Source organism: Burkholderia sp. AcTa6-5, from assembly GCF_017815075.1.
GTDB classification, from domain to species: domain Bacteria; phylum Pseudomonadota; class Gammaproteobacteria; order Burkholderiales; family Burkholderiaceae; genus Burkholderia; species Burkholderia sola.
Genome location: NZ_JAGIQE010000013.1, coordinates 113883 through 218982, shown reverse-complemented (window position 1 = coordinate 218982; position 105100 = coordinate 113883). Strand labels below are relative to the sequence as shown.

92 protein-coding genes and 2 pseudogenes (1 of these 94 running past the window's edge) are annotated in these 105100 nt (G+C 67.4%); 47 read left to right on the top strand and 47 right to left on the bottom strand.

Annotated elements, in window-relative coordinates; all coding sequences use genetic code 11:
- The first annotated feature begins 412 nt into the window (after window positions 1–412).
- The 4 genes from J8I33_RS19330 (at window position 413) to J8I33_RS19315 (ending at window position 7670) form a co-directional block, all read left to right on the top strand.
- Window positions 413–1162 carry a response regulator transcription factor gene (locus J8I33_RS19330; RefSeq protein WP_124555066.1) on the top strand — a complete coding sequence of 250 codons (750 nt, stop codon included), beginning with the start codon at window positions 413–415 and terminating at the stop codon, window positions 1160–1162.
- A 993-nt stretch (window positions 1163–2155) separates the two neighbouring features.
- Window positions 2156–5680 (top strand): YadA-like family protein, encoded by a 3525-nt coding sequence (locus J8I33_RS19325; RefSeq protein ID WP_209938714.1) that lies wholly within the window; start codon window positions 2156–2158, stop codon window positions 5678–5680.
- Between the two features lie 59 nt (window positions 5681–5739).
- Window positions 5740–6582 (top strand): OmpA family protein, encoded by an 843-nt coding sequence (locus J8I33_RS19320; protein WP_245172216.1) that lies wholly within the window; start codon window positions 5740–5742, stop codon window positions 6580–6582.
- A gap of 278 nt (window positions 6583–6860) precedes the next feature.
- Window positions 6861–7670, top strand: a complete 810-nt coding sequence (locus J8I33_RS19315) for an NYN domain-containing protein (protein WP_185641060.1) — start codon at window positions 6861–6863, stop codon at window positions 7668–7670.
- Window positions 7671–7707: 37 nt separating this feature from the next.
- Here the strand turns inward: J8I33_RS19315 and J8I33_RS19310 are convergent, their stop codons facing one another.
- A complete protein-coding gene (locus J8I33_RS19310; RefSeq protein ID WP_245172214.1) occupies window positions 7708–9846 on the bottom strand; it encodes an ATP-binding protein in 2139 nt (712 codons plus the stop codon).
- Between the two features lie 663 nt (window positions 9847–10509).
- On the opposite strand from J8I33_RS19310, the gene J8I33_RS19305 reads away from it, so the two are divergent.
- Complete coding sequence (locus J8I33_RS19305) at window positions 10510–11310, top strand: EAL domain-containing protein (protein ID WP_209938712.1); 801 nt, start codon at window positions 10510–10512, stop codon at window positions 11308–11310.
- 322 nt (window positions 11311–11632) lie between these two features.
- Here the strand turns inward: J8I33_RS19305 and J8I33_RS19300 are convergent, their stop codons facing one another.
- From J8I33_RS19300 to J8I33_RS19280, 5 genes are all read right to left on the bottom strand, one after another.
- A complete protein-coding gene (locus tag J8I33_RS19300) occupies window positions 11633–12625 on the bottom strand; it encodes a beta-ketoacyl-ACP synthase III (protein WP_089490075.1) in 993 nt (330 codons plus the stop codon).
- Between the two features lie 66 nt (window positions 12626–12691).
- Complete coding sequence (locus tag J8I33_RS19295) at window positions 12692–13021, bottom strand: acyl carrier protein (protein ID WP_089490076.1); 330 nt, start codon at window positions 13019–13021, stop codon at window positions 12692–12694.
- Window positions 13022–13101: 80 nt separating this feature from the next.
- Window positions 13102–17007: a type I polyketide synthase gene (locus tag J8I33_RS19290; protein ID WP_245172213.1), complete on the bottom strand. Its 3906-nt coding sequence runs from the start codon at window positions 17005–17007 to the stop codon at window positions 13102–13104.
- Between the two features lie 5 nt (window positions 17008–17012).
- Window positions 17013–18290, bottom strand: coding sequence for a crotonyl-CoA carboxylase/reductase (gene ccrA, locus J8I33_RS19285; RefSeq protein ID WP_209938710.1), 1278 nt, complete (start codon window positions 18288–18290; stop codon window positions 17013–17015).
- Window positions 18291–18364: 74 nt separating this feature from the next.
- A complete protein-coding gene (locus J8I33_RS19280; protein ID WP_124555198.1) occupies window positions 18365–19123 on the bottom strand; it encodes a glucose 1-dehydrogenase in 759 nt (252 codons plus the stop codon).
- Between the two features lie 253 nt (window positions 19124–19376).
- Between J8I33_RS19280 and J8I33_RS19275 the strand changes: the two genes are divergently transcribed.
- A complete protein-coding gene (locus J8I33_RS19275) occupies window positions 19377–20468 on the top strand; it encodes a carboxymuconolactone decarboxylase family protein (protein ID WP_209938708.1) in 1092 nt (363 codons plus the stop codon).
- Between the two features lie 58 nt (window positions 20469–20526).
- Complete coding sequence (locus J8I33_RS19270) at window positions 20527–20997, top strand: MaoC family dehydratase (RefSeq protein ID WP_124555073.1); 471 nt, start codon at window positions 20527–20529, stop codon at window positions 20995–20997.
- A gap of 250 nt (window positions 20998–21247) precedes the next feature.
- Here the strand turns inward: J8I33_RS19270 and J8I33_RS19265 are convergent, their stop codons facing one another.
- From J8I33_RS19265 to J8I33_RS19225, 9 genes are all read right to left on the bottom strand, one after another.
- A complete protein-coding gene (locus J8I33_RS19265) occupies window positions 21248–21568 on the bottom strand; it encodes a high-potential iron-sulfur protein (protein WP_209938705.1) in 321 nt (106 codons plus the stop codon).
- A 74-nt stretch (window positions 21569–21642) separates the two neighbouring features.
- Window positions 21643–21984, bottom strand: a complete 342-nt coding sequence (locus J8I33_RS19260; RefSeq protein ID WP_050013531.1) for a cytochrome C oxidase subunit IV family protein — start codon at window positions 21982–21984, stop codon at window positions 21643–21645.
- Window positions 21985–21992: 8 nt separating this feature from the next.
- Window positions 21993–22712 carry a heme-copper oxidase subunit III family protein gene (locus tag J8I33_RS19255; RefSeq protein WP_124592623.1) on the bottom strand — a complete coding sequence of 240 codons (720 nt, stop codon included), beginning with the start codon at window positions 22710–22712 and terminating at the stop codon, window positions 21993–21995.
- Window positions 22709–23320, bottom strand: a complete 612-nt coding sequence (locus J8I33_RS19250; RefSeq protein WP_209924234.1) for a cytochrome c oxidase subunit 3 — start codon at window positions 23318–23320, stop codon at window positions 22709–22711. The genes J8I33_RS19255 and J8I33_RS19250 overlap by 4 nt, the downstream gene beginning before the upstream one ends.
- On the bottom strand, window positions 23317–25071 hold the full coding sequence (gene ctaD, locus J8I33_RS19245) for a cytochrome c oxidase subunit I (protein ID WP_124592621.1): 1755 nt from the start codon (window positions 25069–25071) through the stop codon (window positions 23317–23319). Before ctaD ends, J8I33_RS19250 begins: the two co-directional genes overlap by 4 nt.
- A 13-nt stretch (window positions 25072–25084) precedes the next feature.
- The gene (locus J8I33_RS19240) at window positions 25085–26236 is read right to left on the bottom strand and encodes a c-type cytochrome (RefSeq protein ID WP_209938684.1); all 1152 of its coding nucleotides are present in this window, start codon (window positions 26234–26236) and stop codon (window positions 25085–25087) included.
- A 104-nt stretch (window positions 26237–26340) separates the two neighbouring features.
- Window positions 26341–26856: a hypothetical protein gene (locus J8I33_RS19235; protein ID WP_089490082.1), complete on the bottom strand. Its 516-nt coding sequence runs from the start codon at window positions 26854–26856 to the stop codon at window positions 26341–26343.
- Between the two features lie 216 nt (window positions 26857–27072).
- On the bottom strand, window positions 27073–27582 hold the full coding sequence (locus J8I33_RS19230) for a DUF1269 domain-containing protein (RefSeq protein ID WP_124555199.1): 510 nt from the start codon (window positions 27580–27582) through the stop codon (window positions 27073–27075).
- A 148-nt stretch (window positions 27583–27730) separates the two neighbouring features.
- Window positions 27731–27946, bottom strand: a complete 216-nt coding sequence (locus J8I33_RS19225; RefSeq protein ID WP_050013538.1) for a DUF3820 family protein — start codon at window positions 27944–27946, stop codon at window positions 27731–27733.
- Window positions 27947–28257: 311 nt separating this feature from the next.
- Between J8I33_RS19225 and J8I33_RS19220 the strand changes: the two genes are divergently transcribed.
- A complete protein-coding gene (locus J8I33_RS19220) occupies window positions 28258–28446 on the top strand; it encodes a hypothetical protein (RefSeq protein WP_050013539.1) in 189 nt (62 codons plus the stop codon).
- A 266-nt stretch (window positions 28447–28712) separates the two neighbouring features.
- Here J8I33_RS19220 and J8I33_RS19215 read toward each other — a convergent pair whose 3' ends face one another.
- From J8I33_RS19215 to J8I33_RS19205, 3 genes are all read right to left on the bottom strand, one after another.
- Window positions 28713–29030: a hypothetical protein gene (locus tag J8I33_RS19215; protein ID WP_050013540.1), complete on the bottom strand. Its 318-nt coding sequence runs from the start codon at window positions 29028–29030 to the stop codon at window positions 28713–28715.
- 316 nt (window positions 29031–29346) lie between these two features.
- Window positions 29347–30009 carry an OmpA family protein gene (locus J8I33_RS19210; RefSeq protein WP_209938682.1) on the bottom strand — a complete coding sequence of 221 codons (663 nt, stop codon included), beginning with the start codon at window positions 30007–30009 and terminating at the stop codon, window positions 29347–29349.
- Window positions 30010–30140: 131 nt separating this feature from the next.
- Complete coding sequence (locus J8I33_RS19205; protein WP_209938680.1) at window positions 30141–34001, bottom strand: YadA-like family protein; 3861 nt, start codon at window positions 33999–34001, stop codon at window positions 30141–30143.
- 1470 nt (window positions 34002–35471) lie between these two features.
- On the opposite strand from J8I33_RS19205, the gene J8I33_RS19200 reads away from it, so the two are divergent.
- Window positions 35472–36305, top strand: a complete 834-nt coding sequence (locus J8I33_RS19200; protein ID WP_124592616.1) for a response regulator — start codon at window positions 35472–35474, stop codon at window positions 36303–36305.
- Window positions 36298–38652 (top strand): sensor histidine kinase, encoded by a 2355-nt coding sequence (locus J8I33_RS19195; RefSeq protein WP_209938678.1) that lies wholly within the window; start codon window positions 36298–36300, stop codon window positions 38650–38652. Before J8I33_RS19200 ends, J8I33_RS19195 begins: the two co-directional genes overlap by 8 nt.
- Before the next feature lie 34 nt (window positions 38653–38686).
- On the opposite strand, the gene J8I33_RS19190 is transcribed toward J8I33_RS19195, so the two are convergent.
- Genes J8I33_RS19190 through J8I33_RS19170 form a run of 5 tightly spaced genes read right to left on the bottom strand, consistent with a single transcriptional unit; the run spans window position 38687 to window position 43670 of the window.
- On the bottom strand, window positions 38687–38992 hold the full coding sequence (locus J8I33_RS19190) for a hypothetical protein (protein ID WP_235356196.1): 306 nt from the start codon (window positions 38990–38992) through the stop codon (window positions 38687–38689).
- A gap of 15 nt (window positions 38993–39007) precedes the next feature.
- Window positions 39008–40096, bottom strand: coding sequence for a galactofuranose ABC transporter, permease protein YjfF (gene yjfF, locus J8I33_RS19185; RefSeq protein ID WP_050013544.1), 1089 nt, complete (start codon window positions 40094–40096; stop codon window positions 39008–39010).
- On the bottom strand, window positions 40093–41136 hold the full coding sequence (locus tag J8I33_RS19180; protein WP_050013545.1) for an ABC transporter permease: 1044 nt from the start codon (window positions 41134–41136) through the stop codon (window positions 40093–40095). The genes yjfF and J8I33_RS19180 overlap by 4 nt, the downstream gene beginning before the upstream one ends.
- Window positions 41133–42647 (bottom strand): sugar ABC transporter ATP-binding protein, encoded by a 1515-nt coding sequence (locus tag J8I33_RS19175; RefSeq protein ID WP_069619852.1) that lies wholly within the window; start codon window positions 42645–42647, stop codon window positions 41133–41135. The genes J8I33_RS19180 and J8I33_RS19175 overlap by 4 nt, the downstream gene beginning before the upstream one ends.
- A 60-nt stretch (window positions 42648–42707) precedes the next feature.
- Window positions 42708–43670 carry an ABC transporter substrate-binding protein gene (locus tag J8I33_RS19170; RefSeq protein WP_124555081.1) on the bottom strand — a complete coding sequence of 321 codons (963 nt, stop codon included), beginning with the start codon at window positions 43668–43670 and terminating at the stop codon, window positions 42708–42710.
- Between the two features lie 370 nt (window positions 43671–44040).
- On the opposite strand from J8I33_RS19170, the gene J8I33_RS19165 reads away from it, so the two are divergent.
- Both J8I33_RS19165 and proP read left to right on the top strand, forming a co-directional pair.
- Window positions 44041–45069 carry a DNA topoisomerase IB gene (locus tag J8I33_RS19165; protein WP_124555082.1) on the top strand — a complete coding sequence of 343 codons (1029 nt, stop codon included), beginning with the start codon at window positions 44041–44043 and terminating at the stop codon, window positions 45067–45069.
- A gap of 277 nt (window positions 45070–45346) precedes the next feature.
- Window positions 45347–46816, top strand: coding sequence for a glycine betaine/L-proline transporter ProP (gene proP, locus J8I33_RS19160; protein ID WP_209938674.1), 1470 nt, complete (start codon window positions 45347–45349; stop codon window positions 46814–46816).
- 65 nt (window positions 46817–46881) lie between these two features.
- Here the strand turns inward: proP and J8I33_RS19155 are convergent, their stop codons facing one another.
- The 4 genes from J8I33_RS19155 to J8I33_RS19140 all read right to left on the bottom strand — a co-directional run bounded on the left by J8I33_RS19155 (window position 46882) and on the right by J8I33_RS19140 (window position 51275).
- Window positions 46882–47706: an alpha/beta fold hydrolase gene (locus J8I33_RS19155; protein WP_124637466.1), complete on the bottom strand. Its 825-nt coding sequence runs from the start codon at window positions 47704–47706 to the stop codon at window positions 46882–46884.
- Between the two features lie 142 nt (window positions 47707–47848).
- Window positions 47849–48838 carry a LysR substrate-binding domain-containing protein gene (locus J8I33_RS19150; protein WP_209924219.1) on the bottom strand — a complete coding sequence of 330 codons (990 nt, stop codon included), beginning with the start codon at window positions 48836–48838 and terminating at the stop codon, window positions 47849–47851.
- Window positions 48839–49458: 620 nt separating this feature from the next.
- Entirely contained in the window at window positions 49459–50310 is an 852-nt protein-coding gene (locus J8I33_RS19145) for a ferritin-like domain-containing protein (RefSeq protein ID WP_124592788.1), read from the bottom strand.
- Window positions 50311–50339: 29 nt separating this feature from the next.
- Entirely contained in the window at window positions 50340–51275 is a 936-nt protein-coding gene (locus tag J8I33_RS19140; protein ID WP_209924478.1) for a fatty acid desaturase, read from the bottom strand.
- A gap of 427 nt (window positions 51276–51702) precedes the next feature.
- Here J8I33_RS19140 and J8I33_RS19135 point away from each other — a divergent pair, with 427 nt between their 5' ends.
- From J8I33_RS19135 to J8I33_RS19025, 23 genes are read left to right on the top strand one after another with little or no spacing between them, the layout of a single operon-like run.
- Window positions 51703–53466, top strand: coding sequence for a fatty acyl-AMP ligase (locus J8I33_RS19135; RefSeq protein ID WP_348636019.1), 1764 nt, complete (start codon window positions 51703–51705; stop codon window positions 53464–53466).
- Entirely contained in the window at window positions 53463–54173 is a 711-nt protein-coding gene (locus J8I33_RS19130; protein ID WP_209938665.1) for an ABC transporter ATP-binding protein, read from the top strand. The genes J8I33_RS19135 and J8I33_RS19130 overlap by 4 nt, the downstream gene beginning before the upstream one ends.
- The gene (locus tag J8I33_RS19125; RefSeq protein WP_209924216.1) at window positions 54145–55362 is read left to right on the top strand and encodes an ABC transporter permease; all 1218 of its coding nucleotides are present in this window, start codon (window positions 54145–54147) and stop codon (window positions 55360–55362) included. Before J8I33_RS19130 ends, J8I33_RS19125 begins: the two co-directional genes overlap by 29 nt.
- Window positions 55359–56102 carry an outer membrane lipoprotein-sorting protein gene (locus J8I33_RS19120; protein WP_124555088.1) on the top strand — a complete coding sequence of 248 codons (744 nt, stop codon included), beginning with the start codon at window positions 55359–55361 and terminating at the stop codon, window positions 56100–56102. The genes J8I33_RS19125 and J8I33_RS19120 overlap by 4 nt, the downstream gene beginning before the upstream one ends.
- Complete coding sequence (locus J8I33_RS19115) at window positions 56092–57429, top strand: hypothetical protein (RefSeq protein ID WP_209938663.1); 1338 nt, start codon at window positions 56092–56094, stop codon at window positions 57427–57429. The genes J8I33_RS19120 and J8I33_RS19115 overlap by 11 nt, the downstream gene beginning before the upstream one ends.
- Before the next feature lie 13 nt (window positions 57430–57442).
- A complete protein-coding gene (locus J8I33_RS19110) occupies window positions 57443–58528 on the top strand; it encodes a hypothetical protein (RefSeq protein WP_124555090.1) in 1086 nt (361 codons plus the stop codon).
- Window positions 58529–58586: 58 nt separating this feature from the next.
- Window positions 58587–58841 carry an acyl carrier protein gene (locus tag J8I33_RS19105; RefSeq protein WP_006481176.1) on the top strand — a complete coding sequence of 85 codons (255 nt, stop codon included), beginning with the start codon at window positions 58587–58589 and terminating at the stop codon, window positions 58839–58841.
- 7 nt (window positions 58842–58848) lie between these two features.
- A complete protein-coding gene (locus J8I33_RS19100) occupies window positions 58849–59724 on the top strand; it encodes a hypothetical protein (RefSeq protein WP_209938662.1) in 876 nt (291 codons plus the stop codon).
- Between the two features lies 1 nt (window position 59725).
- A complete protein-coding gene (locus J8I33_RS19095; protein ID WP_050013575.1) occupies window positions 59726–60352 on the top strand; it encodes a hypothetical protein in 627 nt (208 codons plus the stop codon).
- The gene (locus tag J8I33_RS19090) at window positions 60352–61335 is read left to right on the top strand and encodes a ferritin-like domain-containing protein (protein WP_050013576.1); all 984 of its coding nucleotides are present in this window, start codon (window positions 60352–60354) and stop codon (window positions 61333–61335) included. The genes J8I33_RS19095 and J8I33_RS19090 overlap by 1 nt, the downstream gene beginning before the upstream one ends.
- Before the next feature lies 1 nt (window position 61336).
- Window positions 61337–62326 carry a 3-oxoacyl-ACP synthase gene (locus J8I33_RS19085; protein WP_050013577.1) on the top strand — a complete coding sequence of 330 codons (990 nt, stop codon included), beginning with the start codon at window positions 61337–61339 and terminating at the stop codon, window positions 62324–62326.
- Window positions 62316–63491, top strand: a complete 1176-nt coding sequence (locus J8I33_RS19080; protein WP_209938659.1) for a PLP-dependent decarboxylase — start codon at window positions 62316–62318, stop codon at window positions 63489–63491. The genes J8I33_RS19085 and J8I33_RS19080 overlap by 11 nt, the downstream gene beginning before the upstream one ends.
- A 16-nt stretch (window positions 63492–63507) precedes the next feature.
- Window positions 63508–65097, top strand: a complete 1590-nt coding sequence (locus tag J8I33_RS19075) for an acyl-CoA ligase (AMP-forming), exosortase A system-associated (RefSeq protein ID WP_209938653.1) — start codon at window positions 63508–63510, stop codon at window positions 65095–65097.
- Window positions 65094–66188: a hypothetical protein gene (locus J8I33_RS19070; protein WP_050013580.1), complete on the top strand. Its 1095-nt coding sequence runs from the start codon at window positions 65094–65096 to the stop codon at window positions 66186–66188. The genes J8I33_RS19075 and J8I33_RS19070 overlap by 4 nt, the downstream gene beginning before the upstream one ends.
- Window positions 66188–68038: an acyl-CoA dehydrogenase gene (locus tag J8I33_RS19065; protein WP_050013581.1), complete on the top strand. Its 1851-nt coding sequence runs from the start codon at window positions 66188–66190 to the stop codon at window positions 68036–68038. Before J8I33_RS19070 ends, J8I33_RS19065 begins: the two co-directional genes overlap by 1 nt.
- Window position 68039: 1 nt before the next feature.
- Complete coding sequence (locus tag J8I33_RS19060; RefSeq protein ID WP_209938651.1) at window positions 68040–69287, top strand: citrate/2-methylcitrate synthase; 1248 nt, start codon at window positions 68040–68042, stop codon at window positions 69285–69287.
- Between the two features lie 28 nt (window positions 69288–69315).
- Complete coding sequence (locus J8I33_RS19055) at window positions 69316–69978, top strand: class I SAM-dependent methyltransferase (RefSeq protein ID WP_069619832.1); 663 nt, start codon at window positions 69316–69318, stop codon at window positions 69976–69978.
- A 3-nt stretch (window positions 69979–69981) separates the two neighbouring features.
- The gene (locus J8I33_RS19050; protein WP_050013584.1) at window positions 69982–71055 is read left to right on the top strand and encodes a TauD/TfdA family dioxygenase; all 1074 of its coding nucleotides are present in this window, start codon (window positions 69982–69984) and stop codon (window positions 71053–71055) included.
- Between the two features lie 11 nt (window positions 71056–71066).
- Window positions 71067–72080 (top strand): ABC transporter ATP-binding protein, encoded by a 1014-nt coding sequence (locus J8I33_RS19045; protein WP_209938649.1) that lies wholly within the window; start codon window positions 71067–71069, stop codon window positions 72078–72080.
- Window positions 72073–73152: an ABC transporter permease gene (locus tag J8I33_RS19040; RefSeq protein WP_124555099.1), complete on the top strand. Its 1080-nt coding sequence runs from the start codon at window positions 72073–72075 to the stop codon at window positions 73150–73152. Before J8I33_RS19045 ends, J8I33_RS19040 begins: the two co-directional genes overlap by 8 nt.
- A gap of 37 nt (window positions 73153–73189) precedes the next feature.
- On the top strand, window positions 73190–73732 hold the full coding sequence (locus J8I33_RS19035) for a permease (protein WP_209938647.1): 543 nt from the start codon (window positions 73190–73192) through the stop codon (window positions 73730–73732).
- A 2-nt stretch (window positions 73733–73734) separates the two neighbouring features.
- Window positions 73735–75153: an FAD-binding oxidoreductase gene (locus J8I33_RS19030; RefSeq protein WP_209938645.1), complete on the top strand. Its 1419-nt coding sequence runs from the start codon at window positions 73735–73737 to the stop codon at window positions 75151–75153.
- Between the two features lie 32 nt (window positions 75154–75185).
- Window positions 75186–75437 carry a hypothetical protein gene (locus J8I33_RS19025; RefSeq protein WP_176015874.1) on the top strand — a complete coding sequence of 84 codons (252 nt, stop codon included), beginning with the start codon at window positions 75186–75188 and terminating at the stop codon, window positions 75435–75437.
- 162 nt (window positions 75438–75599) lie between these two features.
- On the opposite strand, the gene J8I33_RS19020 is transcribed toward J8I33_RS19025, so the two are convergent.
- The 5 genes from J8I33_RS19020 to J8I33_RS19000 form a co-directional block, all read right to left on the bottom strand.
- Window positions 75600–77159, bottom strand: a complete 1560-nt coding sequence (locus J8I33_RS19020) for a methyl-accepting chemotaxis protein (RefSeq protein ID WP_050013589.1) — start codon at window positions 77157–77159, stop codon at window positions 75600–75602.
- Window positions 77160–77322: 163 nt separating this feature from the next.
- Window positions 77323–78414 carry a lactonase family protein gene (locus J8I33_RS19015; protein ID WP_209924206.1) on the bottom strand — a complete coding sequence of 364 codons (1092 nt, stop codon included), beginning with the start codon at window positions 78412–78414 and terminating at the stop codon, window positions 77323–77325.
- A 94-nt stretch (window positions 78415–78508) separates the two neighbouring features.
- Window positions 78509–79861 carry a TRAP transporter large permease gene (locus tag J8I33_RS19010; protein WP_006481162.1) on the bottom strand — a complete coding sequence of 451 codons (1353 nt, stop codon included), beginning with the start codon at window positions 79859–79861 and terminating at the stop codon, window positions 78509–78511.
- A gap of 4 nt (window positions 79862–79865) precedes the next feature.
- Window positions 79866–80444 (bottom strand): TRAP transporter small permease, encoded by a 579-nt coding sequence (locus tag J8I33_RS19005; protein WP_209938643.1) that lies wholly within the window; start codon window positions 80442–80444, stop codon window positions 79866–79868.
- On the bottom strand, window positions 80441–81427 hold the full coding sequence (locus tag J8I33_RS19000) for a TRAP transporter substrate-binding protein (RefSeq protein ID WP_050013592.1): 987 nt from the start codon (window positions 81425–81427) through the stop codon (window positions 80441–80443). Before J8I33_RS19000 ends, J8I33_RS19005 begins: the two co-directional genes overlap by 4 nt.
- A gap of 456 nt (window positions 81428–81883) precedes the next feature.
- On the opposite strand from J8I33_RS19000, the gene J8I33_RS18995 reads away from it, so the two are divergent.
- Window positions 81884–82078, top strand: coding sequence for a hypothetical protein (locus J8I33_RS18995; protein WP_124555105.1), 195 nt, complete (start codon window positions 81884–81886; stop codon window positions 82076–82078).
- Between the two features lie 35 nt (window positions 82079–82113).
- Here the strand turns inward: J8I33_RS18995 and J8I33_RS18990 are convergent, their stop codons facing one another.
- Together J8I33_RS18990 and J8I33_RS18985 are read right to left on the bottom strand one after the other, a co-directional pair.
- Window positions 82114–83205, bottom strand: coding sequence for a helix-turn-helix transcriptional regulator (locus J8I33_RS18990; RefSeq protein ID WP_209938641.1), 1092 nt, complete (start codon window positions 83203–83205; stop codon window positions 82114–82116).
- A gap of 193 nt (window positions 83206–83398) precedes the next feature.
- Entirely contained in the window at window positions 83399–83650 is a 252-nt protein-coding gene (locus J8I33_RS18985) for a hypothetical protein (RefSeq protein ID WP_209938639.1), read from the bottom strand.
- A 597-nt stretch (window positions 83651–84247) separates the two neighbouring features.
- Here J8I33_RS18985 and J8I33_RS18980 point away from each other — a divergent pair.
- Both J8I33_RS18980 and J8I33_RS34870 read left to right on the top strand, forming a co-directional pair.
- Window positions 84248–84985, top strand: coding sequence for an NAD-dependent epimerase/dehydratase family protein (locus J8I33_RS18980; RefSeq protein ID WP_245172210.1), 738 nt, complete (start codon window positions 84248–84250; stop codon window positions 84983–84985).
- On the top strand, window positions 84930–85445 hold the full coding sequence (locus tag J8I33_RS34870; RefSeq protein ID WP_348522248.1) for a helix-turn-helix transcriptional regulator: 516 nt from the start codon (window positions 84930–84932) through the stop codon (window positions 85443–85445). Before J8I33_RS18980 ends, J8I33_RS34870 begins: the two co-directional genes overlap by 56 nt.
- Window positions 85446–85490: 45 nt before the next feature.
- Here the strand turns inward: J8I33_RS34870 and J8I33_RS18970 are convergent, their stop codons facing one another.
- Window positions 85491–85979: a RidA family protein gene (locus J8I33_RS18970; RefSeq protein WP_050013597.1), complete on the bottom strand. Its 489-nt coding sequence runs from the start codon at window positions 85977–85979 to the stop codon at window positions 85491–85493.
- A gap of 226 nt (window positions 85980–86205) precedes the next feature.
- Between J8I33_RS18970 and J8I33_RS18965 the strand changes: the two genes are divergently transcribed.
- Window positions 86206–86505, top strand: a complete 300-nt coding sequence (locus J8I33_RS18965; RefSeq protein ID WP_050013598.1) for an H-NS histone family protein — start codon at window positions 86206–86208, stop codon at window positions 86503–86505.
- Window positions 86506–86678: 173 nt separating this feature from the next.
- Here J8I33_RS18965 and J8I33_RS18960 read toward each other — a convergent pair whose 3' ends face one another.
- Window positions 86679–87011 (bottom strand): cupin domain-containing protein, encoded by a 333-nt coding sequence (locus tag J8I33_RS18960; RefSeq protein WP_050013599.1) that lies wholly within the window; start codon window positions 87009–87011, stop codon window positions 86679–86681.
- A 464-nt stretch (window positions 87012–87475) separates the two neighbouring features.
- Complete coding sequence (locus J8I33_RS18955) at window positions 87476–88399, bottom strand: LysR family transcriptional regulator (protein ID WP_209938637.1); 924 nt, start codon at window positions 88397–88399, stop codon at window positions 87476–87478.
- Window positions 88400–88466: 67 nt separating this feature from the next.
- Between J8I33_RS18955 and J8I33_RS18950 the strand changes: the two genes are divergently transcribed.
- Window positions 88467–89084: a LysE family transporter gene (locus J8I33_RS18950; RefSeq protein ID WP_209938634.1), complete on the top strand. Its 618-nt coding sequence runs from the start codon at window positions 88467–88469 to the stop codon at window positions 89082–89084.
- 50 nt (window positions 89085–89134) lie between these two features.
- Here J8I33_RS18950 and J8I33_RS18945 read toward each other — a convergent pair whose 3' ends face one another.
- Window positions 89135–89767, bottom strand: coding sequence for an NAD(P)H-dependent oxidoreductase (locus J8I33_RS18945; RefSeq protein WP_050013602.1), 633 nt, complete (start codon window positions 89765–89767; stop codon window positions 89135–89137).
- 132 nt (window positions 89768–89899) lie between these two features.
- On the opposite strand from J8I33_RS18945, the gene J8I33_RS18940 reads away from it, so the two are divergent.
- Window positions 89900–90778, top strand: a complete 879-nt coding sequence (locus tag J8I33_RS18940) for a LysR substrate-binding domain-containing protein (protein ID WP_050013603.1) — start codon at window positions 89900–89902, stop codon at window positions 90776–90778.
- 77 nt (window positions 90779–90855) lie between these two features.
- Here J8I33_RS18940 and J8I33_RS18935 read toward each other — a convergent pair whose 3' ends face one another.
- Window positions 90856–92106 (bottom strand): saccharopine dehydrogenase NADP-binding domain-containing protein, encoded by a 1251-nt coding sequence (locus J8I33_RS18935; protein ID WP_209938633.1) that lies wholly within the window; start codon window positions 92104–92106, stop codon window positions 90856–90858.
- A 43-nt stretch (window positions 92107–92149) separates the two neighbouring features.
- Window positions 92150–92530: pseudogene (locus tag J8I33_RS18930) on the bottom strand (acetoacetate decarboxylase); the annotation flags it as partial.
- Between the two features lie 343 nt (window positions 92531–92873).
- Here J8I33_RS18930 and J8I33_RS18925 point away from each other — a divergent pair.
- Window positions 92874–93281: a DUF3224 domain-containing protein gene (locus J8I33_RS18925; RefSeq protein ID WP_089490120.1), complete on the top strand. Its 408-nt coding sequence runs from the start codon at window positions 92874–92876 to the stop codon at window positions 93279–93281.
- Between the two features lie 9 nt (window positions 93282–93290).
- On the opposite strand, the gene J8I33_RS18920 is transcribed toward J8I33_RS18925, so the two are convergent.
- From J8I33_RS18920 to J8I33_RS18905, 4 genes are all read right to left on the bottom strand, one after another.
- Window positions 93291–94856, bottom strand: a complete 1566-nt coding sequence (locus J8I33_RS18920; RefSeq protein ID WP_209924201.1) for a methyl-accepting chemotaxis protein — start codon at window positions 94854–94856, stop codon at window positions 93291–93293.
- 345 nt (window positions 94857–95201) lie between these two features.
- The gene (locus tag J8I33_RS18915; protein WP_209938721.1) at window positions 95202–96047 is read right to left on the bottom strand and encodes an MBL fold metallo-hydrolase; all 846 of its coding nucleotides are present in this window, start codon (window positions 96045–96047) and stop codon (window positions 95202–95204) included.
- Window positions 96048–96065: 18 nt separating this feature from the next.
- Entirely contained in the window at window positions 96066–96392 is a 327-nt protein-coding gene (locus J8I33_RS18910) for a hypothetical protein (protein ID WP_124592592.1), read from the bottom strand.
- Complete coding sequence (locus tag J8I33_RS18905; protein WP_050013608.1) at window positions 96385–96915, bottom strand: hypothetical protein; 531 nt, start codon at window positions 96913–96915, stop codon at window positions 96385–96387. The genes J8I33_RS18910 and J8I33_RS18905 overlap by 8 nt, the downstream gene beginning before the upstream one ends.
- Before the next feature lie 149 nt (window positions 96916–97064).
- Between J8I33_RS18905 and J8I33_RS18900 the strand changes: the two genes are divergently transcribed.
- On the top strand, window positions 97065–97958 hold the full coding sequence (locus tag J8I33_RS18900) for a LysR substrate-binding domain-containing protein (RefSeq protein WP_209924476.1): 894 nt from the start codon (window positions 97065–97067) through the stop codon (window positions 97956–97958).
- 57 nt (window positions 97959–98015) lie between these two features.
- Here J8I33_RS18900 and J8I33_RS18895 read toward each other — a convergent pair whose 3' ends face one another.
- A complete protein-coding gene (locus J8I33_RS18895; RefSeq protein WP_209938631.1) occupies window positions 98016–98921 on the bottom strand; it encodes a LysR family transcriptional regulator in 906 nt (301 codons plus the stop codon).
- 116 nt (window positions 98922–99037) lie between these two features.
- On the opposite strand from J8I33_RS18895, the gene J8I33_RS18890 reads away from it, so the two are divergent.
- Both J8I33_RS18890 and J8I33_RS34865 read left to right on the top strand, forming a co-directional pair.
- Window positions 99038–99631, top strand: coding sequence for a flavodoxin family protein (locus J8I33_RS18890; RefSeq protein WP_209938629.1), 594 nt, complete (start codon window positions 99038–99040; stop codon window positions 99629–99631).
- A gap of 172 nt (window positions 99632–99803) precedes the next feature.
- Window positions 99804–100052 (top strand): annotated as a pseudogene (locus J8I33_RS34865) (aldo/keto reductase); the annotation flags it as partial.
- A 16-nt stretch (window positions 100053–100068) separates the two neighbouring features.
- On the opposite strand, the gene J8I33_RS18880 reads toward J8I33_RS34865, so the two are convergent.
- Window positions 100069–100752, bottom strand: coding sequence for a TetR/AcrR family transcriptional regulator (locus J8I33_RS18880; RefSeq protein ID WP_209938622.1), 684 nt, complete (start codon window positions 100750–100752; stop codon window positions 100069–100071).
- A gap of 53 nt (window positions 100753–100805) precedes the next feature.
- Between J8I33_RS18880 and shc the strand changes: the two genes are divergently transcribed.
- Window positions 100806–102866 (top strand): squalene--hopene cyclase, encoded by a 2061-nt coding sequence (gene shc, locus J8I33_RS18875; protein ID WP_209938616.1) that lies wholly within the window; start codon window positions 100806–100808, stop codon window positions 102864–102866.
- 64 nt (window positions 102867–102930) lie between these two features.
- On the opposite strand, the gene J8I33_RS18870 is transcribed toward shc, so the two are convergent.
- The gene (locus J8I33_RS18870) at window positions 102931–103845 is read right to left on the bottom strand and encodes a LysR substrate-binding domain-containing protein (RefSeq protein ID WP_124637444.1); all 915 of its coding nucleotides are present in this window, start codon (window positions 103843–103845) and stop codon (window positions 102931–102933) included.
- Between the two features lie 149 nt (window positions 103846–103994).
- Here J8I33_RS18870 and J8I33_RS18865 point away from each other — a divergent pair, with 149 nt between their 5' ends.
- Window positions 103995–105100 carry the 5' portion of an FAD-dependent oxidoreductase gene (locus J8I33_RS18865; protein WP_209938614.1) on the top strand. It continues 19 nt past the right edge of the window, so 1106 of the gene's 1125 nt are visible here — the first part of the coding sequence; it begins with the start codon at window positions 103995–103997; the stop codon falls past the right edge of the window.

Sequence of the window (105100 nt, the reverse complement as noted above, 5' to 3'; positions counted from 1 at the left end):
GAGCCGTATGCGGGGAAACTCGCACGTACGGTTCTTAGGGGGCGGCGGCGCAGCAATGCGCCGTCGCTACCCGACTTTTCCATTGACGGCTGCTGCCATCCGCAAGACCGGCGCAGACCGCCGTATGACTGCGACATGCTGCGCCGCGGTGGCCCGAATTCGCCGTTCAATCTACTAGCGCGCCGCCCGGGCAAGTAAAAAATTCCACAAAAAAGACGGGTTCCGTCTCTTTTTACCCATTGCGTAATTCATACGACGAATTCACAAAATGTCACAATCTTGTTCATTACCGATGACTTATATTCCTTAACCGTTTGTTTCAATCGCATCAAAAAGCAAACGTTTGCCTGCTCGCGAAGCCGACGTTTTCGGTTTCAACCGAGCAGGCCGATCATGATACCCGGGGGCACGCATGCGCATATTGGTTGTGGAGGACGATCCCGTTCAGGCGGAGGAAGTGCAAAGTGCACTCTCCCCCTTTTGCCACACGATCAAGGTCGTGGTCGACGGAGAGCAGGCGCTGCGTTACCTGCGATCCGAATCCGTCGACGCCGTCGTGCTCGATTGGCACTTGCCGAGCCTGACCGGCATCGAAGTCCTGAACTGGATCCGTACGCGTGCGGATGTCGAATACGGTGTGCTGTTCCTCACCAGCCGCGTGGACGAACTCGATGTCGTCAGGGCGCTGGAGGCCGGCGCCGACGACTATCTGAGCAAACCGTTCCGCGCCGAAGAGCTCGCCGCGCGGGTCAACGCGCTGTTGCGCCGCGTCGCGCGCAACGTGAGGCGCGACGAGCCGATCCGGGCGGGCGCGTACGTGCTGGACCCGGTGGAGCGCGCGGTCCGGCTTCGCGATGCCAAGATCGAATTGACGACGAAGGAATTTCAGCTCGTTGCATGCCTGTTTCAGAATCTCGGCAAGATCATGTCGCGCGAGTTGCTGGCAACCACGGCGTGGGGGCGCGAACTGGGAACAGAGTCGCGTTCGCTCGATACCCACATCTACAGGATTCGGCAAAAACTGAAGCTCGGGATCGAGAATGGCCTGCGCCTTTCCGCAATTTATACGCTCGGTTATCGACTGGATCAGATCAAGCCTTCCACCGAAGCTTCCGCCGACGTTCGCCGCGACGCGGGCATGCTGCTGGAAAGCCGCGTGTGAGTGTCGTTGCATGTGGGTGGCGCCTCCGGCAGGAGGCGCGGCTCCCGGCATGCTCCGACGTCATGCGCAGGCGCTTCGTTACGCGACAGAGCTGGCTTCCGAAGCGTTGGCAATCGCGTGGCGACGCCGCAACGGCATTGCCGATGCTGATCGTGCATTCACGCGCCACGACGAGTAGCGTGCGCCCGGAACCTGGTATCCGCTGACCGACGCCACCGATTCCGGTGCGCCGCTCGCCGACGCAAGAATCGCCCCGCATTCACTTCGCATTCCTATTCATTCGGAACACCGGCTGGCAACCGGCTCCCGACGCCTTTCGACGTTTTTACACCGATTCGGGTCCGCGGCAGATCGGCCGTGCCATCTACGTGCGATCCCATGCAATCCATCGCAATGAGGAAGCGTCGTCACACGTTAACAATCCTTCAAAACGTGACAAATGTTTTCTTTTTGATTCGAAGGTCCTCTCCTAATATCTAGCATCACAAGGATCATGCAATTAAATACGCTTATATCGTTTATCCGATCATCGCCCCGTTACCCATAAATCGATGATCTTCGATTAAAAAATCCATGCTGGATCGTACTGGCGACGCCATTAAAAAAACCTGATTTTCTCGCTTCAAGAATCGAGATCGCGCATTGAATTTTCAGATTGTTCTGCTTCCCCTATTACAGTAACGGCGGCCTGCCGCCGAGCAAGCACTTCTCACGCCGAGATATAGAAATGGAAAATCTCATGAAGCGATCCATGATCGACGCGGACGCGTGTCGTCGTCACGCGATCGACTTGCCCGGCCCGACGACGCGCCGAATTCGCCCCGCCCCGACTCGTGCCCGGCCCGACACATTCTCGTGGTCGCACATGCTCATTTCATTCCCGCAATAAATATGGATCAGACGCGCATACCGTGAATTCTATTTTCACAACACATTTAGTACCACTACCAAATCAAGCCTGATAGATCTTCTTATTTTATAGGGGTTGTCACGATGAACAGAGTGCACAAGGTCATATGGAGCAAGGCGCGCGGGGCACTCGTCGCCGTGTCGGAAATCGATACGGGCGGCGGAAAAGGCCAACCGGGATCGTCGTCGAGCCCGGTTGACGCACGTGGCACGATCCGTCGCCACGAACTTCGCATCACACAATGCGCGGCCGCGATCCTGCCGCTGTTACTCGGCACGATCGTCATGCCGGAGCAGGCGCTCGCCCAGTATCAGGCGGGGCCCGGCTCGAGCGCCACCGGTACCGCGGCAACGGCAGTCGGCACCAACACCGTCGCCGCCGGCACCGGCACCAGCGCGTTCGGGCAAGCCGCCACGGCATCCAACAGCAGTTCGACGGCCATCGGCGGCAACACCACGGCGAGCGGAGTCGGCGCGACCGCGATCGGGCATCAGGCATTGGCGACCGGCACCAACGCTTCCTCGCTCGGCGCGTCCGCCGCCGCGACCGGCGAAAACTCGAGTGCACTCGGCGATTTCGCGACGGCATCCGGAAGCGGGAGCACCGCATTGGGTGCCGGTGCCCGGGCAAGCGCCGACAACGCGCTGGCCAGTGGATTGAATGCAGCCGCGTCCGGCACGTCTTCGATTTCCCTCGGCAACGCGTCGGTTGCGTCCAACAATTCCGCGACGACGCTCGGTGCCGGCGGTACCGCATCGGGCGACCACTCGACCGCGCTGGGGACGCTGGCGACCGCGGCGGGCAGCTACTCGATCGCCACGGGCTTCGAATCGATCACCACCAACACCGCCGACGCCGGCATCGCGCTGGGTTCGGGCGCGTCGGTCAGCGGCGCCTCCGCCGTCGCGATCGGCGTCAACAGCGGCGCGTCGGGCGTCAACGCGGTCGCGCTCGGCCCGGGCGGCACAGCGGGCGTGCCCGGTTCCGGCACGCAGGCGACGGGCGCCCAGGCCGTATCCATCGGCTACAACGCGCTCGCGAGCAACACCTACGCACAGGCGTTCGGCAGCCAGGCGACGGCGAGCGGCACGAGTTCGATCGCGATCGGCAACACGGCCACGGCGTCCACCCTGTTCGGCATTGCGCTCGGCAACCTGGCGACGGCTTCCGGCATTTCCGGCGTCGCGCTGGGCGCCGGCGCGACCGCAGGCGGCGACAACTCGGTGGCCCTTGGCGTGAATGCAGGGGTATCGGCATACGGCGGCGTCGCGATCGGCACCGGCTCGCAAGCGCTGGCCGGTTCTACCGTCGCGTTCGGCGACACCAGCACGGTGGCCGCGGCCGCAGGCGCGGGTTCCATTGCCGGCGGTCACAACTCGCAGGTAACCGGCGGCACCGGTGCGGTCGCACTCGGCGAAGGGCAGACCGCGAACGGTAACGGCGCGGTGGCGATCGGCGATCCGAACACGGCCACCGGCAACGGCGCGGTAGCCGTAGGCGCCAACAACACCGCGAACGGCAATGGCGCGATCGCGCTGGGCAATACGAACGTCGCGACCGGGCAGGGTTCGGTCGCGCTCGGCAACGCGTCGCAGGCCAATGTCGGGGGCGCGATCGCGATCGGCGATTCGGCCAACGTCCAGGCCGCCGCAACCGGCGGCGTCGCGATCGGCTCGGGCGCGATCGCGAGCGTGGCCAACAGCGTCGCGCTCGGCGCGAATTCGTCGACCGTCGCCGCCACGCCGACTTCGAGCGCGGTCATTGGCGGCGTGACCTACAACTTCGCGGGCGCCGCCCCCTCCGGCGTCGTGAGCGTCGGTGCGCCGGGCGCGGAACGCCAGATCCAGAACGTCGCGGCCGGCCAATTGAGCGGCGCCAGCACCGACGCGGTCAACGGTTCGCAGTTGTTCGCGACCAACCAGCAAGTAACGGCGAACACGACCGCGATCTCGAACATCAACAATGGCGCAGGCATCAAGTACTTCCACGCGAACTCGACGCTGGCCGACAGTCAGGCGACCGGGACGGACAGCATCGCCGTCGGCCCTCAGGCAGTCGCGAGCGCGGCCAGCAGCCTCGCAGCCGGCACCGGCGCGCAGTCGAGCGCGGCGAACGGCGTGGCGCTCGGCGCGCAGACGGCCGTTTCGATAGCCGGCGGCGTCGCGATCGGCTCGGGCGCCGTATCGGATCGCGCCATCGCGGCCGGCAGCGGCACGATTCCGGCCGGCAGCCACACCGTCCCGTTCAATACGTCCGACGCGACGCTGCTGGGCGCCGTGTCGTTCGGCAGCGCGTCGGGCAACACGTACCGGCAACTGATCAACGTCGCCGACGGGACCGACGCGCACGATGCGGTCACGGTCCGGCAGTTGACCGGTGCGCTGCAATCGTTCGCCGTGACGCCGACGATGTACTTCCATGCCAACTCGACCGCCGCCGATTCGCTCGCGGTGGGCGCCGAGTCGATCGCGGTGGGGCCGACCACCGTCGTCAACGGAGACAACGGCGTCGGCATCGGCAACGGTGCGATCGTGCAGCAAACGGCGCCCGGCGGCGTCGCCATCGGCCAGGCCGCGAATTCCGGGCAGGCCGATGCCATCGCGCTGGGCAGCGGCGCGAACGCGACCGGGCCGCAATCGATCGCGCAAGGCGCGAACGCGGTTGCCAGCACGTCCGGCGGTATCGCGATCGGCTCAGGCGCGAACAGCAGCGCAGCCGACGCCATCGCTCTGGGCTCGGGCGCCAGCGCGAGCTTCGCGAACAGCATCGCGCTCGGCGCCGGCTCCGTCACGACGGTGGGCGCGCAGTCCAACTACATTGCATACGGCTTGAGCAGCCCACAGTCGTCGGCCGGCGAAATCAACGTCGGCAACCGCAAGATCACCGGTCTCGCAGCCGGGTCGGCCGGGACCGACGCAGTCAACGTCAGCCAGCTCGACGCGGTCAACCAGAACCTGACGACGTTGATCCAGAACCTCAGCAATACCAACGGTGGTGGCGGCTTCCCGTCGACGCCGGGCTCGTCGACCCCGCCGGCATCGACGGGCTCGAACTCGTCGGCTGGCGGCAACGGCGCGGTCGCGTCCGGCTCGAACAGCACGGCGGTCGGCAACGGCTCGACCGCATCGGGCACCGGCTCGACGACGATCGGTGCGGGTTCGACGTCGTCCGGCAACGGCTCCGTGGCCATCGGCTCCGGCAGCAACGACGGCGGGCGCAACAACGTCGTGTCGATCGGCACGGCGACTTCGACGCGGCAGCTCACGAACGTCGCCGCCGGCACCGCCCCCACCGATGGCGTCAACGTCCAGCAACTGAATGCCGCGGTCGGCAACGCGAACGCGTACACCGACGCGAAGATCCAGTCGCTGCGACGCGACGCGGACGGCGGCACCGCGAGTGCGATGGCCGTCGCGGGCCTGCCGCAACCGTCCGGCCCCGGCAAGAGCATGGTCGCGATCGCCGGCAGCGTCTATCGCAGCCAGTCGGGACAGGCGATCGGCATCTCGACGATCTCCGAAAACAATCACTGGATCTATAAGGCCGCCATCACGACCAACACGCGCAACGACTACGGCGCCGTGATCGGCGCGGGTTACCAATGGTGATGGCGGAATAAACGGCTGCACTGCAGCGATAGGCGGCGGCTGCGCGTAACGATCGATCGTTGCCGCAGCGCCTGATACGCGGCTCCTTATACGATGAGAGACTGATCATGAAAATCCAATGGGCACTCGCGCTTTCCGTCAGTGTGCTTTCCGTTGCATCCCTGCAAGGCTGCGCGACCGACGGGCCGCCCCGCTTCCCGGATCCGCAATCCGCCAGCCCGAAGGGTGGCACGTTCGTGAACGTGGCGAACCTGCGTAACGTCGGGCCCGGCCTGAACAAGGACCAGATGTTCGACCTGCTCGGCCCGCCTCACTTCAACGAGTGGTTCGTCGGCAGCCACACGTGGAACTACCTGTTCGACTTCCGCCGCGGCAACGAAGTCGTCTCGTGCCAGTACCAGGTGCGCTACGACGAGCACATGAAGGTGAGCAACACCTACTGGCGCGACCCCGCCTGCGCGGACTTCGTGCGCACGCCATCCGCCGCGCCGGTGGCCGCGGCAGAGCCGCCGGCCGCGCCGATCGAGCAATTCACGCTGCAGAGCGATGCACTGTTCGCGTTCGGCCAATCGAGCCTCGAATCGATGCAGCCCGGCGGCCAGGCGCAGCTCGACGATGCGGTCGAGCGGATCAAGCGCCACAAGGCGATTACGCGGATCGTCGTGGCCGGGCACACCGACCGGATCGGTACCCCCGCGGTGAATGACCCGCTGTCGCGCGCGCGAGCCCAAACGGTGCGCCGTTATCTGATCGCGCATGGCCTGGACGGCAACGTCATCGAGGCGGACGGCGTAGGATCGCGCGAGCCCGTCACGCATTGCCCACCCGGCCAGAGCCGCGCCGTGATCGCGTGCCTGCAACCCGATCGCCGGGTCACGATCGCGGTCAGCGGCCGCGACTGACGGGCCGCGACGCGGGCGGCGTCATTCACGTTTCGCCCGCGTGGCGGGCGCCACCGTTGACCAACCGGCAACCTGCATCGCGCGCCGGCGGCCGGCAACGCGCGCGTCGTGCCTCCCGGCAGCGCGCGCGTCGCGCGTTTTCCGCCGTATCGGCGGCGGGCCGGCACGTGTCGTGCACCCGCCAACCGCCCTGCCCGTGCAAAAAGCACGCGACGCGGCACGACGGCACTTGATTCGAACACCTGAGCGACGAGCTACCAGCAATCCGGATGACGACGATGAGAAGGGTCGGGGTGTACGTGGATGGAACCAGCATCGACGCGAATGGTGGCCACCTGATGCGATACGACGTGCTGCGCGCGCTCGCCGGTCGGGCCGGCGCCACGATTCAGCGGCTGCATGCGTATCTGAGTTTCGACGCACGCCGCGCCGCGCGCTCCGCCGACTACGATGCGCGGATCAAAGGCTATCAGGCGGCGCTGCGCGACAAGGGATTCCGCGTCACGGTCAAGCCGCTCAGGCACTTCGCCGACGAGGACGGCACCGAAACCGTCAAATCCAATTCGGATCTCGGCATGGCCATCGACGCGCTATCCGAATCGGACCGGCTCGACACCGTGCTCGTCGCCACCAGCGACGGCGATTTCGTCGAAGTCGTGCGAGCGCTGCAGAAGAAGGGATGCCGGGTCGAAGTCCTCGGTTTCGACAACGTGCCGCTCGAGTTGCGCGATGCGGCCGACCAGTTCATCAGCGGCTATCTGGTACCGGGCCTGCTGCCGGTCCGCGATGCGGCCGCCGGCTCGCCAGCCTGGGGCCAGGTCGGGTCCCGCGTGCGCGGCGTCTGCAACCGGTTCGAGCCGGACGACGGATACGGCTTCATCGCGTTCTGGGCCGCGTTGCCCGATACGCCGCTGCTTGCGGCAGCCGAGACCAGCCCTGCCTACTTTCGCGGCAGCAGTTTTCAGGATCCGTCGATCCTCGCCCGGCTGCCGTCCCGCAGCACGATCCTCGAATTCGACCTCGCAACGCCCGCGAAACACGCGGGCGCGCCGGAAGCGCGCCGGATCCAGGTCGTGTCCGCTGCATAGCCGGCGCTCGGTCGGCGGCGGCCGAATCAGCGGCGCATCAGTGCCCCAGCGCCGCGTCGTGATCGTGCTTCGACAGCAACATGAGGAAGGTCGTCCCTTCGCCGAGCGTCGAGCGGACCTGCAGCTTTCCGCCGAGCGAATCGACGACCGTCTTGACGAACGCCAGGCCCAGACCATGCCCGGACATCGACGCGCCGCCGTCCAGTTGCGTGAATTCGCGAAACAGCTTTTCCTGATCGCGCTCGGATATGCCGGCGCCGTAATCGGTCACGGCGATCTTCACGTGCCGGTCCGTGGCCGACAGTTCCACGTCGACCGTGGAGGCTTCGCGACCGAACTTGATCGCGTTGCCGATCAGATTGACGAACGCCCGCCGCAGCAATTGCACGTCGGCGATCGTACTCAGCCCCGGCTCCGCCGTGAGATTGACGGTCGTCGATTTCGCACTCGCCTGCGGCAGCAGATCGTCGACGGCATCGCCGAGCACCAGCGCGGGATCGACCGCGGCCAGCTTCGGCGGCAGATTCTCGGCCCGGGCAAGAAAGAGAAAATCGTCGGACAGGCTGAGTGCGCGCGTCGCATACTGTGATACCAGTTCGGCGAAGCGCTGCGGCGTGTACCGCGACGGCTCCCGCTGAATCTGCGAAACGAGCGCGAGAATCGACGCCTGCGGAGACCGCATGTCATGCGACAGGAATCGCAGCGCCATGTCGCGCTGCCGCTCGGCCATCCGGACGGACGAGACGTCCGCGACATGAAAGACCAGCGCACGCTCGCCGTAGACGGACGGGCGGATCGGCGCGCACTTGATCAGCAGCGAACGACCGCACCGGGCATTGGCGATCTCGATCCCCTGATCGAGTTGGGATTTCGTCTGGGCCGACAGCGCGTCGCCGTCAGACCAGTGATCGAGCGACGTCAACGCCTGCGCGGCGAATTCATTCGCCCGATGCGAAGCGGTGATTTGAAACAGCACGTCCGAAACCGGACGCCCCACCGGCGCCCGCCCAGCCCCAGGATGCTCGTCGGGCTCCGCGCACCACGCGGCAATCCGCTGGTTCGCCAGCAGCACCACGCCGGCAGCCGACGCAATCAACGTCGCTTCCGGAAGACTGTCGACCCATGCGTCGATCAGCGCACGATAGCGACGTACCTGCGCATCCAGATTCGCAGTCCTCTCCAGTTGCCGCCGAACCGGGTCGATGTACGGCGCGGTGTTCGCCGATTCCGCATGCAGCGACGGATCGGCCGCCATCCGGTCGCCCAGGAGGCCGATGAAGCGCAACGACACTTCGGTACGCCGCCAGAACACCAGCAGGCAGGCGAGCACGCACATCAGCATGCCGATGGCGGGCGGCAGCGCCTCGCCGCCGACCGCGAACATCACATACGCGATCGCTGCAACCGCGCCTGTGACGGCGAACGACGCAGCGAGGCCGGCGCGGGGACCGAACCGGTAGAGCAACGCGCAGATCACGCAGACGACGATCTCGTTGAACAGCAACGTCCATGCGAAACCCGTCTGGTGAAGCGGTGCCGTCATGGCCAGCCCAGCCGATGCATTCGCTGTCGCGGCCCAGTCTCCGCTCGGCAGCGTGCCGGCCGACGACACGCCGGGCCGGCCCTGCCCGAGGTCGACCGCCGCGCGAATCAGGACCGCGCGGCCGCTCAGCCGGCTCGACGGCACCGCGCCGTCCAGCACATTGACGTACGAGTAGCGCTCGCAAGGCCCATTCCAGCGAAATGCAGCATCGCGCGCGCAGGCTTGGCCGGTATTGCCGACGTTGCCGGTCCCCGCCTCCATGCGTGCAGTGCCGTGGCTTGCCGTCTCGCCGGCTGCCCGGCGCCCGGCGCGCGTGCGCGCGGCGTCCCGCAAACCGGTCAGGTCGATACTGACGACTGCGACGCCACTTCCGGCAAGCCGCTCCATCATCCGTTCGCGTGTTTCGATGCTGAACGGCCAGTTGCCCAGACGCGCGGTCGTGCGTTCGTCGACCACGATCATCGCCAGCGGCTTGACGGGCCCGCGGCGAACCGACTGCGAAACGAACTCGAACCACGCGCGGTCGACACGATGCAACGCCTCTGTCGCCGTGAGCACCGCGCAGACCAGCACCAGCGCAAACGTCAGGCGTATCCAGTCGGTCGCCCAATGCGCGGACACGTTCCCGGCCATCTGTCTGCCCTCGTCACATGAACGGCGCCGCCACAGCCCCAAAAATCTTCCGAACATGTCGATCAGATGATGCTCCATCGATATCGCATTGATCGGCATCTGCAATGCCTGCATCAAACACCGCAACCTACTTCAGACAGCGTTGACGGGCGCCGCAGGCGTCGGCCCCCTTCACCTGCCGATCGCCCGTCCTGCATACCCACGCCGACGTACCGGGCAAATCGGCCCGCCACAATGAACCGGAATTTAAGATGTAGAAATTATACTGCAATTTTTATATGAATAATGTAAGGCATCTATTGTAATTGCACCTGCATTCATTTCGAATCCGAGCCCGCCTTTCTCACCAGAAAAAATTACCGTCTCAATGCCATTTCCGTCATTTATTCGGATGATTCGCACCCGCCAGCGGCTGGCACACCAGCGGCGCAAGACTGACATCACCGAAATGATTAATGATTTGGATTTTCCAATATGGAAATACAATAACCGGATACGATTTTCACGAAATAACCGCCAACATAAATCTACAACCAATATACAAATCAATATACGAATTTACATTTGTTTGTTTTTCGCGAGTTGAAAATTTGCGTTCCGCTCAATAGAATCGATCAATCAGAGACATGCGGCCGACACTTCAATCGGCTTACCTGGACATTCATGAATTCCCCCTTTGCGTCCCCCGATCCGCTCGACGATGCCGAACGCGGACTTCGTCAGGACGAGTTCTTTTTCCTCCTGCAACCCAAGTTCGCACTCCGGGGGATTCGTCTGGCCGGGTTCGAATGTCTGATGCGCTGGCATCATCCGGCGCGCGGCATCCTGGAGCCGGCGTCGTTCATCAGCCTGATCGAGGATTCATGCCTGGCCACCCGCTTCACGGACCTGCTCACCCGGCGCGCGGCGCACCTGCTCGCGCAGTGGAAGGCAGCCGGTCGCGGCGAGTTGTCGCTCGCGATCAATCTGTCTCCGTCGGAGCTGGGGCACGCGGATTTTCCCGCGCAGCTTTCCGCGCTGCTGACGTCGCTCGCGCTCGAACCGGCTCGCGTCGAAATCGAGCTGACCGATGTCGTTCCGCCTGCCCGGCTCGACTGGCTCGTGGAGGCCATCCACGCGACGCAGGCAATCGGCGTGCGCGTCGCGCTGGACGACTTCGGCGCAGGCTTCAATTCGCTGACGCTGTTGCAGCAGTTGCCGGTGGATATCGTCAAGTTCGATCGCTCGCTGATCCGCGATGTCCTGCAGAACAGCGAATCCATGCGGGTTGTTGAAACCCTGGTGCACATCGCGCAAGGTCATGGCAAGCATATCGTGATGACCGGCATCGAAACCGCCGAGCAGTTCGAGTGGGCTGGCACGCTGCCGGACGTCGACGGCCAAGGCTTCTACCTCGGCGAGCCGCTGCACGAAGCGGCGGTCGCGACGTTCATCACCGATTACCATGCGCGGATCCCCTCGTAGCCCTGCGTGCACCGGTCGCGCCATGGGCGACGGGTAGGCGCCATTCGTGCTTCAGGCTCGCGGCTGCATGCGTCATGCGCCGGGCCGGTATGCCGGACGCCGCAGCATCCCGGGATTCATCCAGAACATCGACGGCCATCTACGCTCCGATCGGGCTGTTTGTTCGCGCCGCTCTGTGCGACGTGCAGCCAGCATAGAACGGCGGCCCGAGCGCTCAAAGTGAACTTTTGTCACTTTCGCGAGCATTTCCACAGCGCGCCCACATTTCGGGAAAGGCGCCGATCGGCCGCGCACCGGCGCGCGCCGGTGCGTCGCGCGTGAATCACCAGCGAATCAACGCCGAGCCCCACGTGAAGCCCGAGCCCATTGCGGGCGTCAGGACGAGGTCGTTCTCCTTGATGCGCCCGTCGGATACCGCTTCGCTGAGCGCGAGCGGAATCGACGCCGCCGACGTGTTGCCGTGTTTGCTGACGGTAAGCACGACCTTCTCCATCGGCAGATTCAACTTCGTGCCGACGGTTTGCACGATGCGCTGGTTCGCCTGATGCGGAACGATCCAGTCGACGTCGTCCCGGCTCAGGCCATTCGCCTCCAGCGCTTCCTGCGACGCGTCGGCGAGATTGACCACCGCATGCAGGAATACGTCGCGGCCCTCCAGATGCATCTTGCCGGCGCTCTGCGTCGACGACACCCCGCCGTCCGTGTGAATCTTGTCCCAGTACCGCCCGTCCGAATGCAGATGCGTGGAGAGCACGCCGCGCGGCTTGTCGCCTTCGCGCCGTTCACCGCGCAACACCAGCGCGCCCGCACCGTCGCCGAACAGCACGCAGCTGTTGCGGTCCTGCCAGTCGACGATACGCGACATCGTTTCCGCGCCGATCACCAGCGCTGTGCGCGCCTGGCCGAGCCGGATCATGTTGTCGGCGACCGAAAGCGCGAAAACGAAACCGGAACAGACGGCCTGCACATCGAACGCGGCGCCGCGCGGCATGCCGATCGCCTCCTGAACACGCACGGCCGTCGCGGGCATCGTGCGGTCCGGCGTGCAGGTCGCGAGCACGATGAGATCGACGTCCGTCGCGGCGATCCCGGCGTGACTCAGTGCGGCGCGGGCCGCGCCGATCGCGAGATCGGACGTGTTCTCGCCGGGCGCCGCGATCCTGCGTTCCTTGATGCCGGTGCGCTGCGTGATCCACTCGTCCGTGGTGTCGACCCTGAGCGCGATGTCATGATTCGTCATGCGGTGCTCGGGCAACGCGGAACCGCAGCCGACGACGCGCGACGTCCAGTGGCCCGCGCGATTGATTTCCACCATCTTCTGTACTCCGATCAAAGTCGATGACGCGCCGGCCGCCCGATATCTCGAACCGGCGCCGTGGCGTTACCAGCTTCCGACGCTCGCATCTTCGCCCGGCCTGGCGGCAGCGCTCGTGTCCTGCCGTTGCAGCGAGACGAGATGCTCGGCCAGCGCATTGAAGGTCGGATAGTCGTAAAGGACGGTATCGTCGATCTTGATGTTGAGCCGCTCTTCGAGGAAGAACGCGAGTTCGACGGAATGCATCGAATCGAAACCGGCGTCGGCGAAGGTCTGTTCGAGATCGGTCGGCACCTGCAGATTGTTCGCTTCGGTCCACTCCTGGATCCACGCGAGAATGGTTGCGGCGGTGACCGTCGGCCCGTTGACGGTGGCGGCTTGAATGTGATCGCTCATGGCATCGATTCCTTGAAGTCGGGTTGAGAACGATGAAGGCGCGGCGGCGACGCCGCACCGGGAAAACGGCAAGGGAGCGTCTATGCGGGCGTCGCGCGCATCAGCGATTCTGGCTCGGCATGCGGCTCATCGGTATCGCATCCACCGAAAAGGTGCGCCAGGCGCCGCACCGAAGGTTCACGCACGATGGAGTTGTGGTCGTCATCGAACACGCTGACCGTGACGCCGCCGCGCCCGAGACGGCCCAGTTGCTGCTCTGCCAGCATGCTCGACATCCCGCGCTTGTCGCGTGCAGCGAGCGCGTATCCGATGCGCGTTTGCACCTGTTGCGGGTGATGGCGTGCGAGCGCCACTGCGCTCACGGCATGCAGCCGCGCGATGTGGTCGAACATCGCGGGCTGGGCCCGGCGGCGCACGTCGGCGAGATAGAAGTCCTGGTCGAGCATTGCATCGAAACGCGGGTCGGCCAGCCATCGCTCGACTGCCTGCGCGCCGTCGTCCGGCGCAAGATCAGCGGCCAGTGCGCGCAACCGCGTGGCGAATTCGCCGTCGTGGAGCGGGCTGTCGACGATCATCAACGGCGGGGCGCTCTCGCCCTCCGACTCCCACTGCGCGGCCATTTCGTGCGCGACGATCCCGCCGAACGACCAGCCGCCGAGCAGATCGGGCTGCCTGCCGTGCGTCGCGAGCAGCGCCGCGCGATAGCGCGACGCCAGTTGCGCGATCGAAAGATACGCGGGCGCATGGCCCTGGTCCGCGTACGGATGACGGATCGCGACGACCGTCGGATCCCCCGGCCATGAGGCGGCCAGTTCCTGATAACACAGCACGTTTCCACCGACCGGATGCACGAGCGCCACGAGCGGCCCGCCCCCCTCGCGCAGCGTCACGACGAGGCCGACGTCACCGCCCGCTCCGGCCGGTCGTCGCGGATCGGTCGCGAGGACTTCGCGAGCAGGCGCGTCACCGTCCGTCGCGGCGAACCACGCCGCCAGCGTCTGGAGCGATGCGCCGCGCGCCAGCATGGCGATCGGCGGCATCTTGCCGAGCCGTTGATGCAGGCGGACCCGCAGCTCCGTCAGCGCCAGCGAGTCGAGCCCCTGGCCGACGAGCGAAAGCCCGTCGTCGAGCACGACGGTATCCGGGGCGACCGCTGCCGCGATCGTGCGCAGCGTCGCGACCATCTGCGCCGCGCCCGCCGGTGCCGCGTCGGCGCGATCGGCCGCGCTCGAATGCGGCGACCGGGCCGCCTCGCTCGATGCGACGCCGCTTCGTTGGCGCACCGGGCCGCGCCCCGCTTCGGCGAGATCGGGGAACGGCAGCTCGAAACGCTCGGTGTCGAACGCGTAACCCGGCGCTTCGGCCGGCTGCGGCGCATTGCCGTACAGCTTGTGCCATGCGATCTTCTGCCCTTCGCCGTAAAGACGTGCGCAGCCATGGGCAAAGCCGGTCGCTTCGGTTTCCTCATCGCCTTCCGGGCCGTCCGCGAGCGACGCGATCGCGCATTGCCATTCGCCGCCCGCGGCAGCGCGCGCGAGCTTCGACAGCGCCGCGCCGGGTCCCACTTCGACGAAGAGCGTCTTGCCGTCCGAGGCCGCGAGCAACGCGTCATGAAAACGCACCGGCTGTTCGACGAGATCGAGCCAGTGCTCGACGCCGGCGATCGCATCGGTCGCGACGGCGCCCGTGAGGGTGGAGACGAGCGGAATCGACGGCGGCGCGAACGTCAGCGGTTCGAGCGCACGCCGGAACGCTTCGCGCATCGAACGCAGCATCGGCGAATGGCCCGGCGTGTCGTAGGTCTTCAGCAGCGACACGCGTTTGCCCGCCGCGACCATCGCGTCGTGCACGCGCGCCACCGCTTCCTGCGTACCGCTCACGACGGTCTGCCCCGGCCCGTTGATGCCGGCGACGAACAGATCCGTCCCGAACGCGAAGCGCGTGGAGAGTTCGTCGGCCGCGGCAGCCACCGCGAGCATCGCGCCGGCCGGCGTCGCGGTGTCGAACAGTCGGCCACGTGCCTCCACGGCGGCGAGGCCGTCGGCGAGCGACATCACGCCGCCGATCACGGCGGCCACGTGCTCGCCGAGCGAATGCCCGATCAGCAGGTCGGGCTGTACGCCGAGTTCCATCCAGGTACGCGCGAGCGCATAGCACACGACGAAGTGGGCCAATTGCCCCGGATGATGACGCACCGCTTGCGCGCTGCGGCCGACGATCGCATCGAGCACGTCGCGCGCCGTCTCGCCGCCCAGCAGGCGCAGGCACGCGTCCGCGTGTTTGCGGAACAGGCCGTTGCCGTGGTAGAGATTCCCGCCGACGCCCGGCTGCCATGCGCCCTGACCGGGCACGAGAAACGCGACGCGGGGCTTGCGCGGCGGTTCGCCCGCATGCCAGTTCCCGGACGGATCGCCCGCGAGGAAGGCGTCGAGCGCGTCGATGAAATCCGCTTTCGTCGTGCCGACCAGCGCGACGCGATGATCGAAATGATCGCGCCGGACGTTCGACGTGTGACACGCATCGCGCAGCGGGACGGACGTGCCCGCAAGCCACGCCCGCCATGCCGCCGCGACACGCCGCCGCGCGTCCGGCGAGCGCCCGGAAAGCGTCAATACGCGTTCGCGCTCGATCGGCGCACCGGCGTCCGATACGAGCGCCGGCGCGGACAGAATCAGGTGGACGTTGGTCCCGGTGATGCCGAAACCGCTCACGCCGACCAGCGTCTCGCCTTCGCCGAGCGGCGTGCCTTCGCGCGGAATGGCGAGCTGCGCGCCTTCCCAGTGAAACCGCGGGTTCGGCGTCTCGAAGTTCACCTGCGCGGGCACGTGCCGGTGTCGCAGGATCAGCATCGCCTTGATGAAGCCGGCCATGCCCGCGGCGCCCTCCAGATGCCCGAGCTGCGACTTCACGGAGCCGACGAGGATCGGCTTGTCGCGTGCGACGGCACGCGCATAGACGTTACGCAGCGCGGAAAGCTCGATCGGATCGCCAAGCGCCGTGCCCGTACCATGCGCTTCCACGTACGCAACCGCTTCCGGCCGAACGCCCGCCCGCATCATCGCCCGGCGAATGACGGCTTCCTGGGCCGCGCCGTTCGGCGCGGTGAGACCGTTGCTCGCTCCGTCGCTGTTGACGGCCGACCCGATCAGCACCGCATCGATGCGGTCGCCATGCGCGAGCGCGTCGTCATGCCGCTTCATCACGATCACGCCGCCGCCTTCGCCGCGAATATAACCGTCGGCGCTCGCGTCGAACGGACGACATTGCCCGGAGATGGACATCGCCTGGAGCCGCGCGATGCCGATCGTTTCCTCCGGCCCGAGGATCAGGTTCACGCCGCCGGCGATCGCGACGTCGCATTCGCCGCCCTGCAGGCTCTGCGCGGCGAGATGGATCGCGACCAGCGACGACGAACAGGTCGTATCGACGAAGATCGCGGGCCCGCTCAAGCCCAGTATGTGCGCGACGCGCCCGGGGGCCATCGCGCGCAGGTTGCCGAGCTTCGAATAGGTGGTGATGCGCGATGGATCGCCGGACCAGACGGTGCGCCGGCCATAGTCGGCCTCGCCGATCGTCATGAAGACCCCGACGTTCCTGCCGCGCAGCCGGCCCGGCGCGATGCCCGCGTTCTCGAGCGCCGCCCATGCGAGTTCGAGCATCCAGCGCTGCTGCGGATCCATCTCCATCGCCTCGGCCGCCGAGGTGCGGAACAACTTACGGTCGAAGCGGAACGGATCGTCGACATAGCCGGCCACGCGCGAATACGTGGTACCGGGCTCGTCCCTATCCGGCGAATAGAACGCATCGACATCGAAGCGTTCGCGCGGCGTTTCGCGGATCGCCGTGCGTCCGGAATTCAGCAGCGTCCAATAGCTCGACGCACAGGACGCGCCGCCCGGAAAACGGCACGACATGCCGATGATGGCGACCCGTTGCGCTTGCGTGTTTGACTGGTTCATACCGTCCTCTCGGCGGGAAGGGTTCATCCGGCCTAGTGGCGGTTCGCCGCGGCGAGATCGTCGCTGCTGCTCGCCTGGACGAGCACGGCCATGTTGCCGGGCAGGTGCCGGTTCTCGCGGATCTTCGCGTGCGCGTCCGGCAGGCGGCTCCATGGAAACACTTCCGACAGGCACGGGTCGATCTTGCCGCTCATCACGAGCCGGTTGGCCTGCGACGCTTCCTTGAGGTTCGCGAAGTGGCTGCCCTGAATGCGTTTCTGGCGCATCCACACGTAGCGCGCATCGCAGGTCAGGTCGTAGCCGCTCGTCGCCGCGCAGAACACGACCATGCCGCCACGTTTCACGACGTAGCAGGACGGGGCGAACGTATTGCGGCCCGGGTGCTCGAACACCATGTCGACGTCGCGCTTTTCGCCGAGTGCAACCCAGATCGCCTTTCCGAACTTCTTGACTTCATCGACATAGGCCGCGTACTCGGCCTTGGCATCGACGGGCGGCGGCGCGCCCCAGCACGAAAAATCCGAACGGTTGATCACGCCCACCGCGCCGAGCCGCTTGACGAACTCGGCCTTCGACGCATCGGAGACCACGGCGACGGGGCGTGCACCTGCCAGCGCCGCGAGCTGGATCGCCATCGTTCCGAGCCCGCCCGCCGCGCCCCACACGAGCACCGATTGCCCCGCGGAAAGCACGTGCGGCTTGTGACCGAACAGCATCCGGTATGCAGTCGCGAGCGTGAGCGTATAGCAGGCGCTGGCGGCCCACGTGAGGTGTTTCGGGCGCGGCATCAGCTGCGTCGACTGCACGCGCGCGAACTGCGCGAACGAACCATGCGAGGTTTCGTAACCCCAGATGCGTTGCGACGGGGACAGCATCGGATCGCCGCCGTTGCATTCCTCGTCGTCGCCATCGACCTGGGAGCAGTGCGCGACCACCTCGTCGCCGACCTTCCACTTCTTCACGTTCGACCCGACGGCCCATACGATGCCCGCCGCATCCGAGCCCGTGATGTGATACGGATCGTCATGCAGGTCCAGCACCGAGAACGGCTGGCCGAGCGCCGCCCACACGCCGTTGTAGTTGACGCCGGCCGCCATCACGAGCACCAGCACGTCGTTCGGGCCGAGCGACGGCACGTCGACGATTTCGTTCGTGAATGCGTGCTGCGGCTCCCCGTGGTTCTCACGGCGAATCGTCCACGCGTGCATTTTCTTCGGCACGACGCCCAGCGGAATCGCGCTGCCGATGTCGAACAGTTCCGGCGCGTTCCTTCTCGTTTCGACAACCAGATCTATCGTTTTGGTATCCATAACAATATTCATGAAAGAGTTGATCCGATAAGCGTTGTACTCGCGCTAGGCCGCCCGTGACGCGGTCGTGCGCATCACGTCGCGGCCATCCCGCCGTCCACCGACAGCGCGGTGCCGGTCATGAACGAGGACGCGTCGCTCGCGAGGAACGTGACCGCCTCCGCGATTTCCTGTTCGGTCCCCAGCCGGCCGACCGGATGAAACGCCTTGATCTGGTCGGTCATGCCGGTTTCATCGAGAAACTTCTCCACCATCGCCGTCGCCACGAACGCCGGGCAGATCGCGTTGACACGGATATTCTGCTTCGCATATTCGAGCGCGGCCGCTTTCGTCAGCCCGAGGATGCCGGCCTTCGACGCGTGATAACTGCAACCACCGAATGCCGATGCCACGAGGCCATACGTGGACGACATATTGACGATCGCGCCGCCGCCCGCTTTCAGCATTTCCGGAATTTCGTATTTCATCGAAAGGAACATCCCTTTCAGATTGATATCCATCACGTAATCCCAGCTCGCCTCGTCGGTATCGGCCACGGCTTTGCCGAATGCCTCCACGCCAGCGTTATTGAACGCGATATCGAGCCGGCCGAATTCACGTACGGTCTGCGCGACCATGTGCGCGCAATCCTCCGCGCTGGACACGTCGGTCTTCACGAACAGCGCCTCGCCGCCCGCGCGGCGGATCTCTTCGACGACGGCCAGACCTTCGTCGATGCGGCGCGACGCGATCGCGACCCGCGCGCCTTCGCCGGCGAACAGCAATGCCGTGGTACGGCCGATACCCGAACTTCCCCCGGTCACGAGGGCAACCTTTTGATGAAGCTTCAGCATCGTATTCTCCAGTCGCGTTGATATGCAGGCCCCGTCATCACCACCCCAATCTTTTTCAGATCGAATCGCAAATGAATCGTCGGTTCTTGACGGGATGGATTCTAGACGGCGAAAACCCTGCGCCGATGAAAAGTGAAAAAAGTTCAAATTTGATTGTCGGACGGACGAATATCATCGCTGACGTCACGACACTTCACCTTCAATTCATCGGCCTCCTATGCGCGCGAATACGATCACCCGGCATGAACTCGGCATGTCCGTCATTCACGCGATCGGCGACGAAGGCTTCGTCGACCTGAGCGCGGCGCTCGAGCGTCTCGACCCCGATTTCAAGCGATTGCTCATCGAGGGCGCTTATGCCGACATCATCGCGCGCCCCAACCTCTCGCTGAAGCATCGGGAACTCGTCACGGTCGCGGTGCTCGCGACGATGGGCAATACGGATGGTGCCCTGAAATACCACGCGGGCGGCATGCTGAATACCGGCTGGGCGCCGCATGCGGTGTTCGACGCGGCGTTCGAGACGCTCCATTACGCAGGCGTGCCGGTAGCCATGGCCGCGATGCGCCACATCGTAGCGTTGTTGCGCGAGCGTGACATCGATATCGGCCTCGACGTCGATCTTTTCAAGGATTCCGAAGCGGCGATCGCCACGCTGTTGCAACGCCGGCCACGGCCATTCAATGCGCTGACGCCGAAGGAGCGCCGCCTCACCGCGCTCGCGATCGTCATCGCGTGCGAAAACCGGCACGACGCGGTTCGCGTCCATGTGAACGCCTGTTTGCACGCTGGCTGGACGCGCAGCGAGCTGACGGAGGTATTGATTCAACTGACCGGCTATATCGGCTGGCCGCTCATCCTGCCCGTGTCCCGCATCGTGCTCGACGTGTTCGATGCGTTCGGTGCGCTCAACGGCGCGCAGGACGGCTCGGCGGAGATCCAGGCGAACGCGCCGGCCGAGCAGCATGCGCTGCAACGCGACCTGTGTCCGCCGCCAGCGGTAGGCGGCTTCGCGGACATGTCGTCTGCCATCGCGCGTGGCGTCGACCGGCTGGCCAGTGCGGCATCGGGCGACGAGCCGGTCGAGCATGCGAAAGCGCGCCACCTCACGTCAATCGCGTGCCTGACCTGCCTCGCGCGCAATGCCGATGCCCACTCGCTTACCACGCACATCGGCGACGCACGCCGGTCGGGCGCATCGCGGCACGAGATCGTCGAGACCATCGTCGGCGCACTGCCGCATGCCGGCGTGCTGGCCGTGCAATGGGCGCTCGCCGTGGCGCACCAGTCGTTCGCCTCGGCGGATCGGCACGCGGCGCGCGAGCACGGCAACGTGCTGGCCTGAAGACGAAGGCGCTCCGCCTCCCCCATACCATTCGGCACGAACGACACAGGAAACGACGATGAACGATGAAGGCGGATACGATCTCGAGGATCTCATGCCCGGCATGAACGCGTGCTTTTCGAAGACCCTTTCCGAGCACGACGTGCAGCTGTTCGCGAACGCGACCGGCGACCGGAACCCCGTGCATCTCGACGAGGCCTATGCGCAGCGAACGTTTTTCGGCGGCCGCATCGCGCACGGCATGTTGTCCGCCTCCGTGATATCGGCGGCGATCGCGACGCATCTGCCGGGGCCCGGCTCGATCTACCTGTCGCAGGATCTGCAATTCCGCCGCCCGGTCAAGCTGGGCGAAACGGTTCTCGCGACGGTGACGGTCAAGGAGATTCTCGCGAGCCGGCGTCGGGTCGTGCTGGAAACCCGTTGCGAAGTCGACGGCCTCGTCGTCGTGGAAGGCACGGCGGTGGTAATGCCCACGAATGCGGCGGCGCGCAGGAAGGACGCGGCGAGCGTGCAGGATCAGGCGGTTTGACGGCCGATCGAAGCGGGACTGCCGGCGTCGTCGCGCGCGCGACCCGCGATCACGCGAGCCCGCTTCGTCGCCGATGATCGACGCCTGACGTGCGACATGGGTACGGGCTCGGCCGGCCGCAGCGATCGCATGGCGACGCACCGGCGGGCCAGCACGTCGCTCGGCATCGTCGTCGACGGGACGATGTTCGCCGGCGCCCCCGTCGACCACGACGATTCAGCCGCACGGCCGCCACGCCGTCCCTGCCGTGCTACGCCTTTTTCGAATAGGCGCTGCACCAGCCTTTAGCATTGACCTGCTTGCCGCCGAAAATGGCGCACGGCCCCATCCCGGCGCCGGCCTTGCCCTGGAAGAACTGGCAGTTCGAGCAAGTCTCGCCCGCCTGGAGTTTCGGGAACTTCGCATGGTCGACCCGGCTGGCATCCGTCTTGTAGCCGAGCGTCCGGGCATTTGCATCGGACTCCTTCACGGCACCGGCACCGGCATCCGCCGCCGCCGCGCGGCGTCCCAAGGCCAGTGCGGATGCCAGAACGGTGGTGGTTGCGATAAAACGTCGGCGTGAAAACTTCATGGCGTCCTCCTCCATGTTTGCGTGAACGGATGTCCGCGAAGCGTTCGTCGTCCGTGAAGCAGCCGTCGAAGGAATCAGTGGAAGAACAGCGCCCGCATCCCGAACGTGTGATGCGCTTCCGCCGCCATCAGCACCATGAGCACCAGCAGGCACAACGGCGGGATCAGGATCGCGTACACGAGCGCCAGCCGCTCCCACATCATGTGCATGAAGATCGACACGATCAGCCCGGCCTTCGCGATCATCAGCACGACGATCAGCACCCAGCGCGGCAGGCCCTGCACGTTGAAGTAGTCGACCAGGTACGACAACGTGCTCAGCACGAACAGCAGGCCCCAGATCTTCAGGTAGAGGCCGATCGGATGCTGCTGGCCGTGTGCGGCGTCGGGTCGATCGGCGGGATCGGTGTGCTCCATGGCCTGCCTCACCACAAATAGAACAGCGCGAAGATGAACACCCACACCAGGTCGACGAAGTGCCAGTACAGGCCGGCGATTTCGACGATCTGGAAGTTGCCGTGTTCGGCGAAACCCGGCTGCCGGATCTTGCGTGCGATCAGCAGCAGGTAGATCACGCCGCAGGTCACGTGAAAGCCGTGGAAGCCGGTGATCGTGAAGAAGCACGCGCCAAACTGCGCCGCGCCCAGCGGGTTGCCCCAGGGCCGGATACCTTCGTGGACGATCAGCTTGGTCCATTCGAGGGCCTGCATCGACACGAAGCTCGCGCCCAGCAGCGCGGTCGCGAGCAGCAACGCGCCGGCGCGCCGGGCGTTGCGCCGGTAGCCGAAGTTGACCGCCATCGCCATGGTGCCGCTGCTGGTGATCAGGATGAACGTCATGATGGCAATCAGCAGCAACGGCACATCCAGGCCGCCCACCGTGAGCCCGAACACCTTGGACGTGTCGGGCCACGGCGCGGTGGTCGACATGCGCACCGACATGTAGCCGATCAGGAAGCTGCTGAAGACGAACGTGTCCGACAGCAGGAAGATCCACATCATCGCCTTGCCCCACGGCACCTTGAAGGCTTCGCGGTCGGCCGACCAGTCGGTGACGATGCCGCGCCAGCCGTCGGGCCGGGCGTCGGCGGGCGGGGCCGCCGGCGATTCGGCGGCGGATTCGGTGTGCACCGTGGGCGAGGTCATGGCGCGGCTCCATACAGCGGCCCGCAGATCGCGGCGACGATCCCGGGTGTAAGCCACCACATCGCCGCCAGCAGCACGAGCCAGACCGCAAGCAGGAAATGCCAGTAAAGCGCGCACAGCGCGATGGCGCGCCGGGCCCGGAACGGGTCCGCGCGCCGGAGCTGCGCGATCGTCACGGCCCACGCCACGAGCCCGCCCAGCACATGCAACCCGTGCAGGCCCGTGAGCAGGTAAAGGAAGCTGTTGGACGGATTGACGGTGACGGTCTGCCCGGCCGCCGCCAGCATGTGCCAGGCGGTCAGTTGCCCGATCACGAACACGGCCGCCAGCACGCCGCCGCCCACCAGCCACGCCATGCGGTGCACGGCCGGTTGCCGGGCACGCTGCATCGCGACGCTTGCGAGCACCAACGCGCCGGTGTTCCACCACAGCAGCGCCGGATGCGGGATCGGCTGCCAGTCGGGTTCGCGCATGCGCATCGCATAGGCGAGCAGCAGCAGCGAAAACAACGTCGTGGCGACCGCCATGAACACGATCAGACCGATGCGGCCCGCGTGCGGCAAGCCGGGCGGCGCGTCGGGAACGAAGGGGCGCGGCAGCGTGGTCATTCGCGGGCCTCGCCGGGGTGAAGCGTCGGATGGACCGGTTCAGGCGCCGTCGCGGGCGGCTGGTTTTGCGGCACGAAGTCTGCCCCTTGTCCCGGCGGACTGTATTCGTATGCCCAGCGATAGACGACCGGCAGCGCCGCGCCCCAGTTGCCGTGCACGGGCGGCGTCTGCGGCGTCTGCCATTCGAGTGTGGTGGCCCGCCACGGGTTGCCGTCGGCACGCCGGCCGTGCACGAGGCTCCACGCGAGATTGAACAGGAACAGCAACTGCGCCGCCGCGACGATCAGTGCGACGACGGTGATGAACGTGTTGAGCGTCTGTGCCGAATGCGGAATGAAGCTGTAGCCCTGATACGCGTAATACCGCCGCGGCATGCCAAGGATGCCGAGATAGTGCATCGGGAAGTAGATCGCATAGGTGCCGACGAAGGTGATCCAGAAATGCGCGCGCCCGAGTCTGTCGTCGAGCATGCGGCCCGTCACCTTCGGGTACCAGTGGTAAATGCCGCCGAACACCACCAGGATCGGCGACACGGCCATCACCATGTGGAAATGCGCGACCACGAAGTACGTGTTCGACAGCGGGATGTCGACGCTCACGTTGCCGAGGTAGAGCCCGGTCAGCCCGCCCAGCACGAAGGTGCTGACGAAGCCGATGGCGAACAGCATCGGCACGGTCAGGTGGATATCGCCGCGCCACAGCGTCAGCACCCAGTTGTAGACCTTGAGGGCGGTCGGGACGGCGATGACGAGCGTGGTCGTCGCGAAAAAGAAGCCGAAGTACGGATTCATGCCGGCGACGAACATGTGGTGCGCCCAGACCACGAAGCTCAGCGCGCCGATGACGACGATCGCCCACACCATCATCCGGTAGCCGAAGATGCTCTTGCGCGCGTGCGTGCTGATCAGGTCCGACGCGATGCCGAAGGCCGGCAGCGCGACGATGTAGACCTCCGGATGCCCGAAGAACCAGAACAGGTGCTGGAACAGCAGCGGGCTGCCGCCGGCATGCTTGAGCGTCTGCCCCATCGACACCACGGCCGGGATGAAGAAACTGGTGCCGAGCGTCCTGTCGAGCAGCATCATGACCGCCGACACGAACAGCGCCGGAAACGCCAGCAGCGCCATGATGGTCGCGATGAAGATGCCCCACACCGTGAGCGGCATGCGCATCAGCGTCATGCCGCGCGTGCGCGCCTGCAGCGTGGTGGTCACGTAGTTCAGGCCGCCCATCGTGGCCGCGACGATGAAGATCGCCAGCGACACGAGCATCAGCACGATGCCCCATTCGACGCCCGGCGTGCCCGGCAGGATGGCCTGCGGCGGATACAGCGTCCAGCCCGCGCCGGTCGGCCCGCCCGGCACGAAGAAGCTCGCCGCCAGCACCAGCACGGCCAGCAGGTAAACCCAGTAGCTCAGCATGTTGAGAAACGGGAACACCATGTCGCGCGCGCCCAGCATCAGCGGGATCAGATAGTTGCCGAAGCCGCCGAGAAACAATGCCGTCAGCAGGTAGATCACCATGATCATCCCGTGCATGGTGACGAACTGGTAGTAGTGGTTCGCGTCGATGAAAGCGAACTTGCCCGGAAAGCCGAGCTGCAGCCGCATCAGGTCCGACAGCACGAGGCCCACCAGGCCGATGGCGATGGCCGTCAGCGCGTACTGCACGGCGATGACCTTGTGGTCCTGGCTCCACACATAGCGGGTCCAGAAGCTGTGCGGGACATGGTCGAGGTGCGCGTGGGGCATGGCATCCGCTCCGTCAGGGTTGGGCTGCGCTGCTTGCGGGGGCCGGCCCGCCTTGCGCCTTGATATAGGCCACCAGCGCGGTCAGTTCCTGCTCGCTCAGGTCGAAGCGCGGCATGATCGGCGAGAAGCCCTTCACGACCCGGGCGGTCGGATCGCGGATAAACGCGCGCAGGTAGGCTTCGTCCACCTTCGCGGTGCTGCCGTCGGCCATCGTTTCGGTCTTGCCGTACAGGCCCTTCCACGTCGGGCCGACGCGCGGCGTGCCGTCCACGGTATGACAGGCGACGCAGCCCTTGGCGGCCGCGAGCGTCTTGCCCAGGTCGGCAAGCGCCTGCGCGCTGCCGCCGGCCGCGGCGGGGGCGGCCTGCACGCGGGCCTGCTGCCGTTGGGCGAACGTGGTCTGCTGCGCCAGCCAGCGCGAGAACGCGGCTTCGTCTTCCACCACCACCACGCCGCGCATGGTCGAATGCCCGATCCCGCAAAGTTGCGCGCACAGGATGTCGTAACGCCCAGCCTTGGTCGGCGTGAACCAGAAGGTCGTCACCATGCCCGGCACCATGTTCATGCGCGCCCGGAACGGCGGGACGTAGAAGTCGTGCAGCACGTCGCGCGACCGTGTCAGGACCTGCACCGGCCGGTTGAGCGGCAGGTGCACCTCGGGTGTCTCGATCAGGTAGTTGTCGCGGCCGTTGGGGTCGGCGGGGTTCATGCCGAACGGGTTGTCGTTGCTGATGTAGCGCACGTCGGTCGTGCCCAGCTTCCCGCCGGGGCCGGCGAAGCGGAAGCGCCATTGCCATTGCTGGCCGAGCACTTCCATCTGCAGCACGTTGCGCGGCGGCCGGATGTAGTCGGCGTAGACGAACAGGCCCGGCGCCAGCAACGCCGCCACGCCGACGGCGGTCAGGCCGATCAGCCACCATTCCAGCGGCCGGTTGTGCGGCTCGTAGGCCGCGCGATGCCCGCTGCGGTGGCGATAGCGCACGAGCGCGACCACGATGAACAGGTTGATTGCGACGAAGAATGCGCCGGTGATGACGAGCGTGATCGTCAGCATGTCGTCCATGCGCACCCAGTTCGACGCGATGGGCGTGATCCACCACGGACTGGCAAAGTGAAACCCCACCGCCAGGATGACGATCAGGACCAGGGCAATCGCAAGGGTCATGGGCCACCTCGCTGCGTGTCGCTCTCCGGAGCCGCCGACACCGGGTTCCGCGTCTCCCGCGGGCGCCGCGTGTACAAGGTCGGCGCGGCGGGAAACGCGATGCGTCAGTCGTCCACGTTCCGCTTGCGCAATCGTTCCAGCCTGCCGTAGGTGATGGCCGCAACCACGCCGAACAACAGGTTGGCCAGCAACGGCCCGGCCCCCCGCTCGGAGACGAACCACGGGAACACGGCCGTCATGACGTAGAAGTTCCACCCATACGCGACGATCCCGAACGCCAGCCCGATGGCGGCTTCCATGCCCACGCTCGAATCGAGGCGGAACGGCGCCATGACCGCCGCGAGCATCATCCCCATGATCGCGCCGAGCACGTAGTGCAGCAGCAGCGCCATCGCCACGATTTCAAGGTTGAATTGCGTCATCTGGCTGAGCGCGCTGCGGCCCATCACCATCGCCGCGATCTTGTGTGTCGGTTGCCAGGGGCTTGCGCCGAGCACGAGCGTCGACCAGACGAATTCCAGCGCGATCACCAGCGCACCACCCGCGAGACCCGCCACGGCAGCGGCGACCCAGTCGGGCGTACGACGCGCCCAATGGTGCGATCGAATGTGCAGTTCCATACGACCTCCTTGTCGACGATTCGACGTCGACGCTTCGGTTCCGACGGCGTCACGCGCATCGGGCCGGCGTCCCTTGCGCGATTCGGCATGGCGGGCAGCGTTGCCGGCGCAACGTGCGAACGGCCCGCTGCGCGCGCGGCCCGCGGTGGCGGCCGTGCGTTCGACGCGACGCGTCGATGCACCCGCGTGTCGGGCGGGCCGGCCTGCTGTCGCGCGTCAGGGAAAGATCGGTGTCGTCGGCTCGGCGCCTTCCAGGTCCGCGTTCGGAAAATGCCGCGCGACCATCTCTTCGATTTCCTGCTCTCGCGATGCCGGCACGTCGGCCATGATCAGGATCTGGCCTTCCTGAATGGCGTCGCGAAATCGCTGGAGTCGCGCATTCGGCTCGGAGATGCCGATCATCGCGGCGGTCCACGCCCCGAAACCCGCTCCTGCCAACGTCAACCCGACGACGGCGCCGCCCGCGATCACGAGCTCCGCCGGCGGAAATACCAGCGCGACGAGGCCGATCAGCGCACCGGCCGCACCGCCGAGCGCGACGCCGCGCTCGAGCGCATGCACGACATCGCTGCTTTGCAGCAACGATGCTTCGGGCAACTGATCGAGTGTGACGCTGTGATTCGCGAGGACGTGGATGTGGCGCCAGATGATGCGCGCGCGCAGCAAGTCATCGACGATCGCCTTCGCCATCAGCGTATCGGGTACGAGGAAATAAAGGCGTCTCATGTTGACACCCCTTTTTGCAATCAATCGCACTTTCCATTCTATGTCAGCATCGGCGGCGCGCCAGGTGCGCGCGGGCCATACGGCGGCAATGCATGCGCGATGCGCCCGCGTGACATGCCAGGGCATGCGCCGCTGATTGAGAGGGGTGCTATCCGCGTTTGCGCAACGGCTCCAACAGGTGCCGCAAGCCGTTGTGATCGATTTCGTGCATCAACGCAAGCTGCCGGCCGATTTCGCCGTGCGGGAACCCTTCGCGGGCCAGCCAATTCAGGTAAGGCCCGGGCAGGTCGGCAATCGGCCGTCCCTTGTATTTTCCAAAGGGCATGGTGACGGTGACGAGTTGTTCAAGGTCTGGGGTTTGCATGCGGGTATTGTGCACGGCTTTCCGCTCGCGTCGGGGGCCGAGCGATCGAAGGCCGGATTCGACCCTTCACGGGAGGCCGAATCGTGACGCAGTTCCAGCGTGACGGCCATCGATCACCTCCGGCCGGCGGCGCCGGTTGCCCGTCGGATCAAGCCTCGGTGAATCCGGATGCGCCGGCCGGATTGACGCACGGACATTCGACGCGGCCGCCCTTTCGGCAACGACCTCACGGAAAGGCCGCTCCAAACCGCCCGCGCCCCGTTTCCGGCCTGCTAGACTGGAACTTCCCCCTGCAAACGATGGAGGGAATCATGTTGTCCGTCTACGTCGTGAAGACTGGCGAGCAATTCCTGTGTACCGCCGAGGATGGCGATATCGGCATGGCACCGGCGGTTGAAGATGCCACGTCGTTTCTTTCGTACGAAGAAGCGGAAAAGGCAGCGCACGCGCATGCCGATCCCGGATACGAAATCGTCGCCGTCTGCGTGCTCAGGCACTGACATGGCGCCCGCTTCCGGGCGCTCGGCGACGTGATGCGGCTGGCGGCTCCGCTGGCGCCATGTGACATCGGTGGCGCGATCGGCTGCGTACGAAATTCCCTGCGAACGGACGAATTGCGTGTCGTGATTCTCGCGATGGAGTCGCCCTGCGCATCAACAGTCCCACCGTGTACGGCGCACGCGCCTTTCCTGAAACGCCCGGCATCCGGCGCGCACGCCTCGTATGCGGCGCTGCCGGGAACCGGAGCGTCGTTGCTCCGATTTATCTATCGTCTGGGGCCTTTCATGCCCTCCGACTCCATGGCCGCATTCCACTCCTCATTCGCCTCGATCGGGTCCATCGCTTCGTCAACCGACGCCGTTGCGCGCTCGGCCGCCGCGATGGTTTCGTCTGCGTCGGAGGCGACATCGCTGTCGCCGTCGCCTGGGGGATGCAGCATGTCCTCGAGCATCGCGCTCAACTCCGACGTGTCCCATGGCAGCCCACGCCGGGTCCGATCCTTGATGTAGTGCCTCACTTCCGCGTCTTGCTCCACGGTCAGCGGCAGCCCTCGGAAGGTGCTTTGGGGGCCAGCGTCGATCATCGCATTCTCCTGTTTCTACGGCATCCTCAGTGTACTCGTCCATTGCGAACATGCGAGCCGCGATGGGTGCGCGCTTGCGGCGGATCAAACGTATGGGCTCGACAGGCGAACAGCGGCCTGGGTCGGTCATTCAGCGGCTCGGCCAGTTTGTCGGGGAGCCGCGAGCTGTTCATACCACTCATTTCCCATGGGGAAAACACGTGTCGCTGAACTGGAGAGCGTCGGGACTCACCCGCCTGCGTCTCCGGACGTCGCCTGCCGCAAGCGAGCCGTCCGGTTTCGACGGCCACGCCCGCAGCCATTCGCTGACAACCTCTCACTTCCGCAGCGAAATCTCCACGCGACGATTGCGCGCGCGCCCCTCCGCGGTATCGTTCGACGCCGCCGGATTGGCTTCGCCGTGACCGGTTGCGGCGAACGCATCCGCTTTCAGCCCGTGCTCGCGCAGATACCCCGCGACCGCATCCGCCCGGCGCTTCGACAGCGCCTGGTTGTGCGCGTCCGAACCGGTCGCGTCGGTATAGCCGTCCACTTCCACGCGCGAGAAATGCCGGTCGCCCTGCCGGTTCAGCAGCGTGTCGAGCGCGGCGGTGGCCGCGGGCGTCAGCACGGCCGAGTCGGTCGCGAAATACGCATCGCCGGTCAGGCTCACCTTCTCGGCCGACACGGGCGCCGGCGCAACGACCGCGGCGGCCGGCGCGGGCGCCGCACCGCACTGGAACACGATCGAATGCGGATCGGCGCCGTCGCGGTACGGCGTGGTGGTGTCGACCAGACGCACGGGCTCGTTGCCGCACATGCGCGTCGCGACCTTCATGCAGGTCTTCGCGGTCGACAGGATGCCGTGACAGTCGACCTGGAACGTCCGGATGCCGCTTCGCGACTGCAGTTCGTACGCGTTGTACGTCGGCCCCGACGCACTCGAACAACCCGCGAGGGCAACGACGGACGTCAGCAGGGCAAGATGGATGTTTTTCACTTGATTACTCCGAGAATGCGATGGGCGCAGCGTGCGCGGCGCGATGACGCGACCGCACGCGCATGCATTTGCGTTTGCGTTCGGCGCGGCCCGATCCGGCAACGCGTGCCGGAACGAACCGCTGCGCGCGATCACTTCCACTGATACAGCACGCCCGCGCCGACCACGCGCTGGCTGCCGGCGAAACCGCCGTTCAGCGTCGCCTTCAGGTTCTCCGTGACGCGCGCCTGCACGCCGACCGCCATCGCCTTCTGCCCCTGGAACGTCGCCGTGCCGACCCCCATCGCGAAGTTCGAATCGCGGTCCATGTGCGGGATCGACGCCATCGCGGCGGTCGCGGCGATCCCCTCGCGGGCCATCGAATCGGTCTGCTGGATCTGCTGCTGCATCTGCGTGAGCTGGTTGTTGACCGTGTTCAGGGACTGCGTGAACTGGTTCGATACCGCATTCAGCTGGTTCACGTTCACCGCGTCGGTGCCCTGCGTGCCGGCCGCGACGTTCACGACCTGCCGCGCCGAATCCGCCGAGCCGACCGCGACCACGTTCGAGCGGCCGCCGTCGTTGCTGCCCGCGCCGATCGCGGTCGAGTTGTTGCCCGCTGCGGTCGCGCCCACGCCGATCGCGGTCGAGCCGTTGCCGGACGCCGTCGAGCTGTTGCCGACCGCCGTGCTGTTCGAGCCCGACGCGACCGCCCCCGATCCGCCCGCCGACGAATTCGAACCGCTCGCCCCCGGCGGCACGTTGCCGCCGGGCGGGTTCGTCGTGTACTGCCCGCCGAGGTTGGTCGTGCGCTGGTCGATCAACGTCGTCAGCTGGTTCGCGACCGAATCGAGCTGCGACACGTTCACCGCGTCCGTGCCGTTCTTGCCGGCGGCCAGCCCGGTGATCTGCCGGTTGCCGACGTTCACTTCGCCGGCCGACGACTGCGGGCTGCTCAGCCCGTACGCGACGTAGTTCGTCAGCGCGCCGACGGTGGTCAGCGAACCGGCGCCGAGCGCGACGCTGTTCGCGAACGTCGCCGAGGCCCCTGCGCCGAGCGCAAGCGCATCGGTCGCGCTGCCGCGCGCCCCCGAGCCGAGCGCGACGCTGCCCACGCTGACCGCCACCGCGTTGGCGCCTTGTGCGACCGACTGCGCGCCGGTCGCCGTCGCACCGCTGCCCAGCGCGATCGCATCGGCCTGCGCGGCACTCGCCGCCTGCCCGATCGCGATGCCGCCCGGCGCAGTCTGGTCGACGATCGCGCCGTTGCCGATGCCCACGCCGTTGTCGCCGTTGACGACCGTCGTCGGCCCGACCGCGACCGATTCCGCGCCGACGGCGAGCGAATCGCCGGCCGTCGAATTCGCGTGGAAATATTTCTGGCCCGTGACCGCGAACGACTGCAGCGCGCCGGTCAGCTGACGCACCGTCACCGCGTCCTGCTGGCCGGTGCCGTCGGCGACGTTGGTGATCTGGCGGTACGTCCGGTTCGTCGCATCGCCGACCGATACCGCGCCGAGCAGCGTCTGGTCGGTCGTGTCGAACGGGATCGACGCACTGCCGTTGCGGATGATGCCGGAGGCGGGCGCCGTCGCGCGGTCGGCCACCGAACCGGAGCCGAGCGCGATGCTGCCGTCCACGCGCGAGATCGCGCTCGGGCCGATCGCGACACTGTCCAGGCCGCGCGCCTGGCTGTCCGGCGCGGTGGAGTTCGCGTGGAAGTACTTGATGCCGTTCGCGTTGATGTTGTCGATCGCCGAGCCGACGTTGTTGTTGATCGTGGTGGAGCCGTCGCTGTTGTACGTCACGTACGACGGCGCGGAGATGGTGCCGGTGGCCGGATCGTAGGTGGCGCCGCCGCCGATCGCGCCGGCCGTGCTGTTGCCGAGGTTCGTGTTGTTGTTCGTGATCGAGCTCAGGCTGGTCGACAGCGAACCGATGCCGGTCGACGTGGCGGTGGACAGCGAAGTCAGGTTGCTGTTGGTCGAGCTCAAGCCGGTGGACAGCGAGCCGACGACAGTCGAGGTCGACGTGGACAGCGACGTGATCGTGCTGTTGGTCGAGCTCAAGCCGGTGGACAGCGAGCCGACGACGGTCGACGTCGACGTCGACAGCGACGTGATCGTGCTATTGGTCGAACTCAGGCCGGTCGACAGCGAGCCGACGACGGTCGACGTCGACGTGGACAGCGACGTGATCGTGCTGTTGGTCGAGCTCAGGCCGGTGGACAGCGAACTGATGCCGGTCGACGTGGACGTGGACAACGACGTGATGCTCGACGCCGTCGACGTCGACAGCGAATCGAGCGCCGTGTTCGTCGCGGCAAGCTGCGAGCCGTTGATCGCGTCCGTGCTCGCCGAACTGATCCGCCCGGCCGCGACGTTGGTGATCTGGCGCTCGCTGCCCGGTTTGCCGACGCTGACGACGCTGGTCGGGTTGACGCCGTTGAAGGTGTACGTGACGCCGCCGATGACCGCGCTGGCCGTCGGGTTCGGCGCGGCCGTCGTCGATCCCGAGCCGAGCGCGACATCGTTTGCGTTGTTGGCCACGGCCGACGCACCGAACGCGACCGCCCCCGCCGCCGCTGCCGTCGACGTATTGCCGAGCGCGAGCGAACCCGTGCCCTGCGCGTTGTTCGTATTGCCGATCGCCACCGCGCCGTCACCGTTCGCGGTGTTGTTCGAGCCCATCGTGACCGCGCCGGTGCCGATCGCGCTGCTCGGATCGCCGATCGCGACCGCGCCGTTGCCGCTCACCGTCTGGCCCAGGCCGAGCGCGACGGCACCGATGCCGCCCAGCACCTTCGAGTTGTTGCCGCCAGCGATCGAGCCCGCCCCCGCGGTGGCGGCGACCGAGTTCGAATCGCCGATCGCGACGGTCGACCCGGCCGCCGCGACGCTGTTGATGCCGACCGCCGTCGCATTCGTGGCCGACGCCGTCGCGCCGGGGCCCAGCGCGCTGGACGAAACGCCGGTCGCCAGCGACAGATTGCCGAGCGCGGTCGCGAACTGCTGCGTCGCGGTCGACTGCACGCCCATCGCGATCGAACTGACGCCGGACGCGTTGGCGTTCAGGCCGAATGCCAGCGCATTGTCCGCGCCGGCCGACGTGTTCGAGCCCATTGCGATCGAACTCGTGCCGAGCGACTGCGTGCCCGAGCCGGGCACACCGGCGGTGCCGCCCCAGCCGATCGCGATCGACGAGGTGCCCTTCGCGCCGCTGTTGACGCCCATCGCGACGCCGGAATTACCGGTCGTCAGCGCCCCGCTGCCAACGGCCACGCCTGCCGCGCCCGTACTGGTCGACTGGTTGCCGAGCGCGACGGAGCCCGTGTTCGTGGCATGCGACGCATAGCCGAGCGAGACGCTCTGCGCACCCGCCGCACTGGCACCGAGCCCCACCGCCGCCGCGTACTGACCGGACGCCAGCGCGTTGTTGCCCAACCCGATGGCGGACACACCGGTCGCCGCCGCGCCGCTGCCCATCGCGACCGTGCCGCTTTGAGTCGCGCTCGACAGGTTGCCGATGGCGACCGAGTAGTCACCGGAACCGATCGCCTGCACGCCGAGCGCCGAACTGTTGACGCCGGTCGCCTGCGCGTTGATGCCGACGGCCGTCGAAGCATCCGCCATCGCATGCGCGCCCGGGCCCAGCGCCGTGGCCGACACGCCTTGCGCCGTCGACAGGTTGCCCAGGGCGGTGGAATTCTGCTGCGCGGCAGTCGAACCGACGCCGATCGAGATCGATGTCACGCCGCCGTTCGCGGTACCGCCATCCGGCGCGTACTGCGCATGGGCGCCCACATGGAACAACGCGAGATACGCGGACGCCATCAGCATGGCGAGCCGTCGCGGCGTAGGCATACTCGCATGCGTCGAACCGCCCGCGCTCGCGGCATGCGCCGACGCGTCGAGCGACGACGCGACACGCTTGCCGCGCGCGTGATCAAGTTCCGAAGCCGCAACCCAGGCCCCCAATGCTTCGTTCCAGATCGACTTGAACGACTTGTTCATCTTGTATTCCCTCGGTTCTCATGTGCTGGATGACGCAACAGCGAACGCGGCGTCAGGCGCAGCGCGGACCCTCTGCGCTTTTGCCTGTCTCGCGACGTCTCGCCTCTCACTTCGCATAACTAATCAAAACCACGAACAACGTTGCCCGACACGCTCGCCCTACATCGCGAGTGCACGACAGATCGCCGCGCATGCCCGTTCGGCACGATGCGCGACGGCGAAAATCCGGTTATCGATTCACGGAAGTCGACATCGCCTGCCCGGCGGCGACACGGCGCACGACGCGTCGCGAATCCGCACGCGCGCACACCGTCGCACCCACCGAGGGGCGACTTCGAGTCTCATTGGAAAAGCGTCGCTCGGACGCTGGACGAACGGACGCCGGCCCGCACCGCGGGCGGCCCGTCATCTTTCATTCAGGCGGCGAAAGGCGCCATGCTGTCCCCGGATCTGAAGCATGCGCCGCCGGATCGCTGACGCTGACGGCCGGCACCGGATCGATCGACCCGACGCCCTGACCTGCCATGCTTGTCATGTTCATATTTTTCGTATCCGCCTGATTCGATAGAGCACCGTGCGCGGTCTCCGGGATCCATCACACTGCCCGGCAGCCCGCGCGAAGTCACTCACCCCTTTTCCGTCCGGCGGGCCGCCGGCTTTTCCGGATTTCCGGAAAAAACCGGCCACTCACCGAACGACCCCGGCACCGAATTAATCGATCGAATTTGCTTGACGATTTCTTGTCGCCCGATGCCTCACACCCAGACCCATCTCGCCACTCCGCGACTCATCTTGTATACCGAAAAAATCCGCGAATTATGACGATTGCATTACCCTCGTGCCCGTTATTCTTTTGTTACCGACCTCTCACCATCCGGGAATTTCATCATTGACATTGAATATCGACCACCCATAAAGCGACGGCGACAGTAATTTTTGCGGCAGCCTGAAACATTCGAAGAACCGATTCCAGCCGCTCTGGGGCTAGTGTGCCGACATTCGTCCAAACAAACCTTTTCCGTAGCGGAAAAATACTTTTCCGGAGCGGACGGCATTTACATTCATACATATTTGCAGGAAATTCGATTTCCCATAAAGAGGGGTGTCGGCCAGGATTCCACCATAATTTAATCGACCGACAAGGCATCATCGAATTCGATTTACACGATCACCATCGAATTTCGACACCGTCAGCATAAATCCAGAATACGGGCCATTTCCATTACCGGCGTCATTTAACCGGAAATAAAGACCTGAATTCCAAAATGAATTCGGCATATTTTTCCGGCCCATTTTCCCGAAGAGTGGACAGCCCGGCCGCGCAGCCGCGACGCCCACGCGACAAGCCCCCACGCGCCGCACGGAATCCTCACAATCGACGCTGCTGTCGACATATAATTTTTCGCAACAATCGTCCAGATTGCGATGCCCCGATTTGACAGGCCACTCCCTTCCAACGCGTTCGCAACCATGTCATCCCGCTTGTCCAGTTCGGCGTCGCCACGCACCACGCCGGATCTCGCTGGCGCCCATATCCTGATCGTCGACGACCGCCCGAACGACCTGCGGCTCCTGACCGAAATCCTGCGCACCGCGCAGTGCCGGATCAGCGTTGCATTCGACGGGCTGCAGGCCTATCACCGTGCGCAGGCCATCGCGCCCGACCTGATCCTGATGGACGTGCGCATGCCGCGCATGGACGGTTTCGCCGCGAGCCGGCTGCTGGCGTCGACGCCGTCGACGCAGTCCATTCCGGTGATCATCCTGACGGCCGCGGGCGATCTCGAGGATCGGATCGCGGGGCTCGAAACGGGCGCGATCGACTACATCGTCAAGCCCTTTGAACCGGCGGAAGTCATCGCGCGCATCCGCAATCACCTGAAGCGCGTGCGGCGCAGCCAGCCGTTCGCGCACCTGCCCGAATTACCTGACAACCCCGACGCGACGCTCGTGCGCGCGGCGAGCGACGTGCTGCTGCGCGACCTGCGCCATCCGCCGGCCCTCGAGGATCTCGCGAAGCAGGTCGGCACGCACGAAAAGCGGCTGTCGCGCGTGTTCCGCGACCATCTCGGCCAGACCGTATTCGAGTACCTGCGCGACACGCGGCTACGCGCCGCGATGCACTTCCTGTCGGAAACGTCGATGGGAATCGGCGACATCGCCGAGGAAATCGGCTTCTCCACGCCCGGCAATTTCGCGACGGCATTCCGCGAACGCTTCGGCATCACGCCGTCCGACTGGCGGCGCCAGCGCCATGCGGTCGACACGCCGGCCGCACCGGGGGGGCGCCACGGCGATGCGTAGGCACCCCGCGGCATGGACGGCCGGATGTCGCGCGTTGCTTCTGCTTCTGGCGGCGCTGGCCGTCACGTGCGCGACGGCCCGTGCCGCGATGGCGCCGAATCCCGCTCAACTCGAAGCCGTGTCGGTATTCGAAGACACCGGCGCGACGCTGTCCGCCGACGCGGTGGCTGCACGGCTCGCCGATTCCGCACGCGGCACGTCCGCCGCGCTCCGGCCGTCGTTCAACGTCACGTTCTCCCGATCGGCATGGTGGGTCGGCGCGACGCTCGTCAATCGCGACACCACGGCGCACCCGCTGGTGCTCGCGATTCGCGACGCACGCGTCGACCGCGCCGACTTCTTTGTCGGCCGCAACGGCCAGTGGATCGCCGCCAGCCGTTTCCCTGCCACCGCCCGCAACGGCGACACCGACGCGAGCCGGCTGCTGTCCCGCTATCCGGCCCTGGACGTCACGCTGCAGGCGGGCGAAAGCGTGCCGGTGCTGATCCGCGTCACGTCACGCAAGGAAATGCGGCTCGCGCCGTTCGCGTTCACCCGCTTGGCATGGGATGCGCAGGAAGTCCGCGCGGCCATGTGGAACTTCGGCTTCCTCGGCGGACTGCTGGCGCTCGTCTGGTGCGCGCTGTTGATCGGGTTCTTCTCGCGCAACGCCGTGTTTTACGTGCTGGCGGGGATCGGCCTGTGCACGACGCTGTTCGAGGCGACGTACCGCGGCTATACGGCACTGATTCCGTGGCCGGGCGTGCACGAATGGTCCGCGCGCGGCGAGGTGATCTTCGCGTACCTGGCGGTCGCGCTGTTCATCGTCTTCATCCTGAAGGTCGCGCACGACGAGAAGGCCCGGCTGCCGGTGCGCGGCTTGTTCGTCACGTGCCTCGTCCTCGAATGCATCGGCATGGCCGGCGTCGCCGTCGGCGATCTGCTGACCTTCACCCGGTTCTGCCTGTGGCTGAACGCCGCGATGTCGGTGCTCGACATCGGCGTCGCGCTGACGCTCGCGATCCGCCGCACCCCGACGGGCCGCGTGATGCTGATCGCGATCGCGATCGCGACCTTCAACATGCTGATCCGCATACTCGACGGCCGCGATGCGTTGCCGTCCGTGCTGTCATGGATCCACTCCGACGTCTTTCCGAACCCCGTCATCGCGATCATCGGGCTGGCGACGCACCTGCTGGTGCTGGCCGCGTGGATCCACCACGTGGGCCGGCAGCGCACCGAGGCACGCAAGCGGCTCGAACACTGGCAGCTCACCGAGCAGGACCGGCTGCGCGACGAGGTCGCGCGGCGCACGGTGGCGCTCAACGAAGCGTTGCAGCAATCGAAGACGCACATGCAGCAGAAGATCGAGACGCTCGGCTATGTCAGCCACGACCTGCGCGCGCCGCTGTCGACGATCAACGGCTACGCGAAGCTGCTGCTGCAAGGCGCGACGCGCGGCCAGGCGCGGCTGATCCGGTCGATCGACCGCAGCATCCGCTATCAGCTCGCGTTGATCGACGAATTGCTCGCGTTCACGAAGGCCGAACTCCAGCCGCTCGGCGTCGTGCCCGATCGCACCGACCTGCCCGGGCTGCTGGACGACATCGGCCACTACGCGGCCGCGCTGTGCGAGCAGCAGCACAACCGGTTCGTCTATCGGCCGGTCACGGCGCTGCCGCGCACGGTGCGGATCGACGGCATTCGCCTGCAACAGGTATTGCTGAACCTGCTGTCGAACGCATCGAAATTCACGCGCGACGGCACGGTTGCGCTGTCGGTACACGCGTCGCGCGAAGGCGATGCATGGCGCCTGCTGTTCGAGGTCGCCGATACGGGCATCGGCATCGACATCGGCGCGACCGATGACATCTTCCGCGCGTACCAGCAGGTGCAGGCGGTGAACGGCGGCACCGGGCTCGGCCTGTTCATCGCGCAGCGCATCGTCGCCGCGATGGGCGGCGAGCTGGCCGTCGCGAGCCAGCCGGGCGTCGGCACGACGTTCTCGTTCGCGGTCGTCGCGCCGGCCCTCGGCCATGCGCTCGCGCCGGCGTCGGGGCTCGTCAAGCGGTTCGATCCCGCCGTCGAAGCGGAACCGGCCAGCGCCGCGCCCGCGATGCGCTGCCCGCCCGCCGACGCGCTCGCCGAGCTGATCGCGCTCGCCGGCGAGGGCCGGCTGACCGATATCGAGGAATGGCTCGGCCAGTATGCGGACGAGCCGGACCATGCGCCGTTCGCGCAGGAAGTGCGCGCGCACCTCGATGCGCTGGACTTGCCGGCGATCGAAAGACTGGCCGGCTCGCTGAAACGCACGCGCGTCGCGGATACGTCGTTCGACACCGAGGCGGACACGACCGGGCCGGCGTGACGGCGCGGACGCAGGCGGCATGCGGCCGCGCGCGTCACTCCACCGCGATTCCCGCGCGCCGCCGATCGGCCCGCTCGACCACGCGGGCCAGCCGAATGATGTCGGTCAAGCCGAATTCGCCGGCATCCGGACGCGGGCGGCCATGCTCGTCCGCCACGCGCATCGCGAACGCCAGCGCTTCCGAGCGCTCGCGCAGCAGCACCCGCAGCGCGTCGGCCACGATCCGGCAGTCGCGCGCGTCGCCCAGGTCGAGCAGCGGCCGACGGCCATGCTCGACGGCCAGCGCATCGGCCATGCCCGTCGTCAGATCATCGCGCTTCATCGTGTTCTCCTCGCGCAAGGGTAGTCGGTCGCACTACGATCGCCGCATCGTCGATACCAGCCCGATGTCCTCCTTGGGCGGCGCCGGCCGCGCGGGCGCGGCAGCCTGCGTCGGCCGCCGCGCGCCGAGCCCCGTGCCGCCGGTGCGGCGCCGCGTCGCGTGCCGCTCGATGACCCGCTGCAGCACGCAGAACACGCACAGCAGCGCGCCGATCACGATCCGCGTCCACCACGAACTCAGCGTGCCGTCGAACGTGATCAGCACCTGGATCGTGCCGAGGATGCCGACGCCGAACACCGAGCCGATCACGTAGCCCACGCCGCCCGTCAGCAGCGTGCCGCCGATCACGGTCGCGGCGATCGCGTCGAGCTCCATCCCCTGCGCCTGCAGCCCGTAGCCCGACAGCACGTAGAGCGTGAACACCACGCCGCCGAGCGCCGAACAGAAGCCGCTCAGCGCATAGACGCCGACCTTCGTGCGCGCGACCGGCAAGCCCATCAGCAGCGCCGAGCGTTCGTTGCCGCCGACCGCATACACGTTGCGGCCGAAGCGCGTGAAATGCGCGACGTAGATCGCGACGGCGAGCGTCGCGAGCGCGATCAGCGCACCGGCGCTCAGCATGCCGCTGCCGAGCGGCACGCTGATGCCCGCGATCGCATGGAACGCCGGCGCATTGATCGTGATCGACTGCGTCGTGATCAGGAAGCACGCGCCGCGCGCGAGAAACATCCCGGCGAGCGTGACGATGAACGGCTGCAGCTTGAAGTAGTGGATCAGCGCGCCCATCGCCGCGCCGTACAGCGCGCCGAACGCGAGCACCAGCGGCACGATCACCCACACGGGCCAGTGCAGCCGTTCGGCGCCGACCGCGCAGAAGATCGTTGTCAGCGCAACGACCGAGCCGACCGACAGGTCGATGCCGCCCGACACGATCACGAACGTCATCCCGATCGCGACGATCAGCAGGAACGCGTTGTCGACGAGCAGCCCTGTGAGCACCTGCATCGAGAAAAAGCCCGTGTACATCACGGACCCGAAGCCGAACAGCGCGGCGAACAGCACGATCGTCACGACGATCGGCAGCGTGCGCGGATCGGCGAGGCGGCCAAGGAAACGGGTCATCGCGGCGTCGCTCCGGTGGTGGTGGCGCGCGATCGCGCGGAAGGCAGCAGCCGCGACGCATGCCGCACGAGCAGCGCGCGCGCCGCGTCCGACTGGATCAGCGTCACGACGATCACGACGACCGCCTTGACGACGAGCGTCGCCTCCGGCGGCACGCCGATCGAATAGGTCGTGTAGGTGAGCGTCTGGATGATCAGCGCGCCGAGCACCGAGCCCGCGAGGCTGAAGCGGCCGCCGAGCAGCGACGTGCCACCGAGCGTGACCGCGAGGATCGCGTCGAGTTCGAGCAGCAGCCCCGCGTTGTTGCCGTCGGCGCTGCGCACGTTCGAGCTCGCGAGGATGCCCGCGAGCGCGGACATCACGCCCGAGCACAGATACACGCCAAACACGATCGCACCCGAGCGCAGCCCGACGAGCCGCGTCGCGACCGGATTCACGCCGATCGCGCGAATGAACAGCCCGAGCGCCGTGCGGTTCACCAGCAGCGCGATCGCGCCGATCGTCGCCAGCGCGATCCACACCGCGCACGGCACGGTCGCGAGATAGCCGCCGCCGAGTGCGAGGTAGCCGGGCGCGCCGATCGGGATGATCTGGCCGCCCGTCAGCAGTTGCGCGATGCCGCGCCCGGCCACCATCAGGATCAGCGTCGCGATGATCGGCTGCATCCCGACGAAGGCGACGAGCAGCCCGTTCCACGCGCCGGCCAGCAGCCCGACGCCGAGCGCGGCGACCAGCGCCGTGCCGACTTGCGACGGGTCCGCCTCCAGCACGGTCGCGGCCGCCGCGCCGGCGATCGCGACGATCGCGCCGACCGAGATGTCGATCCCCCGCGTCGCGATCACGAGCGTCATGCCGAGCGACACGATCACGAGCGGCGCCGCGCGATTCAGGATGTCGATCGGCGCGCCGAACAGATGGCCGTCGAGCAGCGCGATCGACAGGAAACCGGGACGATGCGCGACGTCCAGCGCGAACAGCAGCACGAGCGTCAGCACCGGCCACGCGAGCGAATGACGAAACAGTGTGCGTAGCCACGTCATGACTGGCCTCCTGCGATCAACCGGTAAACCTGTTCCTCGGACGCATCGGCGCCGCTCAGCTCCGCGACCTTGCGGCGGTCGCGCAGCACCGCGATCCGGTGGCTCACGCGCACGACCTCGCCGATCTCCGACGAGATGAACAGGATCGCGAGCCCCTGCGCGCACAGCGCGAGCACGCGCTCCATGATGTCGAACTTCGCGGCGACGTCGATGCCGCGCGTCGGCTCGTCGAGAATCAGCAGCTTCGGGTCCGTCGCGAGCCAGCGCGCGAGCAGCACCTTCTGCTGGTTGCCGCCCGACAGCAGCCCGATCGGCTGTTCCGCGTCGCGCGCCTTGATGCCGAGCCGCGCGATATACGTGTCGGCAATCTCGCGCTGGCGCGCCCGACCGATCAGCCGCCACCAGCCGCGCCGCGCCTGCAGCGCGAGCACGATGTTCTCGCGGATCGACAGTGCGGCGACGATACCCTCCTTCTTGCGATCCTCCGGGCAGTACGCGATCCCGTTGCGCACCGCGTCGTGCGGCGACGCGAGCCGCTTGCGCGCGCCGTCGATCTCGATCGCGCCGGTATCGGGGCGCGCGGCGGCGAACGCCAGTTGCGCGGTTTCGGTGCGGCCCGAGCCGAGCAGTCCGGCCAGCCCGACGATCTCGCCGGGGCGCACGTCGAGATCGAGCGCGCTCATCATCCCGCGCCGGCCGACCTGCTGCATCGACAGGAACGGCGCATCGGCCGCGGCGGTACGCTCGACCGCGGCGGCGCCGGCCTGCAACGTGTCGGACATGCGCTCGCGGCCGGTCATCTTCGCGACCAGCACGTCGACCGGCAGGTCGCGCGCGAGGTACTCGCCTTCGCGCTCGCCGTTGCGCATTACGGTGATCCGGTCGGACACCGCATAGGTCTGCTCGAGAAAATGCGTGACGAACAGGATCGCGATACCCGACGCCTTCAGCCGGCGCAGCACGTCGAACAGCCGCGCGACCTCGCCGTCGTCGAGGCTCGACGTCGGTTCGTCGAGAATCAGCACGCGCGCGTCGACCGACACCGCCCGCGCGATCGCGACCATCTGCTGCACCGCGATCGGATACGAATCGAGCGAACGCGTGACGTCGAGCGCGAGATCGAGTTCGGCGAGCGCGTCGCGCGCCCGTGCGTGGATCGTCTTCCAGTCGATCGCACCGCGCCGCATCGGCTGCCGGCCCGCGAAGATGTTCTCCGCGACCGACAGGTTCGCGCACAGGTTCACTTCCTGGTAGAGCGTCTGGATCCCGGCCGCCTCGGCCTCGCGCGGCGCGGCGAAATTCACCGGCGCGCCGCCGACGCGAATCTCGCCCGCATCGTGCGCATGCACGCCGGTGAGCACGTTGATCAGCGTCGACTTGCCCGCGCCGTTCTGGCCCATCAGCGCGTGGATCTCGCCCGGAAACAGCCGGAAGTCCACGCGCTGCAGCGCGCTGACACCCGGAAACGACTTGTCGATGCCGATCATCTCGACCACCGGCGGACTCTGCATGCATCCTCCCTCGAAGCGTCGCCGGACGGCGGCCGCGCGGCCGCCGCCCGGGCGGACAGGTCAGTACTTGCGGGTCGGCAGCACCTGCGCCGCGACGTTCATCGGGAACACCGTCTCGTTGGTCACGATGCGCTTGGGCAACTGCTTGCCGGCGACCACGTCCTTCACCGCGGTCATCAGTTGCGGGCCGAGCAGCGGGCTGCATTCGACGTCGACGTTGATCTTGCCCGCGACCATCGCCTGAAAGCCGCCCTTGGTCGCGTCGAACGACACGACGCTGACGTCCTTGCCGGGCTTGATGCCGGCCTCTTCCATCGCCTGGATCGCGCCGAGCGCCATGTCGTCGTTGTGCGCGTAGACGACGTTGATCTGCTTGCCGTAGGTCTTCGCGAACGCTTCCATCACCTGCTTGCCGCCGGCGAGCGTGAAGTCGCCACTCTGCGATGCGATGACCTTGAATTTCGGATTGTTCTTGATCACTTCGAGCAGGCCCGCGCGGCGGTCGTTGGCCGGCGCGGAGCCGACCGTGCCCTGCAGCTCGACGATATTGACCGGGCCCGCATCGTTCTTGTAGCGCTCTTCGAGCCAGTGGCCGGCGCGCCGCCCTTCCTCGAGGAAGTCGGAGCCGATCATCGTCACGTACAGCGACGGGTCCTTCACGTCGACGCCGCGGTCGGTCAGGATCACCGGGATATGCGCGGCCTTCGCTTCGGTCAGCACCGGCTCCCAGCCCGATTCGACGACCGGCGAGAACGCGATCACGTCGACCTTCTGCGCGATGAACGAGCGGATCGCGCGAATCTGGTTCTCCTGTTTCTGCTGTGCGTCGGAAAACTTCAGGTTGATGCCGGCGTCCTTCGCCGCGCCCTTCACCGATACGGTGTTCGCGGTGCGCCACGCGCTTTCCGCGCCGACCTGCGAGAACCCGAGCGTGATCGGCTTTTGCTGCGCGTGCGCGCCGCCTGCCAGCACCGTCGCCGCGGCGACGATCGCGCCGGCCGCGAGCTTCCTGATGAATGTCATGGTCCGTCTCCGATGATGTCGTTGTGTGCCGCGGCGCTGTTGTGTTTCTGCGTGGCGCTGGCGCGGATCGGGCTGCCCCGGCCGGCGTGTCGTGCCGGCGCGGTATACAGACCCCGCATCAGTTTAGGAACAAGTCCGATAACCTTCCAATGAAATATTGGATTGGGGCGATGTCGGAATCGGCATGCGTATAAACACCTAACCACGCGAGCGAGGCCGGGCGCGGCGGCGCACGGTTCTTGCTTCGTCGCAATGGCTGTTCGCACCCCATGCCAGGCGAGCGCCCTTCACGCGAACCCAAGGAGACAAGCATGATCGCTGCCCGTGAGCGCGGGTCGCCGCGCACCGCCGCCGGCCGGCGCGTCGCGACATGAAGCGGCCCGCTTCGAGCGCCGTCGCGGCGCTGCGCCATGTCGACGACCGCCAGCCCGGCTACACGCGCCGCCGGCTGCGCAACGGCTTCGCGTACTACGGGCCGGACGGCATGCGGATTCGCGATGCCGCGGAAATCGCCCGCATCGACGCGCTCGCGATCCCGCCCGCGTACACCGACGTGTGGATCTGCGCCGACCCGCTCGGCCACTTGCAGGCGACGGGCCGCGACGCGCGCGGCCGCAAGCAGTACCGCTATCACCCGCAATGGCGGGAAACCCGCGATGCGAACAAGTACGCGCGGATGGCCGCGTTCGCGCGGGCGCTGCCGCGCATCCGCGCCCGCGTCACGCGCGATCTGGCGCTGCCGGGCATGCCGCGCGACAAGGTCGTCGCGACGATCGTCCGCTTGCTCGATACGACGCTCGCGCGGATCGGCAACGCGGAATATGCGCGCGAAAACGGCTCGTACGGGCTGACGACGCTGCGCAAGCGCCATTTGAAGATCCAGCCCGGCCAGGTGCGGCTGCGCTTCGCCGGCAAGAGCGGGATCGAGCACGACGTGACGGTCGACGACGCGCGGGTCGCGCGGATCGTGCGGCGCTGCGCGGAGCTGCCCGGGCACGAGCTGTTCCAGTATGTGGACGACGACGGCGTACGCCATCCGGTCGGGTCGTCCGACGTGAACGACTACCTGCGCGAGGCCGGCGGCGCCGATTTCACCGCGAAGGATTACCGGACCTGGGCCGGCAGCGTGCATGCGCTCGGATTGCTGCGGCGCATCGAGCATCGCGGCGTCACGCATGCGCGCAAGCAGATCGTCGAGACCGTGCGCGCGGTGGCCGACCTGCTGCGCAACACGCCGGCCGTGTGCCGGCGCTGCTACATCCATCCGGCTGTACTCGACGCGTTCGAGGCGGGCACGCTCGCCGCGCTCGCGGTCCGGCGTACGCCGCGCGGCCTGCGCGCGGACGAAGCGGCGTTCGTCGCGTTGCTGGTCTCCGCGAGCCGGCGCCCGGCGAGATGACCGTCCACGCCGCGCCTGCGCCCACCGGGGCGCGATCGGCATCGCTGCTTCCCCGCGTGTCGTTTACCACCGGGTTCCGGGCGCATGACCGATAGCCGCTCGCGCCCGTTTCTCTAAACTGGTTCGCACAACACACCTGCCCGGTGTCGTCCGCCGCGCGCGTCACGCCACCGGCATCGAGGCATCCCCGAGACATCCGCCGTCGCTGTCCGTCGGCCCGCACGCCCCCGCTGCATTCCCGCAGGCCGCGCCGCCAAGGCCATTCCAGGAGAGATCATTGAGTTCATCGCAAGCGCGCCCCGCGAAAACCCGGTCTTCGCGCCAGTCCATCAAGCTGGATGACATCACGATCGTCGACCCGGCCGTCCTCAAGCGCGCGGTCGGCGCGATAGCGTTCGGCAATGCGATGGAATGGTTCGACTTCGGCGTCTACAGCTATATCGCCGTCACGCTCGGCAAGGTGTTCTTCCCGTCGAGCAGCCCGTCCGCGCAGTTGCTCGCGACCTTCGGCACGTTCGCGGCCGCGTTCCTCGTGCGTCCGCTCGGCGGCATGGTGTTTGGGCCGCTCGGCGACCGCATCGGCCGCCAGCGCGTGCTCGCCGCGACGATGATCATGATGGCCGTCGGCACCTTCGCGATCGGCCTGATCCCGAGCTACGCGTCGATCGGCATCCTGGCCCCGATCCTGCTGCTCGTCGCGCGCCTCGTGCAGGGCTTCTCGACCGGCGGCGAATACGGCGGCGCGGCGACCTTCATCGCCGAGTTCTCGACCGACAAGCGTCGCGGCTTCATGGGCAGCTTCCTCGAGTTCGGCACGCTGATCGGCTATACGCTCGGCGCGGCCACGGTCGCGCTGCTGACGGCCACGCTGTCGCAGGAAGCGCTGCTGTCATGGGGCTGGCGCGTGCCGTTCTTCATCGCCGGCCCGCTCGGCCTCGTGGGCCTCTACGTGCGGCTCAAGCTCGAGGAAACGCCGGCCTTCCAGAAGGAGGCCGAAGCACGCGAAGCGGACGAGCGCGCGCGGCCGAAGCAGCGCTTCGCGACGCTGCTCGTCGAACAGTGGAAGCCGCTGCTGCAATGCGTCGGCCTCGTGCTGATCTTCAACGTGACCGACTACATGGCGCTGTCGTACCTGCCGAGCTACCTGTCGGCGACGCTGCACGTGCGCGAATCGCACGGCCTCTTCATGGTGCTGCTCGTGATGGTGCTGATGATGCCGATGACGCTGTACGCCGGGCACCTGTCCGACAAGATCGGCCGCAAGCCGGTGATGATGGCCGGCTGCGTGGGCCTGCTCGCGCTGTCGGTGCCGGCGCTGATGCTGATCCGCACCGGCGGCATGCTGCCGATCTTCGGCGGGATGCTGATCTACGGGATCCTGCTGTCGACGTTCACGGGCGTGATGCCGTCGGCGCTGCCTGCCCTTTTCCCGACGCGGATCCGCTACGGCGCGCTCGCGATCGGTTTCAACGTGTCGGTGTCGCTGTTCGGCGGCACGACGCCGCTCGTCACCGCGTGGCTGGTCGATCGCACCGGCGACCTGATGATGCCCGCGTACTACCTGATGGGCGCGTCGTTCATCGGCATCGTGTCGGTGCTCGCGCTGCGCGAAACCGCGCGCCAGCCGCTGCTGGGCTCCGGGCCGTGCGTCGCGAGCCGCGCGGAAGCGTTGAGCCTCGTGCACGGCGGCGCCGACGAAGCGCGGGTGCGCGACCGCAAGTTCACGGCGATCAGCGAGCGCGCGTAACGCGGGCCTCTGCGGGCCGATGCGACGCCGCGCGGCTTGCGCGGGCGTCGCCGTTCGCGCGATCGTCAGTTCGACGGCAGTGACTGCGCGTCGAACCAGTCGAGCAGCGTGCGCGTGACGAACGCCGGATTTTCCAGGTTCGAGATATGGCCGGCGTCGGGCACCAGCGCATGCGCGCAACCGATCACGCTCGCCATCTTCACGGTTTCCGACGGCGGGCGCGCCATGTCGCCCGCGCCGCACATCAGCAGCGTGCGTGCGGCATCGAGGTCGGCGAGTGTCGCGAGTGTGTCGGGCCGGCCGAAAATCAGCCGGCCGAGCGGCGCGATCGATTGCCGCAGCCGGTCGGCCGGCAGGTTCGCGAGCGCATCGCGAAACGCCGTCGGCACCGGGTCGTCGAGATTGACGTCCGGCCGGAAGAACAGCGGCACGATCGCGTCGAGCAGCGGCGGCGCGATGCGGCCCGCTGTCTCGATCGCGTCGAGCATCCCGAAGTAGCGGGCGCGCGTCGCATCGGGTTCGGCCTCGAGCGACGCATCCATGATCACGAGCGAGCGCACGCGCTGCGGCTCGCGCAACGCGAGCCGCGCGCCCCACATGCCGCCGACGCTGAGCCCGACGATCGCGCACTGTTCGATCTCCAGCGCGTCGAGCAGCGCGCTGGCGTGCGCGGCGAGATCGTCGAGCGTGTGCGTGCCGTCCGGCAGTGCGCCCGATTCGCCATGCCCCCACAGATCCGGCACGATCACGCGATACCGGCGCGACAGTGCGTCGATTTGCGGCGCCCACATCGTCGCGTCCCACAGATAGCTGTGCCCGAGCAGCACCGGAAAACCGGCGCCGTGATCGAGGTAGTGCAGGGTACTGCCATGAATAGTGTGTGCGGGCATGCTGTCTCCGGATGTGAGGACGCGGCGATGGCCCGGAAACGGGTGCCGCAGTCGGCGGCGTTCTGCGACGAACGCGAAGCGGCGCATCATCGCACAGGTTGCAGGCGTCGTGCATGACGCCGCGCACGACGTATTCGCCGCGCTATCCGACGCGGTACATCGGCAGCACGTTGCTGCCGGCGATGCCCGGCTCCTCCTCGAGCGAATGACACGCTTGTTCGAGCAACCAGTTGGTCAGCACCGCGATATCGAATTCGTTGCACGCATCGGGGTTCTGCACGAGCACGTAGCTGCCCGATGCAACGGTGCAGTGCGGGAACAGCTCGACGAGCCGCCCCTGCTTCAACAGCCCGTCGACGAGGGGCCGCCTGCCGATCGCGATACCGTGGCCGTCGACCGCGGCCTGGACCAGTTGATCGTACTGGCTGAAGTGCAGCGCGCCGGCCGGCCGCAGCCGCGGCACGCCGAGCGCCTTCAGCAAATGGCTCCAGCCGTGCCACGGCCATTCGCCGCGCGGGTCGTCGAGATGCAGCAGCACGTGCTTGTCGAGGTCGGCCGGCTTCATCGACGCGGCGTCGCCCGCCGCCACCAGGCTCGGGCTGCACACCGCGACGACACGCTCGCGAAACAGCACGTCCGTATCGTCGGTCGACGTATACGGGCCTGCATAGCGCACGGCCAGGTGCAAACGTTTGCGTTTGAGATCTTCGATTTCGCTCGTGGCCGACACGCGCACGTCGATGTCCGGATAGCTGGCGCGAAACGAACCGAGGCGTGGAATCAGCCACAGCGCGGCGAACGAGACGGTGGTCGACAACGAGATGGCGCGCTGGCCGACACTCGACGACAGCTTACCGACCACCGATTCCAGGTCGGACAACGCGAACGAGATCGCGTCGTACAGCTCGCGCCCCTTGTCGGTCAGCGTCAACGAACGAATGTGCCGATGAAAGAGCTCGATCCGGAGCTGCTCTTCGAGCGCCTTGACCTGCCGACTCACGGCCGATTGCGTGACGTTCAGTTCCTGCCCCGCCCGCGTGAAGCTCAAATGGCGCGCCGCGCATTCGAAGCCTCTCAGGAAATCCAGCGAAGGCAGACTTCTCAATCGCTTTGCCAATCTCACATTAGCCATACCGCCGCCTCAAAGTTGCACCCATCGACCGATAAGTCGCCGTTCGCCTCCCTGAATCGTCTCTCCCATTTGGATTCGGAAACGATTTTATATTGAATCATGGATGCACATCATTCTTATTTTCAATCGTGACACTTGTATTTATCTATCGATTTTGATCGCAATGATATTCTTACATTAACATTATCCAGGTAGTGATTTTGTAAATTAATACGAGAACGAATCCAGCACTTCAAATAGTCGATAAACTCCTTCAAAAACAGAGGATTGCCGCCAGAATTCGACGCTATCACGTCGATCTCGTCGCACAATCAGATGCATCATCCGATTCCTACAATTCAATTTCAATCAGCCAACTTTTAAATTCATTTTTCCCGGACTGCGAAAGACAACCGGTTGGTAACATACACGAAAATGCCATCTAAATCCGGAATTCCGTGTTTACATAAATATGCTAAACGAATGAATTTCAAAGCTGCCATGCAATTTCAAGCAACTGATGCGCCGATTATGTCTGGAATGATTAATTCGCCTGCCGGTAGCGCCGTTCGGCCGCATGGCGTTCGGATGTCGGCCGGATTTCGGCCCGCACCGCGCGGCGGGCTGCCTGTATCGATCCGCTACGGGCGGCCCAACGCGCCATTCGTCCGCGCGGTCACTTCGCGGCGATAGCGGTTCAGTTCCTGCGCGCTCGCGAACGTGCGCTCGAACAGGATCGACAGGTTGTGCAGGATCCGCTCGACGACCTTCTGCTCCCACTCGCCGTCGAAACGGATCTGCTCGTCGAGCCAGCGCTCGAGCCATTCCGGATCGGGCAGGCGCGACTGCACGGTGTCGCGCGGAAACAGCGCCTGGTTCACGTGCAGGTTGGTCGGGTGCAGCGGCTTCTCGGTGCGGCGCGCCGACGCCATCAGCACGCCGATCTTCGCGAAGGCGGCACGCGCGACGTCGCCGTGGTCGTTCAGCGCCTTCTTCATATAGCGCAGGTACGCGCCGCCATGACGCGCTTCGTCGCGCGAAATCGTTTCGTAAATCTGCTTGATGACGGGCTCGGTGTGCCAATCGGCCGCGCAGCGGTACCAGTGGTTCAGGCGGATCTCGCCGCAGAAGTGCAGCATCAGCGTCTCGAGCGGCGGCGCCGGATCGAACTCGAAACGCACCGCGTGCAGTTCCGCCTCGGTTGGCACCCGCTCCGGCCTGAAGCGGCGCAGGTATTCCGTCAGCACGAGCGAATGCTTCTGCTCCTCGAAGAACCACACGCTCATGAACGCGGAGAAGTCGCTGTCGTGCCGGTTGTCGCGCAGGAACATTTCCGTCGCGGGCAGTGCCGACCATTCGGTGATCGCGTTCATCCTGATCGTCTCGGCCTGCTCGTCGGTGAGCAACGCGGCATCGAACCGGTTCCACGGAATGTCCTTCTCCATGTCCCAGCGAACCGCTTCGAGCGATCTGAACAGTTCCGGATAGAGCATCGTCGTCCCAAGATAGTCGGCAGCGGTAGTCATGCCGATTGCGTGGACGCCGGCGCAACCGCTTCGGCATCGTCCCGATCGTCGTCCACCGAGCGAGGCGTCAGCCGGCCGCGCAGCAACGCGTAGTAGAACTGCCGGTACGTGCGGTGGTAATAGCGGATGCGCGGCGCGATCGCGCCATGCAGATCGTGCAGGCGCTCGATCGGCAGGTTCGGCATCATGTGATGCTCGACGTGATAGTTGTTGCCGTTCGTGAACCATGTCATGAACGCATTGCTCTCGATCGTCCTCGTGTTGCGGAACGGGTCGGTGCTCGTCAGGTCGCAGCGGTAGTGCTCGGGCATCTCGACCAGCGCATGCACGGGCGCCGCGACGCACACGAGCGGCACGACCCACACCCAGACGACGCACCACGAGTGCAGCGCGAACGACAGCGCGGCCAGCAGCGCGATCGCCGCCGCCATCAGCAGGTAGTCGCGGCGGATCGCACGCGACACGAGCGCGTTGTCGCCGAAGCGCGCGCCCGGCACGACGAGCTTCGCAACGCTCTTCGCGAACTGGATATAGTGCGCGGCCATCGACAGCCGCCACGCCCACAGCCCGACATTGACGACGGGGCGCGCGCCGTACTGGTCGCCGTAGTCGAAGAACTCCTTGTTCTCCGGCGTGCCGAGCAGCCGGTGATGGCGCAGGTGGCTGTCTTGGTACGCGTGGAACGACACGAGCATCGGCATGCCGAGCAGCACGCCGAACACCATGTTCAGGCGCTTGCTGCGGAACCCCTGGTAATGCAGCGCCTGGTGCTGCAGTTCGACGCCGTGCGCATACATCGCACCGATCAGCAGGATGCCGAAGATCTTCAGGATCACGAGCGCCGACAGCGCGAACATCATCCCGTGCGCGATGAGCGCGACGTACACCGCCAGCTTCAGCGAGAAGACCACGCCGCTCGGGCGGCTCTTCATGTCTGCAACCGATTTCGTGCGGGCGACCAGCGATGAGGTGACGGACAAGACGCTCTCCTTGAGCCGGGCCCCGCCCGGCACGATGACGCGGCGGCGCTGGCGCGCTGCCGGGATGCAATTCTTCTGTGAGTCGATGTTTCGGACAAACGAATTTTCCGAACGCATTGCATGACGCCTGCGCATGAGCGCACCACATCGTGAACTAGACGACCGGTCGAATGAGACAGACCAGTCACCTAGCGCGTATTCATCGTTCACGCTGATAACGAATGTGCGCTGCCCCGAGTGGATGCGCTCCGCTCATGCATAGCCTGCATAGATTCCGTTTGTCGCGGCCGATCGATCCGGCAAGAATCCACCTCACTCGACGCACGGCGCCGCCGGCACCGTGGCGCGAGCGGCCGTGTTCCGCAACGGGAGAATCCTCGTGACGAAGTACGCATCGACCATTCATCGCCTGATCGAATCGCTCGAGGACGTCGCGGGCGCCATGCATCGCATGACGTTCGTCGACGATGCGGGCAACGAAGCCGGCGTCACGTACCGGCGCTTCGCGGAAGCGGTGTTTCATCAGGCCGGCGCGCTGCGCGAGCTCGGTGTGCGCGAGAACGATCTGGTGATGCTGGCGCTGCCCGCGTCGGTCGAACATGCGGTCGCGATGATGGCCTGCGTGATGACCGGTGCGCTGCCCTGCACCGTGCCCGTTCCCGCACGGCGCGCGGCGGCCGGACGGCAGGTGATCGACGTCGCGTGCGAGCTGTACCGGCCGCGCATCGTCGTCGCCGCGGATGCGCAGGCCGCGGCGTGGCGCGACGACGCGTTTCCCGCGGCCTCAACGCGCGTGGTCGATCTCGCGACGCTGTCGAATGCCGCCGACGCCGGCGCGCGCGCACTGATCAGCGCGAAGAGCGGCAGCGATCCGCATCATGTGCAGCTCACGTCCGGTTCGACGTCGCATCCGAAGGCCGCGGTGCTCAGCCACGAGAACGTGATCGCGAACGTGCTCGGCATCGGCGGCTCGGTGCGCTTCGATATCGCGGCCGGCGACGGCACCGCGTCGTGGCTGCCGCTCTATCACGACATGGGGCTGCTCACGCTGCTGTCGAACCTGCATTACCGCGCGCCGCTGCTGATAATGCAGCCGAACAGCTTCATCCGGAATCCGCTCGGCTGGTTGAAGCGCATCGCGTCGGCGCGCGCGACGACGACGTCGGTGCCGACCTTCGCGCTGCGCTACTGCGTGCGCCGCTTCAATGCGGCCGCGATGAACGGCGTCGATCTGTCCGCGTGCCGCAACATCTTCATCGGCGGCGAACGCGTCGACGACGCGACGCTGCGCGATTTCGCCGCGACGTTCGCGCCGTACGGCCTGGCGGCATCGGCGCTGCAACCGTGCTACGGGATGGCCGAATCGACGCTCGCGGTATCGATGCATCGCGCGTGGCACGAAGGCGCGGTCGACGGCGCGCCGTACGTGATCGCCGACACGCTCGACCGGCGCGCGCTGATCGAGCGCCGCGACGCGCAGCCGGCCGCCGCGAACGACGGTCGCGAGACGGACACCGAAACGGTGCTCGCGATGGGCACGCCGATCGACGGGATGGCGTTCCGCATCCTCGACGACGGCGACCACGCGCTGGCGAACCGCGCGGTCGGCGAAGTCGCGATCCGCGGCACGTCGGTGATGCTCGGCTACCTGAACCCCGACGACGGCACGATCGCCGCGCCGCTGACGGCCGACGGCTGGTTCCGCACGGGCGACATCGGCTACGTCGCGGACGGCCAGCTGCATATCCTCGGCCGCAAGAAGGAAGTCATCATCATTCGCGGCAGCAACTATTTCCCGCACGAGATCGAGGAAGCGCTGGCGTCGCACAGCGCGCTGCGCAAGAGCACGTGCATCGCGTTCGGGCTGCCCGATCCCGAAACCGGCACCGAGCGGCTGGTCGTCGCGATCGAGGCGCGGCCCATCGACGCGACGCCGCAAACCCGCACCGAGTGCCAGCAGCTGCTCGCGTCGCGCATCGGCTTCGCCGCGCAGGATCTGTGTTTCGTCGAGTCCGGCTCGCTGCCGCGCACGACGAGCGGCAAGCTGCAGCGCGTGAAGTGTCGCGATCTCTATGCGAACGGCGCGCTGCCCGTCATCGCAGCACCGGTTGCCGTCGAAGCGGGCCAGGGAGCATTCGCATGACGGCCGCGCCCCTGGCCCCGGTGCTCGAGCTGCGCGACGTCACACGCACGTACGAAGGCGCGGGCCGCGTCGTCGCGGTGCGCGACGCGACGATCTCGATCGCCCGGCGCGACGTCGTCGCGCTCGTCGGTCCGTCGGGCAGCGGCAAAAGCACGCTGCTCAACCTCGCCGGCTTTCTCGACCTGCCGACGAGCGGCGAACGCTGGCTCGAAGGCCGCCGCATCGACGATGCGCCGGACACGCTCGAACGGATTCGCCGCGAACGCATCGGCTTCGTATTCCAGCAGTTCAACCTGATACCGGTGATATCGGCGCTCGAGAACGTCGAGCTCGGCTGCTTCGCGTGGGGCACGCCGCGCACGCGGCGCGAACGCGCGCGCGCGATGCTCGACGCGGTGGGGCTCGCCGCGCGCGAACGACATCGCCCCGGCGAGCTGTCCGGCGGCGAACAGCAGCGCGTCGCCCTGGCCCGCGCACTCGCCAAGGAGCCGGCGATCGTGATCGCGGACGAGCCGACCGCGAGCCTCGACAGCACGAATGCGCGGGCGGTCGCCGAGCTGATCCTCGACACCAATCGCACGCTGGGCACCGCCTTTCTGATTGCGTCGCACGACGATCGTCTGTGCGCGCACCTGCCGCGCCGCATCGAGATGCGCGACGGCGTACCGGGAGTGAATCGTGAACTGGTCGACGTTTGCGTGGCGTAACCTCTGGCGCAACCGGCGCCGCACCGTGCTGACGATGGCGATGATCGGCGTCGCCGCGTTCGCGTCGAGCCTCGCGCTCGGCTACGTGATCGCGACGTTCGATGCCGTGCGCGAAGGGTCGATCGACAGCGGCGTCGGCCACGTGCAGGTGCTGCATCACGGCTACCTCGACCTGATCGGCGAACGGCCGCTGCAATACGGGCTGACCGCCGACGAACAGGCCGCCGCCACGCAGGCGATTGCAAAGGTGCCCGGCGTCGCGACGACCGCGCGCGGCATCGACTTCGACGGGCTCGTATCGAACGGCGATCTCAGCTACGGCTTCGTCGGCGAAGGAATCGAACCGAACCGCGAGCCGCCCGGCTTCTTCGACTATCACACGGTACTGTCGGGCCGCTATCTGTCGCCGACGAACGCGGGGACCGAAGTCGTCGTCGGCGCCGAACTCGCACGCAAGCTCGGCGTGCACGTCGGCTCGGTCGTGCAGCTGATGGCGTCGACCGCGCACGGCGGCATCAACGCGACCGACGCGCAGATCGTCGGCGTGATGAGCACCGGCAACAAGGACGTCGACGAACGGATCGTCAACGTGACGTTTACGGCCGCGCAGGCGCTGCTGCGCACCGACCGCGCGTCGCGCATCGCGGTGTTCCTCGAGGACACCGCCGGCACGACGGCCGCCGCTGCGACGCTGCGCACCGCGCTGCCGACGCTCGACGTGCGGACCTGGGACCAGCTCGTGTCGCTCTATCACCAGGTCGTCGCGCTGTACAAGAACCAGTTCTCGGTGTTCGGCGCGATTCTGTGCGCGACGATCCTGCTGTCGATGAGCAACTGGATTTTGATGAGCATCGTCGAGCGGCGCCGCGAGATCTCGACGCTGCGCGCGCTCGGCGTGCCGGCCGCGACGGTGCGCGGCGTGCTGATCCAGGAAACCGCGCTGCTCGGCCTGCTCGGCGCGGCCGCCGGCATCGCGCTCGCGCTGTTGACGATGGTCGCGCTCAATCACGCGCAGATCCACCTGCCCGCGCCGCCCGGCCGCGTGAAACCGATCCTGCTCGAATTCGCCGTATCGCCCGTCGCCGTGGCCGCCGTCGAAGCCGCGTTCGTCGTGCTCGGCGTGGCCGCGGCGCTGCTCGCGACGATCGGGCTCGCGAAACGCAACATCCTCGAAGGACTCGCCCCATGAACCGCATTCGCCTTACGTTCGCCGCGCTCGTCGCGTGCGTGCCGCTCGCCGCGCACGCGGCCGACACGCCGACGGCCCAGACCATGCTCGCCCGTGCCGACGCATACCGCAGCACGGCCGCCGATACGCAGACGAACATCCGGATCACCAACGAGGTCGGCGGACAAGCCGGCGACGCGACGCGCTATCTCGTCTACACGCGCGGCAACGGCGACACGCTCGCGCTGACGCGCAGCGGCGAGAACGACGGCCAGAAATACCTCGCGACGACGCGCGGGCACTGGTTCTACGTGCCGAACACGCGCAGCGCGGTGCGCATCAACGGGATGCAGCGGCTGCAAGGGGAAGTCGTGATCAGCGATATCACGCGCACGCACTGGGCGGACAGCTATCGCGCGACGGCCGTGCCGGGCACGACGCCGATCGCCGGCAAGCCGGCCACCGAGCTCGACCTGAGCGCGACCGATCCCGACAACGTGTACCCGACGATCAAGCTGTGGGTGACGCCCGACACCGACGTGCCGGTGCGCGCGCAGTTCTTCCTGGCGAGCGGCCTGCTGTTTCGCAGCGCCGACTTTTCGGCTCCGGTCGACGCGAACGGCCGCAAGGTGATCCGCAAGATCACGTATCGCAACGAGGTCGAGAAGCAGCGCGCGAGCGTCGTCGACATCCTCGACGGCCAACCGCGCACGATTCCGTCGGGCTGGTTCAATCCCGACACGCTCGCCGATGGCCAGTGAGTACGCCGCCGATGCCGACGCTCATCGTGACCGCCTCCGTTCGTCGCCCGACCGCGCAAACCGCACGCCCCGCGGCTGGCCCGGCGTCGCGCTCGCAATCCCGCTCGCGCTCGGTTGCACGCTCGCGCACGGAGCATCGCTGATGGATCAGCTCGGCACGCTCAACGGTATCGGCTACGCGCGCTCCGTCGACAGCATGGACGGCCGCGCGCTGCTCGGCCGCCTGATCGGCGATTCGCCGCGCAACCAGCAGGAAGCCGGCCTGCTCGCACGCATCGACGGCGAGAACCTGTTCGTGAACGCGCGCGTCGTCGCCAGCAACCATTCGCTCGGCGCGCAGGCGAGCCGCTTCAACGAAGCGGGCGTGCGCTACGCGTTCGACAACGGCATCACGCTGACGGCCGGCAAGCGGATCGATACGCTCGACACGTCGCAGGCGTTCTTCCCGCTCGGCTTCTTCCAGAAGCGGGCCGCGACGGCCGACATCTACGATCGCTACGGCGACGTCGAAGGCACGCCGCTCGTCGAAGCGAAATGGGCCGGCGAACAGACCACGCTGCAGTTCATCGCCGGCGAGAACCGCACGTTGCGCAACGACGTCGACAACCGCGACGTGCAGGGCGCGACGCAACTCGTGCGCGGCGCGTACAACGGGTCGGGCGGCTCGGCCGCGCTGCTCGCGGGCCGTCACGCGGGCCGCGGCGGCGCGGGCGCGACGCTGTCGTTCGACGTCGCGCGCTCGAACACCGTCTATGCGAGCGCGTGGCTCGAGCGCGGCACGACGCGGCCGCTGCCCGCGTTCATCGCGAACGGCACGCCGCTCGATTCGGCCGCCGCGTACGACACCGTCGATCGCCGCAACGATCGCCAGTACATGTGGCGCGGCGCGGTCGGCATGCAGAGCGCGCTGCCCGGCAATCTGTCGCTGATCGTCGAGTGGTCGCACGACGAAGCGCGTTACGACGCGAGCCAGTGGCGCCGAATGGTCGGCGCGGTGCAGGCGAACAACGCGCTGCTGCCCGTCGCGCCCAACGCCGCGCTGGCCGGCCTCGGCGGCACGGCCAACTTCGTGAGCGTCGACGGCAGCCTGCGCGACTACCTGTTCGCGCGGCTCGGCAAGAAGGTCGGCCGCGTCGAGTATTCGCTGCGCGGCGTCTATTCGCCGCAGGACAAGGGCCTGCTCGCGATCGCGCAGGTCGTCGCCGACGTGAACAAACGCGTGAGCGTCGATGTCGCGCTCACCCACGCCTTCTCCGACAGCCAGTCCGAGTACCGGATGGTCGGCCTCGGCACCCGCATCGACGCCGCCGTGCGCGTGCGTTTCTGACAGGAACCCTGCCATGTCCACGCTTTCCGCCCCCGCCCCGATCGCACCGCCGCTGCTGCTGCGCGTGGCCGACCAGGCTGCGTATCCGGTGCTGCGCCACCTCGACGCGATCGGCACGCCGCCGCGCGCGGCGGCCCGGCTCGTCGAAGCCGCCGCCGTGCGGCTGCTCGACAGCGAGATGGTGATCGCGCTGCGCGCCGCCACGCCGGACGTGCTGCCCGACGCGTCCGCGTCGACACCGCTGCGGCACGACGAGGCGCCGCTCACCGAAGCGCTTCTCGAGCAGATCGACCGCGAAGGGTTTCATCACCTGTTCAAGCCGTTCATGCGCGCATTCATCCGCATCATGTTCGGGCTGTTCTTCTCCGACGACCAGAACCGCCGTGCATGCGCGTGCATCGACGCCGGCCACAACTTCGCGTTCCTGATGAGCGACGGTGGCGGCCCGACGCTGGCCGCCTGGCGCACCGTCGTGCGTAGCGACGACAACGGGCTCGCGCTGACCGTCGACAAGGTATGGGGCATCGAGGCGCATCGCGACTGCATGGCCGTCGTCGCCGCGCGCCTGCCGGGCGTGATGTTCCCGGCCGCCTATCTCGTGTGGCCCGACGAGTATCGGAAACTGAAACGCACGACCTGCGGTGCACCGTTCCTCGCGGGCAACCTGCAGCTCGCAAACGTCGGCGGCCAGGTGCGCGTCGCCGCCGAGGATCGGCTGCGGATCGGCGGGCCGACCGTCTTCAACAAATACCTGACCGTGGTGCGACCGTACTTCGTCCGCGCGCTGATGGCGCACGTCGGCTGGCTCGAACGGACCGGCCGCGTCGAACTCGATGCCGACGCGCGCGCCGTGCACCGCTTCATCGCGGACGCCGCGCGCACCCAGACCGACGACGCGCACTACAGCTTCGGCAAGGTGCAGCGCGTGCTCGCGATCAAGCTGCTGTCGAACGAGTTCCTGAGCGCGCTCGTGCGCGACGGCAAGGTGCCGCTGTTCGACGACCAGCGCGACCTGCTGGCGTTTTCGAAGATGGAAGGCAGTTCGTACCGTTGTTATCACGAGCTTCGCAAGAGCCTGCGCTGCGAAGCCGGCAGTTGATCCACGCGACAGGCCGATCGATCCCGATCCATTCAACTCAACTCCAGGAGCTCCCCTCATGACGACCCAGAACGTTCCGGCCGACGCGCTCGACATCCTGTCCCGCGAAGTCGCGAAGATCCTCAACGTCGAAACCGTCGACACGGACGCCGGCATCGGCGAACTCGGCATCGATTCGCTGAACATCGTCGAGCTGATCGTGTTCTGCGAACAGCTTTACGGTTCGATCGATCCGGAAGCGCTGAACATCACGCAGTACACGACGCTGCAGCAGCTCGACGCGCAACTGCGCAGCCAGCAGCACGCGGCCTGATACGGCGATGCTCGCGCCCCTTGCCCCCGTGGCGACCGCCGCCGTCGAGCCGGCCCCGGCGACCGCGCTGACCGTGCAGGCGCTCGCGTACCGGCGCGTCGCGCCGTCGCGCGACGGCGCGGCGGTGCCGCTCGACGACACGGCGCACGCGATCGGCACGCTCGCGTGCGCCGAGCGCGAGCGGCTGTGCGGCGCGGTCGGCGCGGACGACTACGTGGTCAGCTCGACGATCCTGTCGATGCTGCTGATGAACGATTCGCCGCAGCATCGCGTGTTCGCGCAGGCGCTGGCCGGCGCGAACGACTACACGCCCGACTGGATGACCTGCTCGTACGAATGCGCGGGCTGGGGCTACGTGCTGCGCCGCACGCTCGCGACCGCGGCCGAGACCGGGCCGCGCACGCTGCTGCTGCAGATCGTCGACATCGACGTGCACGGCTATACGTACTGGCACGGCAATCCCGCATGGGGGCGCTCGGGCTTCGGCGTCTGCACGCTGCTCGTCGACGTCGGCCGCGAACCGGCGCAGTCGGTGATCGCCGACGCCGCGCCGCCGTCCAGCGCGGTCGTGCGGCTCGGCCGCGACATCCGCACGTTCTGCGCGGCGCGCCCGGGCCTGCACGCGGCGTTGCCGTTCTTTCCGGCGACGTCGCGACGCGCGCTGCTCGCGTCGGTCGGCAAGACGCCGCTGCTGCCGGACGGCCACGGCGTGTTCGGCCATGCGTTCGGCAGCGACCCGTGGCTGTCGGTGCTGCTCGCGCACCGCGACGGCGACACGCCGCGCCGCGCGGCCGTCTGCTCGCTCGCGCTGAACGGCTATTACGCGATCGCGGACGTCGCGTTCGCGCCGGACGCGACGTTCTCTCTCGACGGCGAGGCGTGACATGGTGCGACCCGTTCACTTCACCTACCGGATCGAGCGCGATGCGCGCCAGCCGGTCGCGGTCGCGGCCAGCGCATACCGGATGCCGCTCGACACGCCCACCGACTACGCACGCGCCGCGCTCGCGGAAGCGGCCGGCGATGCGTACGACGCGGGCAATACGTCGGACGCGGCCGACGGCGAACGCCGCGTGCTGCTCGACCACGTGCAGTATTTCGCATTCCTCGCGGAAATCACCGCGCGGATTCGCGACGCGGTGCACCCGGACGCGCGCCTGTTCATCGAAGTGTGCGCGCCGTATTTCGGCGCGCTGCCGGCCGAACTGCTCGCGCCGCACGTGCTGCTCGGCGTGCACCTGTACGACGAAGCCTTGCGCGATGCCGCGCGCGGCGCGCCGGTCGTCTGGATCGGCGACCGCATCCTGCGCGATGCGGAATTCGCCGGCGACAACCGCGTGTGCTGCGCGATCTGGCCCGCGCGGCTCGCCGATGCGTTCGACGCGCAACTGCGCGGCGCGTGGCCGGCGTTCGCGATCCGGCTCGAGCCGCACCCTGGCGCGTCGCGCGCCGCCCCATTCACCGATTCCGCCCATCATTCCGGCGCCGCCGCGCGGCCGGGGAGACCCTGATGAACGACACGCTTACCGTGATGCAGGACACGGCCGATATCCGCTGGTCGATGCCCGTCGATGCGCTGATGTCGAACGACTACGCGCTGCGCGAAGAGGCGCTGAACCGGCTGTACGAGAAGGCTAAGGCCGCGCAGTGGGACGTCGCGACCGACGTCGACTGGCGCCACGACCTCGACCCGGCGAACCCGCTCGGCATGCCCGACCCGACGCTGCTGATCTATGGCACCGAACTGTGGGGCAAGCTGGCCGACGCCGACAAGCGCGAGGTACGCCACCACGCGCAGGGCTGGCTGCTGTCGCAGATCCTGCACGGCGAGCAGGCTGCGCTGATCTGCGCGTCGAAGCTCGCGTCGGCCGAGAACGGCCTGAGCGCGCGGCTGTGCGCGGCCGCGCAGATGATGGACGAAGCGCGCCACGTCGAGGCGTACGCGAAGCTCGTCAACGAGAAGCTCGACGTCAGCTACCCGATGAGCCGCTCGCTGAAGGGGCTGCTGCACGACACGATCACGAGCAGCGCGCTCGACATGACGAACCTCGGGATGCAGGTGCTGGTCGAGGGCATCGCGCTGTCGATCTTCCAGAGCGTCGTCGCGTACAGCACCGACCCGTTCATCAAGGACCTGTTCCTGCGGATCCAGCGCGACGAAGCGCGTCACTTCGCGGTCGGCCGGATCACGCTGTGCCGCGTGTACGCGGAGATGAGTTCGCACGAGCTGCGCGAGCGCGAGGAATTCATCTGCGAAGGCGCGGCCGTGCTGTACGAGCATCTGTGCGCGGACGACATCTGGGAGCCGATGGGACTGTCCAAGCGCGAATGCAGCGCGATGGTGCGCGAGTCGCCGGTATCGAGCTCGATCCGCCGCTCGATCTTCCGGCGCCTGGTGCCGACGATCCGCGAGATGGGCCTGCTCACGCCGACCGTGCAGGCGACCTTCGAAAAGCTCGACGTCCTCGACTACGCGGCGATGCCGCTCAACTGACATGACGATGCCCTCCTCCCCCGCATCCCGCGACGCCGGCTTCTGGATCGGCATCGACGCGGTGGCCTACGAGCTGCCGGGCCCGCCCGTCGATATCGAAGCCTGGGCCGCCGAACGCGACTATCCAGCCCAGCGGGCGGCCGCGATCGCGCAGTCGGGCAGCCGCTATTTCCACATGGCGCTCGACACGAGCGAGACCGATCTCGCGATCGCGGCGGTCGGCCGGCTGCTCGATACCGCGCGCGTGCCTCCGTCCGACGTCGGCGCGATCGTGCACGTGCACACGCAGCAGTTCAGCGTGCCGCCCGCGCCGCGCAGCCTGCCGCACGAAGTGGCCGCGCGCTTCGGCATCGAGCCGCTGTGGCTCGGCTCCGTCGCGCAACTGAATTGCGTATCGGTCGCGGCCGGCATCGAAACCGTGCGCGCGCTGATGCGCCGCCATCCGCAGATCGACGCGGCGCTCGTCGTGTCGTCCGACCGCGTGTACGGCGAGGATTACCGGATGCGGCAGATGACGGGCGTGCAGTGCGACGGCGCGGCCGCGATGCTGATCGCGCGCAACAGCACGAAGAACCGGCTCGGCGGCATCGCGATCGAAACGCATGCGAAATGGCATCGCGGGTCTGACACGGTCGCCGCGAACGAGGCCGACCTGATCATGATGGAGTGGCCGTACACGCGCCGTGCGATCGACGCGGCCGTCGCGCTCGAGCCGCATGCGCTCGACGCATACGACCTCGTGCTGCCGCACAACGCCGACCTGCCCGGCTGGAGCGCGCTGTGCCGCGCGATGCGCGTGCCGGCCGAGCGGCTCTATGCGGACAACATCCATGCGCGCGGCCACGCGTGCTGTTCGGATTTCCCGATCAACCTGGCCGACGTCGGGCTCGATGCGGTCGCGCACGGCCGGCGCGTGCTCGGCGTGATGCAGTCGAACTGCGGCGCGTATGCGGCCGCCACGCTCCATCCGGTGAGCCGCCATGACGCCTGAGCGCCCGCTTCCCGCCGCCGCCGATCAGGCGTGGATCGCCGATCTGCGCACGCCGTGCTACGTGTACGAGCCCGAGGTCGCGATCGCCCGCTACCGGTCGCTGAAGGCGCGACTCGGCACGCGGCTGATCGTGTCGCTGAAGGCGAATCCGAACCAGGACATGCTCGCGCGTTGCGCGCATGCGTACGAGGACGGCGTCGAACTCGCGAGCCGCGGCGAACTCGACGCGGTGATCGGCCGGATCAAGACGCCGCGCTACCTGAACAATCCGTCGATGGACGAGATGTTCATGCGCGCGGGGCTCGCGTCGCGCTGCCATTTCGTGCTCGACAACCCGGACGCGGTCGCGCGCTTCGTGCCGCTCGCCCGCGAAGCGGCGGCCGGCGGCAGCACGCCGGGCGCCGTGCTGCTGCGCGTGAACGCCGGCGCGCTGGCAGGTGAACACGCGCGGGCGCTATGGCACGACCACTTCGGGATGACGCCGAACGAGGCGCACGACGCGGTGCGCACGCTCGCGGCCGCCGGCCTGCCCGTCGCCGGGCTGCATGTGTTCTCCGGCCCGCATTCGTTCATCCGCCAGGACCCGACGCAGCCGGACACGCTCGTGTTGCCCGAACGGCTCGCGGCGCTGGCGCGCGATCTCGCACCGGCCAACGGTGCGCCGCTCGCGTCGCTGAGCCTCGGCGGCGGTTTCGCCGACGATCATCCGGGCGATGCCGCGTTCGAACGCTATGCCGCCGCGCTCGCGCCGCTCGCCGGCCAGTATTCGCTCGCCCACGAATCGGGCCGCGCGATCTTCGCGGATGCGGGCGTGTTCGCGACGCGCGTCGTCGCGGTCAAGACGTGGCAGGACCGCACGATCGCGGTCTGCGACGGCGGGCTGTCGCATGCGTTCCTGCTCGCGCAGACCGAAACGATGATGCGCCGCCTGGCCGCGCCGTCGCTCGTGCGCCGCACGCCCGCGCCGCCGCCCCGTGGCGTGCCGACGCTCTACGTCGGCAGCACCTGCAGCCGCGCGGACGTGATCGGCCGCGACGACACGGGCGCGCCGCCCCAGGTCGGCGACATCGCGGTGTTCGAACGCTGCGGCGCGTATCACCGCACGTACTCGATGGCGCATTTCCTGTCCCACGAAGCCGCGCACGTGTACGTGCGGCCGACCTGAACCCGAGGAGCCGATCATGAACGCATTGATCAGCATCGCCGACCTGCTCGAACACGGCGCCGAGCGCTGGCCGCATCGTCCGGCGTATGCCGACGGCGGCGGCACCCTGACTTACGACCAGCTCGCGCGCGCGGTCCGGCGCGCCGCCGCCGCGCTCGCCTCGCGCGGCGTGCGACCCGGCGAACGCGTCGCGATCTACGCGCCGAAGCGCATCGAAACCGTGGTCGCGATGCTCGCGGCCAACGCACTCGGCGCGATCTTCGTGCCGGTCAATCCGCAGTTGAAGGAAGCGCAGATCGAACACATCGTCGCCGACAGCGGCGCCGCGCTGTTCGTGACCGGCGCGCAGCGGCTCAAGCGCCTGCCAACACTCGCCGCGCTCGTCGGCGAACGCACGCTGCTGATCGAGGAATTGGCCGATGCGATCGAAGCGGCCGACACCGACGCGCCGGCGTCGGCATCGGCAGCGCCCCCCTTCGGCCGCCCGGTCGACGACGATCCGGCCGCGCTGCTCTACACGTCGGGCTCGACCGGCAAGCCAAAAGGCGTCGTCGTGTCGCATCGCAACCTGGTATCGGGCGCGTTCAGCGTCGCCGCGTACCAGCATCTCGCCGAAGACGACGTCGTGCTCGGCGTGCTGCCGCTCAGCTTCGACGCGGGCCTGAGCCAACTGACGAGCGCGCTCGCGTCCGGCGCGTGCTACACGCCGCTCGACTTCCTGCAGCCGGCCGAAGTGCCGCGCCATTGCGAAGCGTTCGGCGTCACGTCGATCACCGGCGTGCCGCCGCTGTGGATGCAGCTGACGTCGGCCGGCTGGAGCGACAGCACACGCACGCGGGTCCGCCGCTTCGCGAACACCGGCGGCCATCTCGCGACGCCGCTGCTGCATCGCCTGCAAGCGCTGTTCACGCAGGCGTCGCCGTACCTGATGTACGGGCTGACCGAAGCGTTCCGCTCGACCTACCTGCCGCCCGCGGACGCGGCGCTGCGCCCGACGTCGATCGGCAAGGCCGTGCCGAACGCGGAGATCCTCGTGCTGCGCGCGGACGGCAGCGAATGCGCGGCCGACGAGCCCGGCGAACTCGTGCATCGCGGCGCGTTCGTCACGCTCGGCTACTGGAACCGGCCGGAGCTGACCGCGCAGCGCTTTCGGCCGCTGCCGCGCCGCCACGGCGAAATCCCCCGCCCGGACGTCGCCGTGTGGTCCGGCGACATCGTGCGGCGCGACGCGGACGGCTACCTGTACTTCGTCGCGCGCGGCGACGACATGATCAAGACGTCCGGCTATCGCGTGAGCCCGACCGAGGTCGAGGACGTGCTGTTCGCGCTGCCGCACATCCGCGAGGCTGCCGTATTCGGCGTCCCGCACCCGGCGCTCGGCGAGGCGATCGCCGCGTGCGTCGTGTCGACGCTCGACGCCGACGCGTGCCGCGCCGACATCGCCCGCGCATGCCGCGACGCGTTGCCCACCTACATGAACCCGCTCGTCGTCGAGCCGCTGCCCGCGTTGCCGCGCAACCCGAACGGCAAGATCGACCGACCGGCGCTGAAAGCGCAGTATCGCGACGCGTTCGCGCGCCCGAACCTCGAGGAGACCGCCGCATGACCCTGTCGACGCTCGATGAAACCTGTGTCGGCGCGCCGCGCGTCGCCGCGCCCGGCATGCTCGCGCTGTCCGGCGGCGTCGTGGTGCTGCCGCCCGCCGTCGTGTTCAGTGCGATCCAGGCGCAGGAACGCCATCCCGGCTACCGGCACCTGCTGCTGCCGCAGGCGCGCTTTGCGCGGCCGCGCGGCCTGGGCGCGCTGACGCCCGACGAAGGCACGCGTCTCGCGCCGGGCGGCCGGCCCGCGCTGCGCGTCGCGCCGCCCGGGCGCAGCCTCGCCGATCTCGCCGCCGATGCCGCGCTCGACCTGCGCGACCAGCTCGGCTCCGGCGCGCTGGCCCGCACGACGCATGTGATCGTCGCCAGTTGCGCGCTCAACGAAGGCATCGGCGACTCGGTCGTCGGCCGCATGCAGTACGAACTCGGGCTGCAGCGCGTGACGCCGTTCGCGCTCGGCCAGAACGGCACGCTCGGCTGGTATTCGGCGCTGATGCTGCTCGACGGCCTGCTGCGCGACGAAGGCGACCAGGCGCTCGTGATCCTCAGCGACAAGTGGCTCTACCCGTTCTTCCGCCAGTTCGGCGACCTGGTCGGCTACGGCGACGCGGCCGCCGCGCTGCTCGTGTCGCGCGCAGGCCCGTCGCCCGAGCCGGCCGCGTGGGGCGGCGTGCGGTCCGTCGCGCTCGAATTCGGGCCGTCGATCGCCGATCCGTGGGCCGATGCGCCGGCCACGCTGCGCGACACGCTCGCGCCGGTCGCCGCGCGCGCGATCCGCCGCGCGCTCGACCAGGCCAACCTGCGTGCGAACCAGATCGACTGGTGCGTGCCGCCCGGCTTCGATCCCGGCTTCGCGGCGCGCGTGGCCGACGCCGCGTCGATTCCGGTCCCCGCGCGCATCCAGCACGACGGGTCGGGCCATCTGTCGTCGGCCGAATCGGCCGCCGCGCTGATCCGGCTCGCGGGCGCGCTCGACGAAGGCGAACGCCGCACGGTGCTCGTATGGGATGCAGCGCTGCATGGCGCGGCGGCAGCAGCCGTCGTCGACCTGGCCGGCGGGCTCGACGCCGCACTCGATATCGAAGGAGATGCATGATGAGCGCCTACAAGGTCAGCCTGCGCGAGCTGCGCTTCTTTCTGTGGGAACTGTTCGAGGCCGACAAGCGGTTCCTGTCGGAACACGGCCTGTACGGCACGCACGATCGCGCGTCGATCGATGCGCTCCTCGAACGCGCACGCGATTTCGCGCTCGACCTCGGCCGCAGCTACCAGCAGGCGGACGTCGAGGGCTGCACGCTGCTCGACGACGGCCAGGTACGGATTCCTTCGCATTTCCACGCGTTGTGGGCGCGCTTTCGCGACGAGTGGTCGAACACGCTGTTCGGCACCGCGCACGGGCTGCCGCCGATCGTCACGCAGATGATCTACGAGATGTTCATGGGCGCGAACCCGTCGTTCATGACGTACGGCGGCTTCACGCGCCCCGCGGTCAAGCTGCTGCAGATGCACGGCACGCCGCACCAGAAGGCGCTGATCGCGCCGCTCGAAGCATACCGCTGGGATGCGTGCTTCTGCGCGACCGAACCGCAGGCCGGCACCGACCTGACCGCGGTCGCGCTGCGCGCGACGCCGCTCGAACGCGACATCTACGCGATCGACGGCGAGAAGGTCTATATCTCGGCCGGCATGCACGAGCTGACGGAAAACACGCTGTACTTCGTGCTCGGGCGCGTCGACACCGCGTCGCCGGATTCGTTCTCGCTGTCGTGCCTCGTCGTGCCGCGCTTCTGGCCCGACGAAACCACCGGCGAGTTGCAGCCGAACCACGTCGACTGCATCGGCCTGCCGCGCAAGATGGGGCTCAAGGGCTGCGCGAACACCCATCTCGTGTTCGGCTCGAACGGCACGACGAAAGGCTGGCTGCTCGGCGGCCGCCGCAACGTCGGCCTGCTGCAGCTGATGCCGCTGATGAACCAGGCGCGGATGAGCACCGGGATGTTCGGCGTCGGCGTCGCGTCGAGCGCGTACCTGCACGCGGTCGAGTATGCGGGCCGCCGGCTGCAGGGCCGGCCGATCGAGCGCGCGTCGAACACGAACGCGGCACGCGTCGCGATCGTCGAGCACGCGGACGTGCAGCGCATGCTGGTCGACATGAAAAGCCGCGTCGACGGCTGCCGCGGCCTGCTCGGCAAGCTCGCGGCGACCGCGACGCGCGCGGCGATGCTCGAGGCGACGCCGGACGCCGACCCGGCCGAGATCGAGCGTCATCGCAAGCTGCAACTGCTGCTGACGCCGATCTGCAAGGCGTTCATCTCCGATCAGGCGTGGCGGATCTGCGAAACGGCGATCCAGGTGCACGGCGGGCTCGGCTATACCGATGCGAGCCCGGTCGAGCAGAACGCGCGCGACGTAAAGATCCTGTCGATCTGGGAAGGCACGAACTACATCCAGGCGCAGGATCTCGTGCGCGACAAGCTCGGCTTCGGCCGCCATTCGCGGCTGATCCAGTACTACCGCGACGAACTCGACGCGTTCCTCGCGCAGCAGCATCAACCCGGCACGCATGTGGAATTGCGGCCGCTGTTCGATGCGCTGCGCGCGGGCGCCGACCGCATCGCCGCCGCGCTCGACGACATCGCGCGCGACGTGCAGGACGGCCATACGCATCGCAGCAGCCAGTTCTACACGCGCTTTCTGGAGATGTTCGGCGTGGTCACGTCGGCATGGGTGCTGCTCGAATCGGCGACGATCGCCGCGCGCCGGCTCGATGCGCCGGAAACGGCCGACGCGCCGGCCGAACTCGCGTTCTATCGCGGCAAGCTGAAAAGCGCGCGCTACTACTTCGCGAACGTGGTGCCCGTCGTCGACCAGCATGCGGCCGTGATCGCCGCGATGGCGCACGCGGCGATCAGCGTCAGCAGCGACGAACTCGCCGCGGTGGAATGACATGGACACGACGCTCGATTCCGGCACCTCCGCCACCATCACCGCGACCGACGATGCGCCGCGCAACCTGCTCGGCCGCCCGGCGACGCGCCATCGCGGCACCGACATCGACGGCGCGACGCTCGACCCCGAAGCGCTGCGCGTGCGCGATCTCGACCTGAACGCGCTGATCGGCGCGACGACGTTCGAAGGCGCGCTCGCGCATCTGTGGTTCGACGTCGCGCCCGGCAGCGCCGACCATCGCGCGCACGAGGCGACGATCGGCGCGCGGCTCGCCGCGTTCGCCGACGCACTGGCGCCCGGCTCGGTCGCGCAGTCGGTCGCGGCCGAGCTCGGCGCGGCCGGCGTCGCGCCGGTATTCGCGGCCGCGTCCGGCCTGCTGCGCGGCCTCGACGACGTGACCGCACGCGTACATGGCGCGGCGCCGGACGATGCCGATCTCGACACGATGCTGCGATGCGCGGCCGCCGCACCGTTCCTACTGCATGCGGCGATCGAGGGCCGGCCGTTCGCGGCAGGCGCGGGCGCTGGCAGCACGGCGCTCGACGCAGCGCAGACGCACGCGCAACGCATGCTCGTGCTGACCGGCGCGACGCGCCGCGACGCACCGGCGCAAGCGGCGATGGACATGCTGCTCGTCGCGTGGCACGCGGGCTTCGGCTACATCACGCCGACCGTGCTCGCGCCGCGCGTCGCGATCGGCACCGGCGTCACGCTGACCCAGGCCGTCGCATCCGGCTTTCTCGCGAGCGGGCCGTCGCACGTCGGCGCGGCGCTCGAAGCGATGCAGTGGCTCGCCGCGCTCGCGCAGTCGGTGCCGGGCGGCGCCGGTGCGCGGGCCGCGGCGCTCGATACGGCCGGGCGCGCGGCGATCGACGCGGCGGTCGACGCGAAACGTACGCTGTACGGCTTCGGTCATCCGCTGTTCGTCGCCGATCCGCGTCCGCCGCACATACGTGGCCGGTTGACGGAAGCACGCTTCGACGGCCGATACATGACGCTGTTCGACGCGTGCTGCGCGCAGGCCGACGCGCGCCGCGCGCTGCGGCCGAACATCGATTTCCTGACCGCCGCGACGCTGCTCGAACTCGGCGTCGCCGCGCCGTCATGGGGCGTCGGCGTCGGGCTCGGCGCGCGCATCGCGGCGATGGCCGCGCATGCCGTGGAACGGCGCCGCCGCCCGGCGTTCGGCGTCAACAGCGCGACCGCGCGACGGCTGCTGGCCGCCGTGCCGGTCGGCTGGCTGTGAACCCTCACCCTTTCGCACAAGGAACGTCATGCTGCTCAAGAACCTGCGCCCGGCGAACGACTACGATCGCTTCGCCACCGAAACGCTCGAACCGTGGGACCTGCTGTTCATCAGTCGCATCCGCCAGCTCGCGCGCGGGATGACGGCCGGCACGATCGCCGATATCGGCACGGCCACCGGCGTCGTGCCGGTGCGGCTCGCGACCGATCCGGCGATGCGCGGCTGGCGCTACGTCGGCATCGACCTCGATCCGGCGATGCTCGACGAAGGCCGCCCGCGCATCCGCGAACTGGGGCTCGACGACACGATCGAGATGCGCGTCGGCGACGCGCTCGCGCTGCCGTTCGACGACGGCACGCTGACGATGGCGGTCGGCCGCGCGACGCTGCACCACCTGCCCGACAAGGCGCTCAGCCTGACCGAGATGTATCGCGTGCTGGAGCCGGGCGGCATCGCGCTCGTGCACGACATGCGCCGCGACGCGCCGCAGCACCTGCTCGACCGCTTCACCGAGATGCGCGCGGCCGCCGACTATCCGCCGACCCACGTCGAGGAAAAGATCACGCTCGACGAAGCGCATGCGCTGGTGGCCGAAGCCGGCCTGACTGCCGTTGCGTCGATCTACAGCCCGAGCATGGGGCTCGGCGCGCTGGGCTTCGAAATCCTGCTGAAGAAACCGGCGCTGGCCTGAGCGATGACCGATCTCGCCTTCCTCGCCGCGCATGCGGCCGTGCGGCTCGGCGCCGACGACGTGCAGTGCGCGCCGGTCGCGCCCGGCGCGACGCTGCCGCTGTGCGTGACGCCGCGCAGCGCCGAACTCGCGACGTCGCCGGAGATGTTCGTCGCGTGGTACCGCTCGCGGCTCGACACGATCGACACGCTGCTCGACGCATGCGGCGCGCTGCTGTGGCGCGGCTTCGCGGTGCCCGACACCGCCGCGTTCGGCCGCCTCGGCGCGCTGTATCCGGCGCACGCGAACGGTTATACGGCCGGCGCCGCCCCGCGCCGGCAGATCGACGGCCAGGTCTATGAATCGACCCGCATGCCGCCGCCGTTCAGGATCGGGCTGCATCAGGAGATGGCCTACATGCCCGCGTTCCCGCGCCTCGTCGCGTTCTACTGCCGGCAACCGGCCGACGCGGGCGGCGAAACGCCGATCTGCGACATGCGGCGCGTGACCGCGCGCGTGCCGGCCGCGCTGCGCGCGCGGTTCGCCGAGCGCGGCGTGATGTATCTGCGCAATTTCGCGGCGCCGGGCGACCGCGCGGACGGCCTCGCCGCGAACCCGAACCTGCCGTTCGCCGCGTACCACCGGCCGTGGGACGACGCGTTCGGCACGACGGCGCGCGACGAGGTCGAACGGCTGTGTGCGGAACGCGGCGTCGGCTGCCGCTGGCTCGACGACGGCAGCGTGACCGTGTCGCACGTCGGCAGCGCGCTGCGCACGCATCCGCGCACCGGCGAGACGGTGTGGTTCAACCAGGCGAGCGCGCAGCACCCGAACCCGCGTTCGATGGGCGAGCTCAGCTATCGCTACCTGCAGCGCATCTACGGCGCGCGCGCTGCGTTCCCGTACGAGATCCGCTACGGCGACGGCGCGCCGATGCCGTTCGACGATCTGGCGGCGATCTACGACGCGCTCGACGACGAGGAATGCGCGTTCCCGTGGCAGGCCGGCGACGTGCTCGTCGTCGACAACATGCTGGTCGCGCACGGCCGCAACCCGTACCGGGGCGCGCGCGACACGCAGGTCATGCTGTTCGACTGAGGATGCCGACGATGAGCGTTTCGTTTCTTGCGTCCGTGCGCGCGATGTTCGGCCCGCCCACCGCGTTCGACCGGCCGCAGCGCGCGGGCACGCCGCCGCTGCCCGACGCGCATGCGCCGGGCGCGGCGCTCGGCGCGCGCGCGATCGACGTCGCGGCCGGCGACTTTCGCTTGTCCGCGCGCCACGTGCGGTTCCGGCTCGGCGCGATCACCGCGATCGTGGGGCCGAACGGCTCGGGCAAGACCACGCTGCTCGAGACGCTGCTCGGCTTCCGGCGCGGCGGCAGCGACGTGCGCGTGCTCGACGTGCCGGCCGAACGCTTCATGCGCGATTCGCGGTCGCTGCGGCGGCTCGGCGCGCAATTGCAGAAGGTCGAGTATCCGGACCATCTGCGTGTGTCGGAGATCGTCGCGCTGCACCGCGCGATGTACGCGCACACCGATGCGGCGATCACCGACGCGCTCGGCATCGCCGAACTGCTCGACAAGCCGTGCCGCGCGCTGTCGAAGGGGCAGCGCCAGCGCGTGGACCTGTACGTCGCGCTCGCGCACCGGCCGGAGCTGGCCGTGCTCGACGAGCCGTTCACGGGGCTCGACCGCCGCTATGCGGGCGTCGTGATCGACCTCCTGCGCCATCGCGCGAGCGGCACGAGCGTCGCGATGATCTGCCATTCCGACGAAGAGCTGAGCGTGGTCGACGATCTCGTGTGGGTGCGCGACGGCGGCGTGCGCTACCAGGGCGACCAGGACACGCTGCGCGCCAGGCTCGTCGGCGATGCGCGCGCGGTCCTGCATTGCCGCGACGAAGCCGACGCGCGCGCGCTGCGCAAGCGGCTCGCGGCGCTGCCCGGCGTGACCGGCGTGCGCGTATCGGCCGCGCATGTGGTCGAGGCGTTCGGCGATGCGACGCTGCATCCGAACGTGCACCGGATCGTCGGCGAACAGGGCATCCAGCATCTCGCGCTCGCGCCGAGCACGCCGGGCGACCTGCTGCGCCTGTGCACCGAGGGCCCGACCCATGACTAAGGTGTTCCTGATCCTCGTGCGCAACGAGCTGCTCGGCTATCTGCGCAGTCGCTCGTCGCTGTTCTGGACGCTCGTGTTCCCGGTGTTCCTGCTGAGCGTGATGCTGTTCGCGTTCGGCGGCTCGGGCTCGCTCGGCACGGCCGACCTCGCGTTCGACCTGCCCGGCGGCGCGACACCGTACAACCAGGCGTGCCAGGCGCAGATCGTCGCCAGCCTGTCGCACAGCGACACGGTGAAGGCGACCTTCGGCGGGCGCGGCGCGCCGGCCGACCGCGTGACCGTCGTGCTCGGCGCGGACGAACGCACGCCGGCGACGATCCGCTACGACTTCAACGGCTCGCTCGCGGTAAAGGCCGCGTCGCGCGTCGTCGAGATCGCGCTCGCGCGCTGCGCCGCGCAGCAGCTCGGGCTGCCGGCCGCGCAGGCGCGCTTCGAGAACGCCGCCCCCACGCGCCGCCCGTTCGACTATGGCGCATTCTTCGCGACCGGCATCCTGGTGATGGCGTTCATGGCGATCGGCCTCAATTCGACGACCACCGCGATCGCCGCGCTGCGCGAGCGCAATACGTTCAAGCTCTACGTGTGCTTCCCGGTGTCGCGCGGCGTGTTCCTCGCCGCGCTGATCGTCGCGCGGATGGCGATGATGGCGCTGTCGGCGCTCGTGCTGCTGACGGTCGCGCGCGTCGCGTTCGGCATCGCGCTGCCGATCGCGACGCCGGACGGGCTGCGCGCGTTGCCGATCGTGCTGCTCGGCGCGGCGATGGTGCTGAGCATCGGCGTGCTGCTGGCGAGCCGCACCCGCTCGCTCGCGGCGGCCGAACTCGCGTGCAACGTCACGTATTACCCGCTGCTGTTCTTCAGCGACCTGACGATCCCGATGCACGACGCGCCCGCGTGGCTGAAGGCGGGGCTCGCGTTCCTGCCGACCAACCAGTTCGCGGTCGCGCTGCGCGGCGCGCTGGTCGACGGCGCGCCGTACGCGCAGCTCGCGCCGCAACTGCTCGGCATGGCCGCGTGCACCGCGCTGTTCCTGTTCGCCGCCGCGCGGCTGTTCCGCTGGCACGACGCGTGACGCGTCGCCACGCTGTTTCGACGAAGGAGAGACACCAATGAAATCGAACCATCCCATAACCGACTACCTGCTGCACGCGAGCAACTTCCTGCCGGCGATCGTGTTCCTGTTCTACGGCCGGCTCGGCCCCGAGCAGCCGGACCTGCGCTGGACCCATGCGTTCCTGATCGGCGGCGTGCTCGCGCTCGTGCACGCCGCGTGGCTGATGCGCCGCGCGGAGCGCAACAGCATCGCGATCGGCGTCGACCTGTTCCTCGTGATCGGCGCGGTGCTCGCGCTCGTGTCGCCGACAGGTAGCCGTCTGTGGGGCGAGGAACTCGGGCCGGCCGCGATGCTCGTCTGCGTGCTGGTGGTCGGCATCGTGCATACCGCTTGGTCGGACGGCGGCTTCGTCGACGGCACGTTCGTCGACCATGCGCGCACGCGTTCGCTGTCGCTCGTGCTGCTTGCGGTTACCGTCGTCGCGCTCGCGGTGTCGATTGCGATGCGCCACAGCCCGCTGTGGGGCGGCGTCGTGCCGCTGATCGCGCTCGTCGTCGTGCGCGGCCGGCTGCGCAAGCAGCTCGCGCGAGCACGCTGACGATGAACGCGTTGCCCGCACACGCGGCACACGCCGCGCAACGGCACGCGCTCGCCGCGGCGCTCGGCGACGGCTGGCTCGAAGGCACGGCCTGCGAGCCGTATGCGGCCGACGTCATGCAGCACGGCGGCGTGCCGCTCGGCGTCGCGCGGCCGGCATCGACCGCCGACGTGCGCGCGCTCGCCCGCGTCGCCGTCGCGCACCGGATCGCGCTCGTCGCCCAGGGCGCACGCAGCGGGCTCGTCGGCGCCGCCGTGCCCGATCGCAGCGGCACGCAATGCGTGGTGTCGTTCGAGCGGATGCGCGCCGTTCGCGCGTTCGATCCGGCCAATCGCAGCATCACGGTCGACGCCGGCGTGCGGCTGTCCGACCTCAATCGCGTGGCGGGCGAAGCCGGCCTCTGCGTGCCGATCGATCTCGGCAGCGATCCGGCGGCCGGCGGCCTCGTTGGCGCGAACGCGGGCGGCAGCCGCCTGGTCAAGTACGGCGATGTGCGCCGTCACGTGCTCGGCGTCGAAGTCGTGCTCGCGGACGAAGCCGGCACCGTGATCGACGCGCTCGCGCCGCTGCGCAAGCGCAACGCGGGCTTCGACGTCGCGCAATGCTTCATCGGCGCGAACGGTGCGAACGGGCTGGTCACCGCCGTGTCATTCGCGCTCGCGCCGCTCGAACGGTCGTCGTGCGCGGCGTTCGTCGCGTTCGCGTCGTACGACGCCGCGCTCGCCGGCCTGCTCGCGTTCGAACGCGCATTCGGCGAGATGCTGTCCGCGTTCGAGTTCATGTCGGCGGCGACGGTCGGCTGCGTCGCCGCGGCGTTTCCGGCATTGCGCGTGCCGTTCGAGCCCGGTGAAGCCGGATGCTACGCGCTCGTCGAAATCGCGACCGGCATGCCGGGGCTCGATGCGCTGCTCGAGGAACGCACGGTCGCGACGCTCGATGCGCTCGCGAACGAACGCGTCGTACTCGACGCGGCGTGCGCGCCGGCCGAACGGTTCTGGCGGATTCGCGACGCGCTGCCGGCCGCGGTCGCGCTGGACGGCCTGCCGCTGTCGTTCGACGTGTCGTTTCCGCGCGGCGCGCTGGCCGGATTCGTCGCCGATGCCGAGCAGTGGCTCGCCGCCGCGCATCCGGCGCTGCGCTGTCATGCGTTCGGCCATTTCGGCGACGGCGGCTGCCATCTCGTCGTGTCGATTCCGCCTACCGCGGCGCAACGCTACGGGCCGCTGCAGCAAGTGGCGCTGCGCGGCGCGCTGTACGACCGCGTCGTGCAGGCAGGCGGCTGCTTCAGCGCGGAGCATGGCGTCGGGCCGGTCAATATCGCGTACTACCGCAAGCACGTGCCGGCCGCGCAACGGCAACTCGCCGGCGCCGTCCAGCACGCGATCGATCCGCTCGGCCTGGTCGGGCGGGTCCGTTACTGATGCACCGCTTCGACACCCCACGGAGAATTCGCATGATGTCGCCCCGCCCGCCCAGCCCCGCCGTCGCCGTCGAGCCGGACGACGATCCGTCGTCCGCGGGCATTTCCACGCTGCCCGACTCCGGTGCGATGGTCAACGTGCGCGGCGTCGCGTATGTCATTGAATTGCCGCCGCGTGACCATGCGCGGCCGGCGCTGTGGCGCGAGCTTGCGCACTGGCGCAACGATCGGTCGGGCGATCACGCATCGGATGGCGACGCCGAGCGGGATGCACCGCAGGGTTAGGTGAGCGTTCGCGTCGCTCCGTGCGGCCGTGACGAGCGGCCGCGCGCGGTCGTCGATGTCGATGTCGATGTCGATACAAGTGGGACGGCGGCTACCGGTGCCGACTCCGGTGACCGCAACGCTTCGCGCGGCATGCCGAACACGGCAGCTTCGGCCGACGGCTCACCCCGCCCGCGCCACCCGGAAGACCGACATCGCGACCTGCATCGAACCGGCCTGCTGCTCGAGCGCCGTCGCGGCCGCACTGGCCTGTTCGACCAGCGCGGCGTTCTGCTGCGTCATCTGGTCCATCTGCGTAACGGCCTGCCCGACCTGGTCGATGCCCGCGCTCTGCTCGACGGTGGCCGTCGTGATCTCGGTCATGATCGTCGCCACGCGCCGCACCGACGACACGATCTCTTCCATCGCGTGCCCTGCCTGCGTCACGAGCGCATTGCCGTCGCGCACGTCGTCGATCGACGCGCCGATCAGCTGCCGGATCTCGCGCGCGGCGCCCGCGCTGCGTTGCGCGAGCGTGCGCACCTCGCCGGCGACGACCGCGAAGCCGCGCCCGTGTTCGCCCGCCCGTGCCGATTCGACCGCCGCGTTGAGCGCGAGGATATTGGTCTGGAAGGCGATCCCGTCGATCATTCCGGTGATTTCCGCGATCTTCTGCGAGCTCGTGTTGATCACGCCCATCATGTCGACCGCGCGGCCGACCAGTTCGCCGCCGTGCTGCGCGAGGTCCGCCGCGCTGGCCGCGAGCGTGCTCGCCTGCTGCGCATTGTCCGCGTTCTGGCGCACCGTCGACGTCAGCTGCTCCATGCTCGCGGCCGTTTCCTCGAGCGACGCCGACTGCTGCTCGGTACGGCTCGACAGGTCGAGGTTGCCGGCCGCGATCTCGCGTGCGGCCGTATGAATCGCATCGCTGCTGTCGCGCATGCCGGTGACGGTCGCCGCGAGCCCCGCCTGCATCCGCTTCATCGCCGCGAACAACTGGCCGATTTCGTTGCCGCCGGCATCGGGCACCGTCACGGTCAGGTCGTTCGACGCGATGCGGTCGAGCAGCGCGGCCGCGTTCGCGAGCGGCCGCGACACGATCGCGCGCAGCGCGAAGTGCGTCGCGACGATCAGCGCGAGCGCCAGCGCGACGCCGATCCCGACCATCGCGATGATGCGCGTATAGGCGGCGTTGTCGGCGTCGATCGTGTCTTCCGCCAGTTGGTTGGCGGTGCGCTGGAATTTCTCGACGTTCGCCGAATACACCTGGCCGGCGAGCGTGATTTCCTTGTCGTTGATCGCCGCATACGCGGCGGTGTCGCCGTTGCGCAGCGCATCGGCCGCCCGCGCGAGCACGCTCGCGAGATGCGTCGACGACTCGACGAGCGCCTGCTTCAGGTCCGCGCCGAGGCTGCCGACCGGCGCGGCATCCTTGAACGCCTGCGTTTCCTTCGCGGACAGGTCGAACGTGCGTTGCGCGCTTTGCAGCGCCGAGTCGCGCTGGGCCGGATCGTCGTGCTCCTTCAGCGCCGAATACGCGCGGACGAGCGCCGAGCGCGTACGCGTGCTGTCCTTGTAGGCGTCGTTGACGAGCGACGTCTGCGCCGCGATTTCGTGCAGGCGCTTCGCGTTCGTGTTCGCGCCGCCGAGCGCGACGATCCCGACGATGCCGCCGACGACGATCATCGCGGCAAATGCAGCGAGCACGGCGAGCAAACTGCTTTTCACTTTCAGATCGCGCATGGCGAATCGACTCCCGAAGTTATCCCTTGTCGGTTAACGACGGCAATTACGCCAACTTGAGCCGATTGACCGGAATTTCGCCGCGCGATCGTGCGTGCGTGTGCATCCGGTTCGCGCAACGAGCGGCACGCGATCGACGCCGCCCGTTGCGCCGCCCGCCGAATCAGTTCGTCCCGTCGTACGTGACGATCTCGATCCAGTTTGCGCCCTTGCCGACCGGATACTTGCCGATCGCGTCGAGATGCCCGGTATCGCGATCGATCCGGTACACGGCCAGCGTCGGCGACAGTTGCCCCGCGGCGAGCAGATACTTGCCCGACGGATCGATCGCGAAGCCGCGCGGCTGCCGCTCGGTCGCGAACGTGCCGATCCGCGCGAGCCTGCCCGACTTCGCGTCGACGCGATACGCGGCGAGCGTGCTCGACGTGCGCTCCGATGCATACAGGAATTTGCCGTCGGGCGTGAGATGCAAGTCAGCGCCCCACGGCTTGTCGCCATGGAAATCCGGCGGCAGGATCGACACGGTCTGGATCGGCCGCGCGTCGGCGCCGCCGCGCGACAGCGCGAGCACGTGCAGCTTGCCGTCGAGTTCGTCGATCAGGTAAGCGAAGCGCCCATTCGACGAGAACACGAAATGGCGCGGGCCCGATTTGTCGGGCAGCCGGTACGCGGGCGTCGTATCGTCGGTCAGCGTTCCCGTCGACGCATCGAACGGCAAACGCAGCCACGCATCGGCGCCGAGCACCGACGCGAACGCATAGCGGCCGTCCGGCGACTGGCGGATCGCGTGCGCCATCGGGCCGGTCTTCACCGTCTGCTGCACGTCGCCCGCGACGCCGTCCGCGCCGATCCGGTTCACCGCGAGCAGGTTGCCGCCGTACGACGCCGAGAGCAGGTAGCGGCCCGACGCATCGGTCGACACGTACGCCATGCTCTCCGCGAGCGGCGCGCGGCCCAGCTCGATCAGCCGCCCGTCGAGCGGATTGATCGCGAAGCTGACGACGCGATACGGCGTCGAGCGCAATGCCGCGTACAGGCGCCGATGATCGGGCGACAGCGCCATCGGCATCACGGTGCCGCCGACCGGCACCGTCTCGATCGCGGTCAGCGCACCGTTCGACGTATCGACGCCGAACACCGAGATGTCGCGGCTGTCGCTGTTCGACACGTACGCATACGTCGCCGCGTGCGCGAGCGACGCGGCCATCGTCAACGCAGCCGCCGCAACGGCGCGCCGCAGGAAAGTCGTTTTCATGGGAGGGGCGTGAAGTGAAGAAATAAAACCGCGGATGCGAACGCGGCGCCGGACCACCTCGGTCGTCCGGCGCCGCGAACGGCAAAACATCCGGTCAGAACACCGCGTGCCCGCTGATCAGGCTCGGCAGCCACGTCGAGAAGAACGGCATGTACGTGACGATGTTGATCGCACTGAAGATCGCGAGGTAGTACGGCCACGCCATCTTCGTCGTCTCGCCGATCGACACGTTGCCGATCGCGCAGCCGACGAACTGCACCGACCCGATCGGCGGATGCACGAGGCCGAGCGAGCAGTTCAGCAGCAGCATGATCCCGAACTGCACCGGCCCGACGCCGCACGCCATCGCGATCGGCAGGAACAGCGGCGTCGTGATCAGGATGTGCGCGGCCATGTCGACGAACGTGCCGAGGAACACCTGGATGATGTTGATGTACAGCAGCATCAGCCACGGCGCCGCGGTCGACTGCTTCAGCAGCCCTTCGATCGCATCCGGAATCTCCAGGTACGACATCTGGAAGCGCAGCATGTTGGACACCGCGATCAGCAGCAGCACGACACCCGTCGTGCGCGCCGCATGCGACAGCGCGCGGCGCAGCTTCTCGGCCGTCAGCGTGCGGTAGACCACCGCGGTCAGTACGAGCGAGTACACGACGGCGATCGCGGCCGCTTCGGTCGCGGTGGCGATGCCCTTCGCGACGCACACGAGGATGATCGCGATCACCATCAGCCCGGGCACCGCGCCGACGAAGCTGCGCAGCACCGCATACCAGCCGGGAAACCGCGGCAGCGCGGACGAGCCGTCCTCGCGGCGCGGATAGCCGTGACGCACGGCCTGCCAGTACGCGGCGGCGAGCACGAAGCCCATCACCCACAACACCGGCAGGAGCCCCGAGAACAGCAGGTCGCCGATCGACACGCCGCTCACCGGCTGGCCGTGCAGCATCCCGGTGATGCCCTGCGCGGCGAACGCGTAGATGATCATGTTGGTCGACGTCGGCATCAGCGCGCCGGCGAGCGATGCGTGCGTGGTCACATTCACGGCATACGCGGCGCTGTAGCCTTCGCGCTTCATCAGCGGAATCACCACGCCGCCCATCGCCGACGTATCGGCGGTCGGCGAGCCCGACACGCCGCCGAACAGCGTGCACGCGACGACGTTCGCCATCCCGAGGCCGCCGCGGAAGTGGCCGACGGTCGCCTGCGCGAAGCGCAGGATCCGGTCCGCGATGCCGCCATGCAGCATCAGCTCGCCGGAGAAGATGAAGAACGGCACCGCAAGGAACGAGAACGCGTTCATCCCCGAGATCATCGCCTGCATCGCGGTCGCGATCGGCAGGCCCTCGACCATGTAGGTCAGCACGCACGCAATGCCGAGCGCGAACGACACGGGCACGCCGAGCACGAGGAATATCAGAAAACTGACGGACAGGATCGCGAGTTCCATGGCGTTATTGTCCCGACGAAGAACGACGAAGCGCGAGCAGGTGCTCGAGCGAGAAGAAGATGATCGCAACCGCCGCGGGCATCGTGATCAGGTAGCGCACGCCTTCGGGCAGCCCGATGATCGGGATGCGGTCGCCCATCGTCTCGGCGGCCATGCTGCCGCAGCCGATCATGATCATGATCGCGAACGCGATCAGGCTCAGGTGCTGGATCGCGATGACGACCGTGCGCGCCTTCGGCGACAGCCGGCGCACCAGCGAATCGAGGCCGATGTGGCCGCCGTCGCGCACCTTCATCGCGGCGCCGAACATCGCGATCACGATCACGAGCAGCAGCGCGATCGGCTCGACGAAATCCGGCGCGTTCTCGAACACGTAGCGCATCACGACCGCGTAGAACACCAGCACCGTGAGCACCGCGAGGCACGCGGACGCGATCACGGCCAGCACGCGGAACAGCACGTCGTTCACGCAGCGCAGCAGCGGCGCGGCCGCCTGCGGCCGGCACGGCGTCGCGCCGTCGGCGGCCGCCGCGTCCGGCGAGCCCACGGTCGCGGCGCCATTCAGCGAAGTGCGACGCGTCACTTGGTGGCCTCGATCTCGTCGACGATCTGCTTCATCTGCGGCGTCTTTTCATACTTGGTCCACAGCGGCTGCATCGCCTTCACAAACGCCGCGCGGTCGATCTGCGCGGCCGGCAGGATCTTCGCGCCGCCCTTCGTCACCAGCTGCTGCGCGGACGCCTCGCGCGCGGTCCACAGCTTCTGGTAGTACGGCACCGAATCGGCCGCCGCCTTCCGGATCGCCGCCTGCTCCTGCGGCGACAGCGTGTCCCAGATCTTCTTCGAGAACACCAGCACTTCCGGCGTCATCGCATGCTGCGTTTCCGAGTAATCGGGCGCCACTTCGTAGTGCTTGGTTTCCTCGTACGACGGCAGGTTGTTTTCCGCCGCATCGACGAGGCCCGTCTTCAGGCCCGTGTATACCTCGGCGAACGGCATCGGCGTCGGCGTGCCGCCCATCGCGCGGATCTCGTCGACCATCAGGTCCGACGGTTGCACGCGCACCTTCAGCCCCTTCATGTCGGCCGGCGAGCGCACCGGGCGCTTCGCGTAGATCGAGCGCGCGCCGCTCTCGTAGAACGTCAGCGCGATCATCCCCTTCGCGGTAAACGCATCGAGGATCTTCTGGCCGGCCGGGCCGTACATCGCCTTGCGGAAATGGTCGACGTCGCGGAACAGGAACGGGAACGACGGAATCAGCGATTCCGGCACGATCTCGTTGAACGACGCGCCGTTCACGCGCGCCATGTCGATCGCGCCGATCCGCACCTGGTCGACCGTGTCCTTCTCGGAGCCGAGCGCGCTGTTGCCGAACACCTTGATCGAGTCCTTGCCGCCCGTCTGCTTCGACAGCGCGTCGCCCATGAACTTCACGGCCATGTTGGTCGGAAAATTGTCGCCGTGCACGTCCGCCGAGCGGAACACACGCGCCTGCGCGGACAGCGCGAAGCCGGCCATCAAGGCAACGGCCAGGGCGGTACGGGAGCCGGTGAATCGGTGCTTCATGGTGAGTCTCCTGGATGGTCGATCGTTGTTGTGCGGCGATCCGGCGGCCCGCGCGGACTTCCCCGACGCGCTTCCCCGAACCGCAGAGTCATACGTCGTATGACGTGTTGGGCAAATGTACGTCGGTTAATCGTTTAACTCACTTGGTGCATACCCCTATAACGGCTTTCATCAAGCGCTTACGGGGCGATCCGAAAGCTGGCTGCTCCGTTTTCGTACTTTTTTGCGAAACGTTTTCCGGAAACGCTCGGCGAGCGGATTGGCCATCGACGTCGCAGTTTCCACCCGCCTGACGGCCTTCTTTCGCTTCATTCATTGTTGTCATGTGATGACTGACAACGATATTGCCGCGCCGCCGCGATAACCCGCGCGATCGATCCGTGGTCGACGGGCGCGCCGCCTGACAGGCACGCGCGATGCGCGCCGCCACCGCGTGAAACGCGAAAGGAGCCAGTCATGGCGATCACGAAGCGATCAGCGCCGCCCGACCCGGCTACCCCGCCGAACGCCGGCGACGAAGGCCCTGCCGACGCGCCGGGCATCGGCGAGGACACGTGCCGCGTCTGCCGCGGCACCGGCATGGTGGAGGGACAGGCGTGCACCGTCTGCGGCGGGACCGGCAAGATCCTGCAGGGAATCGGCGGCGGATAGGTAAAAACGCAGGCGCGCCCGCGCGCATCGATCGCTCAGGTCTGCATGACCAGCGACGTCAGCTGCGCGGCGCGCGCCACGTCAGTCTTCGTGTAGATCGACTTGATCTGCGCGCGGACCGTGCCGATCGACACGCCGCGCAGCGCCGCGCATTCCTGCGGCGAGCGCCCGTCGCAGCACAGCAGCACGGCGAGATCGGCTTCCGCCGACGACAGCCCGTAGAACACCCGCAAGCGCTGCGCGCGCGCCGATGGCGAACGCAGGTCGGCGGCCGTCATCAGCGCCGCGACGCCGGGCTGTTCGCGCGCGAGGCGCGACTGTTCGGGAACGGGGATCAACGCAAGCGGTAGCGGCTCGCCGGTCGCACGACGCAGCAACAGCCCGCCGCGTGCGAATGCATGCCGCCATTGCGCATCGTCGACGCAGCCTTCCGGCGCGAAACGGCCGTTCAGGATCCGCAGCGCGGGTTCGGCGGCGATCAGCTGCTCGGCCGCGCGGTTCGTATAGCGCAGCTCGCGCTGCGCGCCGAGCAGGAATACCGGCACGGGCACCGCGTCGAGCGCCGATTCCGCGGCGGCCACGCGCGCTTCGAGCTCGCCGATGCGTGCGTGGATGCGCAGTGCGCGGCTGATGTGGGCGCCCATGATTTCGATGGTGCGGCGCTGCTCGTCGGACAGCCCTTCCGATTCGAGGCCGCTCTGTACGCTGAGGAAAGCGCTGGCGCCCTCGCCGCGATGGATGTACAGGCCCGAGATGCTGCCAAGCCCGAACGGCTGCAGGAATTCCCGATAGAACACGCCATGTGTGCGCTGCCGCACCGACAAGTGCCTGACGTCCTCGAACCAGCGCCCTGCCTGCCAGTCGGCGGCAACCGGCACGACCGGGTCGTACAGGTAGAACTCGGTGTTGTAGCGGCGGTGGCACGCGGCGACCCATGACGGATCGTCGCCGGCCGCCCGCTCGATCGCCGGCAGCCGCGCCGCGTCGTCGAACGACAGCAGCGTCGCCATGCGGACGCCGACGGACAAACGCAGCCCGTCCAGCACCGCTTCCCATCGCTGGTCGCCCAGCGCCGCAGCGTAGACGTCATCGATCCATGTCGATGGAACCACCCCGTTCATCTGCATCTGGCCACCCCGTGCCGTGCGTTTTTATCGAACGCCGTTCGGGCATCTTACTCAATCGGCCTCATTGTTCAAATTGCCGATGCAGGTTTGATCGAAATACCACGCTTATTACCGGTTCTCGTCAGACGTAACGCTCGTTTTCGACCGGGCGACGCGACGGGAACGCGTTTGGCCGCCCGGTCCGACGAGGCACTTACTTCATCGCGGTGAACCGCGCTTCCATCTCGTCGATCTTCGCGAGCACCGCTTCGCTCAGCTTTCTGACGTGACGCGACACGTCGGGCGTCGACAGCAGTTCCTCGATACGCCCGCGCCAGTATCTCGGATGCCGGACGCGCCCCGCGCCCGACATCGACACATCGACGACGGCCGTCTCGCTGTCCAGCAGCGCCACCATTCTCTGGATGTGAGAGAGCTCACGTTCCACATAGTCTCGTGCGAGCATATCGATTGAAATTCCCCGAAATACGACATCAGGCCTTCCGTCACCCACGCGCGATCGTCCGCGGCGCCGACGACGCACCGCATACGTTGCGCATCAGCGTACGCGCCGATCATGTCAATCGATTGTGCGGACGCACACAGCGATCGACAAAGGAACGACAGGCCTGTCCGATTGTCCTGGCGACATCCGGTCGCGATGCCCCGTTGACCATCGTAGGCGCACCGTTCGGCGCCGGCATCCCCAAAACTGGGGATGCCGGTTGATATGGGTCAGGCGATGACTTCCGGAAAGGACGGGGTAAAAACGGCCGGCTGGCGCGGCGCGGCTCGTTGCGCAGCAGCACGACGGCGAGCATGCCGGCGAAGCGTGCGCTTTCACGTCTGACGAATCGGCCGCAGGCAGCGACGTGCGGCTTCGTCGCACGCCTTGCGATGTTCCAACGCACGGCATCGTCGTTCCAGTCGTAGCCCCTTCGACTGGAAGCCGGGCATGGTGTGCCAGTCTCGCGCCGCCTGTCGCCCCCTGCATGTCGATTGGCGCGCTTTGCGAGTGAAGCGGCGCGCAAATGGCGCATCCCCTCTGCAACGGAATCCCTTCATGAATATCGATACCGACCTTCCCGTCATGGTCACCGGCGCGACCGGGTACGTCGCGGGCTGGCTCGTGCAGCGGCTGCTCGAAGCCGGCCTGACGGTCCATGCGGCCGTCCGCGACCCCGACAGCCCGGACAAGCTCGCGCACCTCCAGCGCATCGCGGCCGGCAAGCCCGGCACGATCCGCTATTTCCGCGCGGACCTGCTCGAACCCGGGTCGTACGCGGACGCGATGGCGGGTTGCGGGACCGTGTTCCACACCGCGTCGCCGTTCACCGTCACCGTTCGCGATCCGCAGAAGGCGCTGGTCGATCCGGCGCTGCTCGGCACGTGCAACGTGCTCGAGACGGCAAACCGCACGCCGTCGGTGCGGCGCGTCGTGCTGACCCGCAGTTGCGCGGCGATCTACGGCGACAACGCCGATCTCGCCGCGACGCCCGATGGTGTGTTCACCGAAGCGGTCTGGAACACCAGCTCGTCGCCGACCCATCAGCTCTATTCGTATTCGAAGACCGTTGCCGAGCGCGAAGCGTGGAAGATTGCCCGCCCGCAGCAACGCCGGGATCTCGTGACCATCAATCCGTCGCTCGTGATCGGGCCGGGCATCAATCCGTACGCGACGTCGGAGAGCTTCGAGATCGTGCGGCAAATGGGCAACGGCACGATCCGCCGCTGTTCCCCGCGTTCTGCAGCCCGAACCTGGAGATCGCGCTCCGGCGCATCGGCCAGTTCAAGCCGCTGATCGGCCCGGTCCGGTTGCGCGTGTCGCACGAGGCCGACGCGCTGACTCTCGCCGTCGATTTCCTCGAGCGCGACATCCCGCCGCCCGGCATGCTGGTCGCGGCCGAACTCGGCTTCTTCGTGAAACTCGCGCGGCTGGCGACCCGCACCGAGCTGTCGGCGCGCGCCGTCACGCTGCCGCGCGACGTCAGCCCCCAGCCACCGCGGACAGCGTCGCGCAAACGCTTGCGATCAGCAAGCGGACGCTGCAGCGGCGGCTCGGCGACGAAGGCGCGAACGTCAAAACCCTGCTGGCGGAAGTCCGCGAGAAGCTCGCGTGGCATTACCTCGATCGCTCGGACCTGCCCTACAGTCAGATCGCGTTCCTGCTCGGTTACCAGGATCCGAATTCGTTCTTCCGCGCATTCAACGAATGGACCGGGATGACGCCCGACGCCGCCCGCTCGCGCACGGCGCACTGATCGATACAACGCGGGCCGCTGTCCCGTCGCCGCGGTGATCCCGAATCAAGCGGCGACGCCGCCGCGAGTCAGCCCGAAAATGAAATCGGCTTCGACCGACGCACCCTTCGGCAATTGCAGCACGCCGACCGACGAACGCGTATGGACGCCGGCGTCGCCGAGCACCGCGACCAACACGTCCGACGCGCCGTCGGCCACTTCGCTTTGCATCGTGAAGCCGGGCGCGCTTCGCACGTACACGGTCATGCGCGGCACCGTTGCGATCGCATCGAGCGTGCCGCACTGCTTACGGATCAGCGCCAGCGCGCGCAGCGCGGAAATGCCGGCCGCGCGGCGGCCGTCTTCGAGCGAAACGGATTCGCCGACGATACCGACGAAATGCACGACTTCCCCGATTCGCGGCACCTGGCCGGCAATGTAGGCGGTGCTTCCGTCGATCACGACCGGCGTGTACTTTCCGCCGATCCTGATCGTTTCGTCCGGATCGAATCCGAATTCGGCTGCGACCTGTTTCAGCTTTTCATCCCTGTTCATCAGTGAATTCCCCAATCCCTCTGAAAAAAGATAAAGAATAATTGAGTCTCCGAAGCTTGTCCCGCACGAGAAGATCGGATGCAAACGATCCCGCCGAGCCACTTCTCAGGTGTTCGAAGCAGTCATCCATTGCGATATCGACAATGGAATTCGTAGTCGGAGCAATTTTCTTCATTATTTCAGCTGAAACCGCTATCATGTATGGACACAACCTGAAGAGTGATATATGGCAACTTACAAGGAACTGAAAGCCCAAATGGATGCTTTGGCCGAGAAAGCCGAAGCAGCGCGCGCCGCTGAATTCCAGGCGATCGTCGACGACATCCGCACCAAAGTCGCGGAATACGGCATTACCGAAAAAGACATTTTCGGTACGCGCCGCGGTCGGCCGGCCAAACAGGCGGGCGCCCCCGTGCAGGCCAAGTATCGCGATCCGAAGACCGGGGCCACCTGGTCGGGCCGCGGTCGCGCACCCGCATGGATCAAGGATGCGAAGAATCGCAATCGATTCCTGATCCAGGAATAAGATTCCCCGCATGGGCCGGCGCGTGATTCAACACGCTGCCCGGCAAGTTGGGCATTGATTGGGGGCATCGATACCGGCGGTATTCCATGGCCGCTCCGGTTGACGAGGTTTTGCCCGATCGGCGTGTCGTGCACGGATTGATCCACCGACCGTGCCGCACGCCCATCCTTTCTTCAGCGTTCGTAATAGATCGCAAGCCAGACGGTTTGCAATTCGTCATGCGTCCATGCGACACGATGACGGCAATGCGGCTCGATCAGTACGTAATCTCCGGCGCGCATATCGAGCCGCGTCGCATTCTCTTCGAATTCGAGCACGGCCGCGCCGGATAGCAGCACGACCCATTCGGCCCGCGGGTCGTCATACCAGAACCCGGCCGGGCTCGCATGCCCCATCGACACGATTCGCTCGACATTCACGCGCGAGTTCTCGACGAGCATGTCGATTCGCTCGTCGCCGCCGCGCCGCCCTTCGACGCTGAATAAATTACCGGTTTGAAGTTGCATGGCTTCGCCTCGTCGTTGACCTTCGGGTAAAGGATGCAGATTTAAACGCGACGGGGAAATAGTCGCTGCAGCCTGACGTCGCCCAGGTTTGCGCGTGCATCGTTAAAAACCGTATCAAAAAGATGAAGAATGACGGCGACTTCATCGGCGCAGATTCGTTGCGGCGGTAAAGCACGCATCGGGATTCCTTTAGCGACGTGCGCGCGCCGGGACACGTCATTTCGATAAAAGCCGGTCGACATCCTGCCGCCCTATGCAGCGTCGGGCCAGGGCCTGTTCACGCTAATGGCGGGCTTGCGAACGCGTCTCCGCCAACGCATTTTCCGTTCGCTGGCTGGCATGAGCAAGCATCGGCAAGACCATGCATTCTCTATTTCGATTCGAGATGGCGTCTGCCCCATAAGCGACAATATCGTCTTGGGCGTCGATATCGATAGCGAGCGTCGACGAAGTACCGGCCCCCGTCAAACCCGCCCCCTCAACCACCCCAACAACGCCGCCTGCGCACTCCCGTCCGCCACCGGCGCCGGCGTCAACAGGTAGTAATCCGATCCATCCTCGACGAACCCCATCGGCGCAACCAGCACACCGCTTTCGATGTCGTCGCGCACCAGGTGCCACGGCCCGATCGCTACCCCCAGCCCCGCGACGGCCGCTTGCAGACTGAAATAGAAATGATCGAACTGCTGCCCGTGCCCGTTCACGGCCGGCTGATTCGCCGCCCCCGCCCACGCGTTCCATGCGTCCGGCCGGGTCCGCGTATGCAGCAGCGCAGCGTCGGGCTTCAACGTGCGGCCGCCGCGCCGCGACGCAAACCATGCACCGACCTTGTCCGGCCGGCAAACCGGCGCCACCCGCTCGGCGAACAGATGCTCGGCGTGATATCCCGCCGGCCACGCGAAATCGTTGCGACGAATCGCCATGTCGACACCGCTGTCGAACGAGAACGGCCCGCCCGCGGCGGCCAGATGGATATCGACGCCCGCGTGCCGCGCCTGGAAATCCGGCCAGCGCGGGATCAGCCAGCGCATCAGGAGCGTCGGCTCGCACGACAGCACCGAACGCCGCGCACGGGCGGCCTCGGCGCGCAACGCGTGGGCGGCGTGACGCATCAGGCCCAGGCCGTCATGGACGGCCTGCGCGAGTGTGCGGCCCGCTTCGGTCAGGAACACGCGACGGCTGCGACGCTCGAACAGCGCCACGCCCAGATCGTCCTCGAGCAAGCGCACCGCGCGGCTGACCGCGCCATGGGTCACGCACAGCTCGTCGGCCGCGCGACTGAAATGCTCGTGACGCGCCGCGGCCTCGAAACAGCGCAGCGCCATCAGCGACGGCAGGTTCGTCCGAATCGATAGTGATTCAGACTCACCATTCTGGTCAGAAATCATCGTTTTTCCTGATGAAGCACGATCGATACGATTGTGCCATCAACCTATCCTTCGCAGGAACAACGCCATGACCGAATTGATAGTCGTAGTCACCATTACGCTGCTCGCCGTCGTCAGCCCGGGGCCGGACTTCGCGATGGTCACGCGCAACAGCCTGATGCTGTCGCGTCGTTCCGGCGTGCTCACCGCATGCGGGATCGGGCTCGGCGTGACGGTCCACGTGAGCTACACGCTGCTGGGCGTCGGGCTCCTGATCCGTCAGTCGCTGTGGCTCTTCGATGCCGTCAAGCTGATCGGCGCGATCTACCTGGTCTACCTCGGTGCAAAGATGCTCATGACGAAAGCCGGCAGCGTGCAAGCCGACACGAGCGGCGCGCCGCTGTCCGATCTCGCCGCGCTGCGCACGGGCTTCCTGACCAATGCGCTGAACCCCAAAACCACGGTGTTCATCGTCAGCCTGTTCATGCAGGCAGTCCGGCCCGACACGCCGTTGATCGTGCAGATCGGCTACGGCGCGTTCATCGCGGCCGCCCATGCCGGCTGGTTCAGCCTCGTGGCGATCTGTTTCTCGGCCACGGCTGTCCGCGATCGCCTGCCGTCGCTGCGGCACTGGATCGATCGCACGTTCGGATGCCTGCTGGTGGGCTTCGGCGTCGCGCTCGCCGTCGCACGCGGCGGGCGCTGACGCTCGACCCGCGCCGGGTGCACCGCGCCGGGTGCCCCACGCCAGCAACGTCAGAACGTCGGTGCGATCGCTCGTGCTTCGTCGATCGCCCGGCTCCGGTCGACCCGCCCGTCCGGACCGAACAACGTGCGCTCGACGACGATCCCCGTGATGTCCGTCACGCCCACGAACTTGAGCCACGTTTCCATGTAAGGGCGCTGCAGATCGAATTCGGCGGCCGGCGTAAACGAACCCGGCGACTGATAGGCAAGCCCGCGCGCGTAGACCACCGCCGCCTTTTTCCCGACCAGCTTGCCGGTGAAACCCGTTCCGTCGAACGTGAACAACACATCCTTCTGCGAGATCACGTCGATCAGCTGCTTGAGCTTGTACGGAATGCTGAAATTCCACAGCGGCACGCCGAACAGGAACTTGTCCGCTTCGTGGAACGGCGCCGCGAGCCGCTCGATCTGCTGCCACGCCGCCGCCTGCTCCGACGTCAACGCCGTGCCGCTCAGTCCGGCATATTTCGCGGCCAGCGCGGCGCCGTCGAATTCGGGCATCGGCAGATCCCAGATATCGAGCGTCCGGATCTCGTGATCGGGATGGGCCTGCCGGTACGCGTCGAGAAATGCATTGCACACCTCGATGGACGCCGAATAGGCCTTGTTGGGTGAGCCTTCGATATAGAGCACGCGTGTCATGGCGTCGGTCCTTGCCAAGAGTGACGACGGCGCGCCGGATGCGCGCTCGCCCACTTCGCTTCGCAGCCTATCGGGTCGTCCTATAATCCGGAAACGATATTAATTGATCAGATTAACCCGGATTGGTGATAAATGAATGCTCCCCTCGACACGGCGCTGCTTCATACATTCGTTGCGGTTGCCGACGTGCGCAGCTTCACCGGCGCCGGGCGTCGGCTGAACCTCAGCCAGTCCGCGGTCAGCGCGCAAATCCTTCGTCTCGAGGAACAGGTCGGCCAGGCGCTGCTCGTGCGCAACACGCGCAGCGTCACGCTCACCGGGCATGGCGAGACGCTGCTCGGCTACGCGCGCGCGATGCTCAATCTGAGCGAGGAAGCGCGGGCCAGGCTGGGAACCAGTGACGCCACCGACGTCAAGCTGCGGATCGGCGTGTCGGAGGACTTTGCAGGCGGCTGGCTGCCGGACCTGATGCGCCGCCATGGCGCCGCGCGGCGTGGCCTGCGGCTGGATCTGGTCGTCGACATCGGCGACAGCCTGTTCCGGCGGCACGCCAACGGCGAATTCGATCTCGTGATCGGCAGCCGGTGCGCGCACGCGGGCCACGGCGCGACGTTGTGGCACGAGCCGCTCGTCTGGGCGTTCGCGCGCCACGAGCCGCTTCCGGAAGGCGACGTGCCGCTCGCGTGTTTCCCCGATCCGTGCCCGTATCGCGGCGCCGCCATCACGGCGCTCGCGCTGGCCGGCATGCGCTACCGGATCGCGTGCGAAAGCCCCAGCGTGACCGGCATCCGCACCTTCGCACGCGCCGGCATCGCGATCGCGCCGGTGCCGCGCAGCGCGATCGACGACACGCTTCGCGAACTGGGGTTGCCCGAAGGCTTGCCGGAACTGCCGGAGATGGAATTCGTGATGATGCACGACGCGCGGATGCCGGCGGCCGTCGAATTCGCGGCGACGATTCTGGACGAAACCGCTGCCCGCACGGGCGCGGGCAAGCGCAACCGGGTGTAGCGGTACCGCCCGCGAGCGTATTACCGGGACGGGTACCGCGCCCCCTCCGGGCTCGAATGGTTGCTGACGTGCTCCGTTCAAATCACCTCGAAGCGCAACCCGGCATGGCGCACCAGACGCTCGATATAGCGTTCGTCGAACATCGTCGCAGGTGTCCAGAACCCGCCACCGCGTCCGGTCTTCACGCCGTCACGGCTGCAATCGAGTGCGAGACTGATCGCGGCCTGACCGAGCATCTTGCCGGTGGAGCCATAGCCCGGATCGCGATCGCCGGTGACTTTCACACGCAAGGTTCGGCCGTCGTCGGCGCGGCCGAAGAAGCGCAAATCGTAGCGGCCGGCCTGCTGGGCATCCACGCTCGGCCCTTCGCCGGGCTTCGGCAGCAGGAAGCGCTCCATCAGGCCGCGCACCGGCCCGACGAGGACGCCGACCATGAATGCACCGAGGCCCGCCACCATCGTCAGCGCGGTCATGCGCCCCTTCAGACCCGTGCCCGTCATCACGGCTTCGTCATAGGTAAAGCGGCTGCCGTACGCATGGCCGGCCAGCGCATTGGAGCGATGCACGACACGCTCGTTGATCGCCGCCATCACGAACGGCGCGATCCACGCATCGCAGTCGCGATCGAATTCGGCGGATCGAACCGCATGCTGCCGCACGGTGAAACCATGCCGTTGCGGGCACAACGAATAAGGATCGAGCAGTTCGCGGCGCAATGCCGGATCGGCCGCCGCTTCTCGCACCACGTTGATCACGCTGGCCACGGTGCCGCCCGATGCACCACCCTTCAGCGTTTTCACGCGCATCTTCACGTGAGCGGCCGGCACGCCCCACTGCTGCCGAGCCTGTTGCTGCAGGAAAAACACGCCCATGTCGGACGGCACCGAGTCGAAGCCGCAGCAATGCACGATGCGCGCGCCCGATTGGCGAGCCGCGGGCTCGTACTTGTCGATCATCCGCTTGATCCACTGCGTTTCGCCGGTGAGATCGCAATAGTCGGTGCCGGTCTGCGCGCAGACCCGGACCAGCGGCTCGCCGTACAGCGCGTAGGGGCCGACCGTGGACACCACCACCCGCGTTTGCGCGCACAGCGCCCGGAGTTGCGTCTCGTCGGCCGCGTCGGCGACGATGATCGGCACCGACTGCGCGGCCGCGCCGAGCGTATCCCCGACCTGCCTGAGCTTCGCGTCGGATCGTCCCGCGATCGCCCACCGCAGCGTTTCGCCGGCACCGGCGTCCGACAGATAGTCGGACAGATAGCGGGCCAGGATCTGCCCGACGAAACTGGTGGCGCCGAATACGACGAGATCGTAGGTCGGTTGCGGCATGGACGACTCCTTCGGTGCGCGCACGTCGCCCGCATCCGTATCGTTAGCGTGGCTTTCCGGGTTCATCGAAGGCCGTCAACGACGTCGGCAGATTGAGCACCAGTTGCGCATCCTTGACCACGTCGAGACGCATGATTGTGGATGCGCCGAGCCCGTCGAGCAACTGGCTGAGCGGCCCACCGTGCCGCACGAGTTCGACGTTGCGCGGCAACAGGCGCTGCGCGAACGACAGCATGTTGGTCTGCACCGACGCCTGATGCCATGCGCCGTCGATGCGGTTGACCATCGTCGTCGTGCCCATGTGCGATTGCGACGGCACGCTGGTCAGCACCGGCAGCGGCACGCTCAGGCTCAGATCGGGTCGGCCGCCCGGCCCCGCGACACGCGCGCGCGCCGTGGCGCCGATGTTCACGTCGGTATCCGCAAATCGGTCGTAGTACCCGCCCTCGGGCACGTCGACCGTGTGCGGCCCGAATTCGACCTGTGTAAAACGCCTGTCCATGTTCGTTGTCTCCCGTCGATGGTCGACCAGTGACAGGCGAGATCCGAAGCCTGCCGATTCACTGTCGTCGGCAAGCACTCTAAGCTTCAAGTCGACTTCAAGGTCAAGGCGACGAGTAGAGGAACCTGTCGAACTACGGCGGCGCACCTTTCAAGTCGGTCCTTGCAGGAATCAAACAGGACGGTCATCGCGCATAGGGACGATCAGCCACCGTCGGCAGCGTTGGCTTATAGTGCCGCTTGCCCATTCAACGAGGAGAACAGTCATGAAACTGCAGGCCAGCGGTCCGTTCGAGGTGAAGCTGAATCCGGAACCCCTGAGTCACGTCGCGGAAAGCAGCGGGCTCGGCCGCATGTCGCTGGACAAGCATTTTCACGGCGATCTGGAAGCCGTCAGCCAGGGCGAAATGCTCGCGTTTCGCAGCAGCGTTCAGGGTTCGGCCGGCTACGTCGCGATGGAAACCGTCAAAGGCGTGCTCGGCGGACGCAAGGGCAGCTTCGTCCTGCAGCACAGCGCCACCATGACGCGCGGGCAGCCGACGCAGTCGATCACGGTCGTGCCCGATTCCGGCACGGACGCATTGCTCGGGCTGTCCGGCACGATGCTCATCGATATCGATAACGGCCAGCACGCGTATCGCTTCGACTACACGTTGCCGGACGCACCGCAATAAGCGCACCCGTCACGCGAGCGCCGCTTCGCGCAGCCGGAACTGTGCGACCGCCGCGCTCAGCCGCGCGCCCTGTTCGTCGAGCGACAGTGCCGCGGCCGCCGCCTCCTCGACCAGCGCGGCATTGCGTTGCATCGTCTGCTCCATCTGGATCACCGCGGCGTTCACCTGCTCGATGCCCGACGACTGCTCGTCGAATGCCTGGCTGGTTTCGCCCATGATCGCATTGACGCGCTCGACCGCCGCGACGAGCTCGGCCATCGCCGAGCCGGCCCGTGCGACGAGGCCGCTGCCGTCTTCGACGCGTCGCGCGGAATGACCGATCAGCTCGCGAATTTCCTTCGCCGCCGCCGCACAGCGCTGGGCCAGCCCGCGCACCTCGGTCGCGACGACCGCGAACCCGCGCCCCTGCTCGCCCGCGCGCGCGGCTTCGACGGCGGCGTTCAACGCGAGGATGTTCGTCTGGAACGCGATGCTCTCGATCACGCCGACGATGCCGGAGATGCGCGTGGAGCTGGTCGAAATTTCCGACATCGTCTCGACGACGCGCTGCATCGCTTCGCCGCCGCGCGACGCGATGCCGGCCGCGCCCTCGACGTACGTGCGCGCATCGCGCGCGTTGTCCGCGTTCTGGCGCACGGCCGCCGTCAGTTGCTCGACGCTCGCGGCCGCCTGCTGCAGCGACACGGCCTGCTGCTCGGTACGCGCGGACAAATCGACGTTGCCGCTCGCGATCGTGCGCACGTCGCCGACGATCGTCTCGGTGCTCGCGCGCACCTGGCTCACGGTATCGACGAGGCCGTCCTGCATCCGCTTCAGCGCATTCAGCAGATACGCCATTTCATTGGCGCCCGGGACGACGACCGCGCCGGTCAGGTCGCCCTTCGAGATTTTCTCGAACTGGTCGACCGCGAGGTTGATCGGCTCGATGATCGCCTTCGCGAGTACGCGTTGCGCCACGAACCCGACGACGAGCGCCAGCGCCGCGACCGCGCCCATCCCCCACACGATCCGGTGGAAATTGACGCCGGCCGCCTCGTAGCGCGCCTTCTGGCGCGTGACCTGGAACGATTCGAGCGCATCGATCGCCGCTTGGTACGCGGCGAACAACGCAGGCGGCGCCGTGCGCTGCGTGTCGAGGAAGTTGAACGCGTCGTCGCCGTCGAGCTGCGACAGCGCCTTCAGGAACACGCGGTCGAGCAGCGCGCGACGGTGGTTCTGCAGCGTGTCGAACAGCGCCTGCTCGCTGGCGTCGCGCGCGTGCAGACGCGTGTACGCGTCCAGTTCGTCGTTGCTCTGCTTGAGCAGCGCGTGAAGTTGCGCGACTTCGTCCTTCGCGGGCTGGCCGGCACTGATGATCTGCGCGACGTCGCTCATGCGTTCGCGCAGCACCAGCATTCGCTCGGAGCTGGTCTTCAGGTGCAGCAGCGACGCGGTGTCGTCGCGGTACATCGCCTCGAGCGAGCCGTTGCCGACGTAGAGCGCCGCGATGCAGGCGCCGACCACCAGCACGAGCAGCACGGTATAGCCGGCGATGGTCGCGACGAGGCCACCACGGATAGTGAGTTGTTTTCGCATGACGTTCCCTTGAGCCGGCCGGGCACGGCCAGCGGCGGATGTGAATTCCGGAACACGAACGACGCGCGCCATCACGCAGTACGCGGCGCGGGAGCTGCGAACGGGTTAACGGCGCAGGGAACGGGCGGCTTTTATCCGCAAGCGACGCGAATCTTGACGATTGCGACAGGGGAAGGGGGAAGCAGCGCGGCTACCGGCCGCCGCCGAGCCTGGAGCGAATCTGCCGACAGGTCGCGCTGGTGCGTGGCGATCTGCCAAACGTTTCCGCACGCGTACTACCCCATTGCCCGCCTGTCGCCGTAGGGCATGTCGGCAGGCGGCTCCAGCGGGATCACCGGCATCGCGTCACGCGTCGGTCTCGTAAAACAGCCCGTATTCGCCGTTCGTTCGCCTGATTCGCGCGAACCCGGGCTCGCCCAGATGCATGCCGGCGATCAGCAGCCCTTCCGCGCTGACCCGATCCAGCAGCCGCGAACGCGTGGTCGCCGCCTGCGACGCATCCTGGTCGAACGCAATCGACACATCCGGCCGCTTGATCTGGATATGCGGAAAATGCACGATATCGCCCCACACGAGCAGGCCCTGATCACCGGATTCGAGCAGGTAGCCGGTATGTCCGTCGGTATGCCCCGGTAGCGGTATGGCAGCGATGCCGGGCAGCACCTCGCCTTCGTCGAAGGTCCGCAGCGCGTCGCCGTAAGCGTCGAATGCGTGACGCGCGATCCGGAAATTGCCGCGCGCGCGTTCGCTGGCGCGGCTCAGGTTGCCGTCGTCGCGCCAGAATTCGACCTCGCGTCGATGCGCGACCAGTTCCGCATTCGGAAACGCCGCGTGTCCGGCCGCATTCACCAGCCCGCCGACGTGGTCGGGATGGGCGTGGGTGAGCAGGACGGTGTCGATCGCGGCAGAATCGATACCGGCGAGCCGCAAATTGCCGTGCAGGCGGCCACCCCATTCCTTGATGCCGCCCGCTCCGGCATCGATGAGAATCGTGCGGCCCGCGCCGCGCACCACGTAGCAGTTGATATGCACGGCGGACGGCTGCTGCTGCCCGGCCGCGCGCTGCATCCCGGCAGCGTCGGTCGCGTCGATATTCGACAGGAAATCGAGGCTGGCCGTGAGGTAGCCGTCGCTGATCGCGGTGATCGTGAAATCCCCGACACGCCGGCCGGGAAACGTAACGTTGGACATCATGCTTCTCCGCAGCGACTAGTTACGGGCGTGAAGGTCCGGCGCGGCATGACCGAAGCAACGGATGCGCGCCGTCAGCCCCGTACGGCGAACGATTGCTCGATCCAGCGCTTCCATGAACGCGTTCATGACCGCGGGCGGGCGAAACGACGCCACGCGATAGCGGATTTCCGCGAAAACGGGATGCCCGCAGCCGTGCCGGACCGCCACGTAAATGATGTGGACATTCCGCTGTTCCGCCTGAAGGACATCCGTACAGAGTTCGATGCAGTCGCCGGACAGTTCGGCGAGGCTTGCGTCAGGCGGCATGCGTTCCGCATCGATATGGAAAGTCACGTTAGGCATCGCGGGCGGCCTTCGTCAGTTGCTCGGTCATCGGTGCGTACAGATCGAGGTCGGCCGGCACGTTCCCGGCAAGCGGCGCATCGCTGTGCCGCAGGACCGCGAGCCAGCGGCGCGCCGGACACTGCTCCAGCGCGACGGCCTGCATGGCCAGCGGCTTCAGGCCCAGTTGGATCAGCGAGTCGGGCCCGCTGGCGCTCAGCACGAGCAGTTCGTCGGCATTGACCGCCGGCGCACGACCGATATCGCTATAGAGGTTGCGGTGCCAGTCGGTGATGTGCTGCTGCCACCGCGCGAAATTGCCGCCGCCCTTCTGCCGATATTCGTCGCCGGTCAGTACGTCGAGGCCGTCGATCGTGTGAACGGCCAGATAGACGGGGCAACCGTCGCTGATCGCGCTGAAACGCTGCGACGTGTGAAAACCGGCCACCGAGATGAGCGCCGGCAGCTTGTCGAGGTTGTAGAAGTCGTTCCATTCGGCTTCGCTGGCAGGGTCGGCGAAGCTGCATTCCACGGTGTAGATCATCGGCTTGTCCTTCGCTTCGAATGCGGGATATTCAGTGCAGTGACGTAATGCTAATCTGCGGTTTCCCGCATAGATATCGACTTAAAGTCAGCCTTCAGTGATATTTGATCAAGCTGACGATCGAACGCGCTCCGACCGGCGAGACCCCGATGCGACGCAAGATCCCGAGCAATTCCGCGCTCCTGGCCTTCGAGGCCGCGGCCCGACACGGCAGCTTCGCCCGCGCCGCCGACGAGCTGGCGCGCACCGAGGGCGCGGTCAGTCGCCAGATCGGCCGGCTCGAGGCGTTCCTTGGCGTGACGCTGTTCGAGCGCGTCGGCAACCGCGTGCGGCTGGCGCCCAACGGCACGCGATACGCGGTACAGGTGCGCGAGATTCTGGATCGGCTCGAACGGGACAGCCTGTATCTGATGGGGCAGCCCGTCGAAGGCGCGAGCATCGATATCGCCGCGATTCCAACCTTCGCGACCCGCTGGCTGATCCCGCGGCTGAAGCGCTTTCAGGCGCGCCATCCGAACGTCACCGTGCATATCGCCGAACGGATGGAGCCGTTCCTGCTGGCCGGCAGCGGATTCGACGCGGCCATTCACTTTGCGCATCCGGCCTGGGCCGGCATGCATCTGCATCCGCTGCTGGAAGAGGTGCTGGTGCCCGTCTGCAGTCCGGCGCTGCTCGAACGTGCCGGCGCCAATCCGTCGCTGGATGCGCTGCCGCGCCTTCACCGGCGGCAGAATCCGGATGCGTGGCAGCGCTATGCACAGGAGACCGGCATCGTGCTGACCAATTCGGCGGTCGGCCCGCGATACGATCTGCATTCGATGCTGATCGAGGCCGCGCTGGCCGGCCTCGGCGTCGCACTGGTGCCGCGCCTTTACATCGGGGCCGAGCTTGAACAAGGGCGCCTGGTCGCGCCCTGGCCGGACGGCAAGGCGGTGACGAAAAACTTCTGCCTCGTGCTGCCGGAGCCGATCGAATTGAGCGCGGCGCCGGTGCGGGCGTTTGCGGAGTGGGTGCTTGACGAGGCGCGGGATTCGGCGTGTTGATGCAGTGCCCGACGTTCATCGCCACACGGATTCGGAAAATCCTGCAGCCCTCCTCCGCTAATCGAGGTACGGCTCCAACACGCCCCCGATCCAGTCCATGAAAACCCGCACGCGCGGCGAAAGATTGCGCCGATGCGCGACGACGAGCGACGCGGCAAGCGGCTCGGGCCGCAAGTCGGGCAGCACCTCCACGAGCGCGCCGCTTTCGATGTGATGCGCGAGCGCCGAATAGCCGGCCTGGATCAGCCCGATGCCCGCCAGCCCCGCCGCGTGATAGGTCTGCACGCTGTTGACCTGCATCGCGCTGGGCAACGGCAGCCACGCATAGCCGTCGCCGTCCGGGTATTCCCATCCGGGATGCCGCGCGCCGAGCGTCAGCGTGTAGTGAATCATCTTGTGCCCCTGGCTGCGCAGATCGGCGAGCGTATGCGGCACGCCATGCCGCGCGAGATAGTCGGGGCTCGCCGCATTCGTCATGCGCAGCCTGCCAAGCGGCCGCGCGATCAGCGTCTCGTCGGCGATCGGGCCGAGCCGGATCACGCAATCGAACCCTTCCCGAACCAGATCGACACGCCGGTCGGTACTGGAAAGCTCCAGCTCCAGATCCGGATGCGCGGCCATCAGTTGCGGCAGCGCCGGCACCACGACGCTGCGCGCGAGTTCCGTGGGCATGTCCACGCGCAACCTGCCGCGCAGCGAGGTACCGCGCCCCGAGAACATCGACTGCAATTCCTGCACTTCGGCGAGCAGATCGGTTGCGCGCGCATAGAACGCGCGTCCGTCTTCGGTGAGCTGCACGCGCCTCGTGGTCCGATGCAGCAGTGCGACACCCATGTCCCGTTCGAGCGCACGGATAACCGTGGATACCCGTCCTTTCTGAATGCCGAGGCTTTCGGCGGCACGCGTGAAGCTCGCCATGTCGGCGACACGGGCAAAAATCAAAAGCGCGTCAAGGTTCTGCATTGTTCATCCGGAAAGTAACAGAACGTTCAATCTGTCGTCGTTTATCACCCGATTGCGGCTCGGTAGAGTGGCTTCCCACGTCGTCTGAACGACAACCCGAACGAAAGGAAACCCTCATGGATCAACAACTCGACCCGCCGGTCAAAACGATCGTCGTCTACCACTCCGGCTACGGCCATACGCAACGCATGGCCGGCGCCGTCGCGGACGGCGCCGGCGCCGCACTCGTCGCGATCGATGCCGACGGCAACCTCGCCGACGACGCGTGGCACACGCTGGCCGCCGCCGACGCAATCCTGTTCGGCTCGCCGACCTACATGGGCGGCCCGAGCTGGCAGTTCAAGAAGTTCGCGGATGCATCGTCGAAGGTCTGGTTCGAAAGCGGATGGCGGAACAAGATCTTCGGCGGCTTCACCAACAGCGCAAGCATCAACGGCGACAAGCTCAATACGCTCGAATACTTCTTCCTGCTGGCCGGACAGCACGGCGGCATCTGGGTCAGCATGGACATCAAGCCGGCGAATCTGAAAGCGTCGACGCGCGACGACCTGAACCGCATGGGCGCCTACATCGCGCCGATGGCGCAGACGCCGGCCGATGCGTCGCCGGAAGAGATGTCGCCGGGCGATCTCGAAACGGCCCGACGCTATGGCGCGCGCGTCGCGGGGATTGCCGGGCAGTTGCGGGCCGGCCAATCACGCGCCAACTAACATCCCGACGTTCATGCGGGGCGCCACCGGCCGACGCCCCGCATCGGGTCCGGCCGATTCTGAAGGGCGCTGCAATGAAATACAAGCAATTGGGCCGCACCGGCCTGTATGTGTCCGAGCTGTGCCTCGGCACGATGACGATGAGCGGCAACGCGGATGCCGGCATGTGGGCGGCGTGTCGGTCGCGCGGATCGCGCTCGCGTGGTTGCTCGTCAAGCCGGCGGTCACGAGCCTCATCATCGGCGCGAAGCGGATCGACCAGCTCGACGACAATCTCGGCGCGGTCGACGTCGTGCTGACCGACGATGAACGGGCGCGTCTCGATGCCGTGAGCGCGTTGCCGCTCTGCTATCCCGGCTGGATGATCGCGCGTCGGGAAGCCGGCAGGGTTCCCGCTCCGTTCACGCGCGGCGCGGCGCAACAGGATCGGCGGCGCATCACTTCGGAAACACGCCCTTGCTCATCGCATCGAGCTGCCGAACGATCTCAGCGCGCAATTCGGCCGATACGTCGACGCTGTCGAGCAACTCCGAAATCCACAACCCGTCGGCCGCGAGCCGGCAGATCATCAGCGTCGCGGCGCGCTCGAGCGGCACCGGGTCGGGCCGCGTCCATTCGCGCATCGGCACCGACCAGCGCGCGCGCGTGTCCTGCTCGGTGATCATCGACGCGACCAGCACGCGCAGCACCTCGATACTCGCGGCGGGATTGGCCGCATCGAGCACCGCATGCAGATATGCGCGCGCCGCCGCGCCGTCGCCGCGGAAATCGGCCGCCAACCGCGCGGCCAGTTGCGCGCCGAACCGCTCGGTCGCCTGCCCGAACAGCGCATCCAGCAGCCCTTGCTTGTTCGCGAAGTGATATTGCAGCGCGCCCTTCGTCACGCCGGCACGCTCGGCCACCGCGTCGAGCGTCAACGCGGCCACGCCGTGATGCGTCGCGATCTCCGACGCCGCCGCCAGCAATTGCGCGCGCACTTGGTCCGGCGCTTTTTTTCGCCGCACGCCGGCCACAAGTACGGCCGGCGCCGATGATCCTTCAGGCGCCCGTGCGTCGGGTGTTCCAGCCGGTTCGACGGGCGCGGACACGTCGCGCGGCGCGGGTTCGAGGCGTTTTTTCATGGTGCGGATGGTAGCACCCAGGCGTGTCGATATAAACATTCCGGCTGGATGGTATGATCCGCCGCATGAACAAAATGGCCCCCTCTCCCTGGTCCGCGCTCGACACTGCAATCGCCCGTGGACGCGACGCACTCGTACGCCTTCAGCAGCCCGACGGCAGCTGGTGTTTCGAACTCGAATCCGACGCGACGATCACCGCGGAATACATCCTGATGATGCATTTCATGGACAAGATCGACGACGTGCGCCAGGAGAAGATGGCGCGCTACCTGCGCGCGAACCAGCGGCTCGACACGCACGGCGCATGGGATCTGTACGTCGATGGCGCGCCGGACGTGTCGTGCAGCGTGAAGGCGTACTTCGCGCTGAAGGCGGCCGGCGACAGCGAACAGGCGCCTCACATGACCCGCGCGCGCGACGCAATCCTGAAGCTCGGCGGCGCGGCACGCTCGAACGTGTTCACGCGCATCCTGCTCGCGACGTTCGGCCAGGTGCCGTGGCGCGCGGCACCGTTCATGCCGATCGAATTCGTGCTGTTCCCGAAGTGGGTGCCGATCTCGATGTACAAGGTCGCGTACTGGGCGCGCACGACGATGGTGCCGCTGCTGGTGCTGTGCTCGCTGAAGGCGCGTGCGCGCAATCCGCGCAACGTGTCGATCCGCGAGCTGTTCGTCACGCCGCCGGAACAGGAGCGCGAGTACTTCCCGCCCGCTCGCGGCATGCGCCGGCTGTTCCTCGCGCTCGACCGCATGGTCCGCCCAGTCGAGCCGCTGCTGCCGAAGCGCTTGCGGCAGCGCGCGATCCGGTATGCGAAGACGTGGTGCGCGGAACGGATGAACGGCGAGGACGGCCTCGGCGGCATCTTCCCGCCTATCGTGTACAGCTACCAGATGATGCAGGTGCTCGGCTACCCGGACGACCATCCGCTGCGGCGCGATTGCGAAAACGCGCTGGAGAAGCTGCTGGTCACGCGGCCGGACGGCAGCATGTATTGCCAGCCGTGCCTGTCGCCGGTGTGGGACACCGCGTGGAGCACGATGGCGCTCGAACAGGCGCGCGGTGTCGCGGCGCCGGAAGCCGGCGAAGCGCCCGGCGCGCTGCGCGAGCTCGATGCACGCATCGCACGCGCGTATGACTGGCTCGCCGAGCGGCAGGTGAACGACCTGCGCGGCGACTGGATCGAGAACGTCCCGGCCGACGTCGAACCCGGCGGATGGGCGTTCCAGTATGCGAACCCGTACTACCCCGACATCGACGACACGGCGCTCGTCACCGCGATGCTCGATCGCCGCGGCCGCACGCATCGCGATGCGGACGGCACGAACCCGTATGCGGCGCGCGTCGCCCGTGCACTCGACTGGATGCGCGGGCTGCAATCGCGCAACGGCGGCTTCGCGGCGTTCGATGCGGACTGCGACCGGATGTACCTGAACGCGATTCCGTTCGCCGATCACGGCGCGCTGCTCGATCCGCCGACCGAGGACGTATCGGGCCGCGTGCTGCTGTGCTTCGGCGTGACGAAGCGCGCGGACGACCGCGCGTCGCTCGCGCGCGCGATCGACTACGTGAAGCGCACGCAGCAGCCCGACGGCAGCTGGTGGGGCCGCTGGGGCACGAACTACCTCTACGGCACGTGGAGCGTGCTGGCCGGCCTCGCGCTCGCCGGCGAGGACAAGTCGCAGCCGTATATCGCCCGCGCGCTCGACTGGCTGCGTACGCGGCAGCATGCGGACGGCGGCTGGGGCGAAACGAACGACAGCTACCTCGATCCGAAGCTGGCCGGCACGAACGGCGGCGAGAGCACGTCGAACTGCACCGCGTGGGCACTGCTCGCGCAGATGGCGTTCGGCGACTGCGAATCCGATTCGGTGAAGCGCGGCATCGCGTACCTGCAGTCGGTGCAGCGGGAAGACGGCTTCTGGTGGCACCGCTCGCACAATGCGCCGGGTTTTCCGCGCATCTTCTACCTGAAGTATCACGGCTATACCGCGTACTTCCCGCTGTGGGCGCTCGCGCGTTATCGGCGGCTGGCGGGCGCGAAGGATGCGGGCGCAACCACGTCGTCCGCGTCCGGCGCACCCGCCGCACGCGCAACGGACAGCGCGCTCGCCTGAGTCGGAGCGCCGGCACGCGTGACGGCGTCCGGCGCGCTCAAAACGACTCCCGTCCCCTTCCTGCCTACGCGTCGCGCGGCGCCCGCATCCTCGCGAACGCATCGCGCAAATCCGCGCAAAACGCGTCGCCGATCATCGACAGCGGCTGCGACGCGGACGTCACCAGGTAGAAGTGATCGGGCACGGCCGGCTCGAACGGCTTGACGACCACGCGCTGGCCCGCGTATGCGGCGGTCACCGGATCGATCAGCGCGACGCCGGCGCCGTTCGCGACGAACGCGACGATCGTCCGCGACAGCTGCGCCTCGATCGACAGCACGCGCGACACGCCGGCTTCGACGAACACGCGGTCGATCGCGCTGCGCGCCTCGAAACTCGGCGGAAACGAGATGAACGATTCGTCGCGCAGGTCGGCCGGCTGCACGACGCGCTTGCGCGCGAGCCGATGCCCGCGCGGCACGACGCAGCACATCGCGCTTTCCGCGAGCCGCTCGCCGCGCACGGCCGGATGCGGGACGGGTTCGGCGATCAGCCCGACGTCGCATTGCCCCGACGCGACCTTGTCGACGACGGTGGACGCACTGTGCGCGAGCAGCGTGATGTCGACACCCGGATGCGCGTGCGAGAAGCGCGTGACGAGTTCCGGCAGCAGGTCGAGCGCGACGGCGGGCGAACCGGCCACGCGCAGCGTGCCGCGCCGCATCGCGCGGATCTGCTCGGCGGCCTGCGCGACGCGGTCGAGGCCGACGAACGCGCGTTCGACCTCCTCGTACAGCACGCGCGCCTGCGCGGTCGGCGTGAAGCGCCCCTGCTGCCGCTCGAACAGCACGAAGCCGATCCGCGCCTCGAGATCGGCGATCAGCCGGCTCACGGCCGGCTGCGAGATATGGAGATCGCGTGCCGCGCGCGTGACGGTATGGCGCTGCATCACCGCGCGAAACGCTTCGATCTGGCGAATCCTGAGCGAAGGCGTGGTCATAACACTGGATTATGGGTCGTTGATCAAGCTGTATTGGACAGCCCATTTTGCCTGTCCGAACATCGGTTCCGCAACGTACTGAAAGCAAGGAGCCGCGCCGCCATGGGATATAACACGCAACCGCCTCGCCCGCGACGCCGGAGCCGCGCATGACCGTGCGCTGCTTCGACGTCGTCGTGGCCGGCGGCGGTCTCGTCGGCATGGCCATCGCGTGGGGCATCGCGCGTCTCGGCCAGCGCGTCGCGGTGTGCGACGGCGACGACATCGCGTTTCGCGCGGCGCGCGGCAATTTCGGGCTCGTGTGGGTGCAGGGCAAAGGCGGCCGCTGCCTGCCGTATGCGCGCTGGTCGTGCGAATCGTCGGCGCGCTGGCATGCATTCGCCGCGCAGTTGCAGCGCGAAACGGGCGTGGACTGCGCGTTCGAACGCCCGGGCGGCGTCGAGCTGTTCGAGCATCGCGCGGAGCTCGACGGCGCGACCGAGCTGCTCGAATCGCTGCGCCGGCAGGACGCCGCGCTGTCGTACGAGGTGCTCGATCCCGCGGCGCTGCGGCGGCGCATTCCCGCGGCGTCGCCATCGCTGGCCGGCGCGCTGTGGTCGCCGAACGACGGTCACGCGAATCCGCTCTACACATTGCGCGCGATGCTGCACGCGTTCCAGCAGCGCGGCGGCGTCTATCTGCCGCGCAGCGAAGTCGCCGAGATCCGTCCGCGCGCCGGGCGCTTCGAGATCGACACGCGCGACGCGCAACTCGAAGCCGGGCGCGTGGTGCTCGCGGCCGGCCTCGACAACGCGCGGCTCGCGCCGATGGTCGACCTGCGCGCACCGATCTCGCCGTTGCGCGGCCAGATCATGGTCACCGAGCGCCTCGCGCCGTTTCTCGACTATCCGACGCTCGTCGTCCGCCAGACATCGGAAGGGTCGGTGTTACTCGGCGACTCGGCCGAAGACGTCGGCTTCGACGACGGGCAGACGCGGCCCGCAATGGTCGACATCGCGCGCCGCGCGCGCACGGCATTCCCGGCGCTGGCCCATGCACGCATCGTGCGCGCATGGGGCGCGCTGCGCATCATGACGCCCGACGGCCTGCCCGTCTACGAGGCGTCGGCCACGTATCCCGGCGCGTTCGTCGCGATCTGCCACAGCGGCGTGACGCTCGCGGCAACCCACGCCGATCTCGTCGCGCCGTGGATCGCCGGCGGCGCCGCGCCGGCCGACCTGTCCGCCTTTACCACCGCGCGCTTCGCCGCGCCCAC

Bases quoted from the DNA above. Each gene is read 5' to 3' on its own strand.
- J8I33_RS19330 (WP_124555066.1), top strand. From the start codon at position 413: ATGCGCATATTGGTTGTGGAGGACGATCCCGTTCAGGCGGAGGAAGTG.
- J8I33_RS19325 (WP_209938714.1), top strand. From the start codon at position 2,156: ATGAACAGAGTGCACAAGGTCATATGGAGCAAGGCGCGCGGGGCACTC.
- J8I33_RS19315 (WP_185641060.1), top strand. From the start codon at position 6,861: ATGAGAAGGGTCGGGGTGTACGTGGATGGAACCAGCATCGACGCGAAT.
- J8I33_RS19310 (WP_245172214.1), bottom strand. From the start codon at position 9,846: ATGGCCGGGAACGTGTCCGCGCATTGGGCGACCGACTGGATACGCCTG.
- J8I33_RS19305 (WP_209938712.1), top strand. From the start codon at position 10,510: ATGAATTCCCCCTTTGCGTCCCCCGATCCGCTCGACGATGCCGAACGC.
- J8I33_RS19300 (WP_089490075.1), bottom strand. From the start codon at position 12,625: ATGGTGGAAATCAATCGCGCGGGCCACTGGACGTCGCGCGTCGTCGGC.
- J8I33_RS19295 (WP_089490076.1), bottom strand. From the start codon at position 13,021: ATGAGCGATCACATTCAAGCCGCCACCGTCAACGGGCCGACGGTCACC.
- J8I33_RS19290 (WP_245172213.1), bottom strand. From the start codon at position 17,007: ATGAACCCTTCCCGCCGAGAGGACGGTATGAACCAGTCAAACACGCAA.
- ccrA (WP_209938710.1), bottom strand. From the start codon at position 18,290: ATGGATACCAAAACGATAGATCTGGTTGTCGAAACGAGAAGGAACGCG.
- J8I33_RS19280 (WP_124555198.1), bottom strand. From the start codon at position 19,123: ATGCTGAAGCTTCATCAAAAGGTTGCCCTCGTGACCGGGGGAAGTTCG.
- J8I33_RS19275 (WP_209938708.1), top strand. From the start codon at position 19,377: ATGTCCGTCATTCACGCGATCGGCGACGAAGGCTTCGTCGACCTGAGC.
- J8I33_RS19270 (WP_124555073.1), top strand. From the start codon at position 20,527: ATGAACGATGAAGGCGGATACGATCTCGAGGATCTCATGCCCGGCATG.
- J8I33_RS19265 (WP_209938705.1), bottom strand. From the start codon at position 21,568: ATGAAGTTTTCACGCCGACGTTTTATCGCAACCACCACCGTTCTGGCA.
- J8I33_RS19260 (WP_050013531.1), bottom strand. From the start codon at position 21,984: ATGGAGCACACCGATCCCGCCGATCGACCCGACGCCGCACACGGCCAG.
- J8I33_RS19255 (WP_124592623.1), bottom strand. From the start codon at position 22,712: ATGACCTCGCCCACGGTGCACACCGAATCCGCCGCCGAATCGCCGGCG.
- J8I33_RS19250 (WP_209924234.1), bottom strand. From the start codon at position 23,320: ATGACCACGCTGCCGCGCCCCTTCGTTCCCGACGCGCCGCCCGGCTTG.
- ctaD (WP_124592621.1), bottom strand. From the start codon at position 25,071: ATGCCCCACGCGCACCTCGACCATGTCCCGCACAGCTTCTGGACCCGC.
- J8I33_RS19240 (WP_209938684.1), bottom strand. From the start codon at position 26,236: ATGACCCTTGCGATTGCCCTGGTCCTGATCGTCATCCTGGCGGTGGGG.
- J8I33_RS19235 (WP_089490082.1), bottom strand. From the start codon at position 26,856: ATGGAACTGCACATTCGATCGCACCATTGGGCGCGTCGTACGCCCGAC.
- J8I33_RS19230 (WP_124555199.1), bottom strand. From the start codon at position 27,582: ATGAGACGCCTTTATTTCCTCGTACCCGATACGCTGATGGCGAAGGCG.
- J8I33_RS19225 (WP_050013538.1), bottom strand. From the start codon at position 27,946: ATGCAAACCCCAGACCTTGAACAACTCGTCACCGTCACCATGCCCTTT.
- J8I33_RS19220 (WP_050013539.1), top strand. From the start codon at position 28,258: ATGTTGTCCGTCTACGTCGTGAAGACTGGCGAGCAATTCCTGTGTACC.
- J8I33_RS19215 (WP_050013540.1), bottom strand. From the start codon at position 29,030: ATGATCGACGCTGGCCCCCAAAGCACCTTCCGAGGGCTGCCGCTGACC.
- J8I33_RS19205 (WP_209938680.1), bottom strand. From the start codon at position 34,001: ATGAACAAGTCGTTCAAGTCGATCTGGAACGAAGCATTGGGGGCCTGG.
- J8I33_RS19200 (WP_124592616.1), top strand. From the start codon at position 35,472: ATGTCATCCCGCTTGTCCAGTTCGGCGTCGCCACGCACCACGCCGGAT.
- J8I33_RS19195 (WP_209938678.1), top strand. From the start codon at position 36,298: ATGCGTAGGCACCCCGCGGCATGGACGGCCGGATGTCGCGCGTTGCTT.
- yjfF (WP_050013544.1), bottom strand. From the start codon at position 40,096: ATGACCCGTTTCCTTGGCCGCCTCGCCGATCCGCGCACGCTGCCGATC.
- J8I33_RS19180 (WP_050013545.1), bottom strand. From the start codon at position 41,136: ATGACGTGGCTACGCACACTGTTTCGTCATTCGCTCGCGTGGCCGGTG.
- J8I33_RS19175 (WP_069619852.1), bottom strand. From the start codon at position 42,647: ATGCAGAGTCCGCCGGTGGTCGAGATGATCGGCATCGACAAGTCGTTT.
- J8I33_RS19170 (WP_124555081.1), bottom strand. From the start codon at position 43,670: ATGACATTCATCAGGAAGCTCGCGGCCGGCGCGATCGTCGCCGCGGCG.
- J8I33_RS19165 (WP_124555082.1), top strand. From the start codon at position 44,041: ATGAAGCGGCCCGCTTCGAGCGCCGTCGCGGCGCTGCGCCATGTCGAC.
- J8I33_RS19155 (WP_124637466.1), bottom strand. From the start codon at position 47,706: ATGCCCGCACACACTATTCATGGCAGTACCCTGCACTACCTCGATCAC.
- J8I33_RS19150 (WP_209924219.1), bottom strand. From the start codon at position 48,838: ATGGCTAATGTGAGATTGGCAAAGCGATTGAGAAGTCTGCCTTCGCTG.
- J8I33_RS19145 (WP_124592788.1), bottom strand. From the start codon at position 50,310: ATGCTCTATCCGGAACTGTTCAGATCGCTCGAAGCGGTTCGCTGGGAC.
- J8I33_RS19140 (WP_209924478.1), bottom strand. From the start codon at position 51,275: ATGAAGAGCCGCCCGAGCGGCGTGGTCTTCTCGCTGAAGCTGGCGGTG.
- J8I33_RS19130 (WP_209938665.1), top strand. From the start codon at position 53,463: ATGACGGCCGCGCCCCTGGCCCCGGTGCTCGAGCTGCGCGACGTCACA.
- J8I33_RS19120 (WP_124555088.1), top strand. From the start codon at position 55,359: ATGAACCGCATTCGCCTTACGTTCGCCGCGCTCGTCGCGTGCGTGCCG.
- J8I33_RS19115 (WP_209938663.1), top strand. From the start codon at position 56,092: ATGGCCAGTGAGTACGCCGCCGATGCCGACGCTCATCGTGACCGCCTC.
- J8I33_RS19110 (WP_124555090.1), top strand. From the start codon at position 57,443: ATGTCCACGCTTTCCGCCCCCGCCCCGATCGCACCGCCGCTGCTGCTG.
- J8I33_RS19105 (WP_006481176.1), top strand. From the start codon at position 58,587: ATGACGACCCAGAACGTTCCGGCCGACGCGCTCGACATCCTGTCCCGC.
- J8I33_RS19100 (WP_209938662.1), top strand. From the start codon at position 58,849: ATGCTCGCGCCCCTTGCCCCCGTGGCGACCGCCGCCGTCGAGCCGGCC.
- J8I33_RS19095 (WP_050013575.1), top strand. From the start codon at position 59,726: ATGGTGCGACCCGTTCACTTCACCTACCGGATCGAGCGCGATGCGCGC.
- J8I33_RS19090 (WP_050013576.1), top strand. From the start codon at position 60,352: ATGAACGACACGCTTACCGTGATGCAGGACACGGCCGATATCCGCTGG.
- J8I33_RS19085 (WP_050013577.1), top strand. From the start codon at position 61,337: ATGACGATGCCCTCCTCCCCCGCATCCCGCGACGCCGGCTTCTGGATC.
- J8I33_RS19080 (WP_209938659.1), top strand. From the start codon at position 62,316: ATGACGCCTGAGCGCCCGCTTCCCGCCGCCGCCGATCAGGCGTGGATC.
- J8I33_RS19075 (WP_209938653.1), top strand. From the start codon at position 63,508: ATGAACGCATTGATCAGCATCGCCGACCTGCTCGAACACGGCGCCGAG.
- J8I33_RS19070 (WP_050013580.1), top strand. From the start codon at position 65,094: ATGACCCTGTCGACGCTCGATGAAACCTGTGTCGGCGCGCCGCGCGTC.
- J8I33_RS19065 (WP_050013581.1), top strand. From the start codon at position 66,188: ATGAGCGCCTACAAGGTCAGCCTGCGCGAGCTGCGCTTCTTTCTGTGG.
- J8I33_RS19060 (WP_209938651.1), top strand. From the start codon at position 68,040: ATGGACACGACGCTCGATTCCGGCACCTCCGCCACCATCACCGCGACC.
- J8I33_RS19055 (WP_069619832.1), top strand. From the start codon at position 69,316: ATGCTGCTCAAGAACCTGCGCCCGGCGAACGACTACGATCGCTTCGCC.
- J8I33_RS19050 (WP_050013584.1), top strand. From the start codon at position 69,982: ATGACCGATCTCGCCTTCCTCGCCGCGCATGCGGCCGTGCGGCTCGGC.
- J8I33_RS19045 (WP_209938649.1), top strand. From the start codon at position 71,067: ATGAGCGTTTCGTTTCTTGCGTCCGTGCGCGCGATGTTCGGCCCGCCC.
- J8I33_RS19040 (WP_124555099.1), top strand. From the start codon at position 72,073: ATGACTAAGGTGTTCCTGATCCTCGTGCGCAACGAGCTGCTCGGCTAT.
- J8I33_RS19035 (WP_209938647.1), top strand. From the start codon at position 73,190: ATGAAATCGAACCATCCCATAACCGACTACCTGCTGCACGCGAGCAAC.
- J8I33_RS19030 (WP_209938645.1), top strand. From the start codon at position 73,735: ATGAACGCGTTGCCCGCACACGCGGCACACGCCGCGCAACGGCACGCG.
- J8I33_RS19025 (WP_176015874.1), top strand. From the start codon at position 75,186: ATGATGTCGCCCCGCCCGCCCAGCCCCGCCGTCGCCGTCGAGCCGGAC.
- J8I33_RS19020 (WP_050013589.1), bottom strand. From the start codon at position 77,159: ATGCGCGATCTGAAAGTGAAAAGCAGTTTGCTCGCCGTGCTCGCTGCA.
- J8I33_RS19015 (WP_209924206.1), bottom strand. From the start codon at position 78,414: ATGAAAACGACTTTCCTGCGGCGCGCCGTTGCGGCGGCTGCGTTGACG.
- J8I33_RS19010 (WP_006481162.1), bottom strand. From the start codon at position 79,861: ATGGAACTCGCGATCCTGTCCGTCAGTTTTCTGATATTCCTCGTGCTC.
- J8I33_RS19000 (WP_050013592.1), bottom strand. From the start codon at position 81,427: ATGAAGCACCGATTCACCGGCTCCCGTACCGCCCTGGCCGTTGCCTTG.
- J8I33_RS18995 (WP_124555105.1), top strand. From the start codon at position 81,884: ATGGCGATCACGAAGCGATCAGCGCCGCCCGACCCGGCTACCCCGCCG.
- J8I33_RS18990 (WP_209938641.1), bottom strand. From the start codon at position 83,205: ATGCAGATGAACGGGGTGGTTCCATCGACATGGATCGATGACGTCTAC.
- J8I33_RS18985 (WP_209938639.1), bottom strand. From the start codon at position 83,650: ATGCTCGCACGAGACTATGTGGAACGTGAGCTCTCTCACATCCAGAGA.
- J8I33_RS18980 (WP_245172210.1), top strand. From the start codon at position 84,248: ATGAATATCGATACCGACCTTCCCGTCATGGTCACCGGCGCGACCGGG.
- J8I33_RS18970 (WP_050013597.1), bottom strand. From the start codon at position 85,979: ATGAACAGGGATGAAAAGCTGAAACAGGTCGCAGCCGAATTCGGATTC.
- J8I33_RS18965 (WP_050013598.1), top strand. From the start codon at position 86,206: ATGGCAACTTACAAGGAACTGAAAGCCCAAATGGATGCTTTGGCCGAG.
- J8I33_RS18960 (WP_050013599.1), bottom strand. From the start codon at position 87,011: ATGCAACTTCAAACCGGTAATTTATTCAGCGTCGAAGGGCGGCGCGGC.
- J8I33_RS18955 (WP_209938637.1), bottom strand. From the start codon at position 88,399: ATGATTTCTGACCAGAATGGTGAGTCTGAATCACTATCGATTCGGACG.
- J8I33_RS18950 (WP_209938634.1), top strand. From the start codon at position 88,467: ATGACCGAATTGATAGTCGTAGTCACCATTACGCTGCTCGCCGTCGTC.
- J8I33_RS18945 (WP_050013602.1), bottom strand. From the start codon at position 89,767: ATGACACGCGTGCTCTATATCGAAGGCTCACCCAACAAGGCCTATTCG.
- J8I33_RS18940 (WP_050013603.1), top strand. From the start codon at position 89,900: ATGAATGCTCCCCTCGACACGGCGCTGCTTCATACATTCGTTGCGGTT.
- J8I33_RS18935 (WP_209938633.1), bottom strand. From the start codon at position 92,106: ATGCCGCAACCGACCTACGATCTCGTCGTATTCGGCGCCACCAGTTTC.
- J8I33_RS18925 (WP_089490120.1), top strand. From the start codon at position 92,874: ATGAAACTGCAGGCCAGCGGTCCGTTCGAGGTGAAGCTGAATCCGGAA.
- J8I33_RS18920 (WP_209924201.1), bottom strand. From the start codon at position 94,856: ATGCGAAAACAACTCACTATCCGTGGTGGCCTCGTCGCGACCATCGCC.
- J8I33_RS18915 (WP_209938721.1), bottom strand. From the start codon at position 96,047: ATGTCCAACGTTACGTTTCCCGGCCGGCGTGTCGGGGATTTCACGATC.
- J8I33_RS18910 (WP_124592592.1), bottom strand. From the start codon at position 96,392: ATGCCTAACGTGACTTTCCATATCGATGCGGAACGCATGCCGCCTGAC.
- J8I33_RS18905 (WP_050013608.1), bottom strand. From the start codon at position 96,915: ATGATCTACACCGTGGAATGCAGCTTCGCCGACCCTGCCAGCGAAGCC.
- J8I33_RS18900 (WP_209924476.1), top strand. From the start codon at position 97,065: ATGCGACGCAAGATCCCGAGCAATTCCGCGCTCCTGGCCTTCGAGGCC.
- J8I33_RS18895 (WP_209938631.1), bottom strand. From the start codon at position 98,921: ATGCAGAACCTTGACGCGCTTTTGATTTTTGCCCGTGTCGCCGACATG.
- J8I33_RS18890 (WP_209938629.1), top strand. From the start codon at position 99,038: ATGGATCAACAACTCGACCCGCCGGTCAAAACGATCGTCGTCTACCAC.
- J8I33_RS18880 (WP_209938622.1), bottom strand. From the start codon at position 100,752: ATGAAAAAACGCCTCGAACCCGCGCCGCGCGACGTGTCCGCGCCCGTC.
- shc (WP_209938616.1), top strand. From the start codon at position 100,806: ATGATCCGCCGCATGAACAAAATGGCCCCCTCTCCCTGGTCCGCGCTC.
- J8I33_RS18870 (WP_124637444.1), bottom strand. From the start codon at position 103,845: ATGACCACGCCTTCGCTCAGGATTCGCCAGATCGAAGCGTTTCGCGCG.